This is a genomic window from Pseudomonas sp. CK-NBRI-02 (assembly GCF_008124495.1).
In the GTDB taxonomy this organism is placed as follows: domain Bacteria; phylum Pseudomonadota; class Gammaproteobacteria; order Pseudomonadales; family Pseudomonadaceae; genus Aquipseudomonas; species Aquipseudomonas guariconensis.
Genome location: NZ_VSJH01000017.1, coordinates 57,121 through 170,518 on the forward strand (window position 1 = coordinate 57,121; position 113,398 = coordinate 170,518).

Annotated in this window: 106 protein-coding genes (2 of these 106 running past the window's edge); 42 read left to right on the forward strand and 64 right to left on the reverse strand. The window is 63.5% G+C overall.

Annotation, left to right across the window (positions count from 1 at the left end; all coding sequences use genetic code 11):
* Positions 1-1,025: the 3' portion of an MFS transporter gene (locus tag DQ397_RS13630; RefSeq protein ID WP_372240766.1), read on the forward strand. 136 nt of this gene lie to the left of the window's left edge; the window shows 1,025 of its 1,161 coding nt (coding positions 137-1,161); the start codon falls outside the window, past its left edge; the stop codon is at positions 1,023-1,025.
* 120 nt (positions 1,026-1,145) lie between these two features.
* Here the strand turns inward: DQ397_RS13630 and hemE are convergent, their stop codons facing one another.
* From hemE to pilM, 10 genes are all read right to left on the reverse strand, one after another.
* Complete coding sequence (gene hemE / locus DQ397_RS13635) at positions 1,146-2,210, reverse strand: uroporphyrinogen decarboxylase (protein ID WP_043208573.1); 1,065 nt, start codon at positions 2,208-2,210, stop codon at positions 1,146-1,148.
* 238 nt (positions 2,211-2,448) lie between these two features.
* Complete coding sequence (locus tag DQ397_RS13640; protein WP_043208574.1) at positions 2,449-3,867, reverse strand: FAD-dependent oxidoreductase; 1,419 nt, start codon at positions 3,865-3,867, stop codon at positions 2,449-2,451.
* A 123-nt stretch (positions 3,868-3,990) separates the two neighbouring features.
* Positions 3,991-8,436 carry a glutamate synthase large subunit gene (gene gltB / locus DQ397_RS13645; RefSeq protein ID WP_043208577.1) on the reverse strand — a complete coding sequence of 1,482 codons (4,446 nt, stop codon included), beginning with the start codon at positions 8,434-8,436 and terminating at the stop codon, positions 3,991-3,993.
* 364 nt (positions 8,437-8,800) lie between these two features.
* Positions 8,801-10,438, reverse strand: coding sequence for an AAA family ATPase (locus DQ397_RS13650; RefSeq protein WP_043208580.1), 1,638 nt, complete (start codon positions 10,436-10,438; stop codon positions 8,801-8,803).
* 15 nt (positions 10,439-10,453) lie between these two features.
* Positions 10,454-11,551 carry a 3-dehydroquinate synthase gene (aroB, locus tag DQ397_RS13655; protein WP_043208583.1) on the reverse strand — a complete coding sequence of 366 codons (1,098 nt, stop codon included), beginning with the start codon at positions 11,549-11,551 and terminating at the stop codon, positions 10,454-10,456.
* A 97-nt stretch (positions 11,552-11,648) separates the two neighbouring features.
* Positions 11,649-12,167: a shikimate kinase AroK gene (gene aroK, locus DQ397_RS13660; RefSeq protein ID WP_043208585.1), complete on the reverse strand. Its 519-nt coding sequence runs from the start codon at positions 12,165-12,167 to the stop codon at positions 11,649-11,651.
* 4 nt (positions 12,168-12,171) lie between these two features.
* Complete coding sequence (locus tag DQ397_RS13665) at positions 12,172-13,407, reverse strand: secretin N-terminal domain-containing protein (RefSeq protein WP_324724953.1); 1,236 nt, start codon at positions 13,405-13,407, stop codon at positions 12,172-12,174.
* Positions 13,364-14,380: a pilus assembly protein PilP gene (locus tag DQ397_RS13670; protein WP_238556597.1), complete on the reverse strand. Its 1,017-nt coding sequence runs from the start codon at positions 14,378-14,380 to the stop codon at positions 13,364-13,366. Before DQ397_RS13670 ends, DQ397_RS13665 begins: the two co-directional genes overlap by 44 nt.
* Positions 14,377-14,913 (reverse strand): PilN domain-containing protein, encoded by a 537-nt coding sequence (locus DQ397_RS13675; RefSeq protein ID WP_043208588.1) that lies wholly within the window; start codon positions 14,911-14,913, stop codon positions 14,377-14,379. Before DQ397_RS13675 ends, DQ397_RS13670 begins: the two co-directional genes overlap by 4 nt.
* The gene (gene pilM, locus DQ397_RS13680) at positions 14,913-15,833 is read right to left on the reverse strand and encodes a type IV pilus biogenesis protein PilM (protein WP_052352414.1); all 921 of its coding nucleotides are present in this window, start codon (positions 15,831-15,833) and stop codon (positions 14,913-14,915) included. The genes DQ397_RS13675 and pilM overlap by 1 nt, the downstream gene beginning before the upstream one ends.
* A 163-nt stretch (positions 15,834-15,996) precedes the next feature.
* Here pilM and DQ397_RS13685 point away from each other — a divergent pair, with 163 nt between their 5' ends.
* Entirely contained in the window at positions 15,997-18,447 is a 2,451-nt protein-coding gene (locus tag DQ397_RS13685; protein WP_372240767.1) for a penicillin-binding protein 1A, read from the forward strand.
* A 146-nt stretch (positions 18,448-18,593) separates the two neighbouring features.
* Here DQ397_RS13685 and DQ397_RS13690 read toward each other — a convergent pair whose 3' ends face one another.
* The 3 genes from DQ397_RS13690 to rpmE all read right to left on the reverse strand — a co-directional run bounded on the left by DQ397_RS13690 (position 18,594) and on the right by rpmE (position 21,082).
* Positions 18,594-19,862, reverse strand: coding sequence for a malic enzyme-like NAD(P)-binding protein (locus tag DQ397_RS13690; protein WP_043208592.1), 1,269 nt, complete (start codon positions 19,860-19,862; stop codon positions 18,594-18,596).
* Positions 19,863-20,042: 180 nt separating this feature from the next.
* Positions 20,043-20,864, reverse strand: coding sequence for a thermonuclease family protein (locus DQ397_RS13695; protein ID WP_043208594.1), 822 nt, complete (start codon positions 20,862-20,864; stop codon positions 20,043-20,045).
* 2 nt (positions 20,865-20,866) lie between these two features.
* Positions 20,867-21,082 (reverse strand): 50S ribosomal protein L31, encoded by a 216-nt coding sequence (gene rpmE / locus DQ397_RS13700; RefSeq protein WP_023378219.1) that lies wholly within the window; start codon positions 21,080-21,082, stop codon positions 20,867-20,869.
* Between the two features lie 170 nt (positions 21,083-21,252).
* Between rpmE and DQ397_RS13705 the strand changes: the two genes are divergently transcribed.
* The 3 genes from DQ397_RS13705 (at position 21,253) to DQ397_RS13715 (ending at position 26,109) form a co-directional block, all read left to right on the forward strand.
* Positions 21,253-23,472, forward strand: a complete 2,220-nt coding sequence (locus DQ397_RS13705; protein ID WP_043208598.1) for a primosomal protein N' — start codon at positions 21,253-21,255, stop codon at positions 23,470-23,472.
* 191 nt (positions 23,473-23,663) lie between these two features.
* Entirely contained in the window at positions 23,664-25,400 is a 1,737-nt protein-coding gene (argS, locus tag DQ397_RS13710; protein ID WP_043208601.1) for an arginine--tRNA ligase, read from the forward strand.
* 1 nt (position 25,401) lies between these two features.
* Positions 25,402-26,109 (forward strand): SPOR domain-containing protein, encoded by a 708-nt coding sequence (locus tag DQ397_RS13715; RefSeq protein WP_043208603.1) that lies wholly within the window; start codon positions 25,402-25,404, stop codon positions 26,107-26,109.
* A 43-nt stretch (positions 26,110-26,152) separates the two neighbouring features.
* Here DQ397_RS13715 and DQ397_RS13720 read toward each other — a convergent pair whose 3' ends face one another.
* Positions 26,153-26,569 carry a TM2 domain-containing protein gene (locus DQ397_RS13720; RefSeq protein WP_043208605.1) on the reverse strand — a complete coding sequence of 139 codons (417 nt, stop codon included), beginning with the start codon at positions 26,567-26,569 and terminating at the stop codon, positions 26,153-26,155.
* A gap of 167 nt (positions 26,570-26,736) precedes the next feature.
* Here DQ397_RS13720 and DQ397_RS13725 point away from each other — a divergent pair, with 167 nt between their 5' ends.
* Positions 26,737-27,366, forward strand: a complete 630-nt coding sequence (locus DQ397_RS13725; RefSeq protein WP_043208607.1) for a C40 family peptidase — start codon at positions 26,737-26,739, stop codon at positions 27,364-27,366.
* Between the two features lie 163 nt (positions 27,367-27,529).
* Here DQ397_RS13725 and DQ397_RS13730 read toward each other — a convergent pair whose 3' ends face one another.
* The gene (locus tag DQ397_RS13730; protein WP_043208609.1) at positions 27,530-28,528 is read right to left on the reverse strand and encodes a type IV pilus twitching motility protein PilT; all 999 of its coding nucleotides are present in this window, start codon (positions 28,526-28,528) and stop codon (positions 27,530-27,532) included.
* Positions 28,529-28,594: 66 nt separating this feature from the next.
* Here DQ397_RS13730 and DQ397_RS13735 point away from each other — a divergent pair, with 66 nt between their 5' ends.
* The 9 genes from DQ397_RS13735 to DQ397_RS13775 all read left to right on the forward strand — a co-directional run bounded on the left by DQ397_RS13735 (position 28,595) and on the right by DQ397_RS13775 (position 35,170).
* On the forward strand, positions 28,595-29,281 hold the full coding sequence (locus tag DQ397_RS13735) for a YggS family pyridoxal phosphate-dependent enzyme (protein ID WP_043208611.1): 687 nt from the start codon (positions 28,595-28,597) through the stop codon (positions 29,279-29,281).
* Positions 29,282-29,319: 38 nt separating this feature from the next.
* On the forward strand, positions 29,320-30,138 hold the full coding sequence (proC, locus tag DQ397_RS13740; protein ID WP_043208613.1) for a pyrroline-5-carboxylate reductase: 819 nt from the start codon (positions 29,320-29,322) through the stop codon (positions 30,136-30,138).
* A gap of 10 nt (positions 30,139-30,148) precedes the next feature.
* The gene (locus DQ397_RS13745; protein WP_043208615.1) at positions 30,149-30,736 is read left to right on the forward strand and encodes a YggT family protein; all 588 of its coding nucleotides are present in this window, start codon (positions 30,149-30,151) and stop codon (positions 30,734-30,736) included.
* An 87-nt stretch (positions 30,737-30,823) separates the two neighbouring features.
* Positions 30,824-31,963 carry a homoserine O-acetyltransferase gene (locus DQ397_RS13750; protein ID WP_043208618.1) on the forward strand — a complete coding sequence of 380 codons (1,140 nt, stop codon included), beginning with the start codon at positions 30,824-30,826 and terminating at the stop codon, positions 31,961-31,963.
* 7 nt (positions 31,964-31,970) lie between these two features.
* Positions 31,971-32,591: a methionine biosynthesis protein MetW gene (gene metW, locus DQ397_RS13755; protein ID WP_043208620.1), complete on the forward strand. Its 621-nt coding sequence runs from the start codon at positions 31,971-31,973 to the stop codon at positions 32,589-32,591.
* 31 nt (positions 32,592-32,622) lie between these two features.
* Positions 32,623-33,057 carry a DUF4426 domain-containing protein gene (locus tag DQ397_RS13760; RefSeq protein WP_043208621.1) on the forward strand — a complete coding sequence of 145 codons (435 nt, stop codon included), beginning with the start codon at positions 32,623-32,625 and terminating at the stop codon, positions 33,055-33,057.
* Entirely contained in the window at positions 33,054-33,650 is a 597-nt protein-coding gene (gene rdgB, locus DQ397_RS13765) for an RdgB/HAM1 family non-canonical purine NTP pyrophosphatase (RefSeq protein ID WP_043208624.1), read from the forward strand. The genes DQ397_RS13760 and rdgB overlap by 4 nt, the downstream gene beginning before the upstream one ends.
* Entirely contained in the window at positions 33,647-34,834 is a 1,188-nt protein-coding gene (gene hemW, locus DQ397_RS13770) for a radical SAM family heme chaperone HemW (protein WP_043208625.1), read from the forward strand. The genes rdgB and hemW overlap by 4 nt, the downstream gene beginning before the upstream one ends.
* Before the next feature lie 9 nt (positions 34,835-34,843).
* Entirely contained in the window at positions 34,844-35,170 is a 327-nt protein-coding gene (locus DQ397_RS13775) for a DUF3392 family protein (protein WP_043208627.1), read from the forward strand.
* Between the two features lie 45 nt (positions 35,171-35,215).
* Here the strand turns inward: DQ397_RS13775 and DQ397_RS13780 are convergent, their stop codons facing one another.
* The 5 genes from DQ397_RS13780 to DQ397_RS13800 form a co-directional block, all read right to left on the reverse strand.
* The gene (locus DQ397_RS13780) at positions 35,216-36,622 is read right to left on the reverse strand and encodes a hypothetical protein (protein WP_043208628.1); all 1,407 of its coding nucleotides are present in this window, start codon (positions 36,620-36,622) and stop codon (positions 35,216-35,218) included.
* A 157-nt stretch (positions 36,623-36,779) separates the two neighbouring features.
* Complete coding sequence (trmB, locus tag DQ397_RS13785) at positions 36,780-37,502, reverse strand: tRNA (guanosine(46)-N7)-methyltransferase TrmB (protein ID WP_043208629.1); 723 nt, start codon at positions 37,500-37,502, stop codon at positions 36,780-36,782.
* Positions 37,503-37,511: 9 nt separating this feature from the next.
* Complete coding sequence (locus DQ397_RS13790) at positions 37,512-38,306, reverse strand: thiazole synthase (protein ID WP_043208630.1); 795 nt, start codon at positions 38,304-38,306, stop codon at positions 37,512-37,514.
* Between the two features lie 52 nt (positions 38,307-38,358).
* Positions 38,359-38,559 carry a sulfur carrier protein ThiS gene (gene thiS, locus DQ397_RS13795; RefSeq protein WP_028689131.1) on the reverse strand — a complete coding sequence of 67 codons (201 nt, stop codon included), beginning with the start codon at positions 38,557-38,559 and terminating at the stop codon, positions 38,359-38,361.
* Between the two features lie 103 nt (positions 38,560-38,662).
* On the reverse strand, positions 38,663-39,034 hold the full coding sequence (locus DQ397_RS13800; protein ID WP_043208631.1) for a DUF423 domain-containing protein: 372 nt from the start codon (positions 39,032-39,034) through the stop codon (positions 38,663-38,665).
* A gap of 64 nt (positions 39,035-39,098) precedes the next feature.
* Here DQ397_RS13800 and mtgA point away from each other — a divergent pair, with 64 nt between their 5' ends.
* Positions 39,099-39,797: a monofunctional biosynthetic peptidoglycan transglycosylase gene (mtgA, locus tag DQ397_RS13805; RefSeq protein WP_043208711.1), complete on the forward strand. Its 699-nt coding sequence runs from the start codon at positions 39,099-39,101 to the stop codon at positions 39,795-39,797.
* A gap of 96 nt (positions 39,798-39,893) precedes the next feature.
* Here mtgA and rpoH read toward each other — a convergent pair whose 3' ends face one another.
* The 4 genes from rpoH to ftsY form a co-directional block, all read right to left on the reverse strand.
* Positions 39,894-40,748 (reverse strand): RNA polymerase sigma factor RpoH, encoded by an 855-nt coding sequence (gene rpoH, locus DQ397_RS13810; protein WP_043208632.1) that lies wholly within the window; start codon positions 40,746-40,748, stop codon positions 39,894-39,896.
* Positions 40,749-40,860: 112 nt separating this feature from the next.
* Complete coding sequence (ftsX, locus tag DQ397_RS13815; protein WP_043208634.1) at positions 40,861-41,886, reverse strand: permease-like cell division protein FtsX; 1,026 nt, start codon at positions 41,884-41,886, stop codon at positions 40,861-40,863.
* Complete coding sequence (gene ftsE, locus DQ397_RS13820) at positions 41,883-42,554, reverse strand: cell division ATP-binding protein FtsE (protein ID WP_043208636.1); 672 nt, start codon at positions 42,552-42,554, stop codon at positions 41,883-41,885. Before ftsE ends, ftsX begins: the two co-directional genes overlap by 4 nt.
* Positions 42,551-44,059, reverse strand: a complete 1,509-nt coding sequence (gene ftsY / locus DQ397_RS13825) for a signal recognition particle-docking protein FtsY (protein ID WP_148921570.1) — start codon at positions 44,057-44,059, stop codon at positions 42,551-42,553. Before ftsY ends, ftsE begins: the two co-directional genes overlap by 4 nt.
* Positions 44,060-44,289: 230 nt before the next feature.
* Between ftsY and DQ397_RS13835 the strand changes: the two genes are divergently transcribed.
* The 6 genes from DQ397_RS13835 to DQ397_RS13860 all read left to right on the forward strand — a co-directional run bounded on the left by DQ397_RS13835 (position 44,290) and on the right by DQ397_RS13860 (position 51,626).
* A complete protein-coding gene (locus DQ397_RS13835; protein ID WP_043208637.1) occupies positions 44,290-45,645 on the forward strand; it encodes a pitrilysin family protein in 1,356 nt (451 codons plus the stop codon).
* On the forward strand, positions 45,638-47,134 hold the full coding sequence (locus DQ397_RS13840) for a pitrilysin family protein (protein WP_043208639.1): 1,497 nt from the start codon (positions 45,638-45,640) through the stop codon (positions 47,132-47,134). Before DQ397_RS13835 ends, DQ397_RS13840 begins: the two co-directional genes overlap by 8 nt.
* Positions 47,134-47,736, forward strand: a complete 603-nt coding sequence (gene rsmD / locus DQ397_RS13845) for a 16S rRNA (guanine(966)-N(2))-methyltransferase RsmD (RefSeq protein WP_043208640.1) — start codon at positions 47,134-47,136, stop codon at positions 47,734-47,736. The genes DQ397_RS13840 and rsmD overlap by 1 nt, the downstream gene beginning before the upstream one ends.
* A gap of 90 nt (positions 47,737-47,826) precedes the next feature.
* Positions 47,827-49,170: a pitrilysin family protein gene (locus DQ397_RS13850; protein ID WP_178113788.1), complete on the forward strand. Its 1,344-nt coding sequence runs from the start codon at positions 47,827-47,829 to the stop codon at positions 49,168-49,170.
* Positions 49,167-50,573 (forward strand): pitrilysin family protein, encoded by a 1,407-nt coding sequence (locus DQ397_RS13855; protein WP_043208641.1) that lies wholly within the window; start codon positions 49,167-49,169, stop codon positions 50,571-50,573. Before DQ397_RS13850 ends, DQ397_RS13855 begins: the two co-directional genes overlap by 4 nt.
* 60 nt (positions 50,574-50,633) lie before the next feature.
* Complete coding sequence (locus DQ397_RS13860) at positions 50,634-51,626, forward strand: hydrolase (protein WP_043208643.1); 993 nt, start codon at positions 50,634-50,636, stop codon at positions 51,624-51,626.
* A 49-nt stretch (positions 51,627-51,675) separates the two neighbouring features.
* On the opposite strand, the gene DQ397_RS13865 is transcribed toward DQ397_RS13860, so the two are convergent.
* Both DQ397_RS13865 and DQ397_RS13870 read right to left on the reverse strand, forming a co-directional pair.
* On the reverse strand, positions 51,676-52,530 hold the full coding sequence (locus DQ397_RS13865) for a sulfurtransferase (RefSeq protein WP_043208644.1): 855 nt from the start codon (positions 52,528-52,530) through the stop codon (positions 51,676-51,678).
* Between the two features lie 35 nt (positions 52,531-52,565).
* On the reverse strand, positions 52,566-53,231 hold the full coding sequence (locus tag DQ397_RS13870; protein WP_043208646.1) for a TetR/AcrR family transcriptional regulator: 666 nt from the start codon (positions 53,229-53,231) through the stop codon (positions 52,566-52,568).
* Between the two features lie 237 nt (positions 53,232-53,468).
* On the opposite strand from DQ397_RS13870, the gene DQ397_RS13875 reads away from it, so the two are divergent.
* From DQ397_RS13875 to DQ397_RS13895, 5 genes are all read left to right on the forward strand, one after another.
* Positions 53,469-54,899, forward strand: a complete 1,431-nt coding sequence (locus DQ397_RS13875) for a coniferyl aldehyde dehydrogenase (protein WP_043208647.1) — start codon at positions 53,469-53,471, stop codon at positions 54,897-54,899.
* 13 nt (positions 54,900-54,912) lie between these two features.
* Positions 54,913-55,398 (forward strand): hypothetical protein, encoded by a 486-nt coding sequence (locus tag DQ397_RS13880; RefSeq protein WP_043208649.1) that lies wholly within the window; start codon positions 54,913-54,915, stop codon positions 55,396-55,398.
* Positions 55,399-55,413: 15 nt separating this feature from the next.
* The gene (locus DQ397_RS13885) at positions 55,414-57,012 is read left to right on the forward strand and encodes a GMC family oxidoreductase (RefSeq protein WP_043208651.1); all 1,599 of its coding nucleotides are present in this window, start codon (positions 55,414-55,416) and stop codon (positions 57,010-57,012) included.
* A 112-nt stretch (positions 57,013-57,124) separates the two neighbouring features.
* Positions 57,125-57,604 carry a pantetheine-phosphate adenylyltransferase gene (gene coaD, locus DQ397_RS13890; protein WP_043208653.1) on the forward strand — a complete coding sequence of 160 codons (480 nt, stop codon included), beginning with the start codon at positions 57,125-57,127 and terminating at the stop codon, positions 57,602-57,604.
* A 109-nt stretch (positions 57,605-57,713) separates the two neighbouring features.
* Positions 57,714-57,965 (forward strand): YfhL family 4Fe-4S dicluster ferredoxin, encoded by a 252-nt coding sequence (locus DQ397_RS13895; RefSeq protein WP_043208655.1) that lies wholly within the window; start codon positions 57,714-57,716, stop codon positions 57,963-57,965.
* A gap of 133 nt (positions 57,966-58,098) precedes the next feature.
* Here DQ397_RS13895 and mutM read toward each other — a convergent pair whose 3' ends face one another.
* Both mutM and DQ397_RS13905 read right to left on the reverse strand, forming a co-directional pair.
* Entirely contained in the window at positions 58,099-58,911 is an 813-nt protein-coding gene (mutM, locus tag DQ397_RS13900; RefSeq protein ID WP_043208657.1) for a bifunctional DNA-formamidopyrimidine glycosylase/DNA-(apurinic or apyrimidinic site) lyase, read from the reverse strand.
* Positions 58,912-58,917: 6 nt separating this feature from the next.
* Positions 58,918-59,730 (reverse strand): HDOD domain-containing protein, encoded by an 813-nt coding sequence (locus tag DQ397_RS13905; protein WP_178113791.1) that lies wholly within the window; start codon positions 59,728-59,730, stop codon positions 58,918-58,920.
* A gap of 193 nt (positions 59,731-59,923) precedes the next feature.
* On the opposite strand from DQ397_RS13905, the gene DQ397_RS13910 reads away from it, so the two are divergent.
* The 3 genes from DQ397_RS13910 to ilvD all read left to right on the forward strand — a co-directional run bounded on the left by DQ397_RS13910 (position 59,924) and on the right by ilvD (position 63,973).
* Positions 59,924-60,460, forward strand: coding sequence for a type 1 glutamine amidotransferase domain-containing protein (locus tag DQ397_RS13910; RefSeq protein WP_043208659.1), 537 nt, complete (start codon positions 59,924-59,926; stop codon positions 60,458-60,460).
* 171 nt (positions 60,461-60,631) lie between these two features.
* Positions 60,632-61,828: a class I SAM-dependent rRNA methyltransferase gene (locus tag DQ397_RS13915; protein ID WP_043208660.1), complete on the forward strand. Its 1,197-nt coding sequence runs from the start codon at positions 60,632-60,634 to the stop codon at positions 61,826-61,828.
* Positions 61,829-62,131: 303 nt separating this feature from the next.
* The gene (gene ilvD, locus DQ397_RS13920) at positions 62,132-63,973 is read left to right on the forward strand and encodes a dihydroxy-acid dehydratase (protein ID WP_043208662.1); all 1,842 of its coding nucleotides are present in this window, start codon (positions 62,132-62,134) and stop codon (positions 63,971-63,973) included.
* 89 nt (positions 63,974-64,062) lie between these two features.
* Here the strand turns inward: ilvD and DQ397_RS13925 are convergent, their stop codons facing one another.
* Positions 64,063-65,118, reverse strand: coding sequence for a phosphorylcholine phosphatase (locus tag DQ397_RS13925; RefSeq protein ID WP_043208665.1), 1,056 nt, complete (start codon positions 65,116-65,118; stop codon positions 64,063-64,065).
* 244 nt (positions 65,119-65,362) lie between these two features.
* Between DQ397_RS13925 and DQ397_RS13930 the strand changes: the two genes are divergently transcribed.
* A complete protein-coding gene (locus tag DQ397_RS13930; protein ID WP_043208668.1) occupies positions 65,363-66,754 on the forward strand; it encodes an L-cystine transporter in 1,392 nt (463 codons plus the stop codon).
* 105 nt (positions 66,755-66,859) lie between these two features.
* On the opposite strand, the gene DQ397_RS13935 is transcribed toward DQ397_RS13930, so the two are convergent.
* Positions 66,860-67,375 (reverse strand): dihydrofolate reductase, encoded by a 516-nt coding sequence (locus tag DQ397_RS13935; RefSeq protein WP_043208669.1) that lies wholly within the window; start codon positions 67,373-67,375, stop codon positions 66,860-66,862.
* A gap of 53 nt (positions 67,376-67,428) precedes the next feature.
* Here DQ397_RS13935 and DQ397_RS13940 point away from each other — a divergent pair, with 53 nt between their 5' ends.
* Both DQ397_RS13940 and DQ397_RS13945 read left to right on the forward strand, forming a co-directional pair.
* Positions 67,429-68,820 carry a DUF2868 domain-containing protein gene (locus tag DQ397_RS13940; protein ID WP_043208674.1) on the forward strand — a complete coding sequence of 464 codons (1,392 nt, stop codon included), beginning with the start codon at positions 67,429-67,431 and terminating at the stop codon, positions 68,818-68,820.
* On the forward strand, positions 68,813-70,177 hold the full coding sequence (locus DQ397_RS13945; protein ID WP_043208676.1) for a GTPase/DUF3482 domain-containing protein: 1,365 nt from the start codon (positions 68,813-68,815) through the stop codon (positions 70,175-70,177). The genes DQ397_RS13940 and DQ397_RS13945 overlap by 8 nt, the downstream gene beginning before the upstream one ends.
* A 33-nt stretch (positions 70,178-70,210) precedes the next feature.
* Here the strand turns inward: DQ397_RS13945 and DQ397_RS13950 are convergent, their stop codons facing one another.
* From DQ397_RS13950 to DQ397_RS13975, 6 genes are all read right to left on the reverse strand, one after another.
* A complete protein-coding gene (locus DQ397_RS13950; protein WP_043208677.1) occupies positions 70,211-70,762 on the reverse strand; it encodes a phosphonate degradation HD-domain oxygenase in 552 nt (183 codons plus the stop codon).
* 131 nt (positions 70,763-70,893) lie between these two features.
* Positions 70,894-71,919, reverse strand: coding sequence for a putative 2-aminoethylphosphonate ABC transporter substrate-binding protein (locus DQ397_RS13955; protein WP_043208679.1), 1,026 nt, complete (start codon positions 71,917-71,919; stop codon positions 70,894-70,896).
* Between the two features lie 30 nt (positions 71,920-71,949).
* Entirely contained in the window at positions 71,950-73,674 is a 1,725-nt protein-coding gene (locus DQ397_RS13960; protein ID WP_043208681.1) for a putative 2-aminoethylphosphonate ABC transporter permease subunit, read from the reverse strand.
* A 1-nt stretch (position 73,675) separates the two neighbouring features.
* A complete protein-coding gene (locus DQ397_RS13965) occupies positions 73,676-74,740 on the reverse strand; it encodes a putative 2-aminoethylphosphonate ABC transporter ATP-binding protein (protein ID WP_043208682.1) in 1,065 nt (354 codons plus the stop codon).
* A 180-nt stretch (positions 74,741-74,920) separates the two neighbouring features.
* Positions 74,921-75,790, reverse strand: coding sequence for a LysR family transcriptional regulator (locus DQ397_RS13970; RefSeq protein WP_043208684.1), 870 nt, complete (start codon positions 75,788-75,790; stop codon positions 74,921-74,923).
* 10 nt (positions 75,791-75,800) lie between these two features.
* Entirely contained in the window at positions 75,801-78,059 is a 2,259-nt protein-coding gene (locus DQ397_RS13975; RefSeq protein ID WP_043208686.1) for a heavy metal translocating P-type ATPase, read from the reverse strand.
* Between the two features lie 112 nt (positions 78,060-78,171).
* Here DQ397_RS13975 and cadR point away from each other — a divergent pair, with 112 nt between their 5' ends.
* Positions 78,172-78,615, forward strand: a complete 444-nt coding sequence (gene cadR / locus DQ397_RS13980; protein WP_043208688.1) for a cadmium resistance transcriptional regulator CadR — start codon at positions 78,172-78,174, stop codon at positions 78,613-78,615.
* Positions 78,616-78,647: 32 nt separating this feature from the next.
* Here cadR and DQ397_RS13985 read toward each other — a convergent pair whose 3' ends face one another.
* Genes DQ397_RS13985 through DQ397_RS13995 form a run of 3 tightly spaced genes read right to left on the reverse strand, consistent with a single transcriptional unit; the run spans position 78,648 to position 81,276 of the window.
* Positions 78,648-79,619 carry a thymidylate synthase gene (locus DQ397_RS13985; RefSeq protein ID WP_043208690.1) on the reverse strand — a complete coding sequence of 324 codons (972 nt, stop codon included), beginning with the start codon at positions 79,617-79,619 and terminating at the stop codon, positions 78,648-78,650.
* Positions 79,620-79,667: 48 nt separating this feature from the next.
* On the reverse strand, positions 79,668-80,477 hold the full coding sequence (lgt, locus tag DQ397_RS13990) for a prolipoprotein diacylglyceryl transferase (protein ID WP_043208691.1): 810 nt from the start codon (positions 80,475-80,477) through the stop codon (positions 79,668-79,670).
* Between the two features lie 16 nt (positions 80,478-80,493).
* Positions 80,494-81,276 (reverse strand): sulfite exporter TauE/SafE family protein, encoded by a 783-nt coding sequence (locus DQ397_RS13995; RefSeq protein ID WP_043208693.1) that lies wholly within the window; start codon positions 81,274-81,276, stop codon positions 80,494-80,496.
* 131 nt (positions 81,277-81,407) lie between these two features.
* On the opposite strand from DQ397_RS13995, the gene DQ397_RS14000 reads away from it, so the two are divergent.
* A complete protein-coding gene (locus tag DQ397_RS14000) occupies positions 81,408-82,154 on the forward strand; it encodes an NRDE family protein (RefSeq protein ID WP_043208694.1) in 747 nt (248 codons plus the stop codon).
* A 58-nt stretch (positions 82,155-82,212) separates the two neighbouring features.
* Here DQ397_RS14000 and ptsP read toward each other — a convergent pair whose 3' ends face one another.
* The 4 genes from ptsP to ilvA all read right to left on the reverse strand — a co-directional run bounded on the left by ptsP (position 82,213) and on the right by ilvA (position 87,256).
* Positions 82,213-84,492: a phosphoenolpyruvate--protein phosphotransferase gene (gene ptsP, locus DQ397_RS14005; RefSeq protein ID WP_070571747.1), complete on the reverse strand. Its 2,280-nt coding sequence runs from the start codon at positions 84,490-84,492 to the stop codon at positions 82,213-82,215.
* Between the two features lie 22 nt (positions 84,493-84,514).
* The gene (locus DQ397_RS14010; protein WP_029614755.1) at positions 84,515-84,994 is read right to left on the reverse strand and encodes an RNA pyrophosphohydrolase; all 480 of its coding nucleotides are present in this window, start codon (positions 84,992-84,994) and stop codon (positions 84,515-84,517) included.
* A gap of 283 nt (positions 84,995-85,277) precedes the next feature.
* Positions 85,278-85,703, reverse strand: a complete 426-nt coding sequence (locus tag DQ397_RS14015) for a DUF2269 family protein (RefSeq protein ID WP_043211463.1) — start codon at positions 85,701-85,703, stop codon at positions 85,278-85,280.
* A 38-nt stretch (positions 85,704-85,741) separates the two neighbouring features.
* Entirely contained in the window at positions 85,742-87,256 is a 1,515-nt protein-coding gene (gene ilvA / locus DQ397_RS14020) for a threonine ammonia-lyase, biosynthetic (RefSeq protein WP_043211465.1), read from the reverse strand.
* A 141-nt stretch (positions 87,257-87,397) separates the two neighbouring features.
* Here ilvA and rpiA point away from each other — a divergent pair, with 141 nt between their 5' ends.
* Positions 87,398-88,072 carry a ribose-5-phosphate isomerase RpiA gene (gene rpiA, locus DQ397_RS14025; RefSeq protein WP_043211467.1) on the forward strand — a complete coding sequence of 225 codons (675 nt, stop codon included), beginning with the start codon at positions 87,398-87,400 and terminating at the stop codon, positions 88,070-88,072.
* Between the two features lie 103 nt (positions 88,073-88,175).
* Here the strand turns inward: rpiA and DQ397_RS14030 are convergent, their stop codons facing one another.
* The 4 genes from DQ397_RS14030 to DQ397_RS14045 all read right to left on the reverse strand — a co-directional run bounded on the left by DQ397_RS14030 (position 88,176) and on the right by DQ397_RS14045 (position 92,305).
* Positions 88,176-89,081: an SdiA-regulated domain-containing protein gene (locus DQ397_RS14030; RefSeq protein WP_043211469.1), complete on the reverse strand. Its 906-nt coding sequence runs from the start codon at positions 89,079-89,081 to the stop codon at positions 88,176-88,178.
* 65 nt (positions 89,082-89,146) lie between these two features.
* The gene (locus DQ397_RS14035) at positions 89,147-90,070 is read right to left on the reverse strand and encodes an SdiA-regulated domain-containing protein (protein ID WP_043211470.1); all 924 of its coding nucleotides are present in this window, start codon (positions 90,068-90,070) and stop codon (positions 89,147-89,149) included.
* 145 nt (positions 90,071-90,215) lie between these two features.
* Positions 90,216-90,881: a fumarylacetoacetate hydrolase family protein gene (locus DQ397_RS14040; RefSeq protein WP_043211473.1), complete on the reverse strand. Its 666-nt coding sequence runs from the start codon at positions 90,879-90,881 to the stop codon at positions 90,216-90,218.
* Between the two features lie 26 nt (positions 90,882-90,907).
* A complete protein-coding gene (locus DQ397_RS14045) occupies positions 90,908-92,305 on the reverse strand; it encodes an FAD-binding oxidoreductase (protein ID WP_043211476.1) in 1,398 nt (465 codons plus the stop codon).
* Positions 92,306-92,475: 170 nt separating this feature from the next.
* On the opposite strand from DQ397_RS14045, the gene serA reads away from it, so the two are divergent.
* Positions 92,476-93,705 carry a phosphoglycerate dehydrogenase gene (gene serA, locus DQ397_RS14050; RefSeq protein WP_043211478.1) on the forward strand — a complete coding sequence of 410 codons (1,230 nt, stop codon included), beginning with the start codon at positions 92,476-92,478 and terminating at the stop codon, positions 93,703-93,705.
* Positions 93,706-93,874: 169 nt separating this feature from the next.
* On the opposite strand, the gene DQ397_RS14055 is transcribed toward serA, so the two are convergent.
* Positions 93,875-94,351: a DUF4399 domain-containing protein gene (locus tag DQ397_RS14055; RefSeq protein ID WP_043211481.1), complete on the reverse strand. Its 477-nt coding sequence runs from the start codon at positions 94,349-94,351 to the stop codon at positions 93,875-93,877.
* A gap of 227 nt (positions 94,352-94,578) precedes the next feature.
* Here DQ397_RS14055 and DQ397_RS14060 point away from each other — a divergent pair, with 227 nt between their 5' ends.
* Positions 94,579-95,058 carry a transporter substrate-binding domain-containing protein gene (locus DQ397_RS14060; protein ID WP_043211568.1) on the forward strand — a complete coding sequence of 160 codons (480 nt, stop codon included), beginning with the start codon at positions 94,579-94,581 and terminating at the stop codon, positions 95,056-95,058.
* 54 nt (positions 95,059-95,112) lie between these two features.
* Here the strand turns inward: DQ397_RS14060 and DQ397_RS14065 are convergent, their stop codons facing one another.
* Positions 95,113-95,616 (reverse strand): DUF523 domain-containing protein, encoded by a 504-nt coding sequence (locus tag DQ397_RS14065; protein WP_043211484.1) that lies wholly within the window; start codon positions 95,614-95,616, stop codon positions 95,113-95,115.
* Entirely contained in the window at positions 95,603-96,226 is a 624-nt protein-coding gene (locus DQ397_RS14070) for a 2OG-Fe(II) oxygenase (RefSeq protein ID WP_043211485.1), read from the reverse strand. The genes DQ397_RS14065 and DQ397_RS14070 overlap by 14 nt, the downstream gene beginning before the upstream one ends.
* A 121-nt stretch (positions 96,227-96,347) precedes the next feature.
* Here DQ397_RS14070 and DQ397_RS14075 point away from each other — a divergent pair, with 121 nt between their 5' ends.
* A complete protein-coding gene (locus DQ397_RS14075; protein ID WP_043211487.1) occupies positions 96,348-97,100 on the forward strand; it encodes a DUF2059 domain-containing protein in 753 nt (250 codons plus the stop codon).
* Here DQ397_RS14075 and DQ397_RS14080 read toward each other — a convergent pair whose 3' ends face one another.
* Positions 97,101-98,030 (reverse strand): alpha/beta hydrolase, encoded by a 930-nt coding sequence (locus tag DQ397_RS14080; protein ID WP_043211488.1) that lies wholly within the window; start codon positions 98,028-98,030, stop codon positions 97,101-97,103.
* A 133-nt stretch (positions 98,031-98,163) separates the two neighbouring features.
* Between DQ397_RS14080 and DQ397_RS14085 the strand changes: the two genes are divergently transcribed.
* A complete protein-coding gene (locus tag DQ397_RS14085; protein ID WP_043211490.1) occupies positions 98,164-98,727 on the forward strand; it encodes a DUF6436 domain-containing protein in 564 nt (187 codons plus the stop codon).
* On the opposite strand, the gene DQ397_RS14090 is transcribed toward DQ397_RS14085, so the two are convergent.
* On the reverse strand, positions 98,706-99,272 hold the full coding sequence (locus DQ397_RS14090; RefSeq protein ID WP_043211492.1) for a sugar O-acetyltransferase: 567 nt from the start codon (positions 99,270-99,272) through the stop codon (positions 98,706-98,708). The genes DQ397_RS14085 and DQ397_RS14090 overlap by 22 nt on opposite strands.
* Positions 99,273-99,359: 87 nt before the next feature.
* Between DQ397_RS14090 and DQ397_RS14095 the strand changes: the two genes are divergently transcribed.
* Together DQ397_RS14095 and DQ397_RS14100 are read left to right on the forward strand one after the other, a co-directional pair.
* Complete coding sequence (locus tag DQ397_RS14095) at positions 99,360-101,723, forward strand: penicillin acylase family protein (protein WP_043211495.1); 2,364 nt, start codon at positions 99,360-99,362, stop codon at positions 101,721-101,723.
* Positions 101,724-101,764: 41 nt separating this feature from the next.
* Positions 101,765-102,583, forward strand: a complete 819-nt coding sequence (locus tag DQ397_RS14100; RefSeq protein WP_043211497.1) for an alpha/beta fold hydrolase — start codon at positions 101,765-101,767, stop codon at positions 102,581-102,583.
* 342 nt (positions 102,584-102,925) lie between these two features.
* Here DQ397_RS14100 and DQ397_RS14105 read toward each other — a convergent pair whose 3' ends face one another.
* The 12 genes from DQ397_RS14105 to DQ397_RS14160 all read right to left on the reverse strand — a co-directional run.
* Positions 102,926-103,711 (reverse strand): MetQ/NlpA family ABC transporter substrate-binding protein, encoded by a 786-nt coding sequence (locus DQ397_RS14105; protein WP_043211500.1) that lies wholly within the window; start codon positions 103,709-103,711, stop codon positions 102,926-102,928.
* Between the two features lie 195 nt (positions 103,712-103,906).
* Entirely contained in the window at positions 103,907-104,842 is a 936-nt protein-coding gene (locus tag DQ397_RS14110) for a sigma 54-interacting transcriptional regulator (protein ID WP_043211502.1), read from the reverse strand.
* Positions 104,843-104,905: 63 nt separating this feature from the next.
* Positions 104,906-105,487, reverse strand: coding sequence for an alpha/beta hydrolase (locus DQ397_RS14115; RefSeq protein WP_043211504.1), 582 nt, complete (start codon positions 105,485-105,487; stop codon positions 104,906-104,908).
* A 232-nt stretch (positions 105,488-105,719) separates the two neighbouring features.
* The gene (locus DQ397_RS14120; RefSeq protein ID WP_043211507.1) at positions 105,720-106,121 is read right to left on the reverse strand and encodes a biopolymer transporter ExbD; all 402 of its coding nucleotides are present in this window, start codon (positions 106,119-106,121) and stop codon (positions 105,720-105,722) included.
* A 1-nt stretch (position 106,122) separates the two neighbouring features.
* A complete protein-coding gene (locus DQ397_RS14125) occupies positions 106,123-106,845 on the reverse strand; it encodes a MotA/TolQ/ExbB proton channel family protein (protein WP_043211508.1) in 723 nt (240 codons plus the stop codon).
* Between the two features lie 35 nt (positions 106,846-106,880).
* Positions 106,881-107,675 (reverse strand): energy transducer TonB, encoded by a 795-nt coding sequence (locus tag DQ397_RS14130; RefSeq protein WP_043211510.1) that lies wholly within the window; start codon positions 107,673-107,675, stop codon positions 106,881-106,883.
* Positions 107,676-108,043: 368 nt separating this feature from the next.
* Complete coding sequence (locus DQ397_RS14135) at positions 108,044-109,033, reverse strand: sulfate/molybdate ABC transporter ATP-binding protein (protein WP_043211513.1); 990 nt, start codon at positions 109,031-109,033, stop codon at positions 108,044-108,046.
* Between the two features lie 3 nt (positions 109,034-109,036).
* Positions 109,037-109,909, reverse strand: coding sequence for a sulfate ABC transporter permease subunit CysW (gene cysW, locus DQ397_RS14140; RefSeq protein WP_043211515.1), 873 nt, complete (start codon positions 109,907-109,909; stop codon positions 109,037-109,039).
* Between the two features lie 13 nt (positions 109,910-109,922).
* Positions 109,923-110,741 (reverse strand): sulfate ABC transporter permease subunit CysT, encoded by an 819-nt coding sequence (gene cysT / locus DQ397_RS14145; protein ID WP_043211517.1) that lies wholly within the window; start codon positions 110,739-110,741, stop codon positions 109,923-109,925.
* A 113-nt stretch (positions 110,742-110,854) separates the two neighbouring features.
* On the reverse strand, positions 110,855-111,862 hold the full coding sequence (locus DQ397_RS14150) for a sulfate ABC transporter substrate-binding protein (RefSeq protein ID WP_043211519.1): 1,008 nt from the start codon (positions 111,860-111,862) through the stop codon (positions 110,855-110,857).
* A gap of 48 nt (positions 111,863-111,910) precedes the next feature.
* A complete protein-coding gene (gene oscA / locus DQ397_RS14155; protein WP_043211521.1) occupies positions 111,911-112,093 on the reverse strand; it encodes a sulfur starvation response protein OscA in 183 nt (60 codons plus the stop codon).
* A 198-nt stretch (positions 112,094-112,291) separates the two neighbouring features.
* On the reverse strand, positions 112,292-113,398 hold the 3' end of the coding sequence (locus DQ397_RS14160) for an efflux RND transporter permease subunit (protein WP_043211523.1). 1,947 nt of this gene lie beyond the right edge of the window; only the last 1,107 of its 3,054 coding nucleotides appear in the window; its start codon lies beyond the right edge, outside the window — the gene reads right to left on this strand; it ends in the stop codon at positions 112,292-112,294.

Below are 113,398 nucleotides of genomic sequence, written 5' to 3' on the forward strand. Positions count from 1 at the left end.
CCACCGCCACACTGGCCTTCGGCTTGCTGGTCACAGGGCCAATCTCGGACCGCATCGGGCGCAAGCCGGTCATGGTCTTCGCCCTGCTGTGCGCGGCGCTTGCGACGCTGGCCAGCGCAGTGATGCCTAGCTGGGAGCTGGTGCTCGCTACCCGCGCCTTGGTCGGCCTGTCACTGAGCGGCCTGGCGGCCGTGGCGATGACCTACCTGAGCGAAGAGATCCACCCGCAACACATCGGTCTGGCCATGGGCCTGTACATCGGCGGCAATGCCATTGGCGGCATGAGCGGTCGGTTGATCACGGGCGTGCTGATCGACTTCGTCAGCTGGCACACGGCAATGCTGGTCATCGGCGGCTTGGCGTTGATGGCGGCGCTGGTGTTCTGGAAGGTATTGCCCGAGTCGCGTAACTTCCGCTCCCAGCCGCTGAATCCGCGCAGCCTGTTGGATGGCTTCGTCATGCACTTCAAGGACGCCGGGCTGCCTTGGCTATTCCTCGAAGCCTTCCTGCTGATGGGTGCATTCGTCACGCTGTTCAACTACATCGGCTATCGCCTGCTGGCCGAGCCCTACCACATGAACCAAGCCTTGGTCGGCCTGCTCTCGGTGGTGTACCTCTCAGGTATCTACAGCTCCGCGCAGGTCGGCGCCCTGGCCGACAGGTTGGGTCGGCGCAAGGTGTTCTGGGCGAGTATCGTGGTGATGGCCGCGGGGCTGCTGATGACCCTGACCAGCCCGCTGGTGATGGTGATCCTGGGCATGCTGGTGTTCACCTTCGGCTTTTTCGGCGCCCACTCGGTGGCCAGCAGCTGGATAGGACGCCGGGCGCTCAAGGCCAAGGGCCAGGCTTCGTCGCTGTACCTGTTCAGCTACTACGCAGGTTCGAGCATCGCCGGCACCGCCGGTGGCGTGTTCTGGCACCAGGCCGGCTGGAACGGCATCGGCCTGTTCATCGGCAGCCTGTTGGTCGTGGCGTTGCTGGTGGCCCTGCATTTGAGCCGGTTGCCTTCCAAGACCCCTGCCTGAAACCGCGCAAACCGGCTCCAGCGCCAATTCGACCCTGGCCTGGAGCTGTTCGGCCTTGCGACGGCTGCAAGGCAGCCGCTGGCACACCTGCATCAGCAGATGCAGGCGGCCATACTCAACTCAAGCGTGGTATTGCGCCGACAGCTCGTGCACGGCGTTGATGAACGCACCAGCGTGTTCCGGGTCGACTTCAGGCGTGATGCCATGGCCCAGGTTGAACACATGACCGCTGCCATGGCCATAGCTTGCCAGGATCCGCGCCACTTCCTTGCGGATGGCTTCGGGCTTGGCATACAGCACAGTCGGGTCCATGTTGCCCTGCAGAGCGACCTTGTCACCGACCCGGCGACGGGCATCGCCGATCTCGCAGGTCCAGTCCAGGCCCAAGGCGTCGGCGCCGGCCTCGGCGATGCTTTCCAGCCACAGGCCGCCGTTTTTGGTGAACAGGATAACGGGCACCTTGCGCCCTTCGTGCTCGCGGATCAGGCCGCTGACGATCTTGCGCATGTAGGCCAGGGAGAATTCCTGGTAGGCCGCCGCCGACAGGTTGCCGCCCCAGGTGTCGAAGATCTGCACGGCCTGGGCGCCGGCCTGGATCTGGCCGTTGAGATAGCTGGTGACCGACTGGGCGAGCTTGTCCAGCAGCAGATGCAGGGCCTGGGGATTGTCGTAGAGCATGGCTTTGGTCTTGCGGAAGTCCTTGGACGAACCGCCTTCGACCATGTAGGTGGCCAAGGTCCAAGGGCTGCCGGAGAAGCCGATCAGCGGTACGCGGCCGTTGAGCTCACGGCGGATGGTGCTGACGGCATCCATCACGTAGCCAAGGTCTTTGTGCGGATCTGGGATCGGCAGCGCTTCGATGTCGGCCGGGGTGCTGATGACCTTCTTGAAGCGAGGGCCTTCGCCGGTCTCGAAGTACAGGCCTTGGCCCATGGCATCGGGGATGGTGAGGATGTCCGAGAAGAGGATCGCCGCGTCCAGCGGGTAGCGGTCCAGCGGCTGCAAGGTGACCTCGCAGGCGAACTGCGGGTTCATGCACAGGCTCATGAAGTCCCCGGCCTTGGCGCGGCTGGCGCGGTACTCCGGGAGGTAGCGACCGGCCTGGCGCATCATCCAGACCGGGGTGACGTCTACGGGTTGCTTGAGCAGTGCACGCAGGAAACGATCGTTCTTCAGGGCAGTCATGTCGGCATCCAGCAAAAAAGTGCGGGCATTTTCTCAGACGCCGACACAAAAGGCACGGCCAAGGCCATGCGTTTTGTCTATTGAGTGCCGTAGATCAAGCATTTTTGTATACAAAAATGCTTCGGGGGCGGCCTTTCGTCGCCTAGGTCCACACGTCTCACATCCTTATCGAGACCTTGCTGTACCTGTGGGAGCGGCTTTGGCCGAGATAGGGCTGCAAAGCAGCCCCACTGACGGATCAGACGCCGAGATAGTCGAGAATGCCTTCAGCTGCAGTGCGGCCTTCGAAGATCGCCGTCACCACCAGATCCGAACCGCGCACCATGTCGCCACCGGCGAACACTTTCGGGTTGCTGGTCTGGTGTTTGAACTTGGCCTTCTCCGGTGCCACCACGCGGCCCTGGCTGTCGGTCTGGATGTCGAACTGCTCGAACCACGGCGCCGGGCTCGGACGGAAGCCGAACGCGATCACGACGGCATCGGCCGGCAAGATTTCCTCGGAGCCTGGAATCGGCTCAGGGCTACGACGGCCACGGGCATCCGGCTCGCCAAGACGGGTCTCGACCACCTTCACGCCTTCGACTTTGTCCTCGCCGACGATGGCGATGGGCTGACGGTTATAGAGGAACTTCACGCCCTCTTCCTTGGCGTTCTTCACCTCGCGGCGCGAACCCGGCATGTTGGCCTCGTCGCGGCGATAGGCGCAGGTCACCGATTTGGCACCTTGGCGGATCGAGGTGCGGTTGCAGTCCATCGCGGTGTCGCCACCGCCAAGCACCACCACCTTCTTGCCCTGCATGTCGACAAAGTCTTCCGGCGACTTCTCGAAGCCCAGGTTGCGATTGACGTTGGCGATCAGGAAGTCCAGCGCGTCATGCACGCCCGGCAGGTCCTCGCCTGGGAAACCGCCCTTCATGTAGGTGTAGGTACCCATGCCCATGAACACTGCATCGTATTCGGCGAGCAGTTGTTCCATGGTGATGTCCTTGCCCACCTCGGTGTTCAGGCGGAACTCGATGCCCATGCCGGTGAAGACTTCGCGGCGATTGCTCAGCACGGTCTTTTCCAGCTTGAACTCGGGGATACCGAAGGTCAGCAGGCCACCGATTTCAGGGTTGCGGTCGAACACCACCGGAGTCACGCCCGCACGCACCAGCACGTCGGCGCAGCCCAGGCCCGCCGGGCCTGCACCGATGACTGCGACACGCTTGCCAGTCGGTTTGACCTTGGACATGTCCGGGCGCCAGCCCATGGCGAAGGCAGTGTCGGTGATGTACTTCTCCACCGAGCCGATGGTCACCGCGCCGAAGCCGTCGTTGAGGGTGCAGGCACCCTCGCACAGGCGGTCCTGCGGGCACACACGGCCGCACACTTCCGGCAGGGTGTTGGTCTGGTGCGACAGCTCCGCCGCCGCCAGGATATTGCCTTCGGAGACCAACTTCAGCCAGTTGGGGATGAAGTTGTGCACCGGGCACTTCCACTCGCAATACGGGTTGCCGCAACCCAGGCAACGGTGTGCCTGTTCGACCGACTGCTGGGGCTTGAAGGGTTCGTAGATCTCCACGAACTCCTTCTTGCGCTGGCGCAGCAGTTTTTTCTTAGGGTCCTTACGGCCCACTTCGATGAACTGGAAGTCGTTGTTCAGACGTTCAGCCATTTTTCAAAACCTCTTAACAGCAGCTGCAAGCTAAGCGCTGCAAGCCGCAAGACGATCACTTAAGCCGGGCGAACCTCGAACCGCTTCAACTTGCAGTTCGAGGCTCGCCACTTGCAGCTGCTTTTACTGCGGGTTGGCACGGGTGCTGGACAACAGTTGCTTGAGGTTGGCGGCCTTGGGCTTGACCAACCAGAAGCGACGCACGTAGTCGTCCAGGTTCTCCGAGAGCTCGCGCCCCCACTCGCTGCCGGTCTCTTCCACGTATTCGCCAAGGACCCGCGCCAGATGGCTGCGGTAGGCCTCCATCGCCTCACCACTGATGCGCTGGATTTCCACCAGCTCGTGGTTGAGTTTGTCGACGAAGGTGTTGTCCATGTCGAGCACGTAGGCGAAGCCGCCAGTCATGCCAGAACCGAAGTTGTAACCGGTCTTGCCCAGGACGCAGACAAAGCCGCCGGTCATGTATTCACAGCAGTGATCGCCGGTACCCTCGACCACAGCGTGGGCGCCGGAGTTACGCACAGCGAAGCGCTCGCCCGCGGTGCCAGCGGCGAACAGCTTGCCGCCAGTGGCGCCATACAGGCAGGTGTTGCCGACGATGGCGCTGTGCTGGGTTTCGAACGGGCTGCCGGCAGGCGGCACGATGGTCAGCTTGCCGCCGGTCATGCCCTTGCCCACGTAGTCGTTGGCATCCCCTTCCAGGTGCAGGTTCAGGCCACCGGCGTTCCACACGCCAAAGCTCTGGCCGGCAGTGCCCTTGAAGCGGAAGGTGATTGGCGCACCGGCCATGCCCTGATTGCCGTGCAGGCGGGCGATCTCACCGGAGATACGCGCGCCGATGGAACGGTCGCAGTTGCAGATGTCCAGGCTGAATTCGCCACCGGAAAGATCGCGAATCGCCGGCAGGGCCATCTCGACCATTTTCTCGGCCAGCTCGCCTTTGTCGAACGGCGGGTTCTTGTCGACTTCGCAGAACTGCGGCTTGTCGGCCGGAATGTGCGAGCTGCCCAGCAGCGGCGACAGGTCCAGGTACTGCTGGCGCTCGGTATCGCCTGGCAGGATGTCGAGCAGATCGGTACGCCCGATCAGCTCGCCCAGGCTACGCACGCCCAGCTTGGCCAGCCACTCACGGGTTTCCTCGGCGACGAAGGTGAAGAAGTTCACCACCATGTCGACGGTACCGATGTAGTGGTCCTTGCGCAGCTTGTCGTTCTGGGTGGCAACGCCGGTAGCGCAGTTGTTCAAGTGGCAGATACGCAGGTATTTGCAGCCTAGGGCGATCATCGGCGCGGTGCCGAAACCGAAACTCTCGGCGCCAAGGATGGCCGCCTTGATCACGTCCAGGCCAGTCTTCAGGCCACCGTCGGTCTGTACCCGCACCTTGCCACGCAGGTCGTTGCCGCGCAGGGTCTGGTGGGTCTCGGCCAGGCCCAGCTCCCACGGCGCACCTGCGTACTTGATGGAGGTCAGCGGCGAGGCGCCGGTGCCACCGTCGTAGCCGGAGATGGTGATCAGGTCCGCGTAGGCCTTGGCCACGCCAGCGGCGATGGTGCCCACGCCGGCCTCGGCCACCAGCTTGACCGACACCAGCGCCTGCGGATTGACCTGCTTGAGGTCGTAGATCAGCTGGGCCAGGTCTTCGATCGAGTAGATGTCATGGTGCGGAGGAGGCGAAATCAGGGTGACGCCCGGCACGGCATAGCGCAGCCGTGCGATCAGGCCGTTGACCTTGCCGCCAGGCAGCTGGCCGCCCTCGCCGGGCTTGGCGCCCTGGGCCACCTTGATCTGCAGCACTTCGGCGTTGACCAGGTATTCCGGGGTGACGCCGAAGCGGCCGGTGGCCACCTGCTTGATCTTCGAGCTCTTGATGGTGCCGTAGCGGGCCGGGTCTTCGCCGCCCTCGCCAGAGTTGGAGCGCGCGCCCAGGCGGTTCATCGCCTCGGCCAGGGCCTCGTGGGCTTCCGGCGACAGGGCGCCGAGGGAGATGCCCGCGGAGTCGAAGCGCTTGAGGATGTCCTCCAGCGGCTCGACCTGATCCAGCGCCAACGGCTGCTCGGCCAGCTTGACCTTGAGCAGGTCGCGAATCATCGACACCGGACGCTGGTCGACCAGTGTGGTGTATTCCTTGAACTTGGCGTAGTCGCCCTTCTGCACTGCTGCTTGCAGGGTGTTGACCACATCCGGGTTATAGGCGTGGTACTCGCCGCCGTGGACGAACTTGAGCAGGCCGCCCTGCTGGATCGGCTTGCGCGCGCTCCAGGCTTCGGCCGCCAGCAGCTTCTGGTCGTTCTCAAGGTCCACGAAGCGTGCGCCCTTGATGCGGCTGGCCACGCCCTTGAAGCTCAGGCCGACCACTTCCTCGGCCAGGCCCACGGCTTCGAACAGCTGGGCGCCGCGGTAGGAGGCGATGGTGGAGATGCCCATCTTCGACAGGATCTTCAGCAGGCCTTTGGAGATGCCTTTGCGGTAGTACTTGAACACTTCATCCAGGTCGCCCAGCACCTCGCCGGTGCGGATCAGGTCGGCCAGCACTTCATAGGACAGGTAGGGGTAGACGGCCGAGGCACCGAAGCCCAGCAGCACGGCGAAGTGGTGCGGGTCACGGGCGGTGGCGGTTTCGACCAGGATGTTGCTGTCGCAGCGCAGGCCTTGCTCGGTTAGACGATGGTGTACCGCACCGACCGCCAGGGAGGCATGCACCGGCAGCTTGCCTGGGGCAATGTAGCGGTCGCTCAGCACCAACTGAGTCTTGCCGCTGCGTACGGCTTCCTCGGCCTGGTCGGCGATGTTGCGGATGGCCGCTTCCAGGCCGACGCTCTCTTCATAGTTGAGGTCGATCAGCTGGCGATCGAAGCCTTCGCGCTCCAGGTTCATCAGCGAACGCCACTTGGCAGGCGAGATGACCGGGGAGCTGAGGATTACCCGCGAGGCATGCTCGGGGGATTCCTGGAAGATGTTGCGCTCGGCGCCCAGGCAGATCTCCAAGGACATGACGATCGCCTCGCGCAGCGGGTCGATCGGCGGGTTGGTTACCTGGGCGAACTGCTGGCGGAAGAAGTCGTACGGCGAGCGCACGCGCTGGGACAGCACGGCCATCGGCGTGTCGTCGCCCATAGAGCCGACCGCTTCCTGGCCCTGCTCACCGAGCGGACGCAGCACCTGGTCACGCTCCTCGAAGGTGACCTGGAACATTTTCATGTATTGCTTGAGCTGGTCAGCGTCATAGCTGGCCACGCCTTGGTCGTCGGTCAGGGTCGCCTGGATGCGCAGGGCGTGCTGACGCAGCCAGCGCTTGTAGGGATGGCGCGACTTCAGACGATTGTCGATAGCGTCCGTGTCGAGAATCTGGCCGGTTTCGGTGTCCACGGCGAAGATCTGGCCCGGGCCAACGCGCCCCTTGGCCAGCACATCCTCGGGCTTGTAGTCCCAGACGCCGATTTCCGAGGCCAGGGTGATGTAGCCGTTCTTGGTGGTCACCCAGCGTGCCGGACGCAGGCCGTTGCGGTCCAGCAGGCAGACCGCGTGGCGGCCCTCGGTCATGACGATACCGGCCGGGCCGTCCCACGGCTCCATGTGCATGGAGTTGTACTCATAGAACGCGCGCAGGTCGGCGTCCATGGTCTCGACGTTCTGCCAGGCTGGCGGTACCAGCATGCGCACGCCGCGGAACAGGTCGATGCCGCCGGTGACCATCAGCTCGAGCATGTTGTCCATGCTCGAGGAGTCCGAACCCACGCGGTTGACCAGCGGGCCGAGCTCTTCGAGGTCGGGGATCAGATCGTTGGCGAACTTGGTGCGACGGGCGATAGCCCAGTTGCGGTTGCCGGTGATGGTGTTGATCTCGCCATTGTGGGCGAGGAAGCGGAATGGCTGCGCCAGCGGCCATTTCGGCAGGGTGTTGGTGGAGAAGCGCTGGTGGAACACGCAGATCGCGGTTTTCAGGCGCTCATCGCCCAGGTCCGGATAGAAGGCGGAAAGATCCGCCGGCATCATCAGGCCTTTGTAGATGATGGTCTTGTGCGAAAAGCTGCAGATGTAGTGGTCGGCGTCGTGGGCATTGGCCACGGACGAGCGACGACGGGCACTGAACAGCTTGATGGCGAACTCCTGGTCGCTCAGGCCTTCGCCGCCGATGAAGACCTGCTCGATCTGCGGCAGGCGCTCCAGGGCCAGGCGGCCAAGCACGCTGGTGTCGATCGGGACTTTGCGCCAGCCGACCAGCTTCAGGCCAGCATTGATGATCTCGCGATCCATGTTGGCGCGGGCCGCTTCGGCCTTCACCGGGTCCTGATTGAAGAACACCATGCCGACGGCGTACTGCTTGGGCAGCTCGACGGCGAAGTGTTCCTGGGCCACGGCACGCAGGAATTGATCGGGCTTCTGCATGAGCAGACCGCAACCGTCGCCGGTCTTGCCGTCGGCGTTGATTCCGCCGCGGTGGGTCATGCAGGTCAGCGCCTGCATGGCGGTTTGCAGAAGATGGTGGCTCGCCTCGCCCGTCATATGGGCGATCAGGCCGAAACCACAGTTGTCCTTGAATTCTTCGGGATGGTACAGACCTGTTTTCATAGACACTTTCTCACCAGGTTCGCCTCTCAACCAAGGCAAATCTCTTTTTAGTACAACCACTTACCATCCACGCCGATCGAATGCCAGCTTTTTGCGGTGGGCAATGGGAAACCATTGTTGCACAGGGACAGCAACGCCCACAAATTTTCATGACGCATCACTGAAAACTTATGTCGCATTTTTGAATGTTTTTGCGCCATGCGCCGTGGTAACGACTTGGCTCGAGTCTGAAGCGTTTCAGCCATGACTGCAAGAAAGGGCTTGTGGCCGGCAGTCCGGGACAGAAAAGCCTGCCGCGCTCAGGCGCAGCAGGCTTATCGAAACTCAGGCAACTGGGCAGCAGGGTGGAGCCGCCCGGAAGGTGTCAGCGGGCCGTGGCCAGCTCTTGTTGGACGCTGCCTACGGTTCGTGGCCAAGGTTTACCAGCCTGGACCTTGGCTGGCAAGTTCTTGATTGCCGCAACCGCTGCATCGCGGCTGGCGAAGTTGCCGTAGGTCACCACGTAGAGGGGTTTGCCCTGCAGGGTCTTCTTGAAGTAGCGATAGTCGCCACCCTGGGCTTTGACGAAGGACTGGGCGGAGGCCTCGGAGCTGGTGCCGAAGATCTGCACCACGTAATTGCCCGGTTTCTGACCGCTGTACCAGCCGCTATTGCCCGCGCCACCAGCGGTTGGCTTGGCAGCCGGCTTGGCGGTGGCGACCTGGGTCGGCGCCGGGGCAGGCTTGGCAGGTGCAACCGGCTTGGCCGGCTGGGTTGCGACTGGCTTGGGCGCAGGTGCAACAGGTTGGGCTGGTGCGGTGGCGACACTCTGGGCCGGCGCGCTGGTGACAGGCTGAGCCGGTACCGGGGCTGGGCCTGCGGTGGCACCTTGCGGCGGCGCGATGGTCGTGACAGTCGGCGGGTTGGCCGGCTGCAGTGCGGTGTTGCCGGCCGGGCCGCCCTCCTCGCCATCACCCATGCCGGCCGCCTGGGCCAGCGGCTCGCGCATCACCGGCTGCGACTGCCCAACCAGCGGCAGTGGCATTGGCTGGGAAGAGCCGGAGAACTCGATGGCTGGACCACCATTATTGGACTGGGCATTGGCCGGCTGGCCTTCACCCAGCGGCAACTGGGCCTGGGCGGCAGGCGCTTCAGCAGGCTTGTCACCGCCCTTCTTGGGCATCAGGACCGCCGCGGCAACCGCGACCACGACGACAGCGGACAGCGCGAGCACGTGTTTCTTAGGCATATTGAACCCCATGGATGGTCGCTTCACCGTACTACGGCTAGCGATCATGGCTTCGATCAAGGTATCGCGGGCGACCTGGTTAATGTTGCCAGGCCAGCCGTCGGAGTTTTCATGGATGTCGACGATCTGTTCACGGGTGAACACCTCGATGCCCCGGCCTGCGCCATCCAGACGCTGCTCCAGGTACTCGCGGGTTTCCTCCTCGCTGTAGGGCGCAAGCTCGATGACATGGAATCGCTCTCCGTCGGCATCGAGCCCTTCCAGTGCGGCGATCAGTGACGGCTCACCGAACAGGAACACGTGCGGACGGCCCTCCGGAACACCCGCCGCCAGCTCCAGCAACGCTTGGAGTGCCGACTCGTCGAGTTGTTCCGCATCGTCCACCAGCAAATAGACTTCCTGCCCGGTCAGCGCCAGTTGCACGACTTGGGCGAGGATGGTCTGCACTTCGGCATTGGCGACATTGAGTGCCTGTGCCACCTGGGCCAGAACGCTGGCCGCGTCGCCCGCGCCACGGGCCGAGACCACCACGCTCTGCACCGACTGCTTGTTGGTGCTGGCCACCAGGGCCTGGCGCAGCAGGGTCTTGCCGCTGCCCACAGGGCCTGTGACCACCAGCATCAGCTGGCTATAACGCGCCAGATGATGCAGTTGGCCCAGCACCGGCTTGCGCTGGGCGGGGAAGAACTTGAAACCGGGCACACGGGGCGCGAACGGATCGTGGCTCAACTGATAGTGGTCGAGAAACGCCTCATCGGCATGCAAACTGGTCATTGCGCTGTCACAACCTCAAAGCTGGGCCACGATTGCGCGGTAATCCGCTGCCAACGTGGCCTGAAGAATCTCTTTCGGATAGTCGTCGGTCACCACGGCCTCGCCCATCTGGCGCAGCAGCACCAGGCGCAAGCGACCGTCGAGGACCTTCTTGTCGACCGCCATGTGTTCCATGAAGTGCTCAGGGGTCATCTCCTGGGGAGGCACCACCGGCAAGCCGGCCGCCTGCAGCAGACGAATGCCGCGATCTCGCGCAGCCTGGTCGATCCAGCCCAGGCGCATGGACATTTCCAGCGCCATCACGGTGCCGGCCGCCACGGCTTCGCCATGCAGCCAAACGCCATAACCCATGTGGGTCTCGATGGCATGGCCGAAGGTATGACCGAGGTTCAGCGTGGCCCGCACGCCGGATTCGCGTTCGTCAGCCCCAACCACCGCAGCCTTGGCCGCGCACGAGCGGCGGATGGCTTCGGTGAGCGCGACGGGCTCCAGCTCGCGCAGGTCATGGATGTGGGCTTCAAGCCAAGTCAGGAACGGCTCGTCGCAGATCAGGCCGTACTTGATGACCTCGGCCAGGCCCGCCGACAGTTCGCGTGCCGGCAGGGTCTTTAGGCTGGCGGTGTCGATCAGCACGGCGTTGGGCTGATAGAACGCGCCGACCATGTTCTTGCCCAAGGGATGATTGATACCGGTCTTGCCGCCCACCGAGGAATCGACCTGGGACAACAAGGTAGTCGGTATCTGGATGAAGTCGACGCCGCGTTGGTAACAGGCAGCGGCGAAGCCGGCCATGTCACCGATGACACCACCGCCCAGGGCCACCACGGTGGTCCGGCGATCATGCCGGGCGGTGAGCAGGGCATCGAAGATCAGTTGCAGGGTTTCCCAGTTCTTGTGGGCCTCGCCATCGGGCAACACCACGGGCAATACCGCGTAGGCACCGAGGGTGCGGCTCAGACGTTCGAGATACAGGGGGGCAACGGTTTCGTTCGAGACAATGGCGACCTGCCGTCCGGCAATGTGCGGCGCCAGCAGTTCGGGCTGGTCCAGCAGGCCTTCGCCAATGTAGATCGGGTAGCTGCGTTCGCCCAGGTCGACCTTTAATGTCTGCATGTATCCCCACAATGTACTAGGGCGCGGCATCGTCCAGGCGACCCCGCGCGGTAACGTTCAACCCGCCTCGGCGTTGGTCGCCGAGAATAGTCCCGGCTTACCGGGGCGGCAACTTCTGCAAGCGCTCAAGGATGTCGAGCACCACCATGCGCGGCGGCCGTTCGTCGGTTTCCACCACCAGGTCAGCGATTTCACGGTAAAGCGGGTCGCGGGTTTCCAGCAGGGCGCGCAGGGTCGCCTCCGGGTTGGCAGTGCGCAACAGTGGCCGGTTGCGATCACGCGCTGTGCGCCCGACCTGCTGCTCGACCGAGGCGTGCAGGTAGATCACCCGTCCGCCCTCACGCAGCGCCCTGCGATTGGCTTCACGCATCACCGCGCCGCCGCCGGTCGCCAGGACCACGCCATCGAGGCCACTGAGTTCGGCGATCATGGCCTGCTCACGGTCACGAAAGCCCGGCTCGCCTTCTTTGTCGAAGATCCACGGGATGTTGGCGCCGGTTCGCAGCTCGATTTCCTTGTCGGAATCCTTGAACAACAGGCGCAGCTCTTTGGCCAATAGGCGTCCGATGGTGCTTTTACCAGCGCCCATGGGTCCCACAAGTATCAAATTTCGCACAGAATCAACGACTCACAGCAATCGCCTGGTCACTCATGATACGCGGAGTCAGGAAGACCAGCAGCTCGGATTTTTTCTCTTGTAATACATCGCGTCGAAACAGCCTGCCAACATACGGCAGATCGCCTAAAAATGGCACCTTGTCGACCACATTGTTTTGCGTGGTCGAGTAAACGCCACCGATGACGATCGTCTCGCCGTCCGCCACCCGCACCTTGGCGTTGACCTCATTCTTGCGGATGGGCGGGACGTTGTTCAGTGCATTGACGTAGTCAGGCTCGTCCTTGGTCACCCTGACAGCCATCACGACTTTGCCATCGGGCGTGATCTGCGGCGTCACCTCAAGCGATAACGATGCCTCGCGAAACGAGATGGAGGTCGCGCCGCTCTTGCTGGTTTCCTGGTAAGGCACCTCGGTACCCTTGATGATCCGCGCGGTCTCCTTGTCAGCGGTGACCACCTTCGGCTGGGAGATGATCTCGCCGTTTCCGCTCTTTTCCATGGCACTGAGCTCCAAGTCCAGCAGCGTCCCGCCTCGTAGCACCCCCAACCCAATGCCGGACGTCCCCCGCTCCACACCCAGGTCGACGAACAGTTCTTTTCCCAGACGAGCGGTATCGCCTTGCAGGGGCGCGCCCCAGCGCACACCCAGGCTTTTTTCGTAATCGACGTTGGCCTCGACGATCCGCGCCTCGATCAGCACTTGTCGCACCGGCACATCCAGCTGCCCCACCAGTCGCCGCAACTCGGCGAGTCGGTCGGCCGGCTGGTAGGCCACCAAGGTGTTGGTCCGTGGGTCGACACTCAGGCTGCCGCGCCCGGTGAGAATGCCCTCGTCGGCGAGCGCGGCCAACAACAACTCTGCCATGTCCGCCGCCTTGGCGTGATGGATCGGCAGCAGCTCACGCCGCATGGGCTGCAATTGCGCATCCAGCGCCTGCCCAGACCGGGCTTCACGAAACTGCTCTGCCAGCTCCGCGATGGGCGCGACCACCAGAACGTTACCCTCCTCGCGCCGGGCCAGTCCTTTGCTGCGCAATACAAGGTCCAGCGCCTGATCCCAGGGCACGTCTTCCAGGCGCAAGGTAAGACTGCCTTGTACCGTGTCGCTGGCAACTAGGTTGATGCCTGCATGATCGGCCAGCACCTGCAGCGCCGCGCGCACTTCGATGTCCTGGAAATTGAGGGACAGCGGCTCACCTCGATAAAGCGATGCTGTCGCCGCCGGGCTCGACAGCATTGCCATCACCATGCCGATCTTCAGTTTGTTCAGCGTCATCCATGACCTCGTTGTTGACCCGCTTTCCCATGGCCAGGTAGACCGACCGCTCGTGCCACACTCCCGCGACGAACACACGCTCGCGCACCTCGATCTGGTGTCGATCGATCCGTACCACGACACCCTCATTACGCCCCACACGGTCCCCAGAACACACCCGATACAACCGTCCAGCCGACCACAGCAGAGCCTGGTGATGCCCAGCCTGCGACAGGCTGCCGACCATCTCCAACTGATCCAGGGGCACGCCAGCCAGTCCCGTCACGGCGGCCTGAGTCGACCAGGGCACGAACAGGTCCACGCGCGGAGGGCGGGCCGCCGGCCTCGCCGGCTCATGGGCCAGCGAGGCCGGTGCCGGCAGTTCTTCGCCCGGGTGATACGAAGCGACCTGCACCTGCAGGCGCAGCAGGCCTGGACGCTCGGGCAAGTCGACCAGCCGCAGGCTCGTTGCCCGCAAGAGACGAACCTGGCCGAACCATTCGTCCAGCCACATCCGCAGCGCGGCATAACGCCCCACGACCTCTACCCGCAGCGGCACCATCTGGTAGCCAGTCTCCACGCGCGCCTGCTCCACATCGAGCTGTTCGAACACCAACCCATGGGCATGTCCCGAACTGGTCAGCTCGTCGAGCAGATCACTCATGTTCACACCCGCAGCCAGGCGCCAACGCGCATCGCGCAACTGCAGCGTGGCATCGTCCAGCGCCAGCCGGGCAGACTCGTGCAGGTGCAGCGCCTGCGAATTGCCCGACAGCGCCAAGTTCAATGATTGCTCTTGGCCCTTGCCCAACTGATAGGTCCGATACCGCCCTTGGAGAAGCCCGAACCACCCGGCAAGCAACACCAGGGCGATCAACGTCGCCAGAATCGCGGCAATGAAACCCCGCGAACGGATCCCCCACTCCCGCCAGTCGGTCATCTCGGCCCAGGTCATGACCACGAAACCGGCACCTGGGCCAACAATAAGAACTCTTCCCCCGCTGGCACATTGCGAAGGCGTTTTAGCTCCAGCCCCTGCAGGACAGCAGATTGCTCGAGCGCGCGCATGAGCTGCGCCAGGACAGCGGGGGACGCCGCCAACCCAAGCACTTGCACGCGATTTTCCTGCAAGGTCAGTTCGCTCAAGCTCAATCCCTCTGGCATGGCCCGCTCAAGCTCGGCGAACACCACCAAAGGCAGACCTTGATCGGCACGCAGGCGAGCCAGGGCTGAAGTTTGCGCCTGCACGGCCTCTCGCCGCTCACGCAGCCCATCGATGCGCGCGAGCTCCGCTTGCTGCTCTTGCAACAAAGCCTGGCTTTGCGCAATGGCCAATTCCTGGCTCTGCAAACGCTGACGGGCCATATGGTCGAGCAGCATCACGCCGCAGAAGGCGACCAGGCCACTGGCGAGCACGGCCAGCTTGAAGCGCCGAACTGCCGCAAGGCGCTGCCGTTCGCGCCAGGGAAGCAGGTTCAACCGCAGCATCACTGCCCTCCTCCCAATGCCAGTCCGTAGGCTAGCGCCATGCCACCAGCCTCCCTGCACGACAGCGTGGAATCCATGGCCAGGCCCGCTACCGCCAGGCCAGCGAAAGGCCAGAGCGACTCACATGGCATCGCCAGTTGCTGCGCGAGCCTTTCCAGCCAGCCGTCTTCCGGCACATCGCACGGTGCGACGTGAAGGCATTCGACGGATGTTCCCGGCAGCGCACTGCGCAGCCAGTGCCCGATACGTTCGAGGCGTTGTGCCTGGTCCTGCTCGGGCACGAAGCGCAACTCCAGACGCTGAGGCATGAATGGCTCCGGCCAGGTATGCACGGTGGCACGAACAGCCTCGATCCTGAGGACCGCCGCTGCGGTGAGTCGGCCAGGGGCGAGCGTGCGGGCCAAGGCCAGGCTGTCGACTTCGACCATCACCAACTGCAAGCCAGCGCTGTGGAACACCTGCTCCAACGGCTCCAACAGACAGTGGCGGCAAGCCCCCACCAGCACGCTCACCTCATCGACCGGCCCCGGCACCGCCTCGAGCGTCTGGAAATCCAGCGCGAGGTCCTGCAATGGAAACGGAAACAGGCGCTCGGCCTCGGCCAGCAACTGCGCCTCCATCTCGCTGTCGGACAATCGCGCCGGCAGCCGATGTACCTTGCAGATCACCTCAGAGCCCGGTAACGCCACTGCGGCCTTACGCTGACGAGACCCACTACGCTGCCAGGCTCGTTGCAAGGCCTTGGCCACCACATCAGGATGTGCCGTCCAGTGCCCCGGTGGCGCCTCGAAAGGCTCCACGGCCCAGGCGCAGACTGCATGGCCGCCCTGGCGCCGTTGCAATTGAAGGATTCGAACGGAACCGGAGGCGATTTCCACCCCCAGCAGTGAACCGGCATCCCTGCCGAAACGTCCAAGCATGGTTCTTCCTTGAAAGATCGTCGCAGTGCCGCACTACAGGAGCCGACCGTCCAGGCCGGCCGGTCGCCCCGGCAAAGCGAAAAATGCTTATAATGCCCAGCGTTTTTTCCTGTCCGCCGGACCGCGTGCAATCCACTCCCAACCTGGACACCCAAAAGCCTTGATACGTCTGCTGAAGTTCTTCTGGTGGTCTTTCGTCGCAGTCATCTGCGCGCTCGTACTCGGTGTGAGCGGTGCGTTTCTGTATCTTAGCCCCAGCCTCCCCTCGGTCGAGTCCCTCAGAAGCATCCAGTTGCAGATCCCCTTGAGGGTGTACAGCAGCGACGGCAAGCTGATTGCGGAATTCGGCGAAATGCGCCGCTCGCCTATCCGTTTCGCGGATATTCCCCCACAGTTCATCCAGGCGCTTCTGTCAGCAGAGGACGACAATTTCCTCAATCACTATGGGGTCGATCCGAGCAGCCTGATGCGCGCCGCGACCCAGCTGGTGAAATCTGGCCACATCCAGACCGGCGGCAGCACGATCACCATGCAGGTGGCGAAGAACTTCTTCCTCACCAGCGAGCGCAGTTTCTCGCGCAAAACCAATGAAATCCTCCTGGCCTTGCAGATCGAACGCGAGCTGACCAAGGACGAAATCCTCGAGCTGTACGTCAACAAGATCTACCTGGGCAACCGCGCCTACGGCATCGAAGCCGCTGCACAGGTGTACTACGGCAAGTCCATCCGCGACATTAGCCTGGCCCAGATGGCCATGATCGCCGGCCTGCCCAAGGCGCCGTCTCGCTTCAACCCGCTGGCCAACCCGGTGCGCGCCAAGGAGCGCCGCGACTGGATCCTGGGCCGCATGTACAAGCTCGGCAAGATCGACCAGGCCAGCTACGAGGCCGCCCTGGCCGAGCCGCTCAATGCCAGCTATCACGTCCCGACACCCGAGGTTAACGCGCCCTACATCGCCGAAATGGCCCGCGCCGAAATGGTCGGCCGCTATGGCAGCGATGCCTACACCGAAGGCTTCCGCGTGACCACCACGGTGCCGAGCGACATGCAGGAGATGGCCAACAAGGCCGTGCTCACTGGGTTGACCGACTATGACGAGCGCCATGGCTATCGCGGCCCGGAATCGCGTTTCCCTGGCAAGACCCACGCCGCCTGGCTGCAGGAGCTGAGCAAGCAGCGCACCCTTGGGGGCCTTGAGCCTGCCATCGTCACTCAGGTCGACAAGAGCGGCCTGAAGGTGCTGACCCGCAGTGGCGAAGAGGAGCACGTCGCCTGGGACACCATGAAATGGGCCCGGCCATTCCTCAACAGCAATGCTCAGGGTCGCTCCCCTCAATCGCCCGCCGACGTAGCCCAGGTCGGTGATCTGATCCGTGTGCAGCGCCTGGAAGACGGCAAGCTCAAGTTCAGCCAGGTGCCTGGTGCCCAGAGCGCACTGGTCACTCTGGATCCTTACAACGGCGCCATCCGCGCACTGGTCGGCGGTTTCTCGTTCGAACAGAGCAATTACAACCGCGCCATGCAGGCCAAGCGCCAGCCCGGTTCGAGCTTCAAGCCCTTCGTCTACAGCGCCGCACTGGACAGCGGCTACACCGCCGCCAGCCTGGTCAATGACGCACCGATCGTGTTCGTCGACGAGTACCTGGACAAGGTCTGGCGCCCGAAGAACGACACCAACACCTTCCTCGGCCCGATCCGCATGCGCGAAGCCCTGTACAAGTCGCGCAACCTGGTCTCGATCCGACTGCTGCAATCGATGGGCGTGGGCAAGACCATCGACTACATCGCCAAGTTTGGCTTCAACAAGCAGGACCTGCCGCCGAACCTGTCTCTGGCGCTGGGGACCGCAACCCTCACGCCGATGGAAATCGCCACGGGCTGGAGCACTTTCGCCAACGGCGGCTACAAGATCAGCCCCTATCTGATCGAACGCATCGAGAGCCGCAACGGCGAAACCCTGTTCACCGCCAATCCGGCGAGGGTTCCTCAAGAGGGTCAGGACCAGGCCGGCATCGCCGCGCCGGAACAGCCGATCAGCATCCAGCCGCTGCCAGGCGAAGCACCCTCGACACTGGGCCAGATGGCACCCGCGCCACAGGCACCGGTCGTGGCCGAGCGCATCGTCGACGGTCGTACCACCTATATTCTCACCAGCATGCTGCAGGACGTGATCAAGCGCGGCACCGGCCGCCGCGCCCTGGCCCTTGGTCGAAACGATCTGGCGGGCAAGACCGGCACCACCAACGAGTCCAAAGACGCCTGGTTCACTGGCTACAACGCCGACTACGTGACGACCGTGTGGGTTGGCTTCGACCAGCCAGAGACCCTGGGCCGGCGCGAGTATGGCGGCACCGCCGCGCTGCCGATCTGGATGAACTTCATGGGCGCGGCGCTCAAAGGCAAGCCCGAGCACGCCCCAGCCGAACCGGAAGGCATCCTCAGCCTGCGGGTCGATCCGGTCAGCGGCCGCGCCGCCACGCCAAGCACTCCGAATGCCTATTTCGAGCTCTTCAAGGCCGAGGATTCCCCGCCTTCGGTAGACGAGCTGGGCAACGGTGCGGCACCAGGCAGCCCGCTGCCGGCCGATGAAGCGGCGCCGATGGATCTGTTCTAAGCAGCACAAGCGACAAGCAAGAAGAAGGGCGCGCCGGCTCTCCCGGGCGCCCCTACAGACAACCTCGAACAACGTGTCGCTCGCAGCTCTAAACTCGAAGCAAAAAAAACCGGCTCATTTGAGCCGGTTCTTTTTTGCGTTCTGCATTAACCGTTGAACACGTCGTTCACGTTCTGCAGTGGGTAGTGCTTCGGATACGGCAGGGTTGCAACGCCGGACTCGATGGCAGCCTTGGCCACGGCATCGGAGACGACGGTGATCAGGCGTGGGTCCATCGGCTTCGGAATGATGTACTCACGGCCGAATTCCAGCGCCTGCACGCCGTAGGCGTCGCAGACTTCCTGCGGCACTGGCAGCTTGGCCAGGTCCTTCAGGGCGATGGCGGCGGCGATTTTCATTTCTTCGTTGATGCGCTTGGCACGTACGTCCAGAGCGCCACGGAAGATGAACGGGAAGCCCAGCACGTTGTTGACCTGGTTCGGGTAGTCGGAACGACCGGTAGCCATGATCACGTCGCTGCGGGTCTGGTGGGCCAGCTCTGGCTTGATCTCCGGATCCGGGTTCGAGCATGCGAACACGATCGGGTTCGCAGCCATGCTCTTCAGGCCTTCCGGGCTCAGCAGGTTGGGGCCGGACAGACCCACGAAGACATCGGCACCTTCCAGTGCGTCAGCCAGGGTGCGTTTGTCGGTCGCGTGCGCGAATTGGGCCTTGTACTGGTTCAGATCGTCACGGCCTGCGTGGATCACGCCGGTGCGGTCGATCATGAAGATGTTCTCGACCTTGGCACCCATGCTGACCAGCAGCTTCATGCAAGAGATGGCGGCAGCGCCAGCGCCCAGGCAGACGATCTTGGCTTCGTCGAGCTTCTTGCCGGCGATTTCCAAGGCGTTGATCATGCCGGCCGCAGTGACGATCGCGGTGCCGTGCTGGTCATCGTGGAAGACCGGAATGTCGCACTGCTCGATCAGCGTGCGCTCGATCTCGAAGCACTCAGGCGCCTTGATGTCTTCCAGGTTGATGCCACCGAAGGTGATGGAAATACGCTTGACGGTGTCGATGAAGGCTTGCGGGCTTTCGGAGTCGACTTCGATGTCGAATACGTCGATGCCAGCGAAACGCTTGAACAGAACACCCTTGCCTTCCATGACCGGCTTGGACGCCAGCGGACCCAGGTCACCCAGGCCGAGGATGGCGGTACCATCGGAAATCACCGCAACCAGGTTGCCTTTGCCGGTGTACTTGTAGGCCAGCTCTGGATCACGGCCGATCTCACGCACAGGCTCGGCGACACCCGGGCTGTAGGCCAGGGCCAGGTCACGGGCGGTTGCGGTCGGCTTGGTGAGTTCGACGCTCAGTTTCCCCGGACGAGGCTGAGCGTGGTATTCGAGAGCGGCGGTTTTCAGGTCTGACATGGTGGGCATTCCGCTTGTTTACTGTTCTGACGGACCGCCGAGGATACGCAAAGAGCCGGGGGGCCACAAGACTGCCCGGTCACTTGTGTCAAGGCCTTTAGCCTACGACTTTACGCTATAACCCACGGGGGCATACACCATCAAGTGTGTACAATTTAATAGCGAAATGTCTACAACTATTTACCCTGAAATCCGTTCGAGCATGCTCGGATCGGTCAACGGCAATTCCCAGCGTCGCTGCCCAGGCTTCAGCCCACCCTTGCGGGAACGATCCAGCACCCAGCCGCGCGCCTCGACCTGGCGTCCCTTGAGGTTATCGAAGAAGCTCGAGGGGAAGTTGCGCTGCAGACGAGCGGGAATGCGAAGCACCACCGCATTGCCAAGTTCCAGCCAAACACCACCACGATTGCGCTCGATAGCCTTTACTTTGCCGCTTATGACAGCAAAGCCCGACTGCCGGACATCACCCTCTCGCAGCACTGGCGACTGCCGCCATAACCCGATCCGCGCCGCCCTGGCCGCCTGCTCGGCCTGTTGCTGGCAGCGGGAAAGCTTGACGTTGGGCGCCACCGCGACGCGATAGCCCAAGCCCTCGCTGAGCAGTGTGGCTTCAAGATTGTTGCCATCCCGGCCATAGATGTGCGCCAAGGTGCGACCGTACTTGTCCTTTCCCTCTACCCCCGGCACCAGACCGACCCGTCCGTCGCTGGCTTTGACCAACGCCTGCAAACGCTGCCTGGCGGCCTCGGCATAGGGCTCGCTGGTGCGACCTTTACGGCCGATTTCCGGTGCATTGATGCCGATCATCCGAACGCTGCGTCCATCACTCAGACGCAAGGTGTCGCCATCGACCACCTGTCGCACCGCCACCTGCTGCGGCTTGTCGGGCAATGGGCAGAAAGCCAGCGCGGGAAAATGCCAGATCGCGCCCACAAAAAAAGCGCCCACAAGGGGCGCCTTTTTTTGCAGCAGCGCGAAACCCGAGGGATTCGCCATGCGCATGATTACTTCTTGGTACCGAACATACCGAAGCGATCGGCGAACTTCTGTACGCGACCACCGGTGTCCAGGACTTTCTGCTTACCAGTGTAGAACGGGTGGCACTGGGAGCACACGTCGATCGCCAGCGGCTTGGCCAGGGTCGAACGGGTTTCGAATTTGTTGCCGCAGCTGCAGGTGACTGCAACTACTTCGTAGTTCGGATGAATATCTGCTTTCATGGTCACTTCCTCGAGCTGCGTGCCGCCACCCAACACCAATTGTTGAATACCGCACGTAATTAGGCGGCGAATAATACCAGAGCAAGGCGCCAGCGCAAGTTGTCGCGATCACCGACTGTCGTCTGCTAGGCTCGCGGAACTTGTAAACCTGCCATCCAGAGACCTCCCGCGTGTCCGACGTCATTCTGCGCCTAGCCCTGCCCTCGCCTTTGCGTCGCCTGTTCGACTATAGGGCGCCAGCAAGCATGGCCCGCCAGGCCTTGACGCCTGGCATGCGCATCCGCGTGCCGTTTGGCCGCCGGGAGATGATCGGCGTACTGGTGGAGGTCTGCGACAAGAGCGAAGTGCCCGCCGACAAGCTCAAGCCCGCCAGTGCCCTGCTCGATCCGGTCTCACCGCTGCCGCCGGCACTGTTCAAGCTGTGCCTGTGGACCGCGCAGTACTACCAGCACAGCCTGGGCGACACCTTGAACTGGGCCTTGCCCACCTTGTTGCGCCAGGGCGAGCCGGCCGAGATGCGCCAAGAGCGTTTTTGGCATGTCGCTCCCGGCGCCCGCCTCGAAGACCCGCGTATCGCACGCGCTCCCCGCCAGCGTGACGCCCTCAAGGCCCTGGCCCAGCATCCGCACGGCGTCGCCCACAGCGTGCTGTCCAAGCTGGGCCTGAGCAAGGACAGCCTCGATTTGCTGCTGGCCAAGGAACTGGTTCAGGTAGAGGTCCGCCGCCATTTGCCCCAGCCCCGTCACGAACACTGGCTGGCACAGCCGGAGCTGCCCCTGAACGAAGAGCAACTGGCCGCATTCGACGCCGTGCGCTCGGGCTTCGGCGCCTTCCATGCCTTCTTGCTGGCGGGGGTGACCGGCAGCGGCAAGACCGAGGTTTACCTGCAACTGATCCGTGAAACCCTCGAGGCCGGCAAACAAGCACTGATCCTGATTCCGGAAATCAACCTTGGGCCGCAGACCTTGGCGCGCTTCGAGCAACGCTTCAACGCTCGCATCGCCCTGCTGCATTCGGCGGTCGGTGATCGCGAACGCCTGGATGCCTGGCTCGCCGCCCGCGACGGCGAGGCCGATATCATCATCGGCACCCGCTCGGCACTGTTCACACCGATGAAAAATCCCGGGCTGATCATCATCGACGAGGAGCACGACGGCTCCTATAAACAGCAGGAAGGCCTGCGCTACCACGCCCGGGACCTGGCCGTGGTCCGCGCCCACCAAGAGAACATCCCGATCCTGCTGGGCTCGGCCACCCCCTCGCTGGAAAGCCTGCACAATGCCCACAGCGGCCGCTACGGCCTGCTGCGCATGAATCAACGCGCCGGCGGCGCTCGCGCACCGCGCTTCCTGCGCCTGGACGTACGCAGCCTGCCGCTGGACAGCGGCATCAGCGGCCCGCTGCAACAGGCCATCCGCCAGACCCTGGAAGCAGGCCAGCAAGTGCTGGTGTTCCTCAATCGCCGCGGCTTCGCGCCGACCCTGCTGTGCCACGATTGCGGCTGGCTGTCCGAATGCCCCCGCTGCGACGCCCGGATGACGGTGCACCAGCGCTCCGGCGTGTTGCGCTGCCACCACTGCGGCCACGACGAACGCCTGCCCCACCAGTGCCCGCAATGCGCCCATGTCGACTTGCGCCCGGTGGGCGCGGGTACCGAGCGCGCCGAGGAGCGTCTGAAGGTGCTGTTCCCGGACTATCCCATCCTGCGGGTCGACCGCGACAGCACATCGCGCAAGGATGCGATGCACAACCTGTTCACCACTATTCAGCGCGGACAGCCGAGCATCCTGGTCGGCACCCAGATGCTGGCCAAGGGTCACCACTTCCCCCGGGTAACCCTGGTGGCCATCCTCGACGCCGATGGCGGCCTGTTCTCCGGGGACTTCCGCGCCAGCGAACGCATGGCGCAGTTGATCGTCCAGGTCGCCGGCCGCGCTGGTCGGGCAGAGGAGCCCGGCAAGGTGATCATCCAGACCCACCTGGCCGAACATCCGCTGCTGGTGCAACTGACCGAGCAAGGGTATTTCGCCTTTGCCGAGCAGGCCCTGAGCGAACGCCGCGCGGCCGGCCTGCCGCCCTTCTCCCACCTCGCCCTGCTCCGGGCCGAGGCGCACAAGCCAGGCCAGGCCGAGGGTTTTCTGGACGAGGCCTGCAGCGCCGCTGAACGGCTGTTGGCCGAGCAGAACCTGCAGGGTATCGAGCTGCTCGGACCGGTACCTGCGCCCATGGAGCGCCGTGCGGGGCGTTTCCGCGCGCAATTGTTGCTCCAGGCCAATGCCCGGGCGCCCTTGCATCGACTGATCAGCGCTTGGTTGCTAGTGTTGGAACACATGCCATCCGGGCGCCAGGTGCGCTGGTCGCTGGACGTAGATCCGGTCGACCTTTATTGAGCTGCAAGCAACGAGCAAGGGCAGGCCGTGCACGCTGCGCTTTTTTTGCAGCTTGAAGCTTGAAGCTTGCCGCTCCATACCCAGCTTGCCGCTCAAAGGTTGGCAACACGCCCCCGGGAACGGATAATGCCCAGTTTTTCCACCTGCGCATCGAAGCGCCCCACCGCGCTTGCGGTCGAAAAGAGAACGCCATGAAAGACACCATTCGCCAGCTCATCCAGCAAGCCCTCACCCAACTCGTCACCGACGGCGTGCTGCCTGAGGGACTGACGCCGGCGATCCAGGTGGAAAACGCCCGGGACAAGACCCACGGCGACTTCGCCAGCAACATCGCCATGATGCTGGCCAAGCCGGCCGGCATGAAGCCGCGCGACCTGGCTGAAAAGCTCATCGACGCCCTGCCGGCCAGCGCCGACATCACCAAGGTCGAGATTGCAGGCCCGGGCTTTTTGAACTTCTTCCAGAACACCCAGGCCTTGGCCAACCGCCTGGACGCAGCCCTGGCAGACGATCATCTGGGCGTGCGCAAAGCCGGCCCTAGCGAGAAAGTGGTGATCGACATGTCGGCACCGAACCTGGCCAAAGAGATGCACGTCGGCCACCTGCGCTCGACCATCATCGGCGACAGCGTCGCACGCGTGCTGGAGTTTCTCGGCGACCAGGTGATCCGCCAGAACCACGTGGGCGACTGGGGCACCCAGTTCGGCATGCTGCTGGCCTACCTGGAAGAAAACCCGATCACCAGCGACGAGCTGTCGGACCTGGAGAACTTCTACCGCGCGGCGAAAAAGCGCTTCGACGAGTCCGAGGAATTCGCCACCCGCGCCCGTGGCCTGGTGGTCAAGCTGCAAGCCGGCGACCCTGAGTGCATGGCCCTGTGGACCCGCTTCAAGGACATCTCCCTGTCCCACTGCCAGAAGACCTACGAGCTGCTCAACGTCAAGCTGACCATGGCCGACGTGATGGGCGAAAGCGCCTACAACGGCGACCTGGCCAACGTGGTCGCCGACCTCAAGGCCAAGGGCCTGCTGGTCGAGGATCAGGGTGCCCAGTGCGTGTTCCTCGATGAATTCAAGAATGCCGAAGGCGAGCCGCTGCCGGTGATCGTGCAGAAGGCCGATGGCGGCTACCTCTATGCCACCACCGACCTGGCCGCCGTCCGCTATCGCAGCAACGTCCTCAAGGCCGACCGTGCCCTGTACTTCGTCGACCAGCGCCAGGCCCTGCACTTCAACCAGGTGTTCGAAGTCGCGCGCCGCGCAGGCTTCGTCGGCCACCCAATGCAGATGGAACACATGGGCTTCGGCACCATGAACGGCGCTGACGGCCGCCCGTTCAAGACACGTGACGGCGGCACCGTAAAACTGATCGACCTGCTGACCGAGGCCAAGGAGCGTGCCTACGCACTGGTCAAGGACAAGAATCCGAGCCTGTCCGAGGACGAACTGCGCCACATTGGTGAAGTGGTCGGGATCGGCGCGGTGAAGTACGCCGACCTGTCCAAGCACCGCACCAGCGACTACAGCTTCAACTTCGAGCTGATGCTCAACTTCGACGGCAACACCGCACCCTACCTGCTGTATGCCTACACCCGAGTGGCCAGCGTATTCCGCAAGCTGGGCAAGGGCTTCGAGGAAGTCGAGGGCAACATCGTCCTACAGGCGACCCATGAGCAGGATCTGGCCGCTCGCCTGGCGCAGTTCGGTGAAGTACTCAACAATGTCGCCGAGAAGGGCACCCCACATGTGCTGTGCAGCTACCTGTACGACATCGCAGGCCTGTTCTCCAGCTTCTACGAGAACTGCCCGATCCTCGCCGCCGAAACCGCCGAACAGCAGCAAAGCCGTCTGCGTCTGGCCGCTCTGACCGGCCGTACGCTCAAGCAAGGTCTGGAACTGCTCGGCCTGGAAACCCTGGAGCGCATGTAAGTTGGCTGCCAAGAAAAAACCTGCACCCAAGCGTGGCGCCAGCCGCAACCAGGCACCGGCCAAACAGCCGATTCCTGGTTGGATCTGGCTGGCGGTCGGCCTCACCGTAGGCGCTTTCGTTGTCTTTTTGATGAAGCTCGAGCCAGGCAGCGAAGACATCAAGCGCGCCAAGCCTGAGCAGCAAAAACCCGCCAAGGTCGCCGAAGCCGGAAAGACCAGCGCACCGACGACACAGCAGCCGGTCAAGCCGAAGTACGACTTCTACACCCTGCTGCCGGAGTCAGAGGTCATCGTGCCGCCGGAGGCCGTACCGGAGAAAACCCCACCGGTACCGGCCCAGCCAGTGCAGCCGGTCAAGCCGGTAACGCCAGCGGAAGCTGCGAAGATCGATACCGCGCGCGCCCAGGCCGCCCTGATGGGGCAGACGCCTCCACCCGCCCCTCCGGTGATCAAGCCTGCGGCGACTACCACTTTCTTCCTGCAGGCCGGCTCGTTCCGCAAACAGGCCGATGCCGACAAGGTTCGTGCGCAAATCATCCTGCTTGGCCAAGCGGTCAAGGTGGAGTCAGGGACAGTGAAAGATGAAACCTGGTACCGCGTCCTGGTCGGCCCGTTCAGCAACCGTGAGCAGTTGACGGTCGCCCAGAAGCAGCTTGCCGGGGCAGGGTTCAGCAACCTGCTGCTGCAACAGCGCCAGACCCGCCAGTAACGAAAAAGGCCTTGCCGCTCGATGCGACAAGGCCTTTTTTCTGTCAGCGGCGCTGGGCGTTGACCTGGGAGATCTGGCTGTTCAAGGTCCAGAAATCGTACAGCACACCAATCAGGAACAAGCCCCCGGTGAGCAGATAGATCAACGCGCTGATCCACTTGCCCAGGTACAGCCGGTGCACGCCGAAGATCCCGAGGAACGTCAGGAATATCCAGGCCAGGTTGTAGTCCACGCGACCGGACTGAAAGCGCATGTCCGCCTCACGGTCCATCGACGGAATCAGGAACAGGTCGATCAGCCAGCCGATACCGAGTAACCCCAGGGTGAAGAACCAGATCGTCCCGGTGATCGGCTTGCCGTAGTAGAAGCGGTGCGAGCCGGTGAAACCGAAGATCCACAAGAGGTAGCCAAGGACCTTGCTGTGGGTGTCGTGCAGCCCACCCTGTTGATAACCGTTCATGCTTGTCCTCCGTGGGTTAGCAAAAAATTTTCTAACGGAAAATGTGACTTTTCCGTGGGAAGCCGACGTATGGTACCCGCGCAATCGACCAACGGAGCAAAAAATCACCCGAAGCTGTTATAGAGTTGCGCGCCAAAGCCAACACATACCTAAAAAGAGCTTCAACTATGCCGCCTCTGTTCAAGACATGGCTGACCCTCTGCCTATTGTTGCCCCTGGCCGCCCACGCCACCAATCGTGAGCAACGTCTTCCCAATGGTTTCACCGGCTATACCACCAACGCCTCGGTGAAACACGCGCCGGTCAAATACAGCACCTTGCGCGCCCGCCCAAGCAATGCCGCCAAGGCTTCGAGCAATCTGCCCGTCGTGGCCATGTCGGCCAAGCAGAGCAGCAACGTACTCAGCCGCGCAGTGAATGTACTGGGCACGCCCTATCGTTGGGGCGGCAGCAGCCCGAGCAAGGGCTTCGACTGCAGCGGCCTGGTCAAGTACGCCTTCACCGATGTCGCCGACGTCGACCTGCCGCGCACCTCCAATGCCATGGCCAAAGGGCACGGCGTCAAAGTCGCAAAAAGCGACCTCAAGCCTGGCGACCTGATTTTCTTCAACATCAAGAGCCGCCGGGTCAACCACGTCGCCATCTACCTGGGCAATGACCGCTTCATCCATGCGCCACGCACCGGCAAGCGGGTGAGCATCGACACCCTGAGCAAGCCGTACTGGCAGAAGCACTACGTGGTGGCCAAGCGCGTGCTGCCTAAAGAACAGCAGACCCTGGCCCTGGCCAAACGCTGACCTGCCCCTCGGTGGAGCCCAGGTTCTTCGAACTGCCTGACATCACCGGGACTGCTGCTCGGCCCATTCGCCGGTGAACCCGCTCCCACAAGAACCGCGCCAATCCCAGCTCCGCGCGGTGGGTGGAGGCGGTTTTATCCGCGAATGGGCCGAAGATCCAACCTCAGCCTGACGCGATCAGCCCCGCCCCCTGCAATTGCTGCATCGCCATCTCCATCGTCCTCATCCCCGCCGCCGCTCCGGTCTGCATCACTGAATGCAACTGCGCCATGCGACCTTCACGGATCAGGTTGCGTACGGCGGGCGTAGCCACCAGCACTTCCCTGGCCGCCACACGCCCGCCATCCAATCGTCTGATCAATGTCTGCGCCACCACCATGCGCAACGACTCAGCCAGCATGCCCCGCACCAGAGCCTTTTCCTCTGGCGCAAACACCTCCACCAGGCGGTCGATGCTGTTCACCGCCGAGCGGGTATGCACCGTCGCCAACACCAGGTGCCCCGTTTCCGCAGCGCGCAAGGCCAGGCGGATGGTTTCCAGATCACGCAGCTCGCCAATCACGACTACATCCGGATCCTGGCGCAATGCACTGCGCAGGCCTTGGGCAAAATTTCGGCAGTCGCGGCCGATCTCGCGCTGGTTGACCAGACTGCGCTGGCCGCTGTGGATAACTTCGATGGGGTCTTCGAGGGTGACGATGTGCAGCGCCTGCGTTCGATTGAGCTGATCGATCAGAGCCGCCAGGGTCGATGACTTGCCGCTGCCTGTCGACCCGCCGACCAGCACGAGGCCATCGCGCCACTGGGCAATCGCTTGAAACACTTCCTCCAGGCCCAGCTCATCGAGGCTGGGAATGCGAGCCGGCAGCAGTCGCAGGCTCACGCCTGGCCCACGATGCTGGCGATAGAGGTTCGCACGCACGCGCACGGCGCCTGGCAGTATCAATGCGATATCCAGCTCATCGCCCTGCGCCCACTGGCGGCGCTGGGCTTCATCGAGCAGCGGAGCAAACCCATCGTTCAGGGTCGCAGCCGCCAGAGGCGGCAGATCCAGGCGCTGCAGCTCGCCGTCCAGGCGCAGCACCGGTACTTCGCCCGTCGCCAGGTGCAGGTCGCAAGCGCCCGCAGCCACGGCCCGGGCCAACAGGTCGGTCACATCCATGAGACTCCCCAAAGGCCATCAAGCAGGTAGAATGCCGCAGACCACTGAGCCGTCGGCATCGATTCCATGTCCACCATAGCAGACAACCTGTCCGCCCTCGCCGCTCGCATCGACAGCGCGGCCAAGGCTGCCGGACGCGACCCGGCCAGCATTCAACTGCTGGCGGTGAGCAAGACCAAACCCGCCAATGCCGTGCGCGAAGCCCACGCCGCTGGCGTGCTCCACGTCGGCGAAAACTACCTCCAGGAAGCCTTGGCCAAGCAGGAAGAATTACGCGACCTGCCCTTGACCTGGCACTTCATCGGCCCCATCCAGTCGAACAAGACCCGTTCAATCGCCGAACATTTCGACTGGGTACACTCCGTGGACCGTCTGAAGATCGCCCAACGCCTGTCCGAACAACGCCCTGCCGACCTGGCACCGCTGAATGTCTGCCTGCAGGTGAACGTCAGTGGCGAGGACAGCAAGTCCGGCTGCCAGCCAGCCGATGTGCCGGCCCTGGCCAGTGCCATTGCCAGTCTGCCCGGCCTGCGTCTGCGGGGCTTGATGGCGATCCCCGAACCCACCGAGGACCGTGTCGCCCAGGAAGCGGCCTTCGCCACCCTGCGCCAGTTGCAGGAGGGCCTTGGACTGGGCCTGGACACCTTGTCCATGGGCATGAGCCATGACCTGGAAGCGGCCATTGCACAGGGAGCGACCTGGGTGCGCATCGGTACCGCCCTGTTCGGTGCCCGCGACTACGGACGCCCCTGATTCCATGCTTTACTCACTCTTTCCTTCAAGGACCTGACATGAGCAAGACACGTATTGCCTTTATCGGCGCCGGCAACATGGCCGCCAGCCTGATCGGCGGCCTGCGTGCCCAGGGTCTGGACGCCGCGCAGATCCGCGCCAGCGACCCGGGCGCCGAGACCCGGGCCAAGATCCAGGCCGAGCACGGCATCGAAGCCTTCGAAGACAACGCCCAGGCCATCGCCGACGCGGATGTGATCGTTCTGTCGGTCAAACCGCAGGTCATGAAGGCCGTGTGCCAGGCTCTGCAGCCCAATCTGGCGCCAGGTCAACTGATCGTTTCCATCGCCGCCGGCATCACTTGCGCCAGCCTGCAAGCCTGGCTGGGCCCACGCCCGGTGGTTCGCTGCATGCCCAACACTCCGGCCCTGTTGCGCGAAGGCGCCAGTGGCCTGTACGCCACCGCCGAGGTGTCTGCCGAGCAGCGGCAGCAGGCCGAGCAACTGTTGCGCGCCGTGGGCACCGCCCTGTGGCTGGACCAGGAGCAGCAACTCGATGCCGTCACCGCCGTCTCCGGCAGTGGTCCGGCTTATTTCTTCCTGCTGATCGAAGCCATGACCGCAGCCGGCGAAAAACTTGGCCTGCCGCGTGAAACCGCCTCGCAGTTGACCTTGCAGACCGCACTGGGCGCCGCACGCATGGCCGTCTCCAGCGACGTGGACGCCGCCGAGCTGCGTCGGCGCGTCACCTCGCCAGCCGGTACCACGGAAGCGGCGATCAAATCGTTCCAGGGCAACGGCTTCGAGGCGCTCGTCGAGCAGGCACTGGAGGCCGCGGCAAAACGTTCCGCCGAGCTGGCCGAGCAATTGGGCAAATAAGGAGCTGTCGATGAATGCATTGTCCGGCGCCATGATCTTCGTGGTGCAAACCCTGGTCAGCCTGTACCTGGTGATCGTCCTGCTGCGCTTCGTGCTGCAACTGGTCAAGGCCGACTTCTACAACCCCCTGAGCCAGTTCGCGGTGCGCGCCACCCAGCCGCTGCTCAAGCCGCTGCGCCGCATCATCCCCAGCATCGGCGGCCTGGACACCTCGTCCTTGCTGCTGTCGGTGGCCATCCAGGCGCTGTTGATGGCCTTCGTGATGATGTTCGTGCTCTACAGCTACAGCCCGCTGCAACTGGTGATCTGGGCGATCATCGGCGTGACCTCGCTGTTTTTGAAGATCTTCTGGGTGGCGATGATCGTCATGGTGATCGTCTCGTGGGTCGCGCCCAACAGCCACAACCCTGCCGCCGAACTGGCCTACCAGATCAGCGAGCCGGTGCTGGCGCCGTTCCGCAAGCTCATTCCTAACCTGGGCGGGCTGGATATTTCGCCGATCTTCGCCTTCCTGGCGATCCAGGTCATCCAGTCCTACGCCATGCCGGTACTTGCCGAATATGTCGGCATGCCGGAGATCCTCTGGCGCATGATCTGACCCTGGTGTTTCCAGCGGCAAGCCTTTGCTTGCCGCTGGGGATAGCGCTCTTTAGACTTACGCCTCCGTCAAGCGTGAGCAGGGTCGATGTCCACTGTCTTTCCCGAAGATTCCGTTGGTCTGGTAACACCGCAAATTGCCCGGTTCGATGAGCCGCTGGCGTTGGCCTGTGGCCGTTCGCTGGCCAGCTACGAGCTGATCTACGAGACCTATGGCACCCTCAACAGCACCGCCAGCAATGCCCTGCTGATCTGCCATGCGCTCTCCGGCCATCATCATGCCGCAGGCTATCACGCCCCCACCGACCGAAAGCCCGGCTGGTGGGACAGCTGCATCGGCCCCGGCAAGCCGATCGATACCAATCGCTTCTTCGTGGTCAGCCTGAACAACCTCGGCGGCTGCAACGGCAGTACGGGGCCGAGCAGCGTCAACCCTGCCACCGGCAAGCCCTATGGCGCCGACTTCCCGGTCCTGACCGTCGAAGACTGGGTACACAGCCAGGCGCGGTTCGCCGATCGCCTCGGCATCCAGCAGTGGGCGGCGGTGGTCGGCGGCAGCCTGGGCGGCATGCAGGCCCTGCAATGGACCATCAGCTACCCGGACCGAGTACGCCACTGCGTGGACATCGCCTCGGCGCCCAAGCTCTCGGCACAGAACATCGCCTTCAACGAAGTCGCCCGCCAGGCCATCCTCACCGACCCTGAGTTCCACGGCGGCTCGTTCCAGGACAAGGGCGTGGTGCCCAAGCGCGGCCTGATGCTGGCGCGCATGGTGGGCCACATCACCTACCTGTCCGATGATTCGATGGGCGAGAAATTCGGTCGCGAACTCAAAAGCGACAAGCTCAACTATGACTTCCACAGCGTGGAGTTCCAGGTCGAGAGCTACCTGCGCTATCAGGGCGAGGAGTTCTCCGGGCGCTTCGATGCCAATACCTACCTGCTGATGACCAAGGCGCTGGACTACTTCGACCCGGCCGCCACCCACGGGGGGGACCTGGCGGCAACGCTGGAGCATGTCACGGCGGACTACTGCATCATGTCGTTCACCACCGACTGGCGCTTCTCGCCGGCGCGTTCTCGAGAAATCGTCGATGCACTGATGGCCGCGCGCAAGAACGTCTGCTACCTGGAGATCGACTCACCTTACGGGCACGATGCCTTCCTGATCCCCACGCCTCGCTACATGCAAGGTTTCGCGAACTACATGAACCGCATCGCCATCTGAGGACAGTATGAGAGCCGACCTGGAAATCATCCACGACTGGATCCCCGCCGGCAGCCGGGTACTCGACCTGGGCTGCGGCAACGGCGAGCTGCTGGCCTCGTTGCGCGATCGCAAGAACGTCACCGGCTACGGGCTGGAGATCGACGCCGACAACATCGCCGCCTGTGTGGCCAAAGGTGTCAACGTCATCGAGCAGGACCTGGACAAAGGCCTGGGCAACTTCGCCAGCAACAGCTTCGACGTGGTGGTCATGACCCAGGCCCTGCAGGCCGTGGAATACCCTGACCGCATCCTAGACGAAATGCTGCGGGTGGGCCGCGAGTGCATCATCACCTTCCCCAACTTCGGCCATTGGCGTTGCCGCTGGTACCTGGCGACCAAGGGCCACATGCCCGTCTCGGACTTCATGCCGTACACCTGGTACAACACGCCAAACATTCACTTCTGTACCTTCGCCGACTTCGAGGACCTGTGCCACGAACGTCGCGCCAAGGTGATCGACCGCCTGGCGGTCGACCGTCTGCACCGTAATGGGTGGGCAGGCCGGCTTTGGCCTAATCTTCTAGGAGAAATCGGTATCTATCGCGTCAGCAGCCGAGGCCTGCAGGAACATCAGGTCGCGGTCTGACATCGAGCCCATCCCACTGGAGGATCGCACCATGCGTCGCCTTGCACTTTTCTTGATCAGCCTGTGCCTGGCCTTGCCAGTTCTGGCTGCAGACCCCGCCAGGCCGGAACGCAAGGAAGTCTTCGGCGACGTGACGGTCCACTACAGCGCCTTCACCTCAAGCATGCTGCAACCGGATGTGGCCGCGGCCACGGGCCTGACCCGCAGCAAGAATCAAGGCGTGCTCAATATCGCCGTGCTCAAGGCCGGCAAGCCAGGCATGGCGGTGGTCAGTGGCACCGTAAAGGACCTCACCGGGCGTAGCAGCCCGTTGTCGTTCAAGCAGATCACCGACCAGGGCGCGGTCTACTACATCGCCCAGTTCAAGATTGACCAGGCAGAAACCCTGACCTTCGACCTGAACGTCGAGACCGGCGGCGTCAGCCACAAACTCAGCTTCAACCAGGAAGTGTTCCCAGGCGAATGATGAATTTCCAACAGCTCGTATTGGCCAGCCACAACGCCGGCAAACTCAAGGAACTCCAGGCCATGCTCGGCGAGTCCGTGCAACTGCGTTCGATCGGCGAATTCAGCCAGGTCGAACCGGAGGAGACCGGCCTGTCGTTCGTCGAGAATGCCATCCTCAAGGCACGCAACGCTTCTCGTATCTCCGGCCTGCCGGCCCTGGCCGACGATTCGGGCCTGGCAGTGGACGCTCTGGGCGGCGCACCGGGCATCTACTCGGCGCGCTATGCCGACGGCAAGGGCGATGCGGCGAACAACGCCAAGCTGCTCCAAGCACTCCAGGATGTACCCGCGGCAGAGCGCGGCGCGCAGTTCGTCTGCGTGCTGGCCCTGGTGCGTCACGCCGATGACCCGCTGCCGATTCTGTGCGAAGGGTTGTGGCATGGCAGCATCTTGTTCGAGGCCAGCGGCGAGCACGGGTTTGGCTACGACCCGTTGTTCTGGGTCCCGGAGCGCAAGTGCTCCAGCGCCGACCTCAGCCCTGTCGAAAAGAACCAGCTCAGCCACCGCGCCCGCGCCATGGCCCTGCTGCGTCAACGTCTGGGCCTGGCATGACCGAAACGTTGTCCACCCAGCTGCGCCATTGCGGCCCGGCAGGTTTCGCCGCACTCCCACCTCTGGCCTTGTATATCCATATTCCCTGGTGCGTGCGCAAATGCCCTTATTGCGACTTCAATTCTCACGCTGCCGGGCCTGATCTGCCGGAAGAGGCGTACGTCGATGCGCTGCTGACCGACCTGGATCAGGAGATGGCTGCGGTCCAGGGACGCCCCATCAGCTCGATCTTCTTCGGCGGCGGCACTCCAAGCCTGTTCAGCGCCAAGGCTTTGGGGCGTTTGCTGCGCGGCGTGGAGCAGCGCATCCCGTTCGCCGTCGACATCGAAATCACTCTGGAAGCCAACCCAGGGACCTTCGAGCAAGAGAAATTCAAGGCGTACCGGCAAACCGGCATCAATCGCTTGTCCATCGGCGTACAGAGCTTCCAGCCCGCCAAGCTCCAGGCCCTGGGGCGTATACACAACGGCGACGAGGCGATCCGCGCCGCGGACATGGCACGCGCAGCCGGCTTCGACAACTTCAACATGGACCTCATGCACGGCCTGCCCGACCAGTCCCTGGACGACGCCTTGGCCGACCTGCGCCAGGCCATCGAGTTGGCGCCGACGCACCTGTCCTGGTACCAGCTGACGGTGGAGCCGAACACGGTGTTCTGGAACCAGCCGCCGGAGCTGCCCGAAGACGACATTCTCTGGGACATCCAGGAAGCCGGCCAGGCCCTGATGGCGGCGAACGGCTTCCAGCAGTACGAGGTCTCGGCGTATGCGCAGCCGGGCCGGGCCGCGCGCCACAACCTCAACTATTGGCGTTTCGGCGACTTCATCGGCATCGGTGCCGGGGCCCACGGCAAACTGACCTTTGCCGACGGCCGCATCCTGCGCACCTGGAAGACCCGCCTGCCCAAGGACTACCTGAACCTGGCCAAGCCGTTCAAGGCCGGCGAAAAGCTCCTGCCCGCGCAGGAGTTGCCGTTCGAGTTCCTGATGAACGCCCTGCGCCTGACCCAGGGTGTGGAAGCCGAGCTATTCACCCAGCGTACCGGCTTGCCCCTGTCGCAGCTGGCAGAGGCCCGGCGCGAGGCAGAACGAAAGGGCCTTTTGCAGGTCGAACCGGATCGATTGGTGGCCACACCACGCGGCCAGTTGTTCCTCAACGACCTGTTGCAGTATTTCTTGACCTAAGGATGACCCATGGATTTGGTACTTGACCTGCTCGCGACCGTCTCCCGCTGGAGCCGCAGCAACCTGTCGGAGATTTCCCTGGCCTTGGTAGGCTGCATGCTGGTGCTGTTTGGCACCGACATCAAGGGTTGGGTGGAGCAACGCCTGGGCGGCCTGGCCGGCGCCCTGCGCGTCCCCTTCATGGCATTGCTGGTGATGATCGGCAGCGGCGCGGCGCTGATCTACGCAACGCCGTGGGTGGTGAAGGGCTTGGCCCAGTTCAACAACTATGCCCTGGCGCCGGTATTGCTGGTGGTACTGGTATTGATCGGCGTGGTGGCTGATCGACGGGGGTAAATGAACGGGTGCGCGGCGGCAGGCCTGCTTGCGCCCCCATTCAAATCAGGGTTGCAACCGTACCTCTATGGGTACAGAGCGCTGCCCGGCATGATCAATGCCCACTGCACACAGCCGTGTATCCTGCCCGACCACGATCTTTCCCGTTGCCGTAGCGGGTAAATCACCGTAGTTCTGAAGGCTCGCGCAATCAGTGCCCTGCCAAGGGCCCAGCTTGAATTCCACCCTTCGGAACAAGAGGTGCCTGGAGGGAAAACGCACTCGGTAGGCCTTGCGCCCGTGATGATCATAGTAAGGTGCGCTGATTTTCAGCTCCGGCTGCGCGGCCGGCCCCGGCTGGAGCACTACCACCGGCAGAGCCACAGCGTTACGGCTAGCAGGCTCGGGAGCACTAGCCTCACGCCCCCAAATGCACAACGCCAGCACCGTGGGATTGGTTGGTGAAAGAGTGAATCCCTCCAAGTGTAGATTCAGCGCAACGCCCGATGCCTGTGGCGCGCCATACCCATTCGATTCCTCGCACTGCTCCGGCCACTGCGCAAGCTTGGCCTGGTACAGAGAAGTCGTCGAATACACCGAAGAATCAATGAGCATTGGCGCCTGATCGGACGGCTTGTAGATCAGACGACCGTCATCGTCTTTTTCCACCACGACATTGAAGACATTGTCCAATCCACAACCTTTGGCCTCAGCGCTGAAGCGTCCCTGACGTAAGCACGCCGGCAGGAAGCTCATATCTGACGCATGGGCGCCGCCTGGCACAACGCTGTGCACGACCGCCAAGACACTATGATTGCTGGCATCCACTATCGGACTACCGGAGTCCCCGTCGTGCAGGCTGACGTCGTTCAACATCAAAAGGTGTCGGAACAAGGTTCCCTCGCCAGTCTGCATGTCGATCCAGGGCAATGCTTGTTCCGGCCAGCTGGCGACACCACTGACACTACCCTGGCACGTCGCGGCAATGATCGTTTCGCCATCAACTGCCTTGCGTCCAGCCAGAACTAAAGGCGTAATGCCCAATGCCTTGAGCGCGCCCTGCGTCTGATGCAACTCGAAAATGGCGAAGTCCAGACCTCGACGCGAGGCAAATCGCACGTGGGCGACCTCGAAGGTTGCGTCTGGAAGGTCCCGGAATCTGACCAGACCGATCCCCGTCAGTTGCGTGTCGACCTGATCGAACACGTCGAGCACTGCATGCCCGCTGCCCACCAGCAAGGCCGGCGCGGCGTCGTTGCCGCTCTCGATCAGAAACGCCGTGCTCTTCTCGACTTTGCGCAAACCGAAATGCAGGCCACTGTCGCTGAGCGGGCGCTGGTACATCGCAATGGCAGAGGTATCCAGCCCGCCCCCAACGGCAGCGGATTCAGCGATGACCTGCGTCGGAACGCCCAGCAGGGCACCGACCAACAGCGAACGCAGTAATGATGAGAGATAGCGCTGTGTGTACATATTGAGCCTCCTGGCGTCTCCGGGCGTCGTTACCCGAGGTCAGGAGGCTCACATAGCGCATGAGCTGCGGTGACATATCATGCGCTACGCACCTGCCAAAGCAGGATGGTCAAGCAACAGACAGGTAAGAGAAGGCGTGCGGCGCTCCTCTGAAGGATCAGGCCAGCTTTTCGAACTTCAAATCCCACACCCCATGCCCGAGTCGCTCGCCACGGCGCTCGAACTTGGTGATCGGGCGTTCCTCTGGGCGCGGCACGTAAGTCCCGTCGGCGGCCTGGTTGCGGTAGCCCGGGGCGACGCTCATCACCTCCAGCATATGCTCGGCATAGGGCTCCCAGTCGGTAGCCATATGGAACACACCACCCACCTTGAGCTTGCGACGCACGAGCTCAGCGAACTCCGGTTGGACAATACGGCGCTTGTGGTGGCGCGCCTTGTGCCATGGGTCCGGGAAGAACAGCATCAAGCGGTCGAGGCTGTTGTCGGCCACGCAGCGGTTGAGCACTTCGATGGCGTCACAATCGTACACACGCAGGTTCTTCAGGCCCTGAGTGAGCACACCGTTGAGCAGTGCACCGACACCAGGACGGTGTACTTCGACACCGATGAAGTCCTGCTCAGGCGAGGCAGCGGCCATTTCCAGCAGGGAATGGCCCATGCCAAAGCCGATCTCCAGGGTACGCGGCGCCGAGCGCCCGAACACCTGGTCGTAGTCCACCGGGCTATCGGCCAGGGGCAGGATGAACAGCGGACCGCCCTGTTCCAGACCACGCTGCTGGCCTTCAGTCATGCGCCCGGCGCGCATCACGAAGCTCTTGATGCGGCGGTGTGGGCGCGCTTCGCCGTCGGTGGTAATCGGCGTTTCTTGCGATTCAGTCATCAGAGGCTCTTACTTGATCAGACCTTCCAGCGGCGACGAGGCGCTGGCATAGAGTTTTTTCGGCATGCGCCCGGCCAGGTAGGCCATGCGACCGGCGACGATTGCGTGCTTCATGGCTTCGGCCATCAGCACCGGTTGCTGGGCATGAGCGATGGCCGAGTTCATCAGCACTGCCTCACATCCCATTTCCATGGCGATGGTCGCGTCAGAGGCCGTACCCACGCCCGCATCGACCAGCACCGGTACCTTTGACTCTTCCAGGATGATTTGCAGGTTGTAGGGGTTGCAGATACCCAGGCCAGTGCCGATCAGACCTGCCAGCGGCATCACCGCGATGCAGCCGGCTTCAGCCAACTGGCGGGCGATGATCGGATCGTCGCTGGTGTAGACCATCACGTCGAAACCGTCCTTGACCAGCACTTCGGCGGCCTTGAGGGTCTCGATCACGTTGGGGAACAAGGTTTTCTGGTCGGCCAGGACTTCCAGCTTCACCAGATTGTGGCCATCGAGCAGTTCTCGGGCCAGGCGGCAGGTGCGCACTGCCTCGACCGCGTCGTAGCAACCGGCGGTGTTCGGCAGGATGGTGTAGCGATCGGGAGGCAGCACGTCGAGCAGGTTCGGCTCGCCCGGGTTCTGGCCGATGTTGGTACGGCGCACGGCAACGGTGACGATTTCGGCACCCGAGGCCTCGATGGCCAGGCGGGTTTCTTCCATGTCACGGTACTTGCCGGTGCCAACCAGCAGGCGCGACTGGAAAGTGCGCCCGGCCAGGGTGAAGGGCTTGTCGCTACGAACGTTGCTCATCGTGGATCCTCGGGAAAAGGTTACGGGACTTGCAGGTGAATCACCGGGCGGATCAGCCGCCACCGATGGCATGGACCACTTCGACCTGGTCGCCTTCACTGAGCCGCGTGCTTTCATGCTGGCTACGCGGGACGATATCCAGGTTCAGTTCCACCGCCACTCGGCGACCAGCGAGCTCCAGCCGGCCCAGCAGGGCAGCGACGCTCTCGCCATCGGGCAATTCGTAAGGTTCACCGTTCAGTTGAATGCGCATGCGCACGGCCACCATTGTGCTTTGGGGGTCGGCATTCTAGCCCTGATCCGCACTTCAACCCAAGGCCAGCCAACGCCATTAGTCGCGATTGTGGACCACTTGGTCAGCTCAGGCGCCAGGCCGCCAGACCCAGGCACAACCAACCGGCCAGAAAGCACAGCCCGCCGATGGGCGTGATGATGCCAAGCTTGCCCAGGCCGCTGAGGGTCAGCACGTACAAACTACCGGAGAACAGCAAGATTCCGACGGCGAACAGGCCACCGGCCCAGCCGATTAACCGACCCGGTAGGTGCACAGACAGCAGCGCGACGCCGAACAGCGCCAAGGCATGCACCAACTGGTAGGTCACGCCGGTGTGAAAGATCGCCAGGTAGTCGGCCGTCAGGCGGTTCTTCAGGCCGTGGGCGGCGAAGGCGCCCAAACCGACCCCGGTGAAGCCGAAGAAAGCGGCGAGCATCAGGAAGCTGCGAAGCATGGGACGACTCCTCGAAAGGGGTCTGTATAATGGCCCGTTCCAACGGTCCGGCCAAGCCATCACCATGCTGTCATCCCTAATCCGTCGCCTCGCCCGCGCCCTGCTCTGGTTCGCCGCCGGCAGCATCGTCGTGGTGCTGGCCCTGCGCTGGATACCGCCACCGGGCACGGCGCTGATGGTCGAGCGCAAGGTGCAATCCTGGATCAACGGCGAGCCGATCGACTTGCAACGTGAATGGACGCCTTGGGAGCGGATCTCCGACGACCTCAAAGTCGCGGTCATTGCTGGCGAGGACCAGAAGTTCGCCAGCCATTGGGGCTTCGACCTGCCGGCGATCCAGGCTGCACTGGCCTACAACGAACGCGGCGGCAAGATCCGGGGGGCCAGTACCCTGACCCAGCAGGTCGCCAAGAACCTGTTCCTCTGGTCCGGTCGCAGCTGGCTGCGCAAAGGCCTGGAGGCCTGGTTCACCGGGTTGATCGAGCTGTTCTGGTCGAAGGAGCGGATTCTCGAGGTCTATTTGAACAGCGCTGAATGGGGCAAGGGTGTGTTCGGGGCACAGGCCGCCGCCCGCTACCACTTTGGCGTCGATGCCAGCCGTCTTTCCCGCCAGCAGGCCGCTCAACTGGCCGCCGTACTGCCCAGTCCGCTGAAATGGAGCGCTAGCCGGCCCAGCGCCTATGTCGCCAGCCGCGCTGGGTGGATTCGCCGGCAGATGAGCCAGCTGGGTGGGCCGAGCTACTTGATGCAACTGCGTCCTTGAGTGCCCACAGCGAGGACAGCTTGCCCCTTTCATGAAGCCAAAAGAAAAGCCGCTTGCCCAAAGGCAAGCGGCTTTTCGTGTATGGCCAGGTCTTGATCAGATCGTGATCAGCGCCTTGACCTTGTTCATTGCGTTCTTTTCCAGCTGGCGAATCCGCTCGGCCGAAACACTGTATTTGTCCGCCAACTCATGCAGCGTTGCCTTTTCCTCGGCCAGCCAACGCTGATAGAGGATGTCACGGCTGCGCTCATCAAGACCCTGCAACGCAACGTGCAGGTTGCTGGTGGAGTTGTCACTCCAGTCTGCGTCTTCCAGCTGTACGGCCGGGTCGTAGCGGTGATCTTCCAGATAATGCGCGGGCGACTGGAAGGCGCTGTCGTCGTCAGCTTCGGCCGCCGGGTCGAAAGCCATGTCCTGGCCACTCAAGCGGCTCTCCATCTCGCGCACTTCACGGGGTTCGACACCCAGGCTCTCGGCCACTCGATGGACTTCTTCATTGTTCAGCCAGGCCAAACGCTTCTTCTGGCTGCGCAGGTTGAAGAACAGCTTGCGCTGGGCCTTGGTGGTGGCCACCTTGACGATGCGCCAGTTGCGCAGAATGAATTCATGGATCTCGGCCTTGATCCAGTGCACCGCAAAGGACACCAGACGCACGCCCATTTCCGGGTTGAAACGCTTTACCGCCTTCATCAAGCCAACATTGCCTTCCTGGATCAGGTCGGCCTGGGCCAGCCCGTAGCCAGCATAGCTGCGAGCGATATGTACGACGAAACGCAGGTGGGCCATCACCATTTGCCGAGCGGCCTCAAGATCCTGCTCGTAGTAGAGACGCTCGGCCAGTTCACGCTCCTGCTCGGCCGTCAGCAGGGGAATGCTGTTGACCGTGTGCACATAGGCTTCCAGGTTTGCACCGGGAACCAGGGCATATGCAGGTTGCAACGAATTGGTCATTCAAGAACCTCCGACTTACTAAACTCGCGCCTTGTGGGCACTGCCAACATTGACCGGAAACCACGAAACAAGTTCCCAGAACGGTAGAAAAGTCAATGCTGGCGTAAAAACATTATCGTGGTGCCAGCTCGTTCAGGTGACGAGCGACCGCGATCCACGCACCGATATACCCCAACAGTACAGCACCGATCAAGAGCGAAAGTCCATCAGACCCTGGCACACCTGCCAGGGCGAAGTCGCTCCCGTACAGCCCGGAAAGGTCCACGACCGCATCGTTGAGCCAGTCCAGCGAGAACGCCAGGATCCCCCACGCCAACACGCCGGCACCCAGGCCGTAGAGCGCGCCCATGTAGAGGAAGGGCCGGCGCACATAGCTGTCGGTACCGCCCACCAGCTTGATCACTTCGATCTCGATGCGGCGGTTCTCGATATGTAGACGAATTGTGTTACCGATTACTAACAGCAGGGCCGAAATCAGCAAAACAGCCAAGCCGAAGACGAATCGATCGCCCAACTTGAGGATCGCCGCCAGGCGCTCGACCCAGACCAGATCCAGCTGCGCCACTTCGACTCGCGGCAGCTCCGACAGCCGTTGGCGCAGGGCTTCCAAGGCCGGCTTGTCGACCTCTGTCGGCGTCACCACCACAACGCCAGGCAGCGGGTTGTCCGGCAGCTCGCGCAGGGCCTCGCCCAAACCGGACTGCTGCTGGAATTCCTCCAGCGCCTGCTCGCGGCTGACGTACTGGGCATCGGCCACACCGGGCATGCCTTTGATCTCGTCGCGCAGCGCTTCACCTTCACGGCTGCCGGCATCGAGCTTGAGGTACAGGGAGATCTGCGCGGCGCGCTGCCAGGAACCGCCGAGCTTCTCGACGTTCTTGAGCAGCAACGACAACCCCATGGGCATGCTCAGGGCCACGGCCATCACCAGGCAGGTGAAGAAACTGCCGATCGGCTGCTTGCCCAGGCGGCGCAAGCTGTCGATCAGGCTGGCGCGGTGGCTCTCCAGCCAGGCGTGCAGCAGGCTGCGAAAATCCGGGCCATCATCATCGTGGCCGCCGCGCTGCTTGGATGGCTGCGGATCGGCAGCCTTCGGCGCGACACGCTCGGATACCTTAGGCGTACGTGTAGTGGTCATTGCCCGGCCTCCCCATCGCCGATCAGACGACCGCGCTGCAGAGTCAGCATGCGGTGCCGCATGCGCGCGATCAGCGCCAGGTCGTGACTGGCGATCAATACGGTGGTCCCCAGGCGGTTGATGTCCTCGAACACGCCCATGATTTCCGCGGCCAGGCGCGGGTCCAGGTTACCGGTAGGTTCGTCTGCCAGCAGCAAGGCCGGCTGGTGAACGATGGCACGGGCGATACCCACCCGCTGCTGCTGGCCCGTGGACAGGTCGGCTGGGAACAGCTCGCCCTTGTCGCTCAGGGACACACGCTCCAGGGCCGAGTCCACGCGCTTGGCGATCTCGGGTTTGGACAGCCCGAGAATCTGCAGCGGCAGGGCGATGTTGTTGAAGACGGTGCGATCGAACAGCAGTTGGTGGTTCTGGAACACCACGCCGATCTGCCGGCGAAGGAACGGGATCTGCGCATTGCTGATCTGCCCCAGGTCCTGCCCAGCCAACAGCAGCTTGCCGCTGGTCGGACGCTCCATGGCCAGCAGCAAGCGCAGCAAGGTGCTCTTGCCCGCGCCCGAGTGCCCGGTGACGAACAGGAACTCGCCCCGGCGCGCCCGGAAGCTCAGCTCATGCAAGCCGACATGGCCATTGGGATAGCGCTTGGCAACCTGTTCGAATCGGATCATGGGTGCTCCCGCTCGGCAAACAGGGCTTTGACGAACGGCTCGGCCTCGAAGGTGCGCAGGTCATCGATGCCCTCGCCGACACCGATGAAGCGGATCGGCAGGTTGAATTGCTTGGCCAGGGCGAAGATCACCCCGCCCTTGGCGGTGCCGTCCAGCTTGGTCAGGGCGAGGCCTGTCAGCTCGACGCTCTGGTTGAAGTACTTGGCTTGGCTGATGGCGTTCTGGCCGGTGCCGGCATCGAGCACCAGCAGCACCTCGTGGGGCGCCTCGGCGTCGAGCTTGCCGATGACCCGACGGACCTTCTTGAGCTCTTCCATCAGGTTGTCCTTGGTGTGCAGGCGACCGGCGGTATCGGCGATCAGTACATCGACGCCCCGTGCCTTGGCGGCCTGCACGGCGTCGAAGATCACCGAGGCGGAATCCGCACCGGTGTGCTGGGCGATGACCGGAATCTGGTTGCGCTCGCCCCACACCTGCAACTGCTCCACCGCCGCTGCGCGGAAGGTATCGCCAGCGGCCAGCATGACCTTCTTGCCTTCGAGTTGCAGTTTCTTGGCCAGCTTGCCGATGGTGGTGGTCTTGCCGGCGCCGTTGACGCCCACGACCAGGATCACGTACGGCTTGTTCTGGACCTGGACTTTCAGCGGTTGCTCGACCGGGCGCAGCAGGGCAGCCAGTTCTTCCTGCAGCGACTTGTACAGGGCATCGGCGTCGGCCAACTGCTTGCGAGCGACCTTCTGCGTCAGGTTCTGTACGATGACCGACGTGGCTTCGACGCCAACGTCGGCGGTCAGCAGACGGGTCTCGATCTCGTCGAGCAGGTCGTCGTCGATGGCCTTCTTGCCCAGGAACAGGCTGGCCATGCCTTCGCCGATGCTGGCGCTGGTCTTGGACAGGCCCTGCTTGAGGCGGGCGAAGAAGCCGGGCTTGGCGGGTTCGGCGACAGCCGGCGCGGGAGCCTCGGCCGGCTCGGGTGCGGGGTCACGCGGTGTCGGTGCTGGCTCGACGGGTGCCTTGGGCGCCTCGGGAATGGCCACCGGGGCCACCTCGACCACTGGACGCTCAGGTATGACCGGCGGGGCCTTGGGCTCCAGATCCGGGACCAAGGCCACGGGTTCCTCAGCCACCGGCAGCACCAGATTGCTCACCGGCGCTGCAGGCGCGACCACTGGCGGCACAGCCTGTACAGGCGTGGAGGCGACCGGCTCCGGAGCAGGCGCCTGCAGCGGCATGGACGCGATCGGCTCAGGCTGCGGGGCCTGCAATGGCTCGGACGCGACCGGCTCTGGGGTCGGCGCTGCAATGACCGGGGCCACCGGCTCGGCCGGAACAACCTCGGGCTGCTCTACGGGGGCCTGCGGCGCGACCGGTTCTACGGTTTGCGGTTCAGGGGTTTGCGGCTGTTCGGCGACAGGTTGCTGCGGCTTCTTGCGAAACCAGCTGAACAGGCCTTTCTTTTCGCCAGCCTCGGCCGGCGCTTTTTTGTCGTCGTTGGAACCAAACATGGAAGACGGCTATCTCAGGGTAGCGATGGGCCATCAGCGGCGCATCGGGAATTCTCTAAACGCAGAACAGACTATTTTGAATCCGGCTGGTTCATGCGCAATATTTTGTCGTCAGGCCCGCAGGCCAGAACGGCGACAGGCATGGTCGCCAGGCAACCGGATCAGTATCCTAGCACCTCCTGGCCCGCCGACGCTAAACCCTGCGGGCCGCCGTACAGGTTATCCAACGTATGAATGCTCTAGCCCGCCGCGCCGCTGGCCTGTTGCTCAGCACGCTCTGCCTGCCGTTCGCGGCCCTTGCCGCCGATCCGCAACCCACCCACGAGTTCATTCTCGACAACGGCCTGAAAGTGGTCGTGCGCGAAGACCATCGCGCACCGGTGGTGGTCTCGCAGATCTGGTACAAGGTCGGCTCCAGCTATGAGACGCCAGGCCAGACCGGCCTGTCCCATGCCCTCGAACACATGATGTTCAAGGGCAGTGCCAAGATCGGTCCGGGCGAAGCTTCGCGCATCCTGCGCGACCTGGGCGCAGAGGAAAACGCCTTCACCAGCGACGACTACACCGCCTACTACCAAGTGCTGGCCCGCGACCGCCTGCCGGTGGCCCTGGAGCTCGAAGCCGACCGCCTGGCGAGCCTGCGTTTGCCGGCCGATGAGTTCAGCCGCGAAATCGAAGTCATCAAGGAAGAGCGCCGCCTGCGCACGGACGACCAGCCCAATGCCAAGGCCTACGAGCTGTTTCGCGCGATGGCCTATCCGGCCAGTGGCTATCACACACCGACTATCGGCTGGATGGCCGACCTCGAGCGTATGAAGGTCGAGGAGCTGCGCCACTGGTATGAATCCTGGTACGCCCCGAACAATGCCACGCTGGTAGTCGTCGGCGATGTCACCCTCGACGAGGTCAAGGGCTTGGCGCAGAAGTACTTCGGCGCAATCCCCAAACGAGCCGTTCCTCCCGCCAAGCTACCTCTGGAACTGGCCGAGCCCGGCCTGCGCCAGCTGACCTTGCATGTACGCACCCAGTTGCCAAGCCTGATCTACGGCTTCAACGCGCCCAGCCTGGCCACCGCCAAGGATGCGCGCGCGGTCAATGCCCTGCGACTGATCTCGGCCCTGCTCGATGGCGGCTACAGCGCGCGCATGCCGTCACGCCTTGAGCGTGGCCAGGAACTGGTGGCCGGCGCCTCGTCGGGCTACAACGCCTTCACCCGCGGTGACAGCTTGTTCATGATCTCGGCCACGCCGAACGTGCAGAAGCAGAAAACCCTGGCCGACGTCGAGAAAGGCATCTGGCAACTGCTCGACGAACTCAAGACCACCCCGCCCACCGCCGAGGAGCTCGAACGCGTGCGCGCCCAGGTGATCGCCGGGCTGGTCTACGACCGCGACTCCATCAGCAGCCAGGCCACCACCATCGGCCAGCTGGAGACCGTGGGCCTGTCCTGGAAGCTGATCGACAGCGAGCTGGACGAGCTCAAGCGCGTGACCCCGCAGGACATCCAGGACGCCGCACGCACCTATTTCACCCGCGAACGCCTGAGCGTTGCCCACGTACTGCCCGAGGAGTCCGCTCATGAGTGATCGCAGCGCCCCACGCTACACCCTGTTCGGCCTCGGGATCATCACCTTGGTCGTGGCCCTGGCCCTCGTGCTGGCCCGCCCGGCTCAGTCGGACAACGCCGCAAAGGCCCAGGACACGGCGGCGCGCCCGGCCAATACGTTGCAGTCGCTGGCCGAGCTGGACGGCAAGGCGCCCAGTCGGCGCCAACTGAACATCCAGAGCTGGAGCACCGCCGAAGGCGCGCGGGTGCTGTTCGTCGAAGCGCGTGAGCTGCCGATGTTCGACCTGCGCCTGACCTTCGCGGCCGGCAGCAGCCAGGACGGCGATGTGCCAGGGCTTGCGACCTTGACCAATGCCATGCTCAACGAAGGTGTGGCCGGTAAGGACGTGACCGCCATCGCCCAAGGCTTCGAGGGCCTGGGGGCGGACTTTGGCAACGGCTCCTACCGCGACATGGCCGTGGCCACCCTGCGCAGCCTGAGCACCCCGGACAAGCGCGAGCCAGCCCTGAAGCTGTTCGCCGAAGTGGTGGGCAAGCCAACATTCCCGGATGACGCCCTTAAGCGCATCAAGAACCAGCTGCTGGCCGGCTTCGAGTACGAAAAGCAGAACCCGGGCAAGATCGCCGGCAAGGCCCTGTTCAACCAGCTCTACGGCAACCACCCTTACGCCCATCCCAGCGATGGCAGTGCCGAAAGCATCCCTGGCATTAGCCTGGCGCAGCTGCGGGCGTTCCACGCCAAGGCCTATGCTGCCGGCAATGCCGTGATCGCCCTGGTCGGCGACCTGAGCCGGGCCGAGGCCGAAGCCATCGCCGCCCAGGTCTCCAGCGCGCTGCCCAAGGGGCCGGCGCTGGCCAAGCCTGCTCAGCCGGCCGAACCCAAGCCTGGCCTGACCCACATCGACTTCCCGTCCAAGCAGACCCACCTGATGCTGGCGCAGTTGGGCATCGACCGCCAGGATCCGGACTGGCCGGCGCTGTCCCTGGGCAACCAGATCCTCGGCGGCGGCGCTTTCGGCACACGACTGATGAGCGAAGTACGCGAGAAGCGCGGCCTGACCTACGGCGTGTACTCGGCCTTCAGCCCCATGCAGGTGCGCGGACCGTTCATGATCAATCTGCAGACTCGTGCCGAACTGAGCGAAGGCACGCTCAAGCTGGTCCAGAACATCCTCGCCGATTACCTCAAGACCGGCCCCACCCAGCAAGAGCTGGACGATGCCAAGCGCGAACTGGCCGGCAGCTTCCCGCTGTCGAACGCCAGCAACTCGAGCATCGTCGGCCAACTGGGCGCCATCGGTTTCTACAACCTGCCGCTGACCTGGCTCGAGGACTTCATGCAGCAGTCCCAGGCCTTGACCGTCGAGCAGGTCAAGGCCGCCATGAACAAGCACCTGGCGGCGGACAAGCTGGTGATCGTCACCGTCGGCCCGACCGTGGCGCAGAAACCACTGCCGCCGCCCACTGACAAACCCGCCGGGCAGCCGCTCGGCATACCGGAGCATTAATGGCCAAGCCATCGACCCCTGCCCGTCCGGGCCAGGCCCAGAGCAAGGGCCCAGGACACTTGCGCATCATCGCCGGCGAGTGGCGCAGCCGCCGCCTGACGGTCCCGGAAGGTGAAGGCCTGCGGCCGACACCGGACCGGGTCCGCGAAACCCTGTTCAACTGGTTGGCGCCCTATATCGAGGGTGCCCTGGTGTTGGATGCCTTTACTGGCAGCGGCGCCCTGGTACTCGAGGCCCTGTCGCGGGGAGCCAAGGATGCCGTCGCCCTGGACAGCAACCCAGCGGCCATCGCCAACCTCAAGGACAACCTGGAAGTGCTGCGCTGCCCGCGTGGCCAGATCCTGCAGACCGATGCCCTGCGCTACCTGCAAGGCCCGGCCAAACAACAGTTCGACGTAGTGTTCCTCGATCCGCCCTTCCACCAGGACCTGCTGGCCGATACCTGCAACCTGCTTGAAGACCGCCAGTGGCTGAGCGAAAGCGCCTGGGTCTACACCGAGAGCGAAGCGGCGCCTTCCACCTTGCAGATGCCCGGCAACTGGCGCTTGCACCGGGAGAAAAAGACCGGGCAGGTGCATTACGCGCTCTGGCAACGGGGCTGAATCGACGGTCTGCCTACTTATGTAACGCAGATAGACCCTTTCTATCGCTGAAGCTGCTCCGGCTTATCGCCCATGAGGAGCACTTCAGCGATGATTCCTTCCCCAACTCCACCTAGTCCGGCCCACGCAGGTTGCGTCAGTCTCGACGTACTGGCTTCAGCCAAGCCTGCCCCTTTGCATCATTTCAGGCTGGACAACGGCCTCTCGGTCTACCTGCATGAAGACCACAGCGCCCCATTGGCAGTCGTCCAGTTGTGGTACCACGTCGGCTCAAGCCATGAGCCGCCAGGGCATTCGAATCTCTCGCACCTGCTCGAACATCTGATTTTCCAAGGCAGCAGCAAACTCCCGGCTGGGCAATACTCCCGATTGATCGCCCGCCTGGGCGGCGTGGCCAATGCCACCACCCATGACGACGCCACCTCGTTCGAGATGACCTTGCCTGCCACACGGCTACCCGTCGCCCTGGAGATCATGGCCGATGCCATGAAGAACGCGAACCTGGACCCGGCAGCATTCGAGCAGGAAGCCAAAACCGTTGCCGACGAACGCCGCCTCAGGGTGGACAATTCACCGATCCAGCTGGCATTTGAACAGCACCGAATGCTCGCCCATGGGGACAACGCCTATGCCATGCCCAGCTTCGGATATTCGATCGACCTCGAAGAGATGAGCCTGGCATCGGTACGGACGTGGTATCAGACGTGGTATCAACCGAACAACGCGACCTTGGTGGTCGCGGGCGCGGTCGATCCCAAAGTCCTGCGTCACCAGGTAGAGACTTACTTCGCGGCCCTGCCACCCGCCCCCCTTGATGACAAACCCGCTCCTCGGCACAGAGGCGTGCTTGCCGAACGCAGCCAGACGCTCGTTCAGCCCACGCTGGTGGATGGCCTGTTCATGTCGTTCAACGTCCCGAGCCAGGCCACAGCCCCTTCTCAGGAAATCGTCCTGGCGCTGCGCTTGCTCTGCCAAGTTCTGGGCACTGGCTACAGTGCCCGGCTGTACAGCCAACTGGTGCGTGACAAACGCCTCCTCAAATACGCTCAACTCTCCTATGACCACCACGTGCGGGGCGACACCCTGATGACGCTCTCGAGCGTCACGGTCCCGGACAGGGCCACTGCCCAACAGGCGGCTACCGAGGTATGGCAACTGATCGACACGCTTCGAACTGCTGCACTACCAGAAACAGAGCTCGAAGGTGCAAAGCTGCGCCTGCTGGCCAGGCAGTTCTACGAGCGGGACGACCTCGCGCACCAGGCGACGCTCATTGGCCATGCGGCCGCGGCCGGCCTGGATCCGGCGCTACACGATGAAGCGCCACGAATCATCCGCGACCTCACCAGCGCCACCCTGCAACGTGTCGCCAGCGAATACCTGAGCCGGGAGCGGCTGACGACAACCTACCTGCAGCACGGAGTGCCAGCATGAACGATCTCTCTTCCACCTCGGCGAACGCCGAAACCTGCAACCCTCTTGCGCCGGACACCTTCACCGAGACGCTGGCCAACCTCGTATCGGCGCAGGCCCTGGACCTCGACCCGTTCCCGCTCGTGAAGCACGACGTACAGCATTGGCGTACGAAAGAAGGCACTCGCGTGCGTTTTCTGGCTTCCCACGAACGGCCGATGTTCGACCTGGTGTTGCGTTTCAAGGCTGGCAGCGCCCTGGACGGCGATACGCCCGGTCTGGCAGCCCTGGCCCTGTACGCGCTGGACCAAGGCACTGCCGAGCTCAACGCCACCCAATTCACCGAGCGACTGGAGGGTCTGGGCGCGGTCATGAACCGGCAGGTGACCCAAGACTGCGCGATCGTCACGCTGCGCAGCCTTAACACGCCGGACCTGCGCGCTTGCGCCTTGCGCTTGATCACCGAGATGGTCGCCCGGCCTGCTTTGCGCCCAGAAGATGTCGCCAAGATCAGCGCGCGCCTTGTCGGTGCACAGCAAAGCAGCCTCCAGCCTCTGCATGCACGGTTGTTCGACGCCACGATGGAGCAATTGCTCGCAGGTCATCCCTATGCCACCCCGCTGGCCGGAACACTCGATGGCCTGGGCTCCCTGACGCCAGACGATGTACGCGCCTTCCATCGACAAGCCTACTCCGCCAACAATCTCGACATCGGCCTGGTTGGCGATCTGTCCCGTGAAGAGGCCCAAGCGCTGGTAAACGATCTTGTCCAGGCACTGCCGCAGCAGTGGGCCGCCGTGCCTCCGCCAGCGCTGCCAGTGCCTGCCGCTGGTCCCCTGCATCTTGAGCGTCCAGGCGCCAGCACTCAGGTGCTGCTGACACTCCCGCTGCATGTCTGGCCAAAGGACGAGGATTACCCAGCCCTGCTCATGGCCACTGAAATCCTGGGAGCGGGGTTCGAGTCCCGATTGACCGCCGAGCTGCGCACACGTCGCGCGCTGACCTACAGCATCTATGCTGTATTAGAACCGATGGATGCGGGATGCCTGTGGCAGGTGAGCTGGGATATCGCACCTGAATACCGGGATGCCTCCAGGGTCCTGGTATCGAACGTGCTTGAATGCTTCATCGCCCATGGGCCCACCCAGGCCGAGTGCGACCTGGCCCTGAACCAGCTGGCGGGCAAGCTGATGCGTGGCATGGCCGACAATGCGGTGCTGGCAAACGGGTTGGCAGCATTCAGCCATCAGGGGCTGCCAGCCAATCATCTGGCGAGCTACCAGGAGAAACTCGCAGCCTTGACACCCGAGGGCATTCGACAAGCCGCTCGGGGCTGGCTCGATATAAAAAAGGCTTTCTTCGCCACCCTTGGCCCTGCCGTCGATCAGCAGCCGTTGCCCGAGCCACCGACCATAGGCGTATAGGGCAACCCCTGAAGAGGCGCTTCATGGCAAGCTAGGCGAGCACATGACGAGTTGTCCAGCATGCCAAGTCCTATCGCCCAGTTCACGCCCGCCATCGGCCTCTCCAATCCGCATCTGCAAACCTTGTGGGGCCCGCTCTGGCGTAAAACGCCCGAGTTGCATCGCACCCGCGAGCGAATGTGGCTTTCCGACGGAGATTTTCTCGACCTCGACTGGCTTGGCCCCAATCAGGTCAACGCACCCGTGGTCCTGGTGCTCCATGGCCTGACCGGCTCGTCCCACTCGCCCTATGTCAAAGGCCTGCAGCAGGCCCTGCAGGCCCATAGCTGGGCCAGTGTCGCAGTGAACTGGCGAGGCTGCTCGGGCGAGCCCAACCTGTTGACGCGCAGCTACCACTCCGGCGCCAGCGAGGATCTGGCCGAGACCATCCGTCACTTGCGTGTCCAGCGACCCTTGGCACCGCTCTATGCGGTGGGGTATTCGCTGGGCGGCAATGTGTTGCTCAAGTATCTGGGGGAAAGCGGCTCGGCCAGCCAACTGCAAGCGGCAGTCGCAGTATCGGTACCGTTTCGCCTGGACCAAAGCGCCGACCGTATCGGGATGGGTTTCTCGAAGGTCTACCAAGCGCATTTCATGCGCGAATTGCTGGCCTATGTGCAACGAAAACAGCGGCACTTTCGCGACAACGGCCATGTGGAGCGGCTGGCCGAACTGGAACGGCTCGGGTCATTGCGCAACCTACGCAACTTCTGGGACTTCGACGGCAAGGTCACCGCGCCCCTGAACGGCTTCAGCGATGCCTACGACTACTACCGGCGCTCGTCGAGTCGCTACTACTTGGGCGAAAACCGCACCCCGACGCTGATCATCCAGTCCAGCGACGACCCTTTCGTCTTCGACCATAGCCTGCCGACTGCGAGTGAACTGGCGCGCGACACGCATCTGGAACTGCACAGCAGAGGTGGCCACGTGGGCTTCGTGGAAGGCAGCCTGCGCAATCCAGGGTATTACCTGGAGCGCAGGATTCCGCAGTGGTTGGTGCAGGGGGCTTGATCGTCGAAGGGATTGGCCTGTATCACGCCCCCGCTTTCCTCAGGTGGCGTCAATCACCGGTTGCCACACCGTGGCCAGGGTCGTTGATCCACTCGCTCCACGACCCGGCGTAGAGTCTGCCTAGCGGGTACCCCGCCAATGCCAGGGCGAACAAGTTGTGGCAGGCGGTCACGCCCGATCCGCAGTAGGCCACCACCTGTTCTGGCGCCCGCCCTGCCAGTTTCCGGGCAAAACGCTGCTTGAGCTGTTCGGCCGGCAAAAAGTGCCCATCCGGCCCCAAGTTGTCGGTGAAGGCCGCGCACTGAGCCCCGGGAATATGCCCGGCCACTGGGTCGATCGGCTCGACCTCACCGCGAAAACGCGGCAGGCCACGGGCATCGATCAGGGTCATTTCTGGATTGCCCAACCCCTTGGCCAGGTGCTCGGCGTCGATCACCAGTTTCATGTCCGGCGCACCGGTGAAGGTGCCCTCACGCTTGGCCGGAGGGTCCAGGCTCAGCGGCTGATGCGCGGCGTGCCAGGCCTTCAGGCCTCCGTCGAGAATCGACACCCCCTCGCGCTTGCCCAGCCAGGCCAGCAGCCACCAGGCGCGGGCAGCGAAGGCGCCCGGGCCGTCGTCGTAAAGCACCACCTGACTGTCGTTGTCCATCCCCCACTCACGCAGGCGCTCGACCAGCCGTTGCGGATCCGGCAACGGGTGACGGCCCGTCACGCCCTTGACCACCGGCCCGCTCAGGTCTCGCTCCAGATCCGCGAAGTGCGCGCCGGCGATATGCCCGAGGGCGTAGCTGCGTTGGCCGTAGTCCACATCTTCCAGGGCAAAGCGACAGTCGAGGATCACCAACCCAGGCGCGCCCAGGCGCTCGGCCAGCTGCGTTGGGGTGATCAATTGCGCAAGAGGCATGACAATCTCCTGATCGATAGCACGAAAGCCCGGGGTCACTGCTCCAGGGCCTGGTTGAACGGAACGTGGAACTCCTCGCAGAGGGCATCCACGGCGGCACGCGCGCTGGCAGTGACGAAGCCCAGTTCGAGCACCAGCACCTGGTAGACACCACGCTTGAAGGCTTCTTCTCCCAGATGCGCGGAATGTTCGCGTGTAGTACTGAGAAAACGTACCCAGGATGTCAGCACGATCCAGGCATTGATGGTCAACGATTCGACCTGCGCGGCATCCATCGCAAGAATGCCAGCATCGACGAAGCCCCGGTAGATCGCCTGGCCCTGCTGCAGGCAACGCTGGGAAAAACGGCGGTAACGGGCAGCCAGTTCCGGGTCGCTGTCGAGCAGGTGCTCGAGGTCCCGGTGCAGGAATCGGTAGTTCCACATGGCTGCCAGCAAGGCCTTGAGGTAGAAACGTTTGTCCTCGACCGTGGCGACACGCCCCTGTGGCGGACGCAGGAAGCTGTCTACCAGCTCTTCGTATTGGTTGAAGAGCACGGCGATGATCGCCTGCTTGTTGGGGAAGTGGTAGTAGAGGTTGCCGGGCGAAATTTCCATGTGCGCGGCGATGTGGTTGGTGCTGACGCTACGTTCGCCCTGTTGATTGAACAGCTCCAGGCTGTTCTGCACGATGCGCTCGCGAGTCTTCATGCGCGGGGCCATGCTCAGCTCCAGGTTCGTTGATGGTTCATCTTACGGCGTATCGACCAGGCAATGCACGGTGCTGCGGGCGCGGGGGTCCGTGGGAATGGGTTTACCTGCGAAAAGTCCGGCAGGGTGGACGGCAGGCAGACGAGTCCGCGCTGTCGGTAAATTTTCAAGACGGCACACCTTGATTGAATGTCCAGGCAACGGATTAGAGTATATGCTCTAGCCACCGAGCACCCCAGCGGAGCAGCCATGACCTCGCCGATCACTCAGCTTCCAGTGCATTCCGACCTCGACCTGCCCGCGTTGTTCGACGCCCAGCGCCAAGCCTTCGCAAACAATCCCATGCCGCCGGCGGCCCAACGTCGGCAATGGCTCCGGAGCCTGCGCGAAGCGCTGCTGCAAAACCAGCAATCGCTGATCGAGGCGATCGACCGAGACTTCGATGGCCGCAGCGCCAACGAAACCCTGCTCGCCGAGCTGATGCCGTCGATCCAAGGCCTGCGTCACGCCGAGCGTCACCTGCAACGCTGGATGAAACCTTCGCGACGCACGGTCGGCCTGGCCTTCCAACCGGCCAGCGCCCAGGTGCTCTATCAACCGCTGGGCGTGGTCGGGGTCATCGTGCCGTGGAACTACCCCTTGTTACTGGCGATCGGGCCGTTGACCTGCGCCTTGGCCGCCGGCAACCGGGTGATGCTCAAGCTCAGCGAGGCCTCACCGGCCAGCGGGAAGGCTCTCAAGACCCTGCTCGAGCGCGTGTTCCCGGCGGACTTGGTCAGCGTCGTGCTCGGCGAGGTCGAAGTCGGCCAGGCCTTCGCGCGCCTGCCTTTCGACCACCTGCTGTTCACCGGGTCCACCAGCGTGGGTCGACAAGTCATGCTGGCTGCCGCCACCAACCTCACCCCGGTGACCCTGGAACTGGGCGGCAAGTCGCCGGCCATCGTCTGCGCCAGTGTGCCGCTGGAAACCGCCGCCGAGCGCATCGCTTTCGGCAAAGGTCTCAATGCCGGCCAGACCTGCGTCGCCCCTGACTATGTGCTGGTTCCTCGCGAGCGCCTCGACGCCTTCGCCGAAGCCTACCAACGCGCCATGCGCCGTCTGTACCCGCGCATCGCCGACAACCCCGACTACAGCGCCATCATCAACACCCGGCAACTGCAACGCCTGGAGCGGCTGCTCACCGATGCCCGCGACAAGGGCGCCCGGGTGCTCGACCTGTATGCCGACGAGCCCCGCCAGGGTCGTCGCCTGCCCCCTCACGTGCTGATGGCGGTGAATGACGACATGCAGGTGATGCAGGACGAGATCTTCGGCCCCTTGCTGCCCCTGGTGCCATACGACAACCTCGATCAGGCCCTGGCCTACATCAACCAGCGCCCGAGGCCCCTGGCGCTGTACTACTTCGGCTACGACCGCGCCGAGCAGGCCCACGTGCTGCGCAACACCCATTCCGGCGGCGTGTGCCTGAACGACACGCTGTTGCATGTGGCCCAAGATGATCTTCCCTTTGGCGGCGTCGGCCCCTCGGGCATGGGCCACTACCATGGTCATGAAGGCTTCCTGACCTTCAGCAAGGCCAAGGCGGTGTTGGCCAAGCAACGCCTCAACACCGCCCGGCTGATCTACCCTCCTTATGGCAAAGCCTTGCAGCGCCTGATTTTCAAGCTGTTCATCCGTTGAGCGAGGGGATGCCATGCACCGCCGAGACCTGCTTCGGTTCAGCCTGGGTGCCAGCGTTTTCTTGAGCACCGCCAGCCTGGTCGGCTGTGCGCCGCAGACATCCGCTGCAGGTTTCTCGGTGCTACGCGAAAACGACTTGCCGATGCTGGCTGCGGTGATTCCGGTGGTGCTCGCCGGCACTCAGGCCAGCGACGCACTGGTACTGCACAGCCTGGATCACAAGCTGGCAGCGCTCTCGCCTGAAATGCTCAAACTCACCCGCCAGTTGTTCGACGTGCTCAGCCTGCCGCTGACCCGTGGACCATTGACGGGCATCTGGGGCAGTTGGGAAAACGCCAGCAGCGCCCAGGTGAACACCTTCCTGCGACGCTGGCGCGACAGTTCGCTGGACATGCTGCGCATGGGCCACGCCTCGCTGCTGCAACTGCTGCTCATGGCCTGGTACGAACGCCCCGAGGCCTGGGCGGCCTGCGGCTATCCCGGCCCACCGAAGATCTGACCAAGAGGCTTGCCCATGCCTGTCGCCGACCCGTTTCGCCAAGGCCTCGCCCGGGGCTGGATCACCTACGATGGTTCGCGTCTGGACCAGGACCTGACGCTGGAGGCCGACATCGCCGTGATTGGCAGTGGTGCTGGCGGCGCCACCAGCGCAGAGCTGCTCAGCGCCGCAGGCTTCAAGGTGCTGTTGATCGAGGAAGGCCCGCTCAAGACCAGCAGCGATTTCCACCTGCAGGAAAACGAGGCCTACGCCCAGTTGTACCAGGAAGGGCTCGGGCGCATGAGCAAGGATGGCGCCATCACCATCCTCCAAGGGCGCGCCGTGGGCGGTACCACCTTGGTCAACTGGACCTCCAGTTTCCGCACCCCTGAGCAAACCCTCGAGCACTGGGCCCGGGAGCACGGCGTCAAAGGGCTCGCCAGCGAAGACCTGCGCCCTTGGTTCGAGCGCATCGAGCAACGCCTGGGCATCAGCCCCTGGGCCCTGCCGCCTAACCCCAACAACGACGTGCTGCGCCGGGGCTGCGAAGTGCTCGGCTACCGCTGGGCAGTGATACCGCGCAATGTGCGCGGCTGCTGGAATTTGGGCTACTGCGGCATGGGTTGCCCGGTCAACGCCAAGCAATCGATGCTGGTGACCAGCATTCCCACCACCCTCGACAACCACGGCGAGCTGCTCTATCTGGCCCGTGCGCAGCGATTCGAACATGACGGCAGGCGTATCACCCAACTGCTGTGCCAGGCCCTGGACCGCCGGGGCGTGGAGCCGACCGGGTACCAGGTACGGATCCGCGCACGGCACTATGTACTGGCTGGCGGCGGCATCAACAGCCCAGCCCTGCTGCTGCGCTCCGAGGCGCCCGACCCGCACCGACGGCTGGGCAAGCGCACCTTCCTGCACCTGGTCAATTTCAGCGCGGCCTTGTTCGATGAGCGCATCGATCCGTTCTATGGCGCGCCTCAGTCCATCTACAGCGACCAATTCCAGTGGCGCGACGGCGTCGATGGGCCGATCGGCTTCAAACTCGAAGTGCCCCCGCTGCATCCGGCGCTGGCAAGCACGCTGCTGGGCGCCCATGGCCAGGAAAGCGCCCGGCGCATGGCCGCGTTGCCACATACCCATGTCATGCTGGCGTTGCTGCGCGATGGTTTCCACCCCGAGAGCCAGGGCGGCCAGGTGGAGCTGCGCGGCGACGGCTCGCCGGTGCTCGATTATCCCATCACCGACTACTTGCGCGATGGCCTGCGCCGGGCCTACTTGAGCATGGCGCGCATCCAGTTCGCCGCCGGCGCTACCCAAGTGATACCGGTGCACAGCGATGCCCGCTACACCACAGACCTGCCCCAGGCGCAGGCGTTGATCGACGAATTGCGCCTGGAGCCGTTTCGCACGCGCCTGGGCAGTGCCCACGTAATGGGCGGCTGCGCCCTTGGCGAGGATCCACGCCAGGCCGTGTGCGACAGCCTGGGGCGGCACCACCAGTTGGAGAACCTGTCGATCCACGACGGCTCGCTGTTCCCCACCAGCATTGGCGCCAACCCGCAACTGTCGATCTACGCCCTCGCCGCCCGGCTCAGCGACGCCCTGGCCACCCGCCTGGCACGGGGCGCATGACAACGAACGGCCTGGCTGTCTATAGTGCCCTCATTCGGCCGTGCGACTTGGCCGGGCAGCAGTCGCTGCGCTACCATCCGACTCCCCAACGCACTCCAGCCAGGATGACGCGATGAACCGAGTGTTGTACCCGGGTACTTTCGACCCCATTACCAAAGGCCACGGCGATCTGGTCGAGCGCGCCTCGCGTCTGTTCGATCACGTGATCATCGCAGTCGCCGCCAGCCCGAAGAAAAACCCGCTGTTCCCGCTGGAGCAACGCGTGGAGCTGGCCCGTGAGGTCACCAAGCACCTGCCCAATGTCGAGGTCATCGGTTTCTCGAGCCTGCTGGCGCATTTCGCCAAGGAGCAGGGTGCCAATGTCTTCCTGCGCGGCCTGCGTGCAGTCTCGGACTTCGAGTACGAGTTCCAGCTGGCCAACATGAACCGGCAACTGGCCCCGGACGTCGAAAGCCTGTTCCTGACGCCGTCGGAGCGCTACTCGTTCATTTCCTCGACCCTGGTCCGGGAAATCGCCGCCCTGGGTGGCGACATCAGCAAATTCGTCCACCCGGTGGTGGCCGAGGCGCTGACCCTACGCTTCAAGAAGTGACACCCACCGCCTGATCATCGCGCCAGCGTGCACTGCGGGCGCGAATGCGGCACAATTGTGCCCACTGGTTTGATACATGCCCGGGCCAAGAGCCCCGGCCGGAGCCCCCATGTCCCTGATCATCACCGACGATTGCATCAACTGCGACGTCTGCGAACCCGAGTGCCCGAACGCCGCTATCTCCCAAGGCGAAGAGATCTATGTGATCGACCCGAACCTGTGCACCCAGTGCGTAGGTCATTACGACGAGCCGCAGTGCCAGCAGGTCTGCCCGGTCGACTGCATCCCTCTGGATGAAGCTCACCCGGAGACCCACGACGAGCTGATGGAAAAGTACAAGCGGATCACCGGCAAGGCTTGAAGCGCTCGGCAAGGGTTTCGCACTTCTTCGCGGGTGAACCCGCACCCACAGATTCTGCGGTGCTCTTAAGACCACCAGTAACCTGTGGCGACGGGTTCACCCGCGAAGGCCCATGAGGCGATCCCAATCATGATCAGCGCTGGCAGCGCGGGCAGTACACGCTGGCCCGCTGCCCCAGCTTCACTTCCCTGAGCGTCGTGCCGCAGACCTTGCACGGCTGTTCCCCGCGCCCATACACGAACAAGTCCTGCTGGAAGTATCCCGGCTGCCCGTCGCCTCCGATGAAGTCGCGCAGTGTCGTGCCGCCCTGCTCGATCGCCGCTGCCAGCACCCGCTTGATCTCGATCGCCAGCCTCACATAACGCGCCCGAGAGACGCCGCCGGCCTCGCGCCGCGGGTCGATGCCGGCCGCGAACAGCGCCTCGGTAGCGTAGATGTTACCCACCCCCACCACCACGGCGTTATCCATGATGAACGGCTTGATCGCCATGCTCCGCCCGCGGGATAACTGGAACAACCGCTCGCCATCGAACAGGTCGGTCAGCGGCTCCGGCCCCAGACGCATGAGCAACTCATGATTGAACGGGTCCAGGCTCCAGAGCATCGCGCCGAAACGACGCGGGTCGGTGTAGCGCAGGGCTAGCCCCGATTCCAGTTCGATGTCTACGTGCTCGTGCTTGCCCACCGGCAAGCCCTGCTCCACCAGGCGCAGGTTGCCCGACATGCCCAGGTGGCTGATCAAGGTGCCGACCTCGGCATTGATCAACAGGTATTTGGCGCGCCGCTGAACGGTGAGGATGCGCTGCCCGGAAAGACGCACATCCAGATCCTCAGGGATCGGCCAGCGCAGGCGCCGGTCACGCACCACCACGCGGCTGACCCGCTGACCTTCCAGGTAAGGCGCGATACCGCGCCGGGTAGTCTCGACTTCAGGTAGTTCCGGCATGGTCTTTCAGTGTCCGCCCAATTCGCGAATGGTTTGCTTGAGGTGCTCGAAGTCGTACTCCGACAGGCCGATGTAGTCGAGCACCAAGGGCCCGACCACCTGCCACTCATGGTCTTCGGCCTGGTTGCCCAGTACCCGGTAAGAGGCGCAGATGTGCTCGGCCATCTTCAACACCGCGAGCAGGTTCTTCAGTCGAGTATCGCCCGAAGCGTCGTCGCGAAACACTGCCAGGGCATTGTGATGATTGGCGATGGCCGCCGTGATGTGCTCCGGCAGGCGCCAGGACTTGGCGGTGTAGTAACCCACCACCGAATGGTTGGTGTTGAACATGCGGTTTTCGGTGTCCACCACCCGCGTCTGCTCGCTGGCCTGGGCATAGGCGGTTTCCAGCACGCTCATGTAGTCGGGGAAGCGCTTGAGCATCAGCGGCACGCCGCAATCATGGAACAAGCCCAGGGTATAGGCCTCGTCCACGGCCGGGATGTCGGTGTGCCTGGCCAGGGTCAGGCAGGTCATGGCCACGTCCTGGGCGGTGTCCCAGAAGCGATTGAGCGTGACGATGGTTTCATCGCTCATCTCGCCCTTGATCGACAAGGCGTTGATCAGGTTGATGATCGAACCGCTGCCCAACAGCGCCACGGCGCGCTGGATCGAACCGACCTTGTCGGCCAGCCCGAAGTGCGGGGAATTCACCAGTTTGAGCAAGGCCCCCGAGAGCCCCGGATCCTGGGCGATCAGCCGGCAGATGGTGTCCAGGTCCGGGTCTGGCATGTACTGCTCGAACTGCAGATCGACCATGATCTGCGGTTGCGGCGCGATGCTGATTCCTTGCAGGACCTGCTGGATCTGTTCGGGACTGAGTTCCTGGGACATGGTGCACACATACATTGAGGACGGCGAATTCTACCGTCCTCCGCCCGGCAGGGCACCCACCACTGGCGAACTGCGCCGGAACTTTCCCCCACGCCACTGGCCTGCACTCTCAAGACCCACCCTCAAAGGAGAACCTCCCATGAGTGCAATACTGAACGGCAAGCGCGTGGCTTTCTTGGTCACCGATGGCTTCGAGCAGGTGGAATTGACCGGCCCGCGCGAGGCCCTGGAACGCAACGGCGCGGTGGTCGATATCCTGAGCGACAAGGAAGGCACGGTGCGCGGCTGGAACCATGACAAGCCCGCTGATGAGTTCGCCGTGGACGCCACCTTCGAAGGCGCCAGCCTGGACCTGTACGACGCCCTGGTGCTGCCAGGCGGTGTGCAGAACTCCGATACCATCCGGATCATCCCGGCTGCCCAGAAGCTGGTGAAAAGCCATGATTCGGCCCGCAGGCCGCTCGCCGTGATCTGCCATGGCGCCTGGCTGCTGGTCTCTTGTGGCCTGGCCAAGGGGCGCCGGTTGACCAGTTACAAGACCCTGCAGGACGACATCCGCAACGCTGGCGGCGAGTGGGTCGACGAAGAAGTGGTGGTCGATGGCAACCTGATCACCAGCCGCAAGCCCGACGACATTCCGGCATTCAGCGAACAGCTGGTCAAGGCGCTGGCCTGAGACGCGGGCAACCCCGTACCCACAGGCTAAGCGGTGTCGCTGGGCACCACTGAACCCTGTGGGAGGGGTTGACCCGAAAAAGCGCCTGTCCGGGCAGCGGAAAACCGACGGGGCAACGCTCAGCGTATGGCCAACACGCTATAATCCCGCTCTTTTTCCCGGAGCGACGTCATGTCCCTGCCCAGCCTTCGCCTCAAAGCCAATGCCGATCGCCGCCTGCGCGCCGGCCACCTGTGGGTCTACAGCAATGAAGTCGATGTTGCCGCAACCCCGCTGCAAGGCCTGAAGGCCGGTCAGCAGGCCATCCTCGAAGCCGCCAACGGCAAGCCCTTGGGCGTGGTGGCCATGAGCCCGAACAATCTCATCTGCGCACGCCTGCTGTCCCGTGACGCCAAGCTGCCCCTGGACAAGTCGCTGCTGGTTCACCGCCTCAATGTGGCCCTTTCCCTGCGTGAGCGTCTGTTCGACCAGCCCTGCTACCGCCTGGTCTACGGCGATTCCGACCTGCTGCCGGGCCTGGTGGTGGACCGCTTCTACGACATGCTGGTGGTCCAACTGGCCTCGGCCACCATGGAGGCGCACAAGGACGATGTGATCGCCGCCTTGGTGCAGGTGCTCAAGCCCAGCGGCATCCTGTTCAAGAACGACTCCGCCGCCCGTGATGCCGAAGGTCTGGAACGTTATGTCGAGACGGTCTACGGGGAAGTCCCGGACTGGGTCCCGCTACAGGAGAACGGCGTGAAGTTCGAAGCGCCTGTGCGTGATGGCCAGAAGACCGGCTGGTTCTACGACCACCGCATGAACCGCGCGCGCCTGGCCCCCTACGTCAAGGGCAAGCGTGTACTGGACCTGTTCAGCTACATCGGTGGCTGGGGCGTGCAGGCCGGTGTGTTCGGCGCCAGCGAAGTGTTCTGCGTCGATGCCTCGGGCTTCGCCCTCGACGGCGTCGAGCGCAACGCAGCGCTCAACGGTATCAGCGAGAAGCTGACCTGCATCGAAGGCGACGTGTTCGAGGCCCTGCGCGAGCTCAAGGCCGCCGAGGAACGCTTCGACGTGATCATTGCCGACCCACCCGCCTTCATCAAACGCAAGAAGGACCTGAAAAACGGCGAGGCTGCCTATCGTCGCCTGAACGAGCAAGCCATGCGCATGCTCACCAAGGATGGCATCCTGGTCAGCGCCTCCTGCTCGATGCACCTGCCCGAGGACGACCTGCACAACATCCTGCTGACCAGCGCCCGCCACCTGGACCGCAACCTGCAGTTGCTCGAGCGCGGCGGCCAAGGCCCAGACCACCCCGTGCACCCAGCGATCCCCGAGACCCGCTACATCAAGAGCATCACCTGCCGCCTGCTGCCCAACAGCTGACCGTTGCAAGCTGCAAGAGGGTAGCCTCACCGCACCCGTCTTGCAGCTTGTAGTTCCAAGCTCGTAGCTCCAAGCTCAAAACGTACCACCTGTACCTGAACCATTCCCTCGCCGCGCCAGCGGTGTAGAATCGGCCTATTCATCGCCAGACATCCCCGGCGGGTTTATGAGCTCTGGTCGAGCACACGGCGATCCCGTGACGCTTTCGGCCTCATCCGTGCCAGCGGCAACCGGCCTTCGGCGCAAAGGAAAGACAAGCTCACTCCCCATTTTGTGACCTGATTAAGCCGCCAGGAGTGCTTCATGCCTGATTATCGTTCCAAGACTTCCACCCAGGGCCGCAACATGGCCGGCGCTCGTGCCCTGTGGCGCGCCACCGGGATGAAGGACGAAGACTTCAAGAAACCGATCATCGCCATCGCCAATTCGTTCACCCAGTTCGTCCCAGGCCACGTGCACCTGAAGGACCTGGGCCAGCTGGTCGCCCGCGAAATCGAACGCGCCGGAGGCGTGGCCAAGGAATTCAACACCATCGCGGTCGACGACGGCATCGCCATGGGCCATGACGGCATGCTGTACTCCCTGCCGAGCCGCGAGATCATCGCCGACGCCGTGGAATACATGGTCAATGCCCACTGCGCCGACGCCATCGTGTGCATCTCCAACTGCGACAAGATCACCCCCGGCATGCTGATGGCCGCCCTGCGCCTGAACATCCCGGTGATCTTCGTCTCCGGTGGCCCGATGGAAGCCGGCAAGACCAAGCTGGCCAGCCATGGCCTGGATCTGGTCGACGCCATGGTCATCGCCGCCGACTCCAGCGCCAGCGACGAGAAAGTCGCCGAGTACGAGCGTAGCGCCTGCCCGACCTGCGGTTCGTGCTCCGGCATGTTCACCGCCAACTCGATGAACTGCCTGACCGAAGCCCTGGGCCTCGCCCTGCCGGGCAATGGCTCCACCCTGGCCACCCACGCCGACCGCGAACAGCTGTTCCTGACCGCTGGCCGCACTATCGTCGAGCTGTGCAAACGCTACTACGGCGAGAACGACACGTCCGTCCTGCCGCGCAGCATCGCCAGCTTCAAGGCGTTCGAGAACGCCATGACCCTGGACATCGCCATGGGCGGCTCGACCAACACCATCCTGCACCTGCTGGCCGCCGCCCAGGAAGCGGAGGTGGACTTCGACCTGCGCGACATCGATCGCCTGTCGCGTAAAGTCCCGCAGTTGTGCAAGGTGGCGCCGAACATCCAGAAGTACCACATGGAAGACGTGCACCGCGCCGGCGGCATCATCAGCATCCTCGGCGAACTGGCCCGCGGCGGCCTTCTGCACACCGACCTGCCGACCGTGCACAGCCGCAGCATGGAAGAAGCCATCGCCAAGTGGGACATCACCCAAACCGATGACGAAGCGGTACACACCTTCTTCAAGGCAGGCCCTGCCGGCATCCCGACCCAGACCGCCTTCAGCCAATCGACCCGTTGGGAGACCCTGGACGCCGACCGCGCCGAAGGCTGCATCCGCAGCGTCGAGCACGCCTACTCCCAGGAAGGTGGCCTGGCGGTGCTGTACGGCAACATCGCCCTGGACGGCTGCGTGGTGAAGACCGCCGGTGTCGACGACTCGATCCTGGTGTTCGAAGGCAACGCGAAGATCTTCGAAAGCCAGGACAGCGCCGTGCGCGGCATCCTGGCCGACGAAGTGAAGGCCGGCGATGTGGTGATCATTCGCTATGAAGGCCCCAAAGGCGGTCCGGGCATGCAGGAGATGCTGTACCCGACTTCGTACCTCAAGTCCAAGGGCCTGGGCAAAGCGTGCGCCCTGCTCACCGACGGCCGCTTCTCTGGCGGCACCTCGGGCCTGTCGATCGGCCACGCCTCGCCGGAAGCCGCTGCAGGCGGAGCCATCGGCCTGGTGCGCGACGGCGACAAGATCCTCATCGACATCCCTAACCGCACCATCAACCTGTTGGTCAGCGACGAGGAACTGGCGCACCGTCGCATCGAGCAGGACAAGAAAGGCTGGAAGCCTGCCGAAGCCCGCCCACGCAAAGTGACCACCGCCCTGAAGGCCTACGCCCTGCTGGCCACCAGCGCCGACAAAGGCGCTGTGCGCAACAAGGCGATGCTCGAAGGGCTGTAAGGCCTGAAGGCATAAAAAACCGGCGCCCCGTGCGCCGGTTTTTTTGTGGGAGCGGGTTTAACCGCGAATCCAATCAAGCAACACAGGAGCTACTGAATCTGCTCCGGCGTCACGATCACCCAGTTCTTGTCCGCCGTCACCGGCAGCCCTTCCTTGGCCTGGGCCGCTGCGTTCTTGGCGATCATCCCGTTCATCTGGTCCATGTACTTGGCCTTGCGGTTGACCCACAGATGGATGCCGCCCTTGTTCACATCGACGCTGTGAAACTGCATGTAGCCATCGCTGGTGGGGGTGTCGCCGCCGACCAGCACGGGCTTTTTCCATTCGTCGATGTAGGTGAGGATGGCGGCCTGTTTACCTGCCATCCAGGTGGCCGGAGTCCACAGGTAGGGCGTCAGCTCCAGCTCCTGATTGGCCTTGGCGTCGTAGTTGCCTTCGCTGATCTGCTTGCGAGGCGTGGTCAACTGCCCGGTGGTGCGGTTCTTGAGCAACAGACTGACGCCAATCACGTTTTGCGGTTTGACGTTGTAGCCGTACTTGGGGTCCGAGGCGACCATGCGCACCAAGTCCTCGGACGCTGCGGAGATCACGTACACGTCGATCCCGTTTTCCATCAGCTTGTTGTACAGCTCTGTCTGCCCGGTGAAGACCTTCGGCGGCTGCACCTCCATCTGCTTGACCTGGTCGCCGTCGTAATAGGTGGTCGGGATCGGCTTGCCTGAGGCCATCAGCTCATCGACTTGCACCTTCAGTTCCTTGAGGGTGAAGCCTGAAAATACCTGGGCCACCCAGGGATAGCAGACCATGTCGTCGATTTCGCAGAGGCGGTAGTAGTAACTGAACAGGCTCTCCTTGTGATCAGCGGTGTCCTTGAACGGGATCAGCTTCAGGGAGGGGTCGAGCTTGTCGCGGGTGATCAGCCCTTTGTTTTCCATGAACGGCAGCAGGGACTCTTCCAGGTCGAAGCGGTAACTGGTGTTGTCCATGTCGAACACCGCGTAGTTACCTTTGTTGGCATTGGCGGCGATCATGCTGTCCAACTGCTTGGCGGCCTCTGCGGGCCAGTGCTTGAGCTCGGTGGCCCAGGTCTCGACGCTCAGCAGCAGGGCCAGGCCCGCCGCGAGTACTTTCGGAGCAGACTTCATTGCAAGTTCTCCTGAACAGTGGACCTGCAACGCTAGACAAACCCCCGCCACTACAAGGGCCCGACAGCGACGTCGAACCTTCTCCACGCGCCACGTGATGTTCCAGGTGCGACGCCTTTATATTCCAGAAACGACTAAGCACATTCGATTTGGGTATAAATTCGTTTGTTTTCAGGCTGTTAGCATTTGCGTTCGCAATCGCTCAATCAGAGGCGATGCCTCTTGTGCTTTACCTGGAGCTTCAATGAACCTGCCGTTGTCACTCAACCTGCTGGCCTTCGTGGTCTTGTTACTGGGCCTTTCGCAAACCCGCCGTACCGACTGGAGCCTGGCCCGGAAAGTCCTGCTCGGCCTGGTGCTGGGCGTATCGTTCGGTCTGGTGCTGCACACGCTTTATGGCGCGGGCCATCCGGTGCTCAAGGCGACGATCGCCTGGCTCGACCTGGTCGGCAACGGTTACGTGGGCCTGTTGCAGATGATCGTGATGCCGCTGATCTTCGCCTCGATCCTCAGCGCGGTGGCTCGCCTGCACAACGCATCGTCCCTGGGCCGGATCAGCGTGCTGAGCATCGGCATCCTGTTGCTGACCACCGCGATCGCGGCGCTGATCGGCATCACCCTGACCAACCTCTTCGGCCTGAGCGCCGACGGCCTGGTGGCCGGCGCCCAGGAAACCGCGCGGCTGCAAACCATCCACAGCGACTACGCGGGCAAGGTCGCCGACCTCAACATCCCGCAGTTGCTGCTGTCGTTCATCCCCACCAACCCGGTGGGTGACCTGGCGCGGGCCAAGCCGACCTCGATCATCAGCGTGGTCATCTTCGCTGTGTTCCTGGGCCTGGCTGCCTTGCAACTGATCAAGGACGACGCCGACAAGGGCAACCGCGCCTTGGCGGCCATCGATACCCTGCAGGCCTGGGTGATGCGCCTGGTGCGCCTGGTGATGAAGCTCACTCCCTACGGCGTGCTGGCGCTGATGGCCAAGGTGGTCGCCAGCTCCAACCTCGAGGACATCCTCAAGCTGGGCAGCTTCGTGGTGGTGTCGTACCTGGGCCTGGGCCTGATGTTCGTGGTGCATGGCGTGATCCTGGCCGCGACCGGCGTCAGCCCGCTGCGCTTTCTGCGCAAGGTCTGGCCCGTGCTCACCTTCGCCTTCACCAGCCGCTCGAGCGCAGCGAGCATCCCGCTGAACATCGAAGCGCAGACCCGGCGCCTGGGCGTTCCGCCGTCCATCGCCAGCTTCAGCGCCTCGTTCGGCGCCACCATCGGCCAGAACGGCTGTGCCGGCCTGTACCCGGCCATGCTGGCGGTGATGGTCGCGCCTGCGGTGGGCATCGATACCTTCGACCCACTGTGGATCGCCACCTTGGTGGCCATCGTCACCCTCAGCTCGGCAGGTGTAGCCGGTGTGGGCGGCGGCGCGACCTTCGCTGCGCTGATCGTGCTGCCCGCCATGGGCCTGCCGGTGGAGCTGGTGGCGTTGCTGATTTCCGTGGAGCCGCTGATCGACATGGGTCGCACTGCATTGAACGTGAACGGCTCCATGACGGCAGGCGTAGTCACCAGCCAGTTGCTCAAGCAGACCGACCAGCAGGTGCTGGCCGATGATGCCCATGCCGAGCTGAGCCATTCCTAGCTCCGTGGCGACTGCTTCGCGGGTAAATCCGCGCCCACAGGGTTGGTGGTGATCCTTGCGGGAGCGGGTTCACCCGCGAAGGGCTGCAAAGCAGCCCCGGTAGTTTCAAACCTTGTCCCACACCTCGAAGTGATACGCAGGCTTGCCTTCCTCGGCCTGCGGCTCACTCGACACCAAGCGCCAGTGAGCCTTGTCGAACTCAGGGAACCACGCATCCCCCTCCGGCGATAGCTCCACCCGGGTCAGGTACATGCGGCTGACCAAGCCCTTCTCCAGCGCTTGCCCGTACAACTGCGCCCCGCCGATCAACATAAGCTCGCCGACGCCCTGTTCCCGCGCCCACTGCTCGGCCCGTACCCGAGCTGCCTCCAGCGAGGGAAACACCTCGGCGCCCTGCAATTGCAGGCCCGGCTGGCGGCTGACCACGATGTTCAGGCGCCCCGGCAAGGGGCGGCCCAGCGAATCCCAGGTCTTGCGCCCCATGATGATGGGCTTGCCCAGGGTGGTGGCCTTGAAGTACTTGAAGTCCCCCGGCAGGTGCCAGGGCATGGTGTTGTCGATGCCGATCACACGGTTCTCTGCGAGTGCCGCGATCAGGCTGAGGGGGAGTGATGTATTCATGGTGGCGAGGATAGCACCCGACGCCTGGGTTATGCTTTGCCCTGACTTGTGCAATGGAAGAGCTCGTGACTGCACCCACCCTATTCGACAAACGCTGGCTCACCGAAGCGGTGCGCCTGCGCGAGGAACAGGCCGGCCCCCTGGAAGATCAGGAAGCCAACCGCCGCGCCCGCCAACAAGGTGGCGACCTGGCGGCGCGCATCGAAACGCGCGCGCTGTGGCTGGCCGAACGCGATGGTATGACCCACGCCCTGCGCCATTGGAAACAGGGCGCGCGCCTGGCCCTGCTGGCCCTGATGGTACTGGCCGTTCTCAGCGGCGCCGGCCTGGGGCTGGCGGCCCTGGGCGACGGGCAGCGCCCGGTGAATGTGTTCTGGGCCCTGGGCAGCCTGCTGGGGCTGAACCTGCTGATGCTGCTGGGATGGGCCGCCGGGCTGTTGCTGGCCGGCGAGCACGACACAGGCCTTGGCCGTCTGTGGCTATGGCTCAGCGAACGCTTGGCCCGCGATGCGCAGGCCGCGCACCTGGCCCCCGCCTTGCTGGTGATGCTGCAACGCCAACGGCTCAACCGCTGGCTGCTCGGCGCGCTGGTGCATGGCCTGTGGCTGCTGGCAATGGTCGCCGCAGTGGGCATGCTTCTGGCGTTGCTGGCCACCCGGCGCTACGGCTTCGTCTGGGAAACCACCCTGCTCGCCGCAGAACCGTTCATCCATCTGACCCAGACCCTCGGCGCTCTGCCTTCGTTACTGGGCTTCGCGGTGCCCGATGAAGCCCTGATCCGCGCCAGCGGCGACACCCTGCCCGCGCTCGACCTGGCACGCCAGGCCTGGGCCAGCTGGTTGCTTGGCGTGGTGCTGGTGTACGGCTTGCTGCCGCGCCTGTTGCTCGCCCTGCTCTGCCTGTGGCACTGGCATCAGGGTCGCGCGCGTTTGAAGCTGGACCTGAACCTGCCCGGCTACAGCCACCTGCGCGAGGTGTTGATGCCCAGCAGCGAACGGCTCGGCGTGCAGGACGCCGCGCCTCACGCCCTGCCCGAGTTCCGGGCCGGCCAATTGGGCGTTCAGGATGGCGGCGCCCTGCTGGTCGGCCTGGAGCTGGATGACCAGCGTCCTTGGCCACCCATTCTGCCCAAGACCGTGGCCAACGCGGGCGTGCTGGACAGCCGCGAATCGCGCAACAAGCTGCTGGAGCAACTGAGCCGCTTCCCGCCAGCCCGCCTGGCCATCGCCTGCGACCCCCGTCGCTCGCCTGACCGTGGCAGCCTCGCACTGCTGGCCGAACTGGCACGTAACGCAGGGGCCACACGCATCTGGCTGCTCCAGGCCCTCCCAGGCGAGCCGCTGGACGCCGATCGCCTGGGTGATTGGCATGACGCCCTGGATCGCCTCGGCCTGCCCCACGCCGACACCTCGCCCATGACCTGGTTGGAGCACGGCCATGACTGAGCCCCTGAAGCTGGCCGTGGTCGGCCACACCAACGTCGGCAAGACCTCCCTGCTGCGCACCCTGACCCGTGACGTCAGCTTCGGCGAGGTCTCCCACCGGCCCAGCACCACCCGTCACGTGGAGGGCGCGCGGCTGTCGGTGGACGGCGAGCCGCTGCTGGAGCTGTACGACACGCCCGGCCTGGAAGATGCCATCGCCCTGCTCGATTACTTGGAACGCCTGGAACGCCCCGGCGAACGCCTGGACGGCCCGGCACGGCTGGAGCGGTTTCTCCAGGGCAGCGAGGCGCGCCAGCGTTTCGAACAGGAAGCCAAGGTCCTGCGCCAACTGCTGGCGAGCGATGCCGGGCTCTATGTGATCGATGCCCGCGAGCCGGTGCTGGCCAAGTACCGCGATGAGCTGGAAGTCCTGGCCAGTTGCGGCAAGCCCTTGCTGCCCGTGCTCAACTTCGTCGCCAGCCAGCAGCATCGCGAGCCTCAGTGGCGCGAAGCCCTCGCCCGTCTTGGCCTGCACGCCCTGGTGCGCTTCGACAGCGTGGCGCCGCCCGAGGATGGCGAACGGCGCCTGTACGAGAGCCTGGCCCTGCTGCTCGAGGACGCCCGCCCCGCCCTGCAACGCCTGATCGACGACCAGCAGGCCCAGCGCAAGGCACGCCAGCAAAGTGCCAAGCGCTTGATCGCCGAGTTGCTGCTCGACTGCGCCGCCTGCCGACGCAGCGTCGAGGCCGAACCTGCCGCCGAAGCCCAAGCCATCGAAACCCTGCGTCATGAGGTGCGTCAACGCGAGCAACGCTGCGTCGAAGCACTGCTCAAGCTCTATGCCTTCCGTCGCGACGACGCCCATGCCGGTGACCTGCCCTTGCTCGATGGGCGCTGGGGGGATGACCTGTTCAACCCGGAGACTTTGAAGCTGCTCGGCGTGCGCCTGGGCAGCGGCGTGGCGGCCGGGGCTGCCGCCGGGGCTGGCGTGGACCTGCTGGTGGGTGGCCTGACCCTGGGTGCCGCCGCCCTGGCCGGGGCCATTGCCGGTGGCGCACTGCAAACGGCGCGCAACTATGGGTCGCGCCTGATGGGCAAGCTCAAAGGCCAGCGCGAACTGACCGTGGACGACACAGTGCTGCGCCTGCTGGCGCTGCGCCAACAACAGCTGATGGTAGCGCTCGACAGCCGCGGACATGCCGCGCAAGACAGCATCCGCCTAAGCGAGCCGGATGAAAAAGCCTGGCGTGAGGGCAAGCTGCCCGAGGCCCTCAAGCGCGCCCGGGCGCACCCCCAGTGGTCGACGCTCAACCCTGGCGCGCGAGTCAATCAGGCCGAGCGGCAGGAGCAACTCGAAGCCCTGGTGAACGACTTGTAGATCCCTTCGCGGGTTTACCCGCGTAGAGGTCTGTCAGAGCAACGCCAGGGCCTTTTCCTTGAGCATCGCCAGGTCGATCACCGGTACCCCGACCTCCTTGGCCATTTCGTCCCACTCGCGCATGCGCAGACTGACCTTGAACAACGGGTCCTGCTCGAATGCGTCGGCCTCGGCATCGCTCATCACCCCGCCTTGATATTCGAGCGTACGCCGGCTCGCCTCGCTCAGGCGGTCGTAGTAACCCGGCTGGCGCAAGGTCAGGTAGCGCTTGGCCTCGACGTGGTACTGCACCAACCGCGCCATGCGCTCGCCGAAACCGCAGCGGCGCAGGTACTCGGCCCCGATCCGCTCGTGGCTGACCACCCCATAGCCGCCCATGTCCCCTTCGCCCTCCCCGCACAGATGGCCGATGTCATGGAAGAATGCGGCCAACACCACTTCATCGTCGAAGCCCTCGGCCATGGCCAATTCGGCGGCCTGGGACATGTGCTCGATCTGGGTGATCGCCTCGCCGATGTAGTCGTCGGCGCCGTGGCGTTCGTAGAGGGTGAAAGTGGTATGGATGATCTGTTCGGGGGTGGGCATTGCTCATCTCCAGAATTAGGTACCAATACATTCGCGGGTAAACCCGCTGCCACAAGGTTCAGCATCATCCCTGTGGCAGCGGGTTTACCCGCGAATGAGGGCAAGCGGCCCTCGCAAGAGACTAGCCGCGATTACTGCTGAGCGACTTTCTCCGACTTGCCGTCATAGCGCTTGCGCCACTCGCTCAGGATCTCGTCGCGGTTCTTCGAGGCCCAGGCGAAATCGTTTTTGATCAGGCGCTGCTCGTAATCTGCCGGCAGCTCGGTCTGCGGCTTGGCGATGCCAGGGGCGGCAAGCACGGCGAAGTTTTCCTTGTACAGCTCCATGGCCGCGGGGCTTGCCGAGAAATCGGCCAGGCGCTTGGCGGCCTCGGCCTTCGGCGAGCCCTTGATGACCGCGGTGGCTTCGATTTCCCAGCCCAGGCCTTCCTTGGGCAGGATGATATCCAGCGGCGCGCCCTGGCGCTTGAGCTGCACGGCCGGGTACTCGAAGGAGATACCGATCGGGAACTCACCGGCCGCAGCCAGCTTGCACGGCTTGGACCCGGAGTGGACGTACTGACCGATGTTCTGGTGCAAGGCGTCCATGTAGGCCCAGCCCTGAGGCTCGCCGAAGGTCTGCAGCCAGGCACTGACATCCAGGAAGCCGGTGCCCGACGAGGCCGGGTTCGGCATGACGATCTTGCCCTTGTACTCAGGCTTGGTCAGGTCCTGCCAGCTCACCGGCTTGCTCAGGCCCTGCTTCTCGGCCTCGACGGTGTTGAAGCAGAGGGTGGCAGCCCAGACGTCCATGCCGACCCAGGCAGGCGGGTTGGCGGCGTCGCGGTAGTTGGGGGAGATCTTGCCCAGGTCTTTGGGCGCGTAGGCTTCGAGCATGCCGTTCTGGTCGAGGATAGCCAGGCTGGAGGCAGCCAGGCCCCACACCGCGTCTGCCTGCGGGCGGTCTTTTTCGGCCAGCAGCTTGGCGGTGATGATACCGGTGGAGTCACGCACCCATTTGATCTCGATGTCCGGGTTGGCCTTCTCGAAGGCCTGCTTGTAGCTCTTGAGCTGCTCGGCTTCCAGGGCGGTGTAGACCGTCAGTTGGGTCCCGGCGGCCGAAGCCTGCAGGCTGAACACGGCGGATACGGCAGCGACAAGTGCGAGGGGCTTGAACATGATGCGGTTCCTTACAGGGTTGGCAGTCGGTCAATGGCCGGGCGCACGCTGGCGCCAGGCCTGGGAGCGGCGCAGCAGGCCGCGGGATGCACCGGCCAGCAGCAGCGAAGCGGTCGCGCTGGTCAGCAGGATCAAAGTGGACATGGCGGCGGCGCCGCCCACATTGCCGGCGTCGTCCATGTTCAACACGGCGACGGCGGCGAGAATGGTGTCGGGGCTGTACAGGAAGATCGCTGCCGACACGGTGGTCATCGCCGAGACGAACAGGTAGCGGATGATGTCCAGCAGCGCCGGCAGGCAGATCGGCACGGTCACCCGCATGAAGTGCTTGTACAACGGTGCCTTGAGCGATAGCGCGGCGGCTTCGAACTCACTGTCGAGCTGGCGCAGGGCAGTGGTCGCGGTCATCTGCGCCGTGGTCAGGTAGTGGGCGATGGTGCACACCACCAGCAGCGCCATGCCGCCATAGAACACGTGCAATGGGTTGCCGTTGAGGTTGAAGAAGAACACATAGCCCAGGCCCAGGACGAGGCCCGGCACCGCCATGGGAATGAAGCTCAGCAGGCGCAGGGACTGGTTGAGCAGGCGCTGGCCCTGGGTCTTCTCCATCAGGTAGGCGCCGGTGAAGATCACGAGGCTGCCGATCAGCGCCGTGGCCAGCGCCATGGTCACGCTGTTGCGGTACGCCAGCCAGCCGCCACCGGCGGTGTCGTCGAACATATAGTGCTTGAACGACAGCGACAGGTTGTACGGCCAGAACTTTACCAACGACGAGTACACCGCCATACCGATGACCAGCAACAGCACCGCGCAGACCAGCAGCACGATGGCCAGGAAGCACCCATCACGGCGGCGCGACGGCTGGGGCTGGAACACCTGCGCACGACCACTCATGGCATCGCCCTGGCGTCGGCGCAGCCAGGCATCGACGGTAAAGCTCAGCAACGCCGGCACCAGCAACACCATGCCGATCAACGCCCCCCGACCGAACTGCTGCTGGCCGACCACCGCCTTGTAAGCTTCCAGCGCCAGCACTTGATAGTCGCCTCCCACCACGACCGGCACGCCGAAATCGGTGATGGTCAGGGTGAACACCAGGCAGAACGCGGCGAACACCGCTTGGCGGGTGCCGGGCCAGGTGATGCTGCGAAACGCGCGCCAGGGCCCGGCGCCCATGCTCGACGCGGCATCGAACAGACGTGCATCCGCCAACGTCAAAGCCGACAGCAGGATCATCAAAGCATGGGGGAAGGTGTAGATCGCCTCGCCCAGCACGATGCCCCAGAAGCCATAGACGTTATCGGTCAGCAGCCCGCGCAACAGGCCCTGGTTGCCGAACAGGTAGACCAGCGCGATCGCCGGCAGCATCGACGGCGCCAGCAGCGGCAGCAGCGAGATGCCTCGCCACAGCCCCTTGACGGGGATCAGCGTGCGTTGCAAGGCATAGGCGAACAGATAGGCCAGCGGCACGACAATGGCCGCGACACTGAAGGCGACCTTCAGGCTGTTGCCCAACAGCCAGTGGAAGTTCTCGCTGGCGAACAGTTCACGGGCGGCGACCAGGCCGCCACCTTGACCGGCCTCACCATTGAAGCCACGCCAGAAGATCGCCAGCAGGGGCATCAGCACGGCGAGGATGAGCAGGAGCAGCAGCAAGCACTTGCCGCCGACGACGAAGAGTCGATCGCCCAGAGCGACACCACTGCGTGGTGCCGACTTGGCCTGGGGGATCGCGACGGACAGGGGCGCGGCCATCTCAGGCAAAGACCTGCAGGCTGCGCGGCGGCAAGGCCACCCAGATGTCCTGGGACCCCAGGCGCGGCATGGCCTCTGGCGCCAGCTCCGCCAGCAGCGAATGGCCAGGCAGGGCCTTGAGCTCGAAGCTCATGCGGCAGCGGTTACCCAGGAAGGTGATCTCCTGGACCATGGCCGGGAACAGGTTCTCCTCATGCACCACCGGGTTGACGGTGATCGCCTCAGGGCGACAGAACAGTCGACCGCTGCTGCTGTGCACCGCCCCAGGGGCCAGGCGCATGTTCATGCCCCCCACCTGGGCATGGCTGTCGCCGCTGCGCTGGAAGGGCAGCCAGTTGCCCTGACCGACGAACTCGGCCACGAACGGCGTGGCGGGCTGGTCGTAGATTTCCTGCGGGGTGGCGTACTGCTCGACCTGGCCGTTGTTCATCACGGCGATGCGGTCGGCCATCAACATGGCTTCGTCCTGGTTGTGGGTCACCATCAGGGTGGTGATGCCCAACTGGCGCTGAAGCTGGCGCAACTCGGTGCACAGGTGCTCGCGAACACGTGCATCGAGTGCCGACATGGGCTCGTCGAGCAACAACAGCGAAGGCGACGGCGCCAAGGCGCGGGCCAGGGCCACGCGTTGCTGCTGGCCGCCGGACAGCTGGCCGGGGTATTTCTTCTCGCTGCCTGAGAGACCGACCAGTTCGAGCATCTGCGCCACACGATGGCGTGCCTGCTCGCGGCTACTGCCGGTCAGACCATAGGCGATATTGGCCTCGACGGTCAGATTGGGGAACAGCGCATAGGACTGGAACAGGATGCCGTAGTCACGGGCCTGGGGCGGCAAGTGGGAGATATCGCGTTCGCCGATGTACAGCTCGCCACGGTCTTGGCGCTCTAGACCGGCGATGCAGCGCAGCAGCGTGGTCTTGCCACAGCCGGAAGGGCCCAGCAGACAGACCAACTCGCCGGCGGCGATGTCCAGGGAGACATCGTTGAGGGCCGTGAAGGCGCCGAAACGCTTGTGGATGTTGCGCACTTTCATTTGTGCGCCCGGGGCGGGGATAGCGTTGTTCATGACAGGGCCTCATCGAACAGATGGGGCCATGCTAGGAACTCAATGCGAAGGTTATGTGGCTGGTAAGCAAAAGCTGCCGATAGTGCCATTCACGGATTTTTGTAGTGAACTCAACGGCGCTTTCACGGGAAACCCGCTCCTACAGGGTTCAGCACACACCCCCAAGGAGCCAACACCGATCTAGAACTGCGATCCCACCACCTCTTGTGCCACGCCCAGGAACGCCGCCGGCAACCTGGCCTGGCGCCGCTCCTTGAGGCAGTACAAGTACTCGTGCATCACCGGAGCATTCTCCAGCGTCAACACCCGCAGCTCCGGGTTATGCGGCACTTCATGGCGGGCAATGATGCTGATGCCGATGTTGCGCAGCACCGCCTCGCGGATCGATTCACGGCTGCCGATTTCCAACAGCGTCCCACCGTTGACCCCGGCCTCCTCGAGCATGCGCTCGGTCAGCTTGCGAGTGGTCGAACCAGGTTCACGCATCAACAGACAGTGCCCGGCCAGCGCGTCGATGGAAACTGCGTGGCGATGGGCCAGCGGGTGGTTGCGGTGCACCGCCACGACCAGCGGGTCGCTACCCAGCACGCGACGCACCAGACGATTGTCTTCCACCAGTTGGGAAGAGGCAGCGATGTCCACCCGGTAGTCCTCGAGCATCTCCAGCACCTGCTGGGAATTGCCGATTTCTACGGTCAGTTCCACCTGTGGCAAGCGCTCACGGAAGATCTTCACCAGATCGAGGATGTAATAGGGTGCGGTGGCGGCGATGCGCAAACCGCCCTGGGCCTGACCACTGTTGCGCAGCTCGAACTCGATGTCGGCTTCCTGTTGCAGCAAGGCCTTGACCATCGGCAACAGTCGCGCGCCCTCCTCGCTCAGCACCAAGCGCCGCCCACCCCGGTAGAACAGCTCAACTGCGTACTGGCTCTCCAGGTTGCGGATCTGCGTGGTCACCGTGGGCTGGCTGAGCCCGAGCTTCTTCGCAGCCAAAGTGATGCTGCCCAGGCGGGCCACCATGTAGAAGGCTTTGAGCTCCGCGCTCAGCATCGAATTACCTCTATTTACGCAGCAGGCGCAAGCCGTTGAACACCACCAGCAGACTCACGCCCATGTCGGCGAACACCGCCATCCACATGGTCGCCATGCCGGCGAAGGTGATCGCCAGGAAAATCGCCTTGATGCCCAATGCCAGAACGATGTTCTGCGTCAGGATCGCCGCACTTTGGCGCGACAGCCTGACGAAGGCGGGGATTTTGCGCAAGTCATCGTCCATCAGCGCCACGTCGGCGGTCTCGATGGCGGTGTCGGTGCCAGCCGCCGCCATGGCAAAGCCGATCTCGGCGCGGGCCAGGGCCGGCGCGTCGTTGATGCCATCACCGACCATGCCGACACGATGCCCTTGGCCGTACAGTGCCTCGATGCTGCCGAGCTTGTCCGCCGGCAAAAGGTTGCCTTCGGCGCGGTCGATGCCCACCTGGGCGGCGATGGCCTGGGCGGTATGGGGATTATCGCCGGTCAGCATGACAGTCTTGATACCCAGCGCATGCAGCTCGGCGATGGCCTGGCGGCTACTGTCCTTGACCGTGTCCGCCACGGCGAACAGCGCCAGCGGTCCGGAGCCGTCGAGCAGCAGCACGACGGTCTTGCCCTGGCGCTCGAGCTGGTCCAGTTCGGCCTCCAGAGCCGGCGAGCACAGGCCCAGCTCTTCGACCAGGCGATGGTTGCCCAGGTGATACAGGGTGCCGTCGATTTCGCCCCGCACGCCGCGACCAGCCAGGGCGGTGAACTCACGCACGTCGCTCAGCTCCAGGGCCTGCGCCTGGGCATGCTGGGCGATGGCGCCCGACACCGGGTGGTCGGAGCGCGCCGCCAGGCTTGCCGCCAACGCCTGGGCGCGGCCTTCGAACAACGGGTCGAGCACCTTGCTGTCGGTTTGTACCGGCTTGCCATGGGTGATGGTGCCGGTCTTGTCCAGAGCCAGGAAGTCCAACTTGCGCCCGCCTTCGAGGTACACGCCGCCCTTGATCAGGATGCCCTTGCGCGCCGCCGCCGCCAGGCCACTGACGATGGTCACCGGGGTGGAGATCACCAGGGCGCAAGGGCAGGCCACCACCAGCAGGACCAGCGCGCGGTAGATCCAGTCGAACCAGGCGCCGGCCATGAACAGCGGCGGAATGATCGCCACCGTCAGGGCCACCGCGAACACCGCCGGGGTGTAGATGCGCGAGAACTGGTCGACGAAGCGCTGGGTCGGCGCCCTGGCGCCTTGGGCCTCTTCGACGGCCTTGATGATGCGCGCCAAGGTCGACTGCCCTGCCGCCGCAGTGACCCGGTACTCCAAGGCACCGGCCTGGTTGATGGTGCCGGCGAACAGCTTGTCGCCGACAGCCTTTTCGATCGGCAGGCTTTCGCCGGTGATCGGCGCCTGATCGACGCTCGATTGCCCACTGACCACTTCGCCGTCCAGGCCGATGCGTTCACCAGGGCGCACGCGCACCAAGGCGCCGATAGTCACATCTCGCACCTCGACCTCACGCCATTGGCCGTCAGCCTGCTGCACCGTGGCCAGGTCCGGGCTCAGTTGCATCAGCCCACCGATGGCATTACGGGCGCGGTCCAGCGAGCGCGCCTCGATCAATTCGGCAACCGTGAACAGCACCATGACCATGGCCGCCTCCGGCCATTGGCCGATCAACACGGCACCGGTCACGGCGATGCTCATCAATGCATTGATATTGAGGTTGCGGTTCTTCAGGGCGATCCAGCCCTTCTTGTAGGTGCCCAGGCCACAGCCGAGGATGGCTGCCAGCGCCAACAGCGCCACGACCCACTCCGGTGCCTTGCCGGAGAAATGCACGAGCTCGGCGGCGATCGCCGCCACACCCGACAACGCGAGCGGCCACCAACGGGGCTTGTGGGCCAGGGGCGCGGCTGGGGCATCGTCACCCTCAGCACTCATAGGCTCGGCTTTCATCCCCAGGCTGTCGATGGCCTGCTCGATCTGGGCCGTACCCTCCAGCGTGTGGCGCACGCCGAGCACGCGGTTGATCAGGTTGAATTCCAGTTGTTCGATGCCCGCCAGCTTGCCGAGCTTGTCCTGGATCAGGCTCTGCTCGGTGGGGCAGTCCATGGCCTCGATGCGGAAACGGCTGAGCCGTGCCTGGCCACTGGCCCTCTCGGTCAATTGCACCCTGGCTGGCGCGGCACTGGAGCTGCAGCAACCGTGACCATGGGAGGCATGGCTGTGCGCCTTGTCGCCATGATCGTGATCATGGCCGTGGTCATGCTGATGTTCGGGGCTGACAGGCTGGTTCATGGAATCATCCTTAACGTGAGCGCTGACCTCTGCAGGTATCCACAGAGTGGGTTGTTGCCAAGTGAACACCCTGTAGCCACTATAGGGTCAAGCCCCTTTCCTGGAGATTGCCATGAAGATCGGAGAACTGGCCAAGGCCACCGAGTGCGCCGTGGAGACCATCCGCTACTACGAGCGCGAGCAATTGCTACCGGCCCCCGCCCGCACCGAAGGCAACTACCGGCAATACACCCAGGCCCATGTGGAGCGCCTGACCTTCATCCGCAACTGCCGCACCCTGGACATGACCCTGGACGAAATCCGCAGCCTGTTGCGCCTGCGCGACAGCCCCGACGATTCGTGCGGCAGCGTCAATGCGCTGATCGACGAGCATATCGAGCATGTGCAGGCGAGAATCGATGGGTTGATGGCGCTGCAGGCGCAGTTGGTGGAGCTGCGCCAGCAGTGCAACGCCAAAGGATCGGAGTGCGCGATCCTTCAGCAACTGGAGACGAACGGGGCGGTATCGGTACCCGAAACCGAGCACTCCCACGTGGGACGCAGTCACGGGCATTGAGGGGGGCTGCGAGCAGCCCAGCCCTCTCAGGGTCAGACCGCCATCGGCGCGGTCATCGGTGCATGGTGCTCGTACCCTTCCAGCCAGAAGTCGCTCGGCTCGATCTTCTCCAGCCACTCGGGCTCGTACTTGCCCGTCTCTGCGAACGCCGGCACGCGGTCGCTGATCACCAGTTTCGGCGCCGCCAATGGCTCGCGCTTCATCTGCTCGTTCAGCATGTCCAGGTGGTTTTCATACACATGGGCATCGCCGATGAAATAGGTGAACCAGCGCGGGGTGTAGCCGGTCAGCCGGCCGAATAGCGACAGCAGCGCCGCGCCTTCGGTGAGGTTGAACGGTGTGCCCAGGCCCAGGTCGTTGGAACGGATGTAGAGCGTCAGGGAAATTTCCTTGGTCTCGACATTGGGGTGGAACTGATACAGCAGGTGGCACGGCGGCAGGGCCATTTCATCGAGCTGGGCGCAGTTCCAGCCGTGGAACAGAATGCGGCGGCTGCCCGGGTCGTGGGCGATGGTGTCCAGGCACTGGCGCACCTGGTCGATGGCCTTGTACAGGATGACGAACGCCTGGCCGTCTTCTTCATCCTGGGCGATGCGGCGAAAGCCTGCCTTCTCGGCCATCTCGATGGCCGCCGGATTGCTCAGCGGGATGCGCTTGTAGCCCGGCCACTGGCGCCATTGCACGCCGTAGATTTCACCCAGGTCGTCGTGACCCTGGCGGAAGGGATTGGCCAGCCACTGAGCGTTCTCGTTGGCGTTCTGGTCCCAGACCTTGCAGCCCAACTCACGGAACTGCCCGGCATTCTTCACGCCGCGCAAAAAACCCACCATCTCGCCGATCGCCGACTTGAACGCCAACTTGCGCGTGGTGATGGCCGGGAAGCCCTTCTGCAGGTCGAAACGCAGCATGGCGCCCGGCAGACTGATGGTGCGGATGCCGGTGCGGTTTTCCTGCAACGTACCGTTTTCGATGACGTCACGGACCAGGTCTAGATACTGTTTCATGGCTTACCTGTAGCAAGAACGGCAGGGGGATCGCCCCTGCCGTGAGAGTCAAACGGTGGCCTTGGCCGTAGGTTTGCGGTTGTAGGCCCACCAGATCAGGAAGATGCCGCCGGCGATCATCGGCACGCAGAGCAACTGACCCATGGTCAACCAGCCGAAGGCGATGTACCCCAGCTGGGCGTCGGGTACCCGCACGAATTCCACGATGAAGCGGAAAATCCCGTAGAACAGCGCGAACATGCCGGAAACGGCCATGGTCGGGCGCGGTTTGCGCGAGTACAGCCAAAGGATGACGAATAATGCCACACCTTCGAGGGCGAACTGGTACAGCTGCGACGGGTGACGCGGCAGTTGCGCCGGGTCGCTGAACGGCGGGAAGACCATCGCCCAAGGCAGGTCGGTGGCCTTGCCCCACAGCTCGGCGTTGATGAAATTGCCGATGCGCCCGGCGCCCAGGCCGATCGGCACCAGCGGGGCGACGAAGTCCATCAGCTCGAAGAACGACTTGTTGTTGCGCTTGCCGAACCACAATGCCGCCAGCATCACGCCGATGAAGCCACCGTGGAACGACATGCCGCCCTTCCAGACCTCGAAGATCAACGTCGGATTGGCCAAGTACTGGTGCAGGTCATAGAACAGCACATAGCCCAGGCGCCCACCGACGATCACCCCCATGGACAGCCAGAACACCAGATCGGAGAGTTTCTCGCGGGTCCAGGTGGGATCGAAGCGGTTCAACCGGCGCGAGGCCAGCAGCCAGGCGCCGCCGATGCCGATCAGGTACATCAGGCCGTACCAGTGGATTTTCAGCGGCCCGATGGCCACGGCCACGGGGTCGATCTGCGGGTAAGGCAGCATTGTCATTCCTCTCGGGTTAAATCAAAAAGCTCAGTCCGACGCAAAACAGCAGCGCGGCGAACAGGCGCTTGAGCAAACGCGGCGACAACCTGTGCGCCAGGCGGGCACCGAATCGGGCGAAGAACATGCTGGTGACCGCGATACCCACCAGCGCAGGAAGATAGACGTAACCGATGCTGTGAGCCGGCAAGTGCTGCTCGTTCCAACCCAGCCACATGAAGCTCAGGGCACTGGCCACGGCAATCGGCAAACCACAGGCCGACGAGGTCGCCACTGCCTGCTGCATCGGCAGGCTGCGCCAGGTCAGGAACGGCACGGTCAGCGAGCCGCCGCCGATGCCGAAGATCGCCGAGGCCCAGCCGATCACGCTGCCAGCAGCGGTCAGGCCAGGCTTGCCGGGGATACCACGGCTGGCCTTGGGCTTGAGGTCCAAGGCCATCTGCGCGGCGATCACCAGGGCGAACACGCCGATGATCTTCTGCAGCATCGGGCCTTGGATCAGCGAGGCAGTCTTGGCCCCGACCAGCGCGCCGAGCAGGATGCCCAGAGTCATCCAGGCGAAGATCGGCCACTGCACCGCGCCCTTGCGCTGATGCTCGAGCACGGCATTGATCGACGTGAAGACGATGGTCGCCAGCGACGTGCCGACGGCCAAGTGAGTCAGTACCGAAGGGTCGAAGCCCTGCAGGGTGAAGCTGAACACCAGCACCGGCACGATGATGATGCCACCGCCCACACCGAACAGCCCGGCCAACACACCGGCGCAGGCCCCCAACAGCAGATAGAGTACGAATTCCATTCGTCGCCCCTTATGGAAACAATCCGCCATGGTAGCGGAAGCCAGCCCCGTGGCTCTAGTGAACTCTCTGTCAGGTGATGGATAGACGCAGCCCTAGTGGGTAGAGTGGCCAAAACAACCGAGGCCCTGACATGTGCCTGATCGTTTTCGCCTGGCGGCCGGGGCACGCCCTGCCGCTGATCGTCGCGGCCAACCGTGACGAGTTCTACGCCCGCCCGACCCAGGCCCTGGCCGCCTGGGAGGACGCCCCGGGCGTGCATGCCGGTCGCGACCTGGAAGCCGGTGGCACCTGGCTGGGCATCGGCCCCCAGGGACGCTTCGCGGCGCTGACCAACATCCGTGACCCACAACAGCCACTCGGGCCACGCTCACGCGGCGAGCTGGTGGCGGCCTATCTGCGCGGGGACCTGGGCGTGGAGGCTTACCTCGACCAGGTGGCCAGCCGCAGCAGCCAGTACTCAGGATTCAATCTACTGGTGGGCGATGCCGGGCAGCTGGGTTACCTGAACGCACGCCAGACCTCGCCGCGCCTGCTGGAGCCTGGGGTGTACGGGCTGTCCAATGCCGGGCTGGATACGCCCTGGCCCAAGCTGATCAAGGCGCGTAGTGGGCTGGAGGCGTTACTTGAGGATCCTCAGCCGGAGCATCTGCTGGCGTTGCTCGCCGATGCAGCGCCGGCCCATGACAGCGATCTGCCGGAAACTGGCGTGGGGTTGGCGACCGAGAAGCTGCTGTCGAGCGTGTTCATTGCCAGCCAGAACTATGGAACACGGGCGAGTACGGTATTGCTGGTCGATGACCAAGGACGGCGGCGAATCATCGAGCGCAGTTTCGGGCCCTTTGGCGGGCACTTGGGAGAGGTCGAGCTGCTGGTCTGAAAGGCATTGGTGTATCGGCCTCTTCGCGGGTTTACCCACGAAGAGGCCAGGAGTGATGTCAGAGGGTCTTGTTGGCCCCAGGCCCGATCATCCGCGCCAGCCCCAGGTTCTTCAGGGCCAACTGCAGCGAACTGTGGATAACCTGCGGATTGTCATGGCTCATGGCATCGACCAGCAGTTCCTTGGCCTTGCTCATGTTGATCTGACGCAGCATCCACTTCACCTTTGGCAGGTTGGTGGCGTTCATCGACAGGCTATCGAAGCCCATCGCCATCAGCAGCACGGCGGCAGCTGGATCGCCGGCCATCTCACCGCAAATGCTCACCGGTTTGCCTTCTTCATGGGCGACGCTGACCACGGTCTGCAAGGCCTGAAGCACCGCTGGATGCAAGTAGTCGTAGAGGTCGGCGACGCGCGGGTTGTTGCGATCGACCGCCAACAGGTACTGGGTAAGGTCGTTGGAACCGACCGACAGGAAGTCCACCTGACGCGCAAGCTCGCGGGTCTGGTACACCGCGGCAGGAATTTCGACCATCACCCCGACCGGCGGCATCGGCACATCGGTGCCTTCGTCCCGCACCTCGCCCCAGGCGCGGTGGATCAGGTGCAGCGCCTCTTCCAGCTCATGGATGCCGGAGATCATCGGCAGCAGAATGCGTAGATTGTTCAGGCCCTCGCTGGCCTTGAGCATGGCGCGGGTCTGCACCAGGAAGATTTCTGGGTGGTCGAGGGTCACACGGATGCCACGCCAGCCCAGGAAGGGGTTTTCTTCCTTGATCGGGAAGTACGAAAGCGCTTTGTCGCCGCCGATATCGAGGCTGCGCATGGTCACAGGCAGCGGATGGAACGCCTGCAGCTGCTCACGGTAGATCGTCAGCTGTTCCTTCTCGCTGGGGAAGCGCTGGTTGATCATGAAAGGCACTTCGGTGCGGTACAGGCCCACGCCTTCGGCACCACGCTGCTGGGCACGGGCGACATCGGCCAGCAGCCCCGTGTTGACCCACAACGGCATGCGGTGGCCATCCGGGGTCACGCACGGCAGCTCACGCAGGGCATCCAGCCCCTGGGCCAGCTGGCGCTCCTCCTCGACCACGTCGCTGTACTGCTTGCGCAGCACCTCGCCCGGGTTGGTGAACACTTCACCCTTGTAGCCGTCGACGATCATTTCGATGCCGTCGACCTTCGAGTACGGCAGGTCGACCAGGCCCATGACCGTCGGGATACCCATGGCCCGAGCCAGGATCGCCACGTGGGAGTTGCCCGAGCCGAGTACCGAGACCAGGCCGACCAGCTTGCCCTCCGGTACCTCGCCGAGCATCGCCGGGGTCAGTTCCTCGCTCACCAGGATGGTGTTGTCCGGGTAGACCAGCGTCTGCGAGCGCGCCTCCTGGAGATAGGCCAGCAGGCGCCGGCCCAGGTCCTTGACGTCCGATGCCCGCTCACGCAGGTAATCGTCGTCCATCAACTCGAAGCGGCTGACGTGCTCGCCCACCACCTGGCGCAGGGCGCCCTGGGCCCATTGGCCGGTCTTGATGACCTGCGCCACCTCGCCGCCCAAAGCCGCGTCCTCGAGCATCATCAGGTAGACGTCGAACAGCGCGCGCTCTTCCGGGCGCAACTGGGTGGCGAGCTTGGCCGACAGCTTGCGCATGTCGGCGCGCACACCTTCCAGAGCGGTGTTGAACAGCTTGAGTTCGGTGTCGATGTCCTCGACGGTCTTGTCCGGGACCACTTCCAGATCGGCCGGCGGCAGCATCACCACGGCCTTGCCGACGGCGGCGCCCGGCGAGCCAGGCACACCGACGAAGCGCGCCTCCTGGATGCCCTTGCCCTGGCGGCCCAGGCCCCGGATGGAGCCGGTGGCCTCGGCATGGGCGATAACGCCTGCGAGCTGGGCGCTCATGGTGACCAGGAAGGCTTCTTCGCCTTCGTCGAACTGGCGGCGCTCCTTTTGCTGGATGACCAACACCCCGACCACACGACGGTGGTGGATGATCGGTGCACCGAGGAAGGAGGCGAAGCGCTCCTCGCCGGTCTCGGCGAAGTAGCGATAACGGGGGTGGGCGGCGGCGTCTTCGAGGTTCAGCGGCTCTTCCCGGGTACCGACCAGGCCGACCAGGCCTTCGTTGGGGGCCATGCTGACCTTGCCGATGGAGCGTTTGTTCAAGCCCTCGGTGGCCATGAGCACGAAACGGTTGGTATCCGGATCGAGCAGGTAGACCGAGCAGACCTGGCTGCCCATGGCTTCCTTGACGCGCAAGACAATGATCCCCAACGCCGTCTTGAGATCTTTGGCGGAGTTCACTTCCTGGACGATCTTGCGCAGCGTATTGAGCATGGCTCGGGGTCGGACTCCGTCGTCAGTCGCGCGTCAACAGGCGCGGGGCTAGCTCTTTCAAGGCGCGGCGATAGACCTCACGCTTGAATGTCACCACCTGGCCCAAGGGATACCAGTAGCTGACCCAACGCCAGCCGTCGAATTCCGGCTTGCCGGTCAGGTCCATGCGTACCCGCTGCTCATTGCTCACAAGGCGCAGCAGGAACCACTTCTGTTTCTGGCCAATGCACAGGGGCTGGCTGTGGGTGCGCACCAGGCGCTGGGGTAAACGATAACGCAACCAGCCACGGGTGCAGGCAAGAATTTCCACATCCTCGCGTTCCAGGCCTACTTCTTCGTTCAGCTCGCGGTACAGGGCGTCTTCCGGCGTCTCGTCAGGGTTGATGCCACCCTGGGGGAATTGCCAGGCATCCTGGTTGATCCGTCGAGCCCATAGCACCTGCCCGGCATCATTCGTAAGAATGATCCCGACATTGGGGCGAAAACCATCCGGGTCGATCACGGCAGCAACCTCGCAAACGCATGTCAACGCATTGTTCCACAAAGCTCACGAGCGCAGCAACGCGCCCGCCAAGCTTATGTGCGGCGAGGTGAAAACTCTGTGTTCCATGGGGTCTTGCCGGGGCCCGGCTCATGAACGTCGCCGAGGGTCTGTAACGATATACCGCGGTTTCATGAAGGGTTGGTGACGTAGCATCGCAGCTGCGCCAGCGCCTACCTTTCAAAGCGGATCCAGGTGGAAGCTGGCCAAGCCTGCGATGGGGCGTGGAACGACCCCTTGGGGCTCAGATCGGCTTGGCGCCCATCAGTCCGGCGATGGAGAGCAAGCACACGCCACTGATCAACGCCAACGCCAGGGTGAAGCGCAACCCCGTGGGTTCAGCCTTGCGCAGCCGGTTGAGACGGACCAACAACCACCAGGCAGTGAACGCGCCAACGCTGTAGATGACGCTGGAGGCCAGTAACCACGTCTGCCCCAGGGGCCAGCCGATCAGGTGCACCAGCCACCAACCGGTGAACGGCATGCTCACCAAGCAAACGCCCATCAACAACCAGACAAACACCAGAGGCCGGCGCAGCAGCTTGCCGTAGGCCTCGGCATCGCCACGACGGCGGGCAGCGACGGTCCAGATCGCCAGGCCCAGCGCGCCCAGTAGCAACAACACGGTGGCACCGATGTGCAGGGCCTTGAGGGTGGTCAGGTATTCCATATCTTCACGTCCTTGAGCGATAGGGCAAGCTTAGTCGTTTAGCCTAGGAACAGCTTGTAAGCCGGGTTATCGGTCTCGTCCCAGTAGGGGTAGCCGATCTTGGCCAGTGCCGCCGGTACCAGGTGGCGTTCGTCGTCCGGTACCTGCAGGCCTGCGACCACTCGGCCATCGGCTGCGCCGTGATTGCGGTAGTGGAACATGGAGATGTTCCAGCGACCGCCGAGTTTATTGAGGAAATTGAACAGCGCCCCTGGGCGCTCGGGGAACTCGAAGCGCAGCACCATCTCGTCGCTGGCCCCTGCCGAGTGCCCGCCGACCATGTGGCGGATATGCAGCTTGGCCAGTTCGTTGTCGGTCAGGTCTGTGACAGGGAAGCCTTGCTCGGTCAGTTGCTGGACCAGCATCGCCCGCGGATCGGTTTCAGGGTGAGTCTGCACGCCAACAAAGATGTGCGCTTCCTTGTCGGCGTGGTAACGGTAGTTGAACTCGGTGATCTGGCGCTTGCCGATCGCCTCGCAGAATGCCTTGAAGCTGCCCGGTCGCTCCGGAATGGTCACAGCGATGATCGCCTCGCGCTTTTCGCCCAGTTCGGCGCGCTCGGCCACATGGCGCAGGCGGTCGAAATTGACGTTGGCACCCGAGTCGATCGCCACCAGGGTCTGGCCGGATACGCCATACAGCTCGACGTATTTCTTGATGCCCGCCACGCCCAAGGCGCCTGCAGGTTCGGTGATCGAGCGGGTATCGTCGTAGATATCCTTGATGGCAGCGCAAATCTCGTCGGTGCTGACCGTCACCACCTCGTCCACATACTGTCGGCAGATGTCGAAGGTATGCTGGCCGATCTGCGCCACCGCCACGCCGTCGGCGAACAGGCCGACCTGCGGCAGCACCACGCGCTCGCCTGCAGCCATCGCGGCCTGCAGGCAGTTGGAATCGTCCGGCTCGACGCCGATCACCTTGATCTCGGGACGCAGGTACTTCACATAGGCGGCGATGCCGGCGATCAGGCCACCGCCGCCGACGGGCACGAAGATCGCGTCCAGGTGCCCCGGGTGCTGGCGCAGGATTTCCATGGCCACGGTGCCTTGACCGGCAATGGTGTGGGGGTCGTCATAGGGGTGGATGTAGACGAAGCCCTTCTCGTCGACCAGCTTGAGCGAATAGGCCAGCGCCTCGGGGAAGGAGTCGCCGTGCAGCACCACCTTGCCGCCGCGCGAGCGCACGCCTTCGACCTTGATCTCCGGGGTGGTCTTAGGCATCACGATGGTTGCCTTGATACCCAATTCGCGCGCCGCCAGTGCCACACCTTGGGCATGGTTGCCGGCCGAGGCGGTGACCACGCCGCGGGCCAGTTCTTCTGGGCTCAGCTGCGCCAGTTTGTTGTACGCCCCACGGATCTTGAAGGAGAACACCGGCTGCAGATCCTCGCGCTTGAGCAGGACCTGGTTGCCCAGCCGCTTGCTCAACTGGCCAGCGCTCTGCAGCGGGGTTTCGACAGCGACGTCGTAGACGCGCGAGGTGAGGATCTTCTTGACGTACTGTTCGAGCATCGGGAAAGCATCACTGGCCGCGGGACAAGGCCTGGGAGTCTACCGCAGCGCTACGTCGGGCGACCACAGCGAAACCGAGGTTTTGCCGGCACTTGCGTCTATAATACCGGGCTTTGAAATCCCGCCCCTCTCGGAGCCCGCATGACCCAGGACCAACTCAAACAGGCCGTCGCCCAGGCTGCCGTCGACTTCATTCTGCCCAAGCTGGATGAGAAAAGCGTCGTCGGCGTCGGCACCGGTTCGACCGCCAACTTCTTCATCGATGCCCTGGCCAAGCACAAGACCGCCTTCGACGGCGCTGTCGCCAGCTCCGAAGCCACTGCCGAGCGCCTGAAGTCCCATGGCATCCCGGTGTACGAACTCAACAGTGTCAGCGAACTGGAGTTCTATGTGGACGGTGCCGACGAGAGCGATGCGCACCTGAACCTGATCAAGGGCGGCGGTGCGGCCCTGACCCGGGAGAAGATCGTCGCGGCGGTGGCCAAGACCTTCATCTGCATTGCCGACGCCAGCAAGCTGGTGCCCGTGCTGGGCGCCTTCCCGCTGCCGGTCGAGGTGATCCCCATGGCCCGCAGCCACGTGGCTCGCCAGTTGGTCAAGCTCGGCGGCGACCCGGTGTATCGCGAAGGCGTAGTGACCGACAACGGCAACGTCATTCTTGACGTGCACAACCTGCAAATCACCGACCCGGTCGGCCTGGAGTCGCAGATCAACGCCATCGTCGGCGTAGTCACCAACGGCCTGTTCGCGGCGCGTCCGGCGGACCTGCTGCTGCTCGGCACCGCCGAAGGCGTCAAGACGCTCAAGGCCGAGTAACCCTTCTGGGGCTGCATTGCAGCCCGTTGAACACTTCGCCAGTTTCCACCGGTATCCGGTGGGAGTTGGCGACCTTGAGCTCAGACCTGCTCGCGACCCGCGTTCAATCTGTCGATTGCCTGAAGACGTAGAACAGGTTCGGCTCACTGACCAGATAGATGGTCCCCTCCTCGTCCATGGCCAGGCCCTCGGCCTGCGGCACACTGCGCTTGAGCCCCTGAAAGCCTTTGTTCAACGAAAGCGTGCTCAGCGGCCGGCCCTCCACATCCAGTTCCACCACTAACCGAGACTCATCCGACAGCGCCAGCAAATGCCCCGTGCGCTCGTCGAACTGCAGGCTCGACAGGTCACGCACGAACAACCGCGAATCGCGCTTGCGGTCCTGCACCACATGCACCGCATAGGGTTTTCCGGGTTTTCCGTGGGGGAAGCCGTGAATCTCGTAGATCATCATCGGGTCGCGCTCCTTGGCCACGAACAGGCGCTTGCCTGCCGAGTCGTAGGCCAGGCCTTCGAAGCCCTTGTTGCCATTACGGCCAATGGCCAAGGTGAGCTGCTCGGCATCGTTGGCGTCGAGAAACAGTGTGTCGTCGTCCAGATGCACGCGGATCAGCCGCTGCTCACGCTCGTCGGTGATCACATAACTGTTGGTTCCCACGTATTCCACCGCCTCGGGATCGCCGAAGCCGGTCAGGGGGACGCGGCGCAGGATGCGACCTTCCAGCGACAGTTCGATGAGTTCGGAGCGTTTGTTGGTGACGGTAAAGAGGGTCTTGCGGTCGGGGTCGAAGGTCAGCGCCGAGATATCGTCATCCAGCCCTGCGATAGGCTGGGCTTCGAGCGTCACACGGTAACGATCAAGGCCTATGCCCTGCTCGGCAGGCTGCCACCAAGCCTGAAGATTGAACCAGCCACGCTCGAACAGACGAAACTCATGGGCGGCCAATCCACCCGCCAGCAGCGCAAGGCACGGCACCAGAACAAGGAACAGGCGTGAACGACGACACATGAAGATAGATCCGATAAGAAAGGCCGGAATCTAATCATGGTCGACTGAAATAAAACTTAATGCCGTCAGTTCTTTCTGAAACGATAGAAAAGGTCTGGCTCACTCACCATGTACAGGTTGCCCTGGTCATCCGTCGCCACGCCCTCGGCGCGCGGAATGGTGTGCTTCAAGCCGTTGAAACCGCCGAGCAACGTCATGAAGCTGACCTGTTTGCCCTTTTCGTCCAGTTCCAGCAGCAAGTTGGAATCAGCCGACAAGACCAGCAAATGGCCCGTGCGGGGATCGACCCACAAGGCGGAGAGATTGCGCACATCGAGCTGGTCGCTGGGCACAACCTGCTTTTCGCCTTTGAGCGGGCTTTTGCCATCGGTGCTCCAGGCATACAGTTTGGGCGGACGCTCTTCACCCAACAGCAGACGCTGGCGGACAGGGTCCCAGGCGATGGCCTCGAAACCCTTGTTGCTGTTGGCTGACTTGCCCAGGTCGTGGTGCGGATGGTCCGCGTAGGTCAAGCTGGAGGTGCTGGCATCCACGCTCACCAGGGTCATGTCATGCTTGCGCTCGTCGACGATCGCGATCTGGCCATCGGCCAACACCGCGACCCCTTCGGGGTTGTCCCAGCCCACCAGCGGGATCTTGCGCAGCACATCACCCTCGAGGCTCAGCTCGACCAGGAAAGGGTTGTTCCCCATTACCGCGAACAGGGTCCGGGTAAACGGGTTGAACGCCAGGTCCGATGGCTCATCGTCCGACATGCCCGGCAATACCTTGGCATCGATGTCCGCCACGTAGTCCGGCAGCCAGACGCTTTCACCGCGCTCGACCTTGTTCTCGAAGCGCTCCTTGACCCACAGCACGGCGCGATCGTCCCAATGCATGATCACCGCCAGGACATAGCCCAACACTGCGACTACCCCTACCCATACCTGCCAACGACGGAAAATACCGCGCTTGCGAACTGGGCGTGGAGCACTGGAGGTAAATGCCATAGAAGAGCGCTTCCTGGTATCGCCGAGTTCTCCCTAACTTCGGCTAATGAAATATCCGGGGCATTATCCGGATGATTTGTGAAAAAAACGGCAAATATCGCGTTGAATACGATGACAGCCCGATAAGACCGTCATCGTCAGCGGGTCACAACACGCGGCTTTCGAAGCGGCTCGCGCCGGGAAGCTCCAACACCAGCTCATCGCCCACGCTCAAGGGGCCGACGCCAACGGGTGTACCGGTGAGGATGACATCACCCGGGAGCAGGGAGAAGTGAGCGGCAATATGCTGGATGACCGGCACGATGGGGTTGAGCATCATCGCGCTGTTGCCGTCCTGGCGGACTTCGCCATTGATCGACAGGCGAATGCCGATATCGGTCAGGTCCTCGAAGGTGTCGGCGACCACGAACGGCGGCAGGACGCAGGCACCGTCGAAGCTCTTGGCCAGTTCCCAAGGCAGGCCCTTCTCCTTGAGCTTGGCCTGCACGTCGCGCAGGGTCAGGTCCAAGGCCGGGGCAAAGCCGGAAATGGCATCGCGCACTTCTTCTTCGCTGGGGTGGGTCGACAGCGGCTTGCCGACCAGCACGGCAATCTCCGCTTCATAATGCACGGCCCCCCGCTCGGTCGGGATCTTGAAACCACCCTCCAAGGGCACCACACAACTGCCGGGCTTTATGAACAGCAGAGGCTCGCTGGGGATTGGGTTGTCCAGCTCCTTGGCATGTTCGGCGTAGTTACGGCCTATGCAGACCACCTTGCCCAGGGGAAAGTGGATGCGCGTGCCGTCTAGGTACTGGTGCTGGTAACTCATGGCCGACTCCTCTGGATACTGCGTACTTATTCAGGAGCGAAGATCTTACCCGGATTCATGATGCCGTTCGGGTCGAACACCCCCTTTATTGCCTTCATGCAGGCAATTTCCTCAGGTGACCGGCTGTAGCCCAGGTAGTCGCGCTTGGTCATGCCCACGCCATGCTCGGCGGAGATCGAGCCGTTGTAACGCTGGACGATCTCGAACACCCATTTGTTGACCTTGGCGCAGGTGGCGAAAAACGCGTCCTTGGCCATGTCATCGGGCTTGAGGATGTTCAGGTGCAGGTTGCCGTCGCCGATATGCCCGTACCAGACCACTTCGAAGTCCGGATAGTGCTGACCGACGATGGCATCGATGTCCCGCAGGAACGCCGGCACCTTCGAAACCGTGACGGAAATGTCGTTCTTGTAGGGTGTCCAGTGGGAAATGGTTTCGGAGATGTACTCGCGCAGTTTCCATAGGTTCTTGAGTTGGGTCTCGCTCTGGCTCATCACGCCATCGAGTACCCAGCCCTGCTCGAGGCAATGCTCGAAGGTGGCCAGGGCTTCGTTGGCCACATCTTCGGTGCTGGCTTCGAACTCCAGCAGGGCATAGAACGGGCAATCGGTCTCGAACGGCGGCGGCACGTCGCCACGCCCCATGACCTTGGCCAAGGCCTTGTCGGAGAAGAATTCGAACGCGGTGAGGTCGAGCCGGCCCTGGAAGGCATGCAGCACTGGCATGATCGAGTCGAAGTCCGGCGTACCCAACACCATGGCGGTCAGTTTGCGCGGCGCACGGTCCAGACGCAGCGTGGCCTCGACCACGAAGCCCAGGGTGCCTTCGGCGCCAATGAACAGCTGACGCAGGTCGTAGCCGGTGGCGTTCTTGATCAGGCCCTTGTTCAACTCGAGCAGCTCACCCTTGCCGGTCACCACTTTCAGCCCTGCTACCCAGTTACGGGTCATGCCATAGCGAATGACCTTGATACCGCCGGCATTGGTGCCGATGTTGCCACCGATCTGACTGGAGCCCGACGAGGCGAAATCCACCGGGTAATAAAGGCCGTTGTCCTCGGCGAACTGCTGCAGCTGGCGAGTGATCACGCCCGGTTGGCACACCACGGTGCGGTCGAAGGCGTTGAAGTCGAGGATCCGGTTCATGTAGTCGAAGGCCACCACCACCTCGCCGTTGGCGGCCACCGCGGCGGCAGAGAGGCCGGTGCGCCCGCCCGAGGGCACCAACGCGACTTGATGTCGATTGGCCCAGGCGACAATGGCCTGCACCTGCTCGATGGACCGAGGGAAGACGATCGCCGAGGGCGCCGGTGGATAGTGCTTGGTCCAGTCCTTGCCGTAGGCCTCCAGCGAAGCCGGGTCTGTAAGAACCTTGCTCGGGTCGACCAGGGTCATCAGTTCATCAAGTACCGCGGTGTTGGTCATCGGCTGAACTCTCGAACTATTCATAGTCACCCTGAGCACTCTTCACCTGTCGGGATAAGCTCAGATTCTGTCGCGTATGCTAGCATAGCGCTCCCGCCGTTCGTGCTAAGGCCGACGCCGCGCCGCTTTACCCCCCTGCCATTTTTTCTCCGGGATACAGGTTTACGCAGATGAGCAAGACTTCTCTCGACAAGAGCAAGATCAAGTTCCTTCTTCTTGAAGGTGTGCACCAGAATGCGGTCGATACCCTCAAGGCTGCCGGGTACACCAATATCGAGTACCTCACTGGTTCCTTGCCGGAAGCAGAGCTGAAGGAAAAGATCGCTGATGCCCACTTCATCGGCATTCGCTCTCGCACCCAGCTGACCGAAGAGATCTTCGACTGCGCGAAGAAACTGGTCGCTGTCGGCTGCTTCTGCATCGGTACCAACCAGGTCGACCTGAACGCAGCCCGCGAGCGCGGTATCGCCGTGTTCAACGCGCCGTTCTCCAACACCCGCTCCGTTGCCGAGCTGGTGCTGGCCGAAGCCATCCTGCTGCTGCGTGGCATCCCCGAGAAGAACGCTTCCTGCCACCGTGGCGGCTGGATCAAGAGCGCGGCCAATTCCTTCGAGATCCGTGGCAAGAAACTGGGCATCGTCGGCTACGGCTCGATCGGCACCCAATTGTCGGTCCTGGCCGAAAGCCTGGGCATGCAGGTCTACTTCTACGATCCGCTGACCAAGCTGCCGCTGGGCAACGCCACCCAGGTGACCAGCCTGCATGAGCTGCTGGGCCTGGCCGACATCGTCTCGCTGCACGTGCCTGAGCTGCCATCCACCCAGTGGATGATCGGCGAGAAGGAAATCCGTGCGATGAAGAAGGGCTCGATCCTGATCAACGCCGCCCGTGGCACCGTGGTCGAACTCGACCACCTGGCCGCCGCGATCAAGGATCAGCACCTGATCGGCGCCGCCATCGACGTCTTCCCGGTCGAGCCTCGCTCCAACGACGAGCAGTTCGAAAGCCCGCTGCGCGGCCTGGACAACGTGATCCTGACCCCACACATCGGTGGCTCCACCGCCGAAGCCCAGGCCAACATCGGCCTGGAAGTGGCCGAAAAGCTGGTCAAGTACAGCGACAACGGTACGTCCGTATCGTCGGTCAACTTCCCGGAAGTTGCCCTCCCGGCGCACCCAGGCAAGCACCGCCTGCTGCACATCCACCAGAACATCCCCGGCGTACTCAGCGAGATCAACAAGGTCTTCGCCGAAAACGGGATCAACATCTCCGGCCAGTTCCTGCAGACCGACGAGAAAGTGGGTTACGTGGTCATCGACGTGGATGCCGAATACTCGGACCTGGCGCAGGAAAAACTCCAGCAGGTCAAGGGTACTATCCGCTCTCGCGTGCTGTTCTAAGTTACTGCGCTGCATAAAAAAAGGAGGCCCGGGTGGCCTCCTTTTTTTTGCCTGTGTATCGACGGTGTCTGTTTCGCGGGTAAATCGGAGCGCCGAACCGCCGCTCCCACAGGTCATGTATCGCTCTCAAGCATCTCGCTGTGCCAGAGGGCCGCGAAAGAGTCGGGATTTACTTCACCTGCACGGTGATTTTCTGCGACTCGACGCTTGGCTTGAACGGCACATGGAACCGGTCCCCCAGGACCAGTTGCAGGGTGTGCTTGCCTGGCGTCAGGGTGATGGTGGCTTCGGTCTGCGCCTTGCCGAAGTGCAACACTTGCGGGCCGGCCGGCAGTGGTGCGTTGTTCTCCGGCATCAAGGTGGTCGGCAGCGGCTGGTCAGCCGCAGGCTCTTTGTCGACATCAACCAGCAGGTGATGGTGACCCGTGTGCGGGGTCGCATCGCCCGCAGGCTTGAGCCCCATGCCCTCGATGCCGAACTTGACCGTGAAGGTCTTGTCGACGGTCGCTCCGTCAGCGGGGGAAACGATGAAGACCTTGGCGCCCTCGGGCGGCTCCTGACTCTTCAGCGCGTCCGCGGCGCCAGCGAACACCGACACCCCCATCAACAAGCCGGCAACGGCAGCACGCGAAAATAGGCTGTTCATTCACATCTCCTGTGTTTCACTTTCATTGACTACTGTCCATTAACGAACCGCAGCGATAAATCACCATAGTTCAATTGGGCGCCAAGGTCTTGCCGGACAGGATCAGAAAAAATGATCGCCGCTCAAAACATTGCAGCGCAGCTAAGGTCATAGCCTGCATTCGACCGTAACAAGTCAGAAAGTCGCGGCGAAACATATTCAACTGCCAAAAGAAAATGGGGGCATTCATGCGTTTGAGCACTGGCGTACTGCTGGCACTTTTGATCAGCCCATTGGCCCAGGCCGAGCTGATAGACGACGTCAACGACCGGGGCGAGCTGCGCATTGCCGTGCAATCCGATACCCCACCCTACGCCTACAAGGAAAACGAACACCTGACTGGCTTTGAAATCGAGCTGGGCCAGGCCATCGCCAAGGAACTGGATGTGCGTGCGCAATTCGTCGAGGCCCCTGCGGACCAGTTGCTGCCTGGCGTTCAGAGCGGCAAGTTCGACATCGCCCTCGATCAGCTCGATGCCAAACAGACACTCGATGGGCAATTGGATATCAGCCAGCCCTATGGCGCCGACGCACGGGTGATTCCATTCCAGAAGGACAACCCGGCGTTCGAAAGCGCAGTGAACAATGCCCTGCAGCGCATCAAGGACGACGGCCGTCTGACGGCATTGGAACAGAAGTGGCTCAAGAACCAGGCAGCGAGCCAGTGATGGCCTGCCAAACGCTGCAGGGGGCATCGACCTTTATCGTCTGGCGAATCCTTGCTAGTGGCCCATACCTTCCAGCGCTCGCTGTGCGTCTTCGAGCTCCAGCTCGCTGAACACCAGCACGCCTTCGCGGCGCAACAGCGCTGTGGTCACCCCTTCCCCCGGGACCTTCACGCCGCTGAAGGTCCCATCGTAGGTCAACCGGTTGCCACATGAAGGGCTGCCTGCCTTGAGCACCGCCACACGGATGCCATGTTCACGCACCAGCGCCAGGGCCTGCCGGGCGCCAGCAAGAAAGGCTTCGCTGACATCCAACCCGGTCACCGTCACTACCTGGGCCTGCCCGTCCAGCACCGCCGCCCCCTGGCCCCCCGGAATTTCCGCTGGGGGGCGGGGTGTCGGCAGGCCGCCCACCACTTCTGGACATAGCGGCACCACGCGGCCTTCGGCCTGCCAGCGCTGAAGAAGATCCGGGTGCCCGCTGTCGCGCCCGTCGTAGCGCACCGGCTGCCCCAGCAGACAGGCGCTGACCAGAACCCTGGGCAAATCAGAACGGTTCATTGCCACGACGGCGGAACCAGCCGGTCAGAGACAGGCGATCACGCCTGGCCGGCAAGACTTCATGGGGGATATCGCCAGACAGGAACACCACCAGGCTGCCCGCCTCCGGCTGCACATCCAGCTGCGCGTCCTCGGCGAGGAACATGCGCAACTGGCCACCGTCCTGCGGTTGCCAATTCTCGTTGAGGTAGAGGATGGCCGAGACCGCGCGTCGGTCGTCGTCGCGGAAACGGTCCACATGACGGCGATAGAAGGCGCCTGGTGGATACAAGGCGAAATGACACTCGAAGTCCTCGAGGCCCAGGTACAAGCCCTGGTTCAACACCTGGCGCAGGCTGTCCATGGCCGTCAGGTAACGGTCACAGGCCTCGGACTCACCCGGCTCCAGCCATTGGATGCGGTCGCCACGGATCGCTTCGCGCACCTCTTGTCCGGTGCCGCGCCCCACGCCGGCCGGGCTCAATTCGCCCTCGGCGGCACGGTGTCGGCACTCGGCCGCCAAGGCGCTGATCAATGCTTCGGGCAGGAAAAAAGGCTGGCGGGACCAACCACGGTTGGCCAGGTCGTCGACGATGGTAGAAAGCATCGGATATTCAAGAGAGATGGGCATGGCGCATAGTATCGACTCGCCGTGAAAACCGACAGCGCCACTTGGCCGCCAACCGTCATCGGCGTCTCGACAAAGCCACGCCGCCCCAAGGACAATAGCGGCCTGCCGACAGGAGTCCTGAATGCGCCGTTTGTTTACCCTGCTGCTGACGATGATCTGCACCATGCCTGTCTGGGCAGACAGTCTCGATCAGCTGTACAAGGTCGCCGGCTGGCCCGACCAGCGCGCCCACTTCACCGATGCCGTGAGTGCTGCCCAGCAGCGCTACAAGAACAGCCTGCCGCCTGCGGTCTACCAGGCGCTGGTCAACAACAGCAACCAGCGTTTCCAGGCCCAGGCCATGGACCGCCGGGCCCAGGCGCAATTGCGCGCCAACCTGCCCAACCCTGCGCCTGCGCTGGCCTTCTTCCAGTCGCCGCTTGGGCGCAAGGTCGTGGCCGCCGAACTGCTGGCCACGCGCAAGGACCAACTGGCCAAGAATGCCAAGGGCCTGCCGAAGATCCAGGCCAGCGACAACCGTATGTTGATCATCGGCCACCTGGCCCAGGCCCTGCCTGCCCGGGAAGCCGGTGCCGAGGTGAGCCTGGCAATCGCCGGCGTCGCGGCCGACAGCCTCAGCTCCATGATCCCCGGCCTGTTCGGGGCAGGTCAGGCCAGCAGCCTGCTCGATGGCCAGCGCCAGCGCCTGATGCAGCAGATCGGCGAGGATTTGAACAACACCCTGCTGTACGTCTACCGCGACCTGTCCGACGCCGAGCTCGAGGAATTCGCCACCTTCGCCGAATCCGCCGAGGGCAAGGCCTACTACAAGGCTGCCCTGGAAGCGGTGCGCGCCGGTTTGGCGGTGGGGCGGAGCGCCGCAGACCTGCAGTGATCAGCCAAGGCGCTGATCGATGAAGGCGAAGTAGCGCTGGCGAATGGCCGGCAACTCGTTGGCCAGATGATGACGCGCCTCGGGCAGCATGAGGATCTGCGGCTCGGCGAACTTGGCCTTGAGCACCTTGAGGTTGTAGGGCCAATCCACCGTCGCGTCGGCTTCCCCCTGCACGATCACCGGTCGCCGCACGCTGCGCGGCGCGGCCTCGATACGCTTGACCCAGGCCACCAGGGCCCCGACCCAGGCCGTCGGCAACCGCCGAGGTTGCAGTGGGTCGGCCTCCAGGAACGGCAGGAACGCCGGATCGTTGCTGTTCTCGCTGAAGCGCCGCTCGATGCCGTTGACGAAGTGGCGCAGCACGCAATAGCTGAGTTTCGACCAATACCACGAGCGTGGCCGCACCAAAGGCGCCAGCAGGATCACTTGGCCATCGGCCGGGCTCTGCTCGCCGTGGTGCAGCACGTGGTCCACCACGATCGCCCCGCCAGTGCTCTGCCCGCACAGATGCCATGGGCGTGGCAAGTCGAGCAGACGGGCTTGTTCGAACAAAGCATCGAGCATCTGCTGGTAGACGGCGAAATCAGTGATGCTGGCCCGTTCGCCACTCGACAGCCCATGGCCTGGGAGGTCGCAACTGATGACCGCGAACCCCTGACCCAACGCCCATTCGATCACATGGCAGTACAGCCCCATGTGGTCGTAGTAGCCGTGCAGCAGAAACATCGTCGCCACAGGCCGCTGCGGCAACCACACCTGCCCCACCAACTCGAAGCCCGCCGCCTTGAAGCCGCCCAGCCAGCTTTGGCACACCGGCAGGTCCAGGCCATAGAAACGCTGGTAGTCCAGGCCTTGGGACGACAGAGGGTGGCGGGCCGCCAAGGGCGCAAGGCTGGCGCGCAGGAGGTCGGGGTGAAAGGTGGCGGGCATCGGGCGGATCCACAGCGAAGCGAGTATTGACCTGTGATATTCAGCTCTGGGCGTCATCGTGGCAAGCTAGACCCTTCGCCAGAACAGACCGCTCCCACAGGGTTCTCGCTGCCCCAAATCCTGCGGACACACCATGCCCACCCGAAAATCCCTGCTCACCGCCTTCGCATTGCTGCTCTGCGCTGCCGTCCTCTGGTGGGCGTACGCCAGTTTCCAGGCGCGTTACCTGCGCACGTTCGACGACCAGACAACGCTGTTCGAGGGCAGCCAGTTGCAGTTGCCCGCCGAGCTGGCCGGCCCAGGCCCGATCCGGGTGGTGCATTTCTGGGACCCGGCCTGCCCCTGCAACGTCGGCAACCAGCAGCACCTGGGCGAGCTGATCGAACATTTCGCACCTCAAGGCGTGCGCTTTCATGTGGTGCAAAAGCCCGGTAGCCAAGGCCAGTTGCCTGACAACCTGGCGGCGCTCCAACCCTTGGCCGCGCTGCCCGGCAGCGAGCACCTGCCAGCGTCTCCCGCCGTGGCCATCTGGGACCGCGAAGGCCGCCTGGCCTACTTCGGCCCTTATAGCGAGGGCGCCGTGTGCAATGCCAGCAACAGCTTCATCGAGCCGGTCCTCAAGGCGCTGGTCGAAGGCCGCAAGATCAACGCGTCCAACACCCTGGCCCAGGGCTGCTACTGCCCTTGGGCCGGCTGACGCACCCGCGCGGGGTTGCCCACCACGATCGCCCCGGCCGGCACGTCGCGGGTGACCACGCTGCCGGCGCCCACCACGGCGTTGTCGCCGATACTCACGCCCGGCAGGATGATCGCCCCGCCACCGATCCACACGTTGTTGCCAATGCGCACCGGCCGGCCGCTCTCCAACCCGCTGCGGCGCACCTCGGGGTCCAGCGGATGGTCAGCGGTGTAGATCTGCACCGCAGGGCCGATCTGGCAGTCCTCGCCGATATGGACCGGCAACACATCGAGAATCACGCAATTGAAATTCATGAAGGTGTTGGCACCCACGCTGATGTTGTAGCCGTAGTCGCAATAAAATGGCGGACGAATCACTGCGCCTGGGCCGGCATGGCCGAAGTGCTCGACCAACAGCGCGTGGCGGGCGTCGTTGAGCAGCTCGACACTGCTGTTGTAGCGGTGCATCCAGTGCTTGTTGGCGATCTGCTCGGCTTGCAGTTCAGGGCAGCCGGCATGGTAAAGCTGGCCAGTCAGCATTTTCTGTTTTTCGCTGAGGGACATGGAGACTCCTTCCAGGGGACTATGCTCAGTTCGCGAATCCGTCGATGATCGGACCACACTTTTCGCTCGAATGCACAAGGAGTCTTGATGAAGCGCAGCCTGACCCTGCTGGCAGTGGCGATTGCCGCTGCCGTAGGCGCCGGTTACTGGTACGTGCAAGGCAAGCAGCCACAGCGCGAGGGCCAGGCAAGTGTTGCCGGCCTCGAGGCGCCGGTCAGCGTACGCTACGACGCTCGCGGCGTCCCTCATCTGCAGGCGCAGCACGAGTCTGACCTGTACCGTGCCCTGGGCTATGTGCATGCCCAGGACCGGTTGTTCCAGATGGAAATCCTGCGGCGCCTGGCCCGTGGAGAGCTGGCCGAAGTGCTGGGCGCCGACCTGATCCCCACCGACACCCTGTTTCGCAGCCTGCGTATCCGCGAACAGGCCACACGCATGGCCCAGCGCCAGGACCAGCAATCGCCGGCCTGGCAGGCGCTACAGGCCTACCTGGACGGGGTCAACCAATGGCAGGCCAGCCACCCCAAGCCCATGGAGTTCGACCTGCTGGGCATCCACCCACGCCCCTTCACCGCCGAGGACACGCTCAGCATCGCCGGCTACTTGGCGTACAGTTTTGCCGCTGCCTTTCGCACCGAGCCTGCGCTGACCTATATCCGCGATCAGCTCGGCCCTCAGTACCTGGAAATCTTCGATCTCGACTGGCAACCGGACGGCGCCCTGGCCGCGCCCCTGGCTGCTGCGGACTGGCGCAGCCTGGAGCAGTTGGCACGCTTGAGTCACGAAGCCTTGGGCGAGGCCGGCATCCCCCAGTTCGAAGGCAGCAATGCCTGGGCCGTGTCTGGCACCCGCACGCGCAGCGGCCGCCCATTGCTGGCCGGCGATCCGCACATTGGCTTTGCCGTCCCGGCAGTGTGGTACGAGGCCGAACTGTCGGCACCGGGGTTCAACCTGTATGGCTACTTCCAGGCGCTCAACCCCTTCGCCCTGCTCGGTCACAACCTGGACTTCGGCTGGAGCCTGACCATGTTCCAGAACGACGACGTGGACCTGATCGCCGAGCAGGTCAACCCGAACGACCCCGATCAGGTCAGGGTCGCTGGCAGGTGGCAGCCGCTGGAAAAAGTCGAGCAGCAGATCGCTGTCAAAGGCCAGGCCCCCGCGTCTATCACCCTACGTCGCTCGCCCCACGGCCCGATCGTCAACGATGTGATCGGCGCCACCGCCGGGCCTAGGCCGATTGCCATGTGGTGGGCATTCCTGGAAACCGACAACCCCTTGCTCGATGGCTTCTATCAGGTCAACCGCGCCGATACCCTGGGCAAGATGCGCGACGCGGCAGCGAAAATCCATGCCCCCGGCCTGAATCTTGTCTGGGCCAATGCCCGTGGCGACATCGGGTGGTGGGCAGCAGCGCAATTGCCGGTGCGCCCAGAGGGGGTCAATCCGTCGTTCATTCTCGATGGCAGCACGTCCCAGGCCGACAAACCCGGCTTCTACCCGTTCAGCGTGAACCCACAGCAAGAGAACCCTGCCAGCGGCTACATCGTCTCGGCCAACTTCCAGCCTCCGGCCGTCGTGCCGGTCCCTGGCTATTACAACCTGCCCGATCGTGGTCGCCAGCTCGACCGACACCTGGCCGCGCCAGGTATCCAGTGGGACACCCAAAACACCCAAGCTTTGCAGCTCGATACCGCCACCGACTACGGCCCACGCACCTTGGCACCGCTGCTGGGCACTTTGCGCGCCATCGCTCTGGGCGAGCAGGAGAAGGAACTGGTGGAACAATTGGCCGCCTGGCGGGGCGACTACCCGCAGGATTCGACCAGTGCGACCCTGTTCAACCAGTTCCTGTATGAACTGGCCTTCGCAGCCCTGCACGACGAACTGGGAGATACCTGGTTCCCGGTCCTGATCAACACCCGCGTCATCGATGCAGCCCTGCCGCGCCTGGCGGCCGATCCCGAGTCGCCTTGGTGGGCGCTACGCGGCGCCAGCGAACATACCGACCGCACCGCTATCGTCAAGCTGGCCTGGCAACGCAGCCTCGCTCACCTGCGCGAGACGTTCGGCAAGGACCCGGCCCGCTGGCAGTGGGGCAAAGCCCACACCCTGACCCACAACCACCCGCTGGGAGTGAAGAAGCCGCTGAACCTGCTGTTCAACGTTGGCCCCTTCGCCGCACCCGGTACCCATGAGGTGCCCAACAACCTCTCGGCGAAGATCGGTCCGGCACCCTGGGCAGTCAACTACGGCCCCTCAACCCGGCGCCTGATCGATTTCGCAGACCCCGGCGCGGCCCTGACCATCAACCCGGTAGGCCAGAGCGGTGTGCTGTTCGACCCGCACTATGGCGACCAAGCCGAGGATTACATCAATGGGCGATATCAACGGGCGCAGATGGGTGTGATTCCAGCGCAAAGCACCTTGCGACTGCTGCCGGTACAGTGACGGCCCGAGCCATGACCTTCAACCCGCTCCCGAGGATCCCGATGCACAAGCACTTCATTGAAATCGACGGCGCCCGCATGAGCTATGTCGACCAGGGCCAAGGTTTCCCCGTGCTGCTGGGCCACAGCTATTTGTGGTCAGCGGCCATGTGGCAGCCGCAGATCGAGGCACTGTCGAAACACTACCGGGTGATCGTGCCCGAGCTTTGGGGCCACGGCGACTCCGCAGCGCCACCGCCCACCACCACCGACATGAGCGCGTTGGCGCGCCAGCACCTGGCATTGCTCGATGCCTTGGATATCCCGAAATGCCATCTGGTCGGCCTGTCGGTCGGCGGCATGTGGGGCGCACAACTGGCCATCGAGCACCCCCAGCGCATCGACCGCCTGGTGTTGATGGACACCTACCTGGGCGCCGAGCCGGACGCCACCCGCCTGAAATACTTTGGCCTGCTCGATGCCGCGAGCGCAGCGGGCGGGTTCAGCGATGCCTTGCTCGACATCGTCGTACCGATCTTCTTCCATGCCGGGGGCCAGACGGTACCTGAGATCCGTGAGCAGTTTCGCGCCCAGCTCAAGGCCAGCAGCGCCCAGGCGATCCGGGAAAGCCTCGAGCCGATGGGCCGAGTGATTTTCGGCCGGCCAGACCTGCTGGCGCGGCTGGGCGAATTGCCAGGCGAACGTACTATCGTGCTGTGTGGCGACCAGGACATTCCCCGGCCACCGGCAGAGTCCAACGAAATGGCCCGCTTGATCGGCTGCCTGGCGGCGCAGATTCCGTTCGCGGGGCACATCTCGAGTCTCGAGAGCCCGCAGGTGGTGAATGAGTTTCTGTTGAACTGGTTGCCGCGCAATAGCTGAAATCCCCGGGGCTGCCATGCAGCCCCACCCGCTCCCACAGGTACGGCGACATTCTTCGGCTTGGCGCTGTGCCCTTGGGAGCAAAGCCTGCGATCGGCCGCAACGCGTACCCTTCGTCGGCGGGCGCGGAAATTTCGTCCTGACCTGGGATCTTTCCTGTCGATGGCCTCTCAAAGGGCACTCAGACAGCCTTCAGGAATCCCCCAATGAACAGCGCCTGCCCACCCATTTCGAACGAGCAACTTCAATGGCTCCTGGCCTTGCGTCGGGCGCTGGCCAAATCGGGGGCATGAACGAAAACGCCGACGCAAATGCGTCGGCGTTTTCTTTCAGGCGTGAAGATCAGAACGCCGGCAGCACCGCACCGCTGTACTTCTTGGCGATGAATTCCTTCACCTGCGGGCTGGTCAGGGCTTTGGCCAGTTTCTGGATGGCCTCGCTGTCCTTGTTGTCCGGGCGGGCAACCAGGAAGTTCACGTACGGCGAGTCGCTGCCTTCGATTACCAGGGCGTCCTTGGCCGGGTTCAGACCGGCTTCCAGGGCGTAGTTGGTGTTGATCATGTCCAGGTCGACCTGATCGAGCACGCGCGGCAGCATGGCCGATTCCAGCTCGCGGAACTTCAGGTTTTTCGGGTTCTCGGCGATGTCCTTGGGCGTAGCCAGGGCATTCTTCGGATCTTTCAGGGTGATCAGACCTGCCTTTTGCAGCAGGATCAGCGCACGGCCGCTGTTGCTGCCTTCGTTGGGGATGGCGACAGTGGCACCGTCCTTGAGCTCAGCCAGGCTCTTGACCTTCTTGGAGTAGCCACCGAACGGCTCGACGTGTACGCCGATCACGGTTTCCAGGTGAGTACCCTTGCCTTCGTTGAAGTTCTTCAGGTACGGCAGGGTCTGGAAGTAGTTGGCATCCAGACGCTTCTGGTCGACCTGCACGTTAGGCTGGACGTAGTCGGTGAAGACCTTGATCTGCAGGTCCACGCCTTCCTTGGCCAGAGTTGGCTTGATCAGTTCGAGGATCTCAGCGTGGGGTACGGGGGTAGCAGCCACGACCAGCTTCTCGGCGGCGTTGGCGAAACCGGCCAGCGACAGGGCAGCGGCCAGGGCAGTGGTCAGCAGAGTTTTTTTCATGGTGATCCTTGTTATCAAGCTGGAGCCATTGATGATGGCGAAGTCGGTGCCCACCCTTTGAATGGGGGCGTGAAGCGGACGATACCGGGAATTTTTATTCCGGAATAATATCTTTTGCTTAGCCGCTTATAACTAAAACAATTTGCCATTACCGCATTCGCTTCTGACCAACGGTTACCCGCTCTAGCACAAGGTTTATCCCAGGCTCGCCAACGTCGAAGCCAGCAATTGGCGCACCGCCGATTTCGTTTGCGGCTCCTGGCTCTGGCCCAGTTGCGCAAGTTGGCGCGCCAGGCTGGCCAGCGGCGTGGTGTCGGGCAGGTCCAGGTGCTGCGGGAGGATTTCCCCGGCATCGCTCACCAACAGAGCAAAGTGGATGACGTTTTCCAGCTCGCGGGTATTGCCGGGCCAGGCATGGGCCTCAAGGGCCTGCTGGGCGGCTTCGCTGATCAGCGGCACCGGAACGCCCAGGCGTAGGCTGTAGATTCCGATGAAGTATTCGGCCAGCGGCAGGATATCCCCCACCCGCTCGCGTAGCGCCGGCAATTCCAGCTGGCCTTCGCGCAGGTAGAGGTAGAGTCGCTCGTTGAAGCGCCCGGCACGCACGGCCTGGGCCAGGTCGATACTGGACGCCGCCACCAAGCGGACATCCACCGGCTGCGGCCGCTGGGCGCCGACGCGGGTGACTTCGCGGTTCTCCAGCGCCGCCAGAAGCTTGCCCTGGATCGCCAGCGGCAGGTCGGCGATCTCGTCCAAGTACAGGGTGCCGCCATTGGCCGAGCCGAACCAGCCCGCCCGGCCGCTGGCGGTTCCCCCTAGGGTGCCGGCGCTGTAGCCGAACAACTCGGCATCGGCGTAGGTCGGGCTGATCGCCGCGCAGCTCACCGAGACGAACAACCCACTGCGGTCACTGGCACGATGGACCTGTCGGGCCAGCAGTTCCTTGCCGGTACCGGTCTCGCCGCGGATCAACACCGGCACCGGTTGCGGTGCCAGTTGCTCCAAGGCATCGCGCAGCTGTTGCGAACGAGGGTCGATGAACACCAGCGCCTTGGCGCGGATGCTCAATGGGCTTTTGTCTTGCTCGGGGAAGGTCAGCAAAGGCTGACCGAAAGTGTTGTGGATGGTCATGACGCGCTCCCGCCCGAGGCCGCCGCCGGCCGGGCGTCTTGGTGTACGTGAACGGTTCGCGGATCAGGCGCGGCGCAAGGCCCGCTGTTCGATACGGCCTTGCAGGCGATAGAGGTAGGCAAAACCTTGCTCCCAGCGCTCATGGCCGGACTTGACGTTGATATGCCCGGCATTGGCCAGCAGCCCCGCCTCTGCGCCCCAGGCCCGTGCCAGGTGCAATGCACGCGGCACACTGACGGCCGGGTCGTTGTCCGAACTGACCACCTGACTCGGGAATGGCAGCGGCTGCAGCGGGATCGGTGCGAAATTGCGCAGCGCGGGCGAGCAGGTGGGCCGCTCGACATCCGCCGGAGCCACCAGCAATGCGCCGCGCACTTGGCGCAGCAAGGCCGGGCGGGCCTGGACGGCCCAATGAGCGACGGTGATGCAGCCCAGACTATGAGCGATCAGGATCACCGGCGAGCGTTCGGCGGCGATTGCCTGCTCCAGCGCCTGGACCCAGTCGCGCCGCTGAGGCGTGAGCCAGTCGCGCTGCTCGACCCGGACGCTGTTGGGCAGACTACGCTGCCAGTGACTTTGCCAATGGTTGTCTGGCGATCCTTGCCAGCCCGGCACAATCAGGTAACGGATCGACTCATTGCGCATGGGGACGCCTCCTGGAAGTTTGCGTGCTTGGGACCAGTATTGAGGAGGCGGTTATATCAGTAAAGGAATAAGGCGCTATTTATTAATAGCTTTAAGTTTTAAGCGACACGCTTCAGTCGCTAACTCGTGCCCTCTTGCCGCACGAAGCTCAAAACGTACAGCCCAAAAAAAAAGGGCCATCCCCTGCCAAGGAAAATGGCCCTGAAGCACTTGCCTGAAGAGGGATTGCCGGTCAGCGTGCGGTGATCACCGCCAACTTGCTGATCCCGGCGCGTTCGATGGCAGCCATGGCCCGCGCCACTTCGCCGTAATTGACGCCATCGTCGGCCTGCAACTGGACGCGCAGCTCGGCGTCCTTGGCCTTGGCGTCCTTGAGGTTGGTTTCCAGCAGATCGGGCTGGATCTCGTCCTTGTTGATGAACAGCTTGCCGCTGCCATCGATGCTCACCACCAGCGGGTCCTTCTGCTCGACCGGGGCCACGGCCTCGGTCTTGGGCAGGTTGATGGGGATGGCGTTGGTCAGCAGCGGTGCGGTGACGATGAACACCACCAACAGCACCAGCATGACGTCCACCAAGGGCGTGACGTTGATTTCACTGAGGACTTCATCGCTGTCCTGGGTCGAGAAGGCCATATCAGGAAGCCTCCTTCACCGGTTGGGTGAATCCGGTCTGGGCCTTGTGCACTGCAGGGTGCACGAGTACGCGGAAGGCACTCTTCTGCGCCAGGCTGTAGAAGTCATGGGCGAAATCGTCGAGGTCGGCGGCGGTCAGCTTGAGGCGACGCAGGAAGTAGTTGTAGACCAGCACCGCAGGCACTGCGACGGCGATACCGACCCCGGTGGCCACCAGCGCCGCGCCGATCGGCCCGGCCACGGTTTCAAGGCTCGCCGAGCCTGCCGCGCTGATGCCTTTGAGCGCTTCCATGATGCCCCACACAGTGCCGAACAGGCCGATGAAAGGCGAGGTGCTGCCGATGCTGGCGACCACTGCCAGGCCCGTTTCCAGGGAGCGGCGTTCACGCACGATCTGCTGACGCAGCGCGCGCTCCAGACGGTCCTGATGATTGATGGCATGGCTCAGGTCATTGGCCTGGCCTGGCTCCCCGACGGCAATCGCCGCGTAGCCTGCCTGGGCCACCCGGGCGGCGGGGCCGGGCAGATCGTGGCTGGGCTGGGCTGCCGCATCGAGGCTCGAGGCCGCCCAGAACTGCTCATGGAAGCGCCGATCCTGGTGCTTCAGGCGCACGAACTGCACGACCTTGACCAAGGCCAACGCCCAAGTGGCCACGGAAAAACCAACCAGCAGCCAGATGACGGCGCTTTCAACGGATTCGAGTGGGGATGCCAACAGGCTCATGATGAAGTCTTCCTTTGTACGTCGATGGGCGCGAATTAACGAAGCTTGAAATCGATCGGCACGCTGACCCAGCCAACCTGGGCCACCTCGCCCTGCTTGGCCGGCACGAAGCTCCAGCGCTTCACTGCGGCGAGGGCCGCGTCATCCAGCACCTGGCGACCGCTGCTCTTCTGGATCTGGATCTGCCCAGGCTTGCCGCTGGCGAGCACCTCGACACGTAGCAGCACCGACCCCTCCCAGCCCCGGCGATGGGCCATTTGTGGGTACTGCGGCGCGGGGTTCTTCAAATAGGCAGCGCTGGCCGAAGGTGGCGTAACCGGCGCCGGTGCCGGCGGAGCCACCGGCGCGGGGGCCGCCACCGGTGGAGCGGGCGGCGCCTCGACGGGCTTGGGCTGCGGCTTGGCCACTGGTTTGGGCGCAGGTTTCGGCTTGGGCTTGGGTATCGGTTTTGGCGCAGGCTTGGCCGCCAGCTCGTCCACCACAGGGGGTGGCGGCTCGACCACGGGCGGCGCTGGAGCCGGTGGAGGGGGCTCGACCACAGGTGGTGCGGGCGCGGCGAACTCGATGGTCATCGGCGGAATCTGTGGTGGAACCACGGGCAATACTGGAGTCGGCGCCTGGCTGATCCAGTAGGCCGCAGCGCCATGCAGGGCCAACACCAGCAGCCCTAGTGCCAGCGTGTCGCGACGCTTGAGGCCACTGACAGGCGTGCGTTGCAGGCGCAGTTGGCCCAATGGCAGGCGAAGCGTGCGTCCAAGCTCGACCAGGTCGCCCGATGCCGGACGCCATGGCTGGTCGTAGGCCCTGACGGCCGACTGGACATTACCCATCGATAGAACTCCCTGGGGGCGTGATTCATGGCTGAATCATCGGGCGCGAAGGCTTATCCCAGAAAGTAATATTTAAAATTAAAAATAGATCTTTTTTGAATATGGAGAAGCTACGGTTGCGCCCAGGCCGCGTCGTTCAAGGGCTGCAGCAGTGCATCGAAAAAACGATGCCTGCCCGGCATATGAAATATAGCGACAAGGCATGGCCCTGGCGCACAGGTGGGGTTGCACACCCTCCGTGGGAGCGGGTTCGCCCGCGACTACGCCCGCCTCTTTACCACGCATCCGCGGGCAAAACCCGCTCCCACAGATTCCTGCAGTCCAAAAAAACCCGGGACGATGCCCGGGTTATCGGTGTGCACGATGGATCAGATGTCCGCTACCTTCTGCCAGACCTTCGGCCGGAAGAACAACGTCTCCCCCCGCGCCAGCCCCGACAGGCTGTCGTGGTCCTTGACCACTTCCGCCTCGATCAACTCGCTCTGTCCTGGCACCTTCAAGGTGACACGCGTGGTCGCCCCCAATGGGCGGATGTCGCGCACTTCGGCGGCTTGGTGGCCTTCGGTCTCATGGCGCGACAGCGACACTTCGTGCGGACGGAACAACACATGCTGGCCCTCGCTCAGACTCAGGCGGTTGGAGTCGCCCAGGAAGTGATAGACGAAGTCGTTGGCAGGGTGTTCATACACCTCGCCCGGCGAACCGATCTGCTCGATCACACCCTTGTTCATCACCACGATGCGGTCTGCCACTTCCATGGCTTCTTCCTGGTCGTGGGTGACGAATACCGAGGTCAGGTTGATGTCCTCGTGCAGGCGCGCCAACCAACGGCGCAGCTCCTTGCGTACCTTGGCGTCCAGCGCACCGAAGGGCTCATCGAGCAGCAGCACCTTGGGCTCCACCGCCAGGGCACGGGCCAGGGCGATACGCTGGCGCTGACCGCCGGACAGCTGCTCAGGGTAGCGGTCGGACAACCAGTCCAGTTGCACCATGTTCAGCAGCTCGTGCACTTTCTCGGCGATCTTGCTCTCGCTCGGGCGTTCACCCTTGGGCTTCATGCGCAGGCCAAAAGCGACGTTGTCGAACACGCTCATGTGGCGGAACAACGCGTAGTGCTGGAACACGAAACCGACGTTGCGATCACGCACGTCATGGCCGGACACGTCCTCGCCATGGAACACGATATTGCCCTGGTCGGGCGTTTCCAGGCCGGCGATGATGCGCAGCAGGGTGGTCTTGCCGCAGCCGGACGGGCCCAGCAGAGCCACCAGCTCGCCGCTGTTGATATCCAGGTTGATGTTGTCCAGGGCCTGGAAGGCGTTGAAGCGCTTGCTGACGTTACGAACTTCGATCGACATGAATCATTCCTCCGCGGCGCTGTGGCGCAGGCGGTTAATACGGTTCTCGCTCCACTGCTTGAGCAGCAGGATGAAGAGCGCCAGGATCAGCAGCAGGCTGGCCACGCTGAAGGCCGCGACATGGTTGTACTCGTTGTAGAGGATCTCCACGTGCAGCGGCAAGGTATTGGTGACGCCACGGATATGCCCGGACACCACCGACACGGCGCCGAACTCACCCATGGCCCGCGCGGTGCACAGCACCACGCCGTAGATCAGGCCCCATTTGATGTTCGGCAGCGTCACGTGCCAGAACATCTGCCAGCCGTTGGCGCCGAGCAGGCGCGCGGCCTCCTCCTCCTGCGTGCCCTGTTCCTGCATCAGCGGGATCAGCTCTCGGGCCACGAAAGGCACAGTCACGAAGATGGTCGCCAGCACGATACCCGGCAGGGCGAACACGATCTGGATGTCGTGGTCCTGCAGCCAGGGGCCGAACAGCCCCTGGGCACCGAACATCAGCACATAGACCAGACCGGCGATCACCGGCGAAACCGAGAACGGCAGGTCGATCAGGGTCACCAGCAGGCTCTTGCCGCGGAAGGTGTACTTGCTCACGCACCAGGCGGCGCTGACGCCGAACACCAGGTTCAGCGGCACCGAGATGATCACCGCGAACAGGGTGAGCTTGAGCGCCGACAGGGCGTCGGGCTCGAAGATGGCTTCGAAGAACGTGCCAAAGCCATTCTTCAGGGCCTGGGACACGACGATGAACAGCGGCAGCAGCAAGAACAGCGCGAACACCAGCCAGGCCAGGGCAATCAGCACACGCCTTGAGGTGGCACTGCCACGGCGGGCGGCGTTGGCGGCGGCCGCTGCGCCAAGGGATGACGAAGACATTACCGGGCCTCCTTCAAGGGGTTTCGATGCGCCGCTGCAACAGGTTGATCAGCAGCAGCAGGATGAAGGAAACCACCAGCATCAGCACGCCAATGGCGGTGGCACCGGTGTAATCGTACTGGTCGAGCTTGACCATGATCAGCAACGGCAAGATCTCGGTCTTCATCGGCATGTTGCCGGCGATGAAGATCACCGAACCATACTCGCCTACGCCCCGGGCGAACGCCAGGGCGAAGCCGGTCAGCCAGGCCGGCAGCAACGCCGGGGCCAACACGTGGCGGAACACCTGCAGCGGCTTGGCACCCAGGCAGGCAGCGGCCTCTTCGACTTCACGCGGAATATCGGCCAGCACCGGCTGCACCGTGCGCACCACGAACGGCAGGGTGACGAAGGTCAGCGCCAGGGTAATGCCCAGTGGGGTGTAGGCGATCTTGAAGCCCAGGTCGGTCGCGAACTGCCCAACCCAGCCGGCCGGCGCATACAAGGCGGTCAAGGCGATACCCGCCACAGCGGTGGGCAAAGCGAACGGCAGGTCGATCATCGCATCGATGATCTTGCGACCGGGAAAGCTGTAGCGCACCAGCACCCAGGCCAGCAGGGTGCCGATCACACCATTGATGAGGGCGGCGAACAGGGCGGTGCCGAAGCTCAGCTTGAGCGCGGCCAGAACCCGCGGAGCGCTGACGATACTCCAGAACTGTTCCCAGGTGAGCTGCGCGGCATGCACGAACATGGCGGCCAGCGGTATGAGCACAATCAGGCTGAGATACACCAAGGTGTAGCCCAGTGTCAGCCCGAAGCCGGGTATGACGGGGGAAATACGACGTGACATAAAGTTCCCTGGTTGAACGCACGAAGCCCGGGCGTGATCCCGGGCTGGTGCAGGCTACTGAAGGGTGTTGCTTTTCGGGGCCTCACCGCGGCCCCGCAAGTTTTCATGGCCGATCACTGTGCCTGATAAATCTGATCGAACACACCACCATCGTTAAAGAACTTGGGCTGTGCAGTTTTCCAGCCACCGAAGTCCTTGTCGATGGTCACCAGCTCCAGTTTCGGGAACTGCTTGCCGAACTCGGCAGCGACCTTTTCGTCACGCGGGCGGTAGAAGTTCTCGGCGGCAATCTTCTGGCCGGCCGGGCTGTACAGGTGCTTGAGGTACTCGGTGGCGATCTCGGTGTTGCCTTTCTTCTCGGCGTTCTTGTCGACCACCGCTACCGGTGGCTCGGCGAGGATCGACAGGGACGGCACGACGATCTCGAACTTGTCGCTGCCGCCGTCTTCCTTCAGGGCCAGGAACGCTTCGTTCTCCCACGCCAGCAGCACATCGCCCTGGCCGTTGTTGACGAAGGTGATGGTCGAGCCACGGGCGCCGGTATCGAGCACCGGCACGTGCTTGAACAGCTCTTGCACGTACGCCTTGGCTTTGTCTTCGCTGCCGCCGGTCTTCAGACCATAGGCCCAGGCGGCGAGGAAGTTCCAGCGGGCGCCGCCGGAGGTCTTGGGATTGGGGGTGATGACCGAGACGTCCTTCTTGATCAGGTCGCCCCAGTCCTTGATGCCCTTGGGGTTACCCTTGCGCACCAGGAACACGATGGTGGACGTGTAGGGCGTGCTGGCCTCAGGCAGGCGTTTCTGCCAGTCCTGCGGCAGGCTCTTGCCGAGCTTGGCCACTTCATCGATGTCGCCGGCCAGGGCCAGGGTCACCACGTCCGCGCGCAGGCCATCGATCACCGCACGGGCCTGCTTGCCCGAGCCGCCATGGGATTGCTGGATCTTCACCTTGTCGCCGGGATGAGCGGCCTGCCAGTGCTTGATGAACTCGGCGTTGTACTGCTGGTACAGCTCGCGGGTCGGGTCGTAGGACACGTTCAGCAGTTCGTAGTCCTTGGCGATCGCGGAACCGGCAAAAACGGCACTGGCCAGAGCGGCAAGCGCATAACGGCGGATGGACATGGTGAAGCTCCCGATTGGCATTTTTCTAGTTTGTTAGAGGGGGCGGTATCAGCCGGACTTGTTGCCTGGCTGCTGGAGGCGGAATTTTTCCTTGCGCTCGATCTGCACGACCTGGGCGTTGTGCACGGTGATCTCCACCGCACCGAAGCGCAGATCGCGCAGCGCGCTCTGGATTTCACGCAGAATGGTGGTTTCGTCCTGACCGTCGATGCTACGCACAGATGCACTCATGCTCGTTCTCCTTGGGTATGAAGTGCCGGGCAGAGGAAGGTGATTGCGCCTGGCTTGAGGGCAATCTTAGAGACGTGTATTTATTCTGAAAAATACTGTTTAAGAATTTTTATATAACTAAAATTCCGCGCCGATTTCGAAGGTGGCAACGGGTCTGTGGGAGCGGATTTACCCGCTCCCACAGACCCGTTGCGTGCCCTAACGTTGTGTCTGCGGCTCGCGGATCTTGTACCAGGCCACATAGAGCGCCGGCAGGAACAACAGCGTCAGCAGCGTTGCACTGATGATGCCGCCGATCATCGCGTAGGCCATCGGCCCCCAGAACACTTCCCGAGCGATCGGGATCATGCCAAGGCTCGCCGCCGCCGCGGTCAGCAGGATCGGTCGGCGGCGGTGGTTGGTCGCCTCCACGACGGCATCCCAGGGCGAGAACCCTTGCGCCTCGAATTCGTCGATCTGAGTCACCAGGATTACCGAGTTGCGGATGATGATGCCGGCCAGGGCCAGGATACCGAGAATGGCCACGAAGCCCATGGGCGTGCCGGTGGGCACCAGCGCCAGCACCACGCCGATCAGCCCCAGTGGCGCCACGCTGACCACCAGGAACAGCTTCTGCACGCTGTGCAGCTGGATCATCAGGAAGGTCGCCATGAGGAACAGCATCAGCGGAATGACCTTGCGGATCGGCCCTTGGGCTTTGGCGCTTTCTTCCACCGTACCGCCGGTGGCCACTTCATAGCCGACCGGCAGCTTGTCGATGAACTGGTCGATTTCAGGCTTGAGCTGGGCCACCAGGTCGGTGGGCTGGATGTCGCCGTTGACCGAGGCCTTGATGGTGATGGTTGGCTTGCGGTCGCGGCGCCATACCAGGGGCTGTTCCAGCTCGTAGCGCACGGTGGCGAAGGCCAGCAGCGGGATCGAGGTGCCGTTGGGGGTGAGGATCTGCAGGTTCTGCAGAGTATCGGGCGAGCCACGCTCGCTGTCTTCGGCACGGGCGACCACGTTGATCAGGTAGATATTGTCGTTGACCTGGGTGATCGGCGTGCCACTGACGATGCTGTTCATCACGTTGGCCACGTCCTCGGACGACAGCCCCAACTGGCGCGCCTTGTCCTGGGCGATCTCCACGCGCAGCACCTTACCGGGCTCGTTCCAGTCGTAGATCATCTCGCCGATGTGCTCGTTGGCGTCGAGCAGGGTGGCAAGCTCGATCGCATGCTTGCGCACCTGGTCGATGTCCTTGCCACTGACCCGGTACTGGATCGGACGTCCCACCGGCGGGCCCATTTCCAGCGACTGGACGTT

Coding starts and splice junctions, on each gene's coding strand:
- hemE (WP_043208573.1), bottom strand. CDS start 2,210: ATGACTGCCCTGAAGAACGATCGTTTCCTGCGTGCACTGCTCAAGCAA.
- DQ397_RS13640 (WP_043208574.1), bottom strand. CDS start 3,867: ATGGCTGAACGTCTGAACAACGACTTCCAGTTCATCGAAGTGGGCCGT.
- gltB (WP_043208577.1), bottom strand. CDS start 8,436: ATGAAAACAGGTCTGTACCATCCCGAAGAATTCAAGGACAACTGTGGT.
- DQ397_RS13650 (WP_043208580.1), bottom strand. CDS start 10,438: ATGACCAGTTTGCATGCCGATGAGGCGTTTCTCGACCACTATCAGTTG.
- aroB (WP_043208583.1), bottom strand. CDS start 11,551: ATGCAGACATTAAAGGTCGACCTGGGCGAACGCAGCTACCCGATCTAC.
- DQ397_RS13665 (WP_324724953.1), bottom strand. CDS start 13,407: ATGCTGTCGAGCCCGGCGGCGACAGCATCGCTTTATCGAGGTGAGCCG.
- DQ397_RS13670 (WP_238556597.1), bottom strand. CDS start 14,380: ATGACCTGGGCCGAGATGACCGACTGGCGGGAGTGGGGGATCCGTTCG.
- DQ397_RS13675 (WP_043208588.1), bottom strand. CDS start 14,913: ATGCTGCGGTTGAACCTGCTTCCCTGGCGCGAACGGCAGCGCCTTGCG.
- pilM (WP_052352414.1), bottom strand. CDS start 15,833: ATGCTTGGACGTTTCGGCAGGGATGCCGGTTCACTGCTGGGGGTGGAA.
- DQ397_RS13690 (WP_043208592.1), bottom strand. CDS start 19,862: ATGTCAGACCTGAAAACCGCCGCTCTCGAATACCACGCTCAGCCTCGT.
- DQ397_RS13695 (WP_043208594.1), bottom strand. CDS start 20,864: ATGCGCATGGCGAATCCCTCGGGTTTCGCGCTGCTGCAAAAAAAGGCG.
- rpmE (WP_023378219.1), bottom strand. CDS start 21,082: ATGAAAGCAGATATTCATCCGAACTACGAAGTAGTTGCAGTCACCTGC.
- argS (WP_043208601.1), top strand. CDS start 23,664: ATGAAAGACACCATTCGCCAGCTCATCCAGCAAGCCCTCACCCAACTC.
- DQ397_RS13720 (WP_043208605.1), bottom strand. CDS start 26,569: ATGAACGGTTATCAACAGGGTGGGCTGCACGACACCCACAGCAAGGTC.
- DQ397_RS13725 (WP_043208607.1), top strand. CDS start 26,737: ATGCCGCCTCTGTTCAAGACATGGCTGACCCTCTGCCTATTGTTGCCC.
- DQ397_RS13730 (WP_043208609.1), bottom strand. CDS start 28,528: ATGGATGTGACCGACCTGTTGGCCCGGGCCGTGGCTGCGGGCGCTTGC.
- DQ397_RS13735 (WP_043208611.1), top strand. CDS start 28,595: ATGTCCACCATAGCAGACAACCTGTCCGCCCTCGCCGCTCGCATCGAC.
- proC (WP_043208613.1), top strand. CDS start 29,320: ATGAGCAAGACACGTATTGCCTTTATCGGCGCCGGCAACATGGCCGCC.
- DQ397_RS13745 (WP_043208615.1), top strand. CDS start 30,149: ATGAATGCATTGTCCGGCGCCATGATCTTCGTGGTGCAAACCCTGGTC.
- DQ397_RS13750 (WP_043208618.1), top strand. CDS start 30,824: ATGTCCACTGTCTTTCCCGAAGATTCCGTTGGTCTGGTAACACCGCAA.
- metW (WP_043208620.1), top strand. CDS start 31,971: ATGAGAGCCGACCTGGAAATCATCCACGACTGGATCCCCGCCGGCAGC.
- DQ397_RS13760 (WP_043208621.1), top strand. CDS start 32,623: ATGCGTCGCCTTGCACTTTTCTTGATCAGCCTGTGCCTGGCCTTGCCA.
- rdgB (WP_043208624.1), top strand. CDS start 33,054: ATGATGAATTTCCAACAGCTCGTATTGGCCAGCCACAACGCCGGCAAA.
- hemW (WP_043208625.1), top strand. CDS start 33,647: ATGACCGAAACGTTGTCCACCCAGCTGCGCCATTGCGGCCCGGCAGGT.
- DQ397_RS13775 (WP_043208627.1), top strand. CDS start 34,844: ATGGATTTGGTACTTGACCTGCTCGCGACCGTCTCCCGCTGGAGCCGC.
- DQ397_RS13780 (WP_043208628.1), bottom strand. CDS start 36,622: ATGTACACACAGCGCTATCTCTCATCATTACTGCGTTCGCTGTTGGTC.
- trmB (WP_043208629.1), bottom strand. CDS start 37,502: ATGACTGAATCGCAAGAAACGCCGATTACCACCGACGGCGAAGCGCGC.
- DQ397_RS13790 (WP_043208630.1), bottom strand. CDS start 38,306: ATGAGCAACGTTCGTAGCGACAAGCCCTTCACCCTGGCCGGGCGCACT.
- thiS (WP_028689131.1), bottom strand. CDS start 38,559: ATGCGCATTCAACTGAACGGTGAACCTTACGAATTGCCCGATGGCGAG.
- DQ397_RS13800 (WP_043208631.1), bottom strand. CDS start 39,034: ATGCTTCGCAGCTTCCTGATGCTCGCCGCTTTCTTCGGCTTCACCGGG.
- mtgA (WP_043208711.1), top strand. CDS start 39,099: ATGCTGTCATCCCTAATCCGTCGCCTCGCCCGCGCCCTGCTCTGGTTC.
- rpoH (WP_043208632.1), bottom strand. CDS start 40,748: ATGACCAATTCGTTGCAACCTGCATATGCCCTGGTTCCCGGTGCAAAC.
- ftsX (WP_043208634.1), bottom strand. CDS start 41,886: ATGACCACTACACGTACGCCTAAGGTATCCGAGCGTGTCGCGCCGAAG.
- ftsE (WP_043208636.1), bottom strand. CDS start 42,554: ATGATCCGATTCGAACAGGTTGCCAAGCGCTATCCCAATGGCCATGTC.
- ftsY (WP_148921570.1), bottom strand. CDS start 44,059: ATGTTTGGTTCCAACGACGACAAAAAAGCGCCGGCCGAGGCTGGCGAA.
- DQ397_RS13835 (WP_043208637.1), top strand. CDS start 44,290: ATGAATGCTCTAGCCCGCCGCGCCGCTGGCCTGTTGCTCAGCACGCTC.
- DQ397_RS13840 (WP_043208639.1), top strand. CDS start 45,638: ATGAGTGATCGCAGCGCCCCACGCTACACCCTGTTCGGCCTCGGGATC.
- rsmD (WP_043208640.1), top strand. CDS start 47,134: ATGGCCAAGCCATCGACCCCTGCCCGTCCGGGCCAGGCCCAGAGCAAG.
- DQ397_RS13850 (WP_178113788.1), top strand. CDS start 47,827: ATGATTCCTTCCCCAACTCCACCTAGTCCGGCCCACGCAGGTTGCGTC.
- DQ397_RS13855 (WP_043208641.1), top strand. CDS start 49,167: ATGAACGATCTCTCTTCCACCTCGGCGAACGCCGAAACCTGCAACCCT.
- DQ397_RS13860 (WP_043208643.1), top strand. CDS start 50,634: ATGCCAAGTCCTATCGCCCAGTTCACGCCCGCCATCGGCCTCTCCAAT.
- DQ397_RS13865 (WP_043208644.1), bottom strand. CDS start 52,530: ATGCCTCTTGCGCAATTGATCACCCCAACGCAGCTGGCCGAGCGCCTG.
- DQ397_RS13870 (WP_043208646.1), bottom strand. CDS start 53,231: ATGGCCCCGCGCATGAAGACTCGCGAGCGCATCGTGCAGAACAGCCTG.
- DQ397_RS13875 (WP_043208647.1), top strand. CDS start 53,469: ATGACCTCGCCGATCACTCAGCTTCCAGTGCATTCCGACCTCGACCTG.
- DQ397_RS13880 (WP_043208649.1), top strand. CDS start 54,913: ATGCACCGCCGAGACCTGCTTCGGTTCAGCCTGGGTGCCAGCGTTTTC.
- DQ397_RS13885 (WP_043208651.1), top strand. CDS start 55,414: ATGCCTGTCGCCGACCCGTTTCGCCAAGGCCTCGCCCGGGGCTGGATC.
- coaD (WP_043208653.1), top strand. CDS start 57,125: ATGAACCGAGTGTTGTACCCGGGTACTTTCGACCCCATTACCAAAGGC.
- DQ397_RS13895 (WP_043208655.1), top strand. CDS start 57,714: ATGTCCCTGATCATCACCGACGATTGCATCAACTGCGACGTCTGCGAA.
- mutM (WP_043208657.1), bottom strand. CDS start 58,911: ATGCCGGAACTACCTGAAGTCGAGACTACCCGGCGCGGTATCGCGCCT.
- DQ397_RS13910 (WP_043208659.1), top strand. CDS start 59,924: ATGAGTGCAATACTGAACGGCAAGCGCGTGGCTTTCTTGGTCACCGAT.
- DQ397_RS13915 (WP_043208660.1), top strand. CDS start 60,632: ATGTCCCTGCCCAGCCTTCGCCTCAAAGCCAATGCCGATCGCCGCCTG.
- ilvD (WP_043208662.1), top strand. CDS start 62,132: ATGCCTGATTATCGTTCCAAGACTTCCACCCAGGGCCGCAACATGGCC.
- DQ397_RS13925 (WP_043208665.1), bottom strand. CDS start 65,118: ATGAAGTCTGCTCCGAAAGTACTCGCGGCGGGCCTGGCCCTGCTGCTG.
- DQ397_RS13930 (WP_043208668.1), top strand. CDS start 65,363: ATGAACCTGCCGTTGTCACTCAACCTGCTGGCCTTCGTGGTCTTGTTA.
- DQ397_RS13935 (WP_043208669.1), bottom strand. CDS start 67,375: ATGAATACATCACTCCCCCTCAGCCTGATCGCGGCACTCGCAGAGAAC.
- DQ397_RS13940 (WP_043208674.1), top strand. CDS start 67,429: ATGGAAGAGCTCGTGACTGCACCCACCCTATTCGACAAACGCTGGCTC.
- DQ397_RS13945 (WP_043208676.1), top strand. CDS start 68,813: ATGACTGAGCCCCTGAAGCTGGCCGTGGTCGGCCACACCAACGTCGGC.
- DQ397_RS13950 (WP_043208677.1), bottom strand. CDS start 70,762: ATGCCCACCCCCGAACAGATCATCCATACCACTTTCACCCTCTACGAA.
- DQ397_RS13955 (WP_043208679.1), bottom strand. CDS start 71,919: ATGTTCAAGCCCCTCGCACTTGTCGCTGCCGTATCCGCCGTGTTCAGC.
- DQ397_RS13960 (WP_043208681.1), bottom strand. CDS start 73,674: ATGGCCGCGCCCCTGTCCGTCGCGATCCCCCAGGCCAAGTCGGCACCA.
- DQ397_RS13965 (WP_043208682.1), bottom strand. CDS start 74,740: ATGAACAACGCTATCCCCGCCCCGGGCGCACAAATGAAAGTGCGCAAC.
- DQ397_RS13970 (WP_043208684.1), bottom strand. CDS start 75,790: ATGCTGAGCGCGGAGCTCAAAGCCTTCTACATGGTGGCCCGCCTGGGC.
- DQ397_RS13975 (WP_043208686.1), bottom strand. CDS start 78,059: ATGAACCAGCCTGTCAGCCCCGAACATCAGCATGACCACGGCCATGAT.
- cadR (WP_043208688.1), top strand. CDS start 78,172: ATGAAGATCGGAGAACTGGCCAAGGCCACCGAGTGCGCCGTGGAGACC.
- DQ397_RS13985 (WP_043208690.1), bottom strand. CDS start 79,619: ATGAAACAGTATCTAGACCTGGTCCGTGACGTCATCGAAAACGGTACG.
- lgt (WP_043208691.1), bottom strand. CDS start 80,477: ATGCTGCCTTACCCGCAGATCGACCCCGTGGCCGTGGCCATCGGGCCG.
- DQ397_RS13995 (WP_043208693.1), bottom strand. CDS start 81,276: ATGGAATTCGTACTCTATCTGCTGTTGGGGGCCTGCGCCGGTGTGTTG.
- DQ397_RS14000 (WP_043208694.1), top strand. CDS start 81,408: ATGTGCCTGATCGTTTTCGCCTGGCGGCCGGGGCACGCCCTGCCGCTG.
- ptsP (WP_070571747.1), bottom strand. CDS start 84,492: ATGCTCAATACGCTGCGCAAGATCGTCCAGGAAGTGAACTCCGCCAAA.
- DQ397_RS14015 (WP_043211463.1), bottom strand. CDS start 85,703: ATGGAATACCTGACCACCCTCAAGGCCCTGCACATCGGTGCCACCGTG.
- ilvA (WP_043211465.1), bottom strand. CDS start 87,256: ATGCTCGAACAGTACGTCAAGAAGATCCTCACCTCGCGCGTCTACGAC.
- rpiA (WP_043211467.1), top strand. CDS start 87,398: ATGACCCAGGACCAACTCAAACAGGCCGTCGCCCAGGCTGCCGTCGAC.
- DQ397_RS14030 (WP_043211469.1), bottom strand. CDS start 89,081: ATGTGTCGTCGTTCACGCCTGTTCCTTGTTCTGGTGCCGTGCCTTGCG.
- DQ397_RS14035 (WP_043211470.1), bottom strand. CDS start 90,070: ATGGCATTTACCTCCAGTGCTCCACGCCCAGTTCGCAAGCGCGGTATT.
- DQ397_RS14040 (WP_043211473.1), bottom strand. CDS start 90,881: ATGAGTTACCAGCACCAGTACCTAGACGGCACGCGCATCCACTTTCCC.
- DQ397_RS14045 (WP_043211476.1), bottom strand. CDS start 92,305: ATGACCAACACCGCGGTACTTGATGAACTGATGACCCTGGTCGACCCG.
- serA (WP_043211478.1), top strand. CDS start 92,476: ATGAGCAAGACTTCTCTCGACAAGAGCAAGATCAAGTTCCTTCTTCTT.
- DQ397_RS14055 (WP_043211481.1), bottom strand. CDS start 94,351: ATGAACAGCCTATTTTCGCGTGCTGCCGTTGCCGGCTTGTTGATGGGG.
- DQ397_RS14060 (WP_043211568.1), top strand. CDS start 94,579: ATGCGTTTGAGCACTGGCGTACTGCTGGCACTTTTGATCAGCCCATTG.
- DQ397_RS14065 (WP_043211484.1), bottom strand. CDS start 95,616: ATGAACCGTTCTGATTTGCCCAGGGTTCTGGTCAGCGCCTGTCTGCTG.
- DQ397_RS14070 (WP_043211485.1), bottom strand. CDS start 96,226: ATGCCCATCTCTCTTGAATATCCGATGCTTTCTACCATCGTCGACGAC.
- DQ397_RS14075 (WP_043211487.1), top strand. CDS start 96,348: ATGCGCCGTTTGTTTACCCTGCTGCTGACGATGATCTGCACCATGCCT.
- DQ397_RS14080 (WP_043211488.1), bottom strand. CDS start 98,030: ATGCCCGCCACCTTTCACCCCGACCTCCTGCGCGCCAGCCTTGCGCCC.
- DQ397_RS14085 (WP_043211490.1), top strand. CDS start 98,164: ATGCCCACCCGAAAATCCCTGCTCACCGCCTTCGCATTGCTGCTCTGC.
- DQ397_RS14090 (WP_043211492.1), bottom strand. CDS start 99,272: ATGTCCCTCAGCGAAAAACAGAAAATGCTGACTGGCCAGCTTTACCAT.
- DQ397_RS14095 (WP_043211495.1), top strand. CDS start 99,360: ATGAAGCGCAGCCTGACCCTGCTGGCAGTGGCGATTGCCGCTGCCGTA.
- DQ397_RS14100 (WP_043211497.1), top strand. CDS start 101,765: ATGCACAAGCACTTCATTGAAATCGACGGCGCCCGCATGAGCTATGTC.
- DQ397_RS14105 (WP_043211500.1), bottom strand. CDS start 103,711: ATGAAAAAAACTCTGCTGACCACTGCCCTGGCCGCTGCCCTGTCGCTG.
- DQ397_RS14110 (WP_043211502.1), bottom strand. CDS start 104,842: ATGACCATCCACAACACTTTCGGTCAGCCTTTGCTGACCTTCCCCGAG.
- DQ397_RS14115 (WP_043211504.1), bottom strand. CDS start 105,487: ATGCGCAATGAGTCGATCCGTTACCTGATTGTGCCGGGCTGGCAAGGA.
- DQ397_RS14120 (WP_043211507.1), bottom strand. CDS start 106,121: ATGGCCTTCTCGACCCAGGACAGCGATGAAGTCCTCAGTGAAATCAAC.
- DQ397_RS14125 (WP_043211508.1), bottom strand. CDS start 106,845: ATGAGCCTGTTGGCATCCCCACTCGAATCCGTTGAAAGCGCCGTCATC.
- DQ397_RS14130 (WP_043211510.1), bottom strand. CDS start 107,675: ATGGGTAATGTCCAGTCGGCCGTCAGGGCCTACGACCAGCCATGGCGT.
- DQ397_RS14135 (WP_043211513.1), bottom strand. CDS start 109,033: ATGTCGATCGAAGTTCGTAACGTCAGCAAGCGCTTCAACGCCTTCCAG.
- cysW (WP_043211515.1), bottom strand. CDS start 109,909: ATGTCTTCGTCATCCCTTGGCGCAGCGGCCGCCGCCAACGCCGCCCGC.
- cysT (WP_043211517.1), bottom strand. CDS start 110,741: ATGTCACGTCGTATTTCCCCCGTCATACCCGGCTTCGGGCTGACACTG.
- DQ397_RS14150 (WP_043211519.1), bottom strand. CDS start 111,862: ATGTCCATCCGCCGTTATGCGCTTGCCGCTCTGGCCAGTGCCGTTTTT.
- oscA (WP_043211521.1), bottom strand. CDS start 112,093: ATGAGTGCATCTGTGCGTAGCATCGACGGTCAGGACGAAACCACCATT.